Source organism: Allomuricauda sp. CP2A (genome assembly GCF_001683915.1).
Classification (GTDB): domain Bacteria; phylum Bacteroidota; class Bacteroidia; order Flavobacteriales; family Flavobacteriaceae; genus Flagellimonas.
The window spans coordinates 1-115,343 of sequence record NZ_LXTT01000020.1; the positions used below are offsets into that span (position 1 = coordinate 1).

Sequence of the window (115,343 nt, forward strand, 5' to 3'; positions counted from 1 at the left end):
ACCATTAACAATTTAATTGAAATAAAAAGCATTTTATAGAGTTATAGTAGGGTATGGTCCACTTCTACTGTTTTTAAAGAAAAATGCTTTTTGATATGAAACGGTTCTTGCTGCGTCTATTTACGGGGCCTATCCTTTTTTGTGTGCTCTTATCCTGTTCAGAGGAGCAGAATTTTGATCAGTTTGAAGATCTTACCATCACTCCCACAGTGGCATCCAGTATTTTTTATTTGGAATCAGATGAGGAAACCATCAACAATGTTCCTGCGGGGCCATTTTATTACCAAACCGTAAATTTTGATGCCTTTAACGAGGAATTTGTGGCAGAACGGCTTCTGGAGGGCACCATAACCTACGAAATTGAAAATACAACGAGCAAAACTCTACAGGTAGTTATTGAGTTTCTGGATGCAGGAGGAAATGTTCTGGACACAGAACTTTTTAATATCGACCCCAATCTCCCGGAAACATATACAAGAGAAGTCACGTATGGTCCAACAGGGAAGAGTTTGAATATTTTGGCAGCTACGGACGGCCTTCGCATTTCTGGAAATAACCAGAGTGATACCACCAGTATTTCCACAGCTTCTGAACCTAAAGTTATTTTAAGATCAGCCGCTGAATTCTTATTTCGACTAAAATGAGAAGAATTTGGTTGATTTTCTATATCACGCTCTTGGGAGGCGCATCAATATGTGCCCAAAACAAGCAGTTGCTTTACGATTTTTACGAGATCCCCCAATCATTAATGGTAAATCCAGGGGTAAAGACATCACAAAAATGGCATACGGGAATTCCATTTATTTCTGGATTGGCATTTCAAGCGGGGACAAGTGGCGTAACGGTAAACGACCTCTTTGCCAATGATGGTATTGACTTTACTACCAAAGTTCGGGAACGGGTATTGGATGCCATGACCCATAGGGACGATTTTAGCACCACAAGTCAAATAGAAGGTTTTAATGTAGGTTTTAGGGGAAAGAACAGACCCGATGACTATTATTCCTTTGGGGTGTATGGGGAGACGGATATTATTGTGTATTGGCCCAGGGATTTGGCCATCTTGGCATTTGAGGGCAATGGTGGTGCCAATATTGGTAGAAGCTTTGATTTGGGCGATGTAAGCCTCAGGGGTGAAATGGTGAACGTGTTCCATTTTGGAATCAACCGCAAAATCAGCAATACCCTTACCGTTGGGGCCCGGGCCAAATTGTATTCCAGTGTTCTCCAGTTTCAATCCACCGGGAATTCCGGATTTTTTAGGACAACACAGGGGCAGGACAATATTTATGTGAGCACACTTACAGCCGATATGCAACTGCGTACCGCAGGGTTCAAGGAAATTTTTGACATTTTGGATGATGATACCAGAAGTGCGCGGGACGAATTGCCTTCGCTCTTCACCAAGCGGGTGCTCCTTGGCGGCAATCTCGGTCTGGGTTTTGATGCTGGATTTAGTTATAACCTTAATCCACAGACCACCATAACCGCAAGTGTTTTGGATGTTGGCTTCATTCATCAGTCAAAAGACGTTCAAAACTATACGCTTCGTGGCAGTGCCAATACAGAAGGAATTACGGTATTTCTACCTGAGGACATAGACAATGTAAACAATGACCTCTGGCAAGACTTGGTGGACGATATTGAGGAGTCCTTACCTTATGAAGAAAATAATGAGAGCTATATTTCGCTCAGGCCTGTCAAGGCCTATGGGTCCATTAGATATGATTTTGGCGAAGGCGGGAACGGTTTTGAGAACTGTGGCTGCGGTGTAAATGTGGGTAGTGGCAGTAACCGGGATTATTACCCGAACAGTGTGGGGGGACAACTTTACATGATAAAGCGCCCTCGTGGCATTCAAGCTGCATTGACCGGGTTCTACCAAAGAAGGTTTGGAAGGGTATTGTCCTTGAAAACCACCTACACCGTCGATAAATATTCATTTACCAATGTGGGTTTGGGCCTAAATCTTCAGGCAGGGCCCATCAATTTTTATGTGTTGGGGGATAATCTTTTGAGCTATCGTAACGTAGCCGATAGCCATTACGCCTCTTTACAGTTCGGATTTAATATCATATCTTGGAACAGTAATTGAGGAAACAACTATATGAAGAAAAGTGTATTATTTGTGTTGGTGTTTGTTTTTGCAGCAAGCATGACCATGCGAGGGCAGTTGAACGAGTATAAATATATCATCGTTCCCAAAAAATTTGAGACGTTCAAAAAAGAAAATCAATATATGACCAGTACCATGGTCAAATATCTATTTACCCAAAAAGGGTTCACTCCGGTTTATGACGATGAGTTGCCCGAAGATTTGGCGAACAATAGGTGCTTGGGGCTTTTGGCCAGTTTGTCGGATGATTCCTCCTTCTTTTCCACCAAGGTAACCGTTATATTAAAAAACTGTCAGTCCATTGAGGTTTTTAGGACTGCGGAAGGAAAAAGCAAGATCAAAGAATATACGGCCGCTTATAAAGATGCATTGGAAGAGGCTTTTGTATCCTTTGATGGAATGGACTATGCCTATACGCCTAAAACATCAGAAGATAAAGTAGCTGATACACAAACCATTACCGTTAGTTATAAGGATGATGTAAAGAGATTGGAAGAAAAAACCGAAACTGCGGTTGTAAAACAGGAAGCCACTTTGGAAAACCAAAGCTACGAAAGTATGGAACCGGAGCCTTCTACTTTTACCAAGGCTGAGGAAAAGACCGAGTCCAAACCAATCACTTCCGGTCTGCTGTATGCCCAGCCCACGGAGAATGGATACCAATTGGTGGACAGTACACCAAAGGTAGTTATGAAACTCATGTCAACCTCTGTTGAAAATGTATTCCTGACCGATTATCAAGGCAACAGCGGAGTGGTCTTAAAAAAAGAGGACAAGTGGTTTTTGGAATATTCTGAAGGTGGAGAGAAGAAACTTAAAGAACTCAACATCAAGTTTTAGAATCCATATTTGTCCTTCCAGCGTTTTTTTAGGAATTCCCGCATGGCATTCTCCCTGGGATTGTTTCCCGGGCGATAAAAAGCAGTGCCCGAAATCTCCTCCGGAAGGAACTCAAAATCCGCAAAATTGTTTTCGTGGTCATGGGCATATTGGTAGCCTTTGCCATACCCAATGTCCTTCATCAATTTAGTTGGCGCATTTCTAATGGCCAGAGGTACTGACAAATCCCCAGTTAACCTGACTTTTTGTTGTGCCTCGTTAATGGCTGCATAACTGGCGTTGCTCTTCGGTGAACTGGCCAAATAGGTGGCACATTGGCTAAGTATGATTCGCGCTTCTGGATATCCAACCGTGGTGACCGCTTGGAAGGTGGTGTTGGCCAAAACAAGTGCGGTTGGATTGGCATTTCCAATATCTTCGGAGGCTAAAATAACCATTCTGCGGGCTATGAACTTTACATCCTCGCCCCCTTCAATCATTCGGGCCAACCAATACACTGCCGCATTGGGGTCACTTCCCCTGATGGATTTTATGAAGGCCGAAATAATGTCATAGTGCTGCTCCCCGGTTTTGTCATACAATACCGTGTTTTTTTGAACCTTGTTCAACACCAGCTCATTGGTAATGGTAACCTCCTTGGCGTTTTCAGAGTTGACAATAAGCTCAAAAATGTTCAATAATTTCCGTCCATCACCCCCGGAAAGCCGTAATAGGGCCTCGGTTTCTTGTAAATCTATTTTTTTGTCTTTCAGGAGTTTGTCCGTCTTCATCGCTCTATCCAAAAGCGCTTCCAAGTCTTCTTTGTCAAAGGGGTTTAGGATATAGACCTGACATCGGGACAGCAATGCGGGAATGACCTCAAAACTTGGGTTTTCCGTAGTGGCGCCAATCAAAGTGACCCATCCTTTTTCAACTGCACCCAACAACGAGTCTTGTTGCGATTTGCTAAAGCGATGGATTTCATCAATGAACAAAATGGGATTTTTGGCCGTGAACAGCCCACCACTTTGTTTGGCTTTTTCAATGACTTCCCTAACATCCTTTACGCCGCTGCTTATGGCACTCAGCGTATAAAAAGGCCGTTGGCTCTCACTGGCAATGATGTTGGCCAAGGTGGTTTTTCCAGTTCCGGGAGGGCCCCAGAAAATCAATGAGGGAATCACACCATTTCGTATTTGGTTGGTCAAAGCACCCTGCGGGCCCACCAAATGCTGCTGACTGATGTAGTCTTCCAGTGTTTTTGGACGTATTCGTTCTGCCAAAGGTTCATTCATACCGATAAAAATAAGACAATTTTAGAGGTATAAAGGCCTTACTTTCGGCAGCATTTTCAACAAACATGACAATTTGTGTAATTTCATATCCGTGGTCAGGAAATTGATATTAGGAGCGTATGCAGGCAAATGAACATTTTAAGTTTTCAAATTGGGTGGTTTTGGCCCCGTTGTTGGCTGTGTTATCCATTTGGACCGTATTTTGGGTTGAAATAAAGTTTGGAGTCAATTTTAATGAGTATGGCATTTACCCCAGAAGTTTGTCTGGATTAAGGGGTGTGTTCCTCAGTCCGTTCATCCATGGTTCAGTGGAGCATTTGTACAACAATACCATCCCTTTGGCCATTTTAACGGCGTTTTTATTTTATTTCTATCAAAGGGCGGCCCTACGGGTTTTGCTGTCTGGCATTCTTATTTCTGGATTATTGACTTGGTCCATTGCACGTCCATCATACCATATTGGGGCCAGTGGAATCATCTATGTTTTGGCAAGCTTTATTTTCTTTAAAGGTGTTTTTGCCAAACATTATAGGCTGGTAGCGCTTTCTTTGGTAGTCGTTTTCATCTATGGAAGTATGCTATGGTATATTTTTCCGGTGAAGGAAAATATTTCATGGGAAGGGCATCTTGCCGGCTTTATCACGGGCTTTTTGTTGGCCTTGACCACAAAGGTGAAGCTTCCTGTTGAAAAGAAATATGAATGGGAGCGGGAGGATTACAATGAAGAGGAGGATCCTTTCCTGAAACATTTTGATGAGGACGGCAATTTTATTGAAACCACGGAAGACCCCAAAGACCACATCCAGATAAAATATCATTATAAAGAGGATAAGGAACAAAAATCCTAGGCCTTTCGTTGACGAACCACTTCATAAAGGAACACACCACAGGCCACGGAAACATTCAGGGAGCCAATGCTGCCCAAAAGTGGCAATTTGGCCGTGTGATCCAAAATAGCAAGAATGGAAGGAGAAATGCCCCGATCTTCGGATCCCATAACCACAGCACAGGGTTGGTTAAAATTCACAGCATAAATTTCGTCTTCGGTCTTTTCGGTGGCACCTACAACACTGATTCCTGAGGACTGTAAATAGAATATGGCATCCTTTAGGTGGTCCACTTTGGCAATGGGCACATTGAAGGCTGCCCCCGCAGAAGTCTTTATCGTGTCATCGGTGATGGGAGCTGCTCCACTTTTGGGGACAATAATGCCATGCACCCCACAACATTCAGCGGTTCGGATCATGGCACCGAAATTGCGCACATCCGAAACTTGGTCCAAAAGCAGTAAAAAGGGCATTTTTTCTTTGGAAATCACATTTTCCACCAACGTTTCGAAATCATGGAACTTCACTGGTGAAATCTGCGCTACCACCCCTTGATGGTTGTTTCGGGTGAGTCGATTGAGCTTTTCAATGGGCACATACGAAGCACTGATGCCATTTTTTCGAATGGTCGACTCCAATTCCTTGAAAAGTTCGCCCTTAAGGCCTCTCTGCAGGAATATTTTGTTGATGGGCTGGTCTGCATCCATGGCCTCCATAACGGCCCGTATTCCATAAATCTGGTCACTCATCTCCTTGGGTTCAATTGCGTGGACGCTGCAAATATATCACGAAGATATCTTGTGGACACCAAGAGGACCATTATTCGTGGTATTTAACAACAAAGTCTCGTTATTGGCATTGGTGATCAACTCAACACTCTTCACATTTCCGTTCATAAAAAGCCCAGAATCTTGATAGGGTACGCTGATGTACCCGTCATTTCCGTTGGAAAGCAGAATTACACCGGATAGTGCATCCAATCTGGGGGTTTCCACCTCGGTTTCGTAAATGTTTCCAACCGCAATGATGTCTTCGTACCCGTCTTGGTTAAGGTCGGCAATAGCGCAATCCAAAATGGGAATGGTCTGTCCCGAAACGGGAAGAACATGCTTTTCAAAGACCAGATTGCCCTTGTTGATCAATACAATGGACTGAAGTTCGGTTACAGTGCTCTCATAGGAAGATTTTAGCTTTTCCCCATAAATGTCCACCAAACTGGCATTGGCAAATTCGGAGTAGGTCTCAAATTTTTCCTTGATAAAAGGCATTTGTTGGGAAGAACATTCCCTGCCACGCACCGGAACGTATGTTCCTTTGTATTTTTTGCTCAGGACGATGTCATTGGTGCCATTTTCATCAAAATCGGTGGCATATACCTTAAAGGGCTTTTCCTCGGAAGCCTTGAATTTTATGTTGAGACCCACATTCCCAACCACATAATCCTTGAGACCATCTTTGTTGACATCGGTCTCGGTAACGGAGAACCACCATCCCTTTTCATTGAGCATGGAATCCGCTGCTCCCCTATTTTTAAAGGTACCCTGTTCATTGATGAAAACACCAATCCCGGTCCATTCGCCTACCGCGATGAAATCGGGCCAGCCATCATTGTTCACGTCTGTGGTCTGGATGTCATTGACAATGCCAAAATCTTGGAATTCCGGGGCCACTTGTTGGGTAACGTCCACCAATTCACCATTCCTGTTTTCCAACAGCACAGAAGTTTGTGGTTTAGGGTATTGTTTGGGAACTACCCGATTTCCCACCAAAATATCATTATCCCCATCCTTATCAAAATCTATAATGGATACAGATTTTCCATTTTTGGGAAGTTTGGAGAGTGCATCGCTTTGCAGTCTTTTGAATTGTCCGTTACCATCGTTAATGTAGATTCGGTCTGCATGGTAGGATGAATTTTCAGCAAACTCATTTCCACCACTTACCACATAAAGATCCATATCGGCATCCCCATCAAAATCAAAAAATACGGATTCCATGTCCTCATACTGGGCATCGTTGGAGAGGGCAGGGGAGTTCAATTTAGAAAATCCTCTGCTGGATTGCACATAGAGTTGCCCAGATTGCCCAGAAGCGCCCCCTACGTGAATATCTTCCAATCCGTCGCCATTAATATCACCTTTGGTGATAAAAGGGCCGAGATTGGATTGTTTGTAGGGAAGGAGGATCTCTGTTTCAAAATCGTCATACACATTTTCGGTATGTGTAAAATCCAATCCCACTGCTTTGGCATCGAGTCCAGCAAAATAGGTGCTCTTTTCCGATGCGGGAGAAATTGGAATGGTGGCGTCGCTCTCATTGAAGGTAAGCGTGGAATTGGCCGGAACATTGAATTTTTGCTCCATTTTTCCCGATTTCCAATACACAGTCACAGTGTCTACGGTTTGTTGATGGGCAAGCCCAAAAAAGGCCTTGGGTTCTTGGGCCGAGCGGTAGCCCCGGACCCTTTTTACTTCAACCATTTGGGAAGTGTTGCCCGCACTGACCTTTACTTTGGCAAATTCCTCGGAAGAATCCCCATTGGTGATGACTTTCAAGTAATTTCCAAGTTCATCTTCAACGGAAAGGTTTTTATAGACAAAAGCGGCTTCATCCATGTTGTTGATAATGATGTCCAGATCGCCGTCATTGTCCAAATCACCGGAAGCTGCCCCATTACTGAATGAAAAATCGCCCAAGCCCCAATCTCTTGCAACATCATCATAAATGAGTTCCGAGGTTCTTTTGTACATGATGTTGGGCAATTTTTCGGAGGGCATGGACTCATAAAGTTGTTGTTTTACATCCAAAGGGACATTCTGCCCATATTTTTGTCTCGCCTCAAAGACCTTCATTTGTAGATCATTGTCCAAGGCATACCGACGATACCCGTTGGTAACATGGATTTCCTTGTGTCCGTCCAGGTCAAAATCGTTCATGAGCACTGACCAGCTCCAATCGGTATTGGCCACCCCGGACAGTTGCGAAATATTGCTGAATTTGTTCCGGCCCATGTTCTTTTGAAGCGAATTGTACATGTATTGGTAGTGGTATCCGGCCTTGTTCACCAAATAATCGAACCGTTGGGTGTTCATGGAGGCCATCAATGTTTTGGAACGGACATGGTCGTTTGCGGCCATATCCAGGACAAAGATGTCCTGAAGGTCGTCGTTGTCCAGATCGGCAATGTCTATCCCCATGCCGTAAAATGATATCTGATCGGTGGTTTCCTTGATTTGGTCCGTGAAGGTGCCATCATGGTTGTTGATGTAGAGCGCATCGGGCAGATAATAATCACTGGCCATGTAAATGTCCATCCAACCATCTTCGTTGATGTCGGCAACGGCAAGGCCTAATCCAAAGATGGGTTTTTCAAGCCCCGCTGCTTTGGTGACATCGGTAAATGTTCCGCCATCATTTCTATACAAATGTGACGAGTTGAAATAGGCGGTTTCCGCATCGGAATTCACATAACGATTGAAGCTGATGGGGTCCATGCCGTAGAGTTCATTCTCGTTCATGACCAGACAATCCAGATCCCCGTCTTTGTCCATATCAAAAAATACGGATTGTGTGCTGATGCCCATATCGGCAAGCCCGTATTGCTCAGCTTTTTCCTCAAAAGTTCCGTCTTGTTTGTTGATGAACAACAAATTTTTTCGTTTGTCCCGGGTGTTGGGCCCCCCTTGGGAGACATAAATATCCATCCAGCCATCTTGGTTGACGTCGGCAAAAGTGACGCCGTTGGACCAGACTTTTCCCGTATTGATTTGGGCTGATTCCGATACATCCTTGAACACTAGGTCACCTTGATTGAAGTACAAAGTGTTGTTGACTTGGTTTCCACAGAAAAACACATCCAAAAGCCCATCGTTGTTCAGGTCTTCCATGCCAACTCCGGCACCGTTGTAGAAGTAATCGTAGTCGAAGAGGTTGTTAAGGCTTGCAACGTCGTGGGTAATGGTATTTGAAAATGTAATGCCACTTTCCTGTGTCCTTATTTTTTTGAAAATGGGATCTTGCTTTTCAGCTTTTGCTTGTGTTTGGGAACCTTCTTTGTTGTTTTCAGATCTCCCGCAACTTACTATGAATGCCAGTATTAGAAATACTCGAAAGAAATTGGTCATATGCTTTAAAATATTTGGGAACAATAATTTGTATAGTATTGTCTTTTATTGTGAGAAATGAACAGCTTGATAAAGGTAAGATAATCAATTGTAAAACAGATGATAAGAAAAAAAAGCCACCTCGTAGAGGTGGCTTTTAATATGTCTATATAAAGCCGATATAATTAAGGCTTACAGAAATCTATTGTAATTGGGCCAGCTTCTGTACCAGCGGTAACATTGCCAACCAAGTTTCCATTTGGTGTGTAGATCTGCATGGTAATTTCACCATAAAAATCTCCAGGAAAATACCAGTCAGCTGTTTCTGTACCTACTGGAATCTCGATAGTAGTAGAACCGCCAGAAGCTCCAGGCGTACAAGCAAAGCTAGAAGCTGCGTATGGGGAGCAAAGACCAAATTCCAACACGGTGCCGTCATCCAATGTTACGGTAACGGGATCACCAGCGTTGCCATCTGTAGTTTGCCACCCGTCACCAAAGGAATCCTGCATGTCGATTGTCCAAGTTCCCGGTGTTGGCGGAACAGGAGGACAAACTATTGCAGAAGTATACGCAAAGGGTGATCTAAAAAACGATCCACCCGTAACGGTACCGTTGGCGTCGTTGGTAAAGGTTCTACCATCTGTAAGTACAGCTTCCAAACGAATGAGAAATATATCGCCTCCTTCAATATCTGCATCTGCTATACCAGTTCCAGCAATGGCTTCTGCATAGGTCAAGGAAATATCCCCTCTTGGCAAACCAAAGTCTCCCCCTGGAGTAAAGTTTGAAGCAGGAATGGTCATGACCAATGCTTCTGGAGTGGTGACATCCGTTTCTCCATCGGGAACATCGGTATCCAGATAGGTTACATACACTTGAACTTCAGAAAGTAGGGATCCACCTTCTTCATCCTGTACCTCTAGGGTAACCCCCCACATTGAATCTGGGTTGTTAATGTCAAACTCTACTCCAAGCGTAGCAACTGTCCTTAGGACAAGCCCTCGGGTAGTACCCTCATATACTTCATCTATAAGCTTTTCTTCGCTACAGGAAAAAGCAATGCAAACGAAAAAAAGCAGTGTTATATGTTTTTTTAATTTTTTCATGATTTTAATTTTAACGTTCATCGCTTTCATTAATTAGAAAATGGGAATCCACTTTCTGGATTATTGTCCCAGAATACCCGAACAGACTGATCTGATTTTTGTGTAATGTTGGGGTTACTGGTCACAGCCTGGTTGGGATAGTACATGGAGCGCATAAACACTCCTGGGTCTGGCTCCCTGTTGGGTTGCAACGTACTTGGGTATCCTGTTCTCCTATAAAAATTATAGGTCTCGATACCGTTACCATAGTGGCTTACCAAAAACTGCTCTGCAAGAACGTCCCATTTATCATCACCGGTAGCACTGTTAAAGGCTGCTACGGTAGCTGCGATAAAGTCGGTTACGTCAGTAGGCGTAGGCTCAAACGAAAGGTCGGCACCTGCATCATTGGAAACATAAGATTGTGCCTTTGCAATCTGTTTGGTCAAAGCATTTTCCAAGTGGGTAGCAGCGACACCGGGCTGGCCAGCGGCCAAGGCCATCTCAGCTCTCCAAAAGTCCACCATAAAGGCATCCAAAATTGGGGTAATTCCTGTTCCGCCGGCTCCAAAGGATAGCGGATCATTGGCCTGGGCAATCGCGGCAAAGCTGTCATCGTCAAAACGACCACCTGCTGGATAAACTCCAAAAGTAGTCCTCAACAAACCGTCTGGTGGAATACCTTCATCATCTCCATGATCCCTGCCCCAATATCCATTAGGCAATGCACAGAAGGTAAACCCTCCAGTAACATAATGGGAAGGAGGTGTTTGTAAGGAGCATGTAAGCAACTCTTCATTTGGAGCTACACCATCCTGACCAGGAACATCCAAGGTCTGGCGATAGAAGTAATATCTCAATCTGGGATCATCACTGGTGTCCATAAGGTTTATCATCCAGTTAGACGCATAATGCCCAGCCCCCGCAGAGGCATAGTTGATACCATAATTTGGATGTCTAGTATCCGGCTGTGAAGCACTGGTGCCTGGCCAGAACCAGTCGAAATCATCTGCAGTATCCGTAATATAGTTACCAGAGTTGATTATAGCATTGAAGTTTGCAGCAGCTGATGGATCTACCAAACGTGTCTGTAGATAAATCTTAAGCTTCAAGGTATTTGCAGCATTTACCCATTTTGAATAGTCATTATTGTAAAAATAATCTACAGGGGGAAGTACTGCTGCATCCGTATTGAAGTTGACAATGGCCTGATCCAAAAGGGATAGAGCCGCAGCGTAAACCGATTCCCCACTATCCAGGGTAGGATTCAAGATTTCCGGAGCCTGTAGTGCCTCGGTATAGGGAACGTCTCCAAAGAAATCCACCAAGGTAACAAGAGTGTATGCCTCAATGAATTGGGCAATCCCAAGATGTTTCGTGAGGCCACTTTCTTCAGCTGCGGGTGTCATAAGACGGATATCAAAAAGAATACCCCTATAGGCATTGTCCCATTCATCATCCGTATCAATATCCTGATAACCACTTCTATAATCTCGAGAGTTATAAGGCATTACTCGTGTCAATTCACTTCCCAAGATGGAAAACCCATCCCCGGTCACGTTACCGCCAGTGGTAAAATTATCCTGGGGGTCCCCCGTTGCGTCCCCATCAATTTGTCTTGCAAAATCTTCCTGAATCGAGTTCAGAAAGAAGTCCGGGCTTGCCTGTTCTGGTGTCAAGAAATTAGGGTCCTGTGTAAGATCCAGTTCGGTGGACTCACAAGATACCATCAATGACCCAACAAGCAAGGCTGATGCTATATATGTGCTTATGTTTTTCATTTTTATAACTATTTTTTTCATCTTAGAATGTTGCTTTAACACTGAATCCATATCTTCTAGAGCTAGGTCCGTTCAAGAAATCAAAACCAAACCCGTTACCAACACCTGTACCAGATGTGTTGGCGTCAAAATTGGCACCATCTGGAGTGTTAATGGCATCATACCACAAGTTGAATCCTGAAACCGTAAATGACAATGAGCCAAATGGTGTCCTGTCCAAGAATTTCTTGGGAACTGAATAGCCCAAAGAAACTTCCTGCAATCTCAACATGGTTCCATCGTATACTTGTAGTTCACTGGGACCAAAGAGTACGTTGTTAAAGAAGTAATCAGAGTTGTTGATTTGGACATCGTTTACCGACCCATCACTTTGTTTTACCCCTGGAAGGATATAGGTGTTTTCCCTATCCACAGTTTCAACAATCAAACCTCTACCCAACAAAGTAGAAATAGTACTTGAGTAGATATCCCCTCCTTGGGTCCAGTTGAACTGGAAGCCAAAGTTGAAGTTCTTAAAAGAGAAGGTGTTGTTGAAGTTTGCCATGAAATCCGGGTTCGGATCTCCGATGATACCATCCTGGGAATCTTGTACATAGTCCCCAGCAGAGTTGACCACCAAATTGCCGGCATCATCCCTAAGAACACGGCTACCGTAGATTACACCAAGAGGTTCACCTTTAATGGCCGCGTTACCCAAGTTAGAGAAACCGGAATATACGATTAGGTCAGTTTCTTGACCCAAGTCTTCAACAGTGGTCTCGGTGGCACTGAAGTTTACATTTGATCTCCAGTTAAAGCCATCGCTATCACTTCTGATCAAGTTCAGTCCAAGGTCAATCTCTACACCTTCACCCTTGATCTCACCAACGTTTGTGGTTGTTCTATAATACCCAGAAGCTGGATCCAAAGGTTGGGTCACGATCAAATCCGTGGTTGTTCTCTGGTAAATGGAAGCATCCAAGGTGATGCGTCCGTCCCACCATCTTGACTCAATACCAAGTTCTATTTCGGAAACTTGCTCTGGCTTTAGGTCAGGGTTACCCAAGGTAAGAGGACTTGTATTGGTTACAATGTTTCTTCCCGTGTTGTCCTGAAAATCCTGGGTGTCCAAAGAAAGTCGTGATGAAATCGGATAAGAATCAGAGTTTTGATCAGGGAAACCTGCAGAGGTTCCGTAACCGGCCCTTATCTTAAGATAGTTCAATGCATCGCTTTTCAACCCATCAAAAGCAGTTGTGGGCACAAAGGATACACTGGCACTAGGGTAGAACAATGACCTATTGGCCTTGTCCAAGTTGGATACCCAGTCATTCCTTGCGGCCAGGGTTACGAAAACGAAGTTATCGTAATCAAATTCCGCTTGGCCGTAAAGACCCATTACATTACGTTCGGAAGTTCCCTGAATCTCATTGTTATTCAAGAAGTTGAAGTGGCGAAGTACATCGAAGACCTGTTGGCCATCACTGGAAATACCATTTTGGTTAAAGACTTCCCTCCTACCATTGAAACCAAGGTTGAATGTACTACCAATGGTCTCTGTCAAATCAAAATCACCGTTGATCGCAACGTTGTGGTCCCAAATGGTATTGGTGTTGTTCCAGGTCTCATAGATACCGCTCTGTAACCTGATATCGTTACTGTTACTGTTTACACCACCTTTGTTCTGATAGTTTACGTTGTTCTCGCTATAGTTGTCAATACCTACCCTATATACGATGTTCAGGTTTTCACTTATGTCATATTGGATTCCCATATTACCGAACACCCTGTTGGTCTCTTGCTGGGTACCGGAGTTGTTCACGGTCCACAAGGGGTGTTGTATGGAGTTGTTCTGACGATAGTAAACGCTGCCTCCAGTAATTGGATCTTGGTATGGCAGACCCAGAACATCCACAGAACGGGGCGTAAAGTACAGATCCCCAAATACAGAGGAACCGCCACCGGTTGCACCGTTACCCTGGCTCAATGCCACGGGTGGAGAAATAAACTTGGTACGTGCATAGTTAAGGGTACCGGATACGGTAAACTTATTGCTCAACACCGCTCTACCACCAATACCAAAGTTGTTCCTGTTCAAACTGTTGCCAGGAGTAAAACCTTGATCTTTTAAATAACCATAGTTGGCATTGTAGGAAACTTTTCCATCCGATGATGCTCCTGCAATGTTGATGGAAGTATTGGTGACCGTACCAGTCTTAAAGAAGTTTTCAAAACTCTTGTAGGGTTTCCACTCGTAACGAGCTCCTTGAAATTCAGGAAAGGCCGCTTGAATGGCCGATGTTGAAGTGGAATATGGGTGAGGTAGCGTTCCGTTTGAATCGAAAGAAGCACTGTTCCCCCAACCGGAAAGACCTTCTCTTCTAAAGCTGGGTCCCCAGTTACTGAAGAACCAACCAAAAGCCTGGTCGAAACCGTTACCATATTCATTTTGGTATTCAGGTTTTGAAGCAATCTCATTGAAGAACATGGAAGAAGTGACCGTGATTTCTGTCTTCTTGGCTCCTTCTCCTCCTGCTCCTGCTTTGGTGGTGATCAAGATCACACCATTTCTACCCAAAGATCCGTATAGCGTGGAGGCTGCAAGACCTTTCAATACGTTTACGCTTTCAATACTGTTTGGATCCAAATCCAAGAACCTACTGGAACCGTTGTTACCGTTGATGAAATCCTGACGGCTACCTTGTCTACCGGAAGAGTTGGTGTCTCCGTTGAAAGGAACACCGTCCACAATGAACAAGGGTTGGTTACTTTGGCTAAAGGAGTTGAAGCCACGAATGATAATGTTGGTACCCGAGCCGGATAGACCACTCTGTTGGGTGATGTTCACCCCAGAGGCCTTACCCATAAGCACACGTCCCAAATCACCTTCGGCCTTTTCCTCCAGTTGTTCGGAGCTTACTTCAGCTACCGCGTACCCCAAGGCTTGCTTCTCCCTTTTGATACCAAGGGCCGTTACAACCACCTCTTCAAGGGCTTGGGTGTCTTCTTCCATCTGAACATTGATCACACTTCCTGCACCAACAGTTCTACTTGTGGCTCTTTGCCCTATATAAGTAAATTGTAGTGTTTGACCTTGACTTGCACTGATCGAATAGTTACCATCAAAATCTGTTTGGGTACCGTTGGTGGTCCCTTCGACGACAATGTTGACCCCAGGCAACGGAAGACCATCGGAATCCGTAACAGTACCTGTAATCGTCTTGTCTTGTGCAAAGGATACATGCACAACAAACGCCAATAACAGCGTTAACAATCCATTAAGTTTTGTTCTCATTTTTAAATTATTTGAATTAGCTAGCCGCTAAAATCATAATTTCATGTTAATAATCCAAACTAATTTTACTAAATTTTTAAGATGATGTTAGCAAATGCAATAACCTCAAAATGAGCTTTGCTATTTAACAGACTTGTTAATTTGACCCCTTGAAAATTGTGATGAATATAAAAAAGGACTGAATTTAGGGTGTTAATTATAACAAATACACGGGGTTATTGCGGTAATTAGCTGAGGGTTATCTTAATGTGGATTCGCTTATACCTTAATTATATATAATTAAAATTTTAGCCTGTGCTTTTTGTGGTTTTGGTGCATTGGCTCACGTTCTTTTGATATAAATGACATTTATTTATTTTCCATGGCCCTTAACTCCTTAATTTTTATATATTTAAGGTAGATACTTAATTTTATCTTAAAATTTATGTTATGAAAAAATCGTTTTACATCGTATTTGGGGTCATAATGTCTTTTGGCTTCCATGCAAATGCGCAGGGTAATATTCATTCTTCTGGAGAAGGTGGGGTGTTTACCCAGAATGCATTGGCGGGACTGAAGGGGGTTGATGCCGAAAATTTTGACATGGGCAACAATCCGGCCATGATGGATCTCTACAACGATATGCGGATGAAGTTTGGACGCATGGGAGAAGAAGTGAACCTGACTTTGGACGATATAGACGGAACCATTTACTTGAATGAAGACTTTACTTTGGGGGCTCTCTATGAAGATGGTGTGGCCTTTAAGCGTTTGTACCTTCGGTATGATGCGTACAATGATGAAGTGGAGTTGAAGGAATCCGCAGATTCCGATGTGGTGCGTGCCATGGTCAAGCACCCAAAGTATTCGTGCTCCATAAATAACGATAAATTTGTATACACGGATTACCTGAATGAAGACGGAGAAACCGTGAGCGGATATTTACAACCCTTGGTTTATGGAGAAGGATATGTTCTGTATGAACGCCAAATTAAAGTCTTTAAAGAAGGGAAGCCCGCAAAGACATCGTTGGACAACTCCTTCCCGCACCGCTTTTTGGACAAGACTGAATATTTTGTGTCCGCTGATGGTGAGGCCCCTAAATTCATGAAGACGAAAAAGTCGGATGTGCTTTCCGTGTTTCCAGATGATCAATATGGCGCCATGAAGAAGTATGTGAAGGGCAAGCGCATCGATTTTGATGATAGCAGGGACCTGATGAACCTCTTCGCGTACGCAAATACATTGTAATGATTACGGAGGTTGCATTACTGTGACCTGCTGTGTAGATAATAATTCAAAAGAAATTGAAAATGACAAAAAGAAATTTACTTGGAACGATTATGATTCTTTGCGCCGTAATGTCCGTAAGTGCACAAGGTAATATACATGTGCAAGGAGAGGGAGGTGCGTTTTCCCAAGACAGGCTTGCATTGTTAAAGAATGGTGAAGGTGGAGGATTGGGCAACAACCCGGCCATGATGGATCTCTATAATGACATGCGCATGAAGTTTGGCCGTATGGGGGAAGAGGTCAACCTCACCTTGGACGATATTAACGGTACCATATACCTAAATGAGAACTTTACGTTGGGAACGCTCTATGAAGATGGAGTGGCCTTTAAGAAACTGTACCTTAGGTATGATGCCTACAATGATGAAGTGGAGCTAAAAGAGTCCGTAGATTCAGATGTGGTGCGGGCCATGGTACAACATCCAAGATATTCCTGCTCAATGAATGGCAATGAATACCTATATATAGAGTACTTAAATGAAGACGGCGAATCTAAAGAAGGCTATTTATCGCCTTTGGTTTCTGGAGGGGATTACATTCTTTTAGTTAAGAACAGTAAAGTGTTCAAAGAGGGGAAACCTGCAAAGACCTCGTTGGACAATTCCTTTCCGCACCGTTTTTTGGACGAGACCGAATATTACGTGTCAAAAAATGGAAAATCCCCGGTTTTTATGAAAACCAGGAAGTCTGATGTACTTTCCGTGTTTGCGGAAAAGCACCAAAAGGCGATAAAAAGTTACATGAAGGACAAGCGTCCCAATGTAAAAGATGCTGGCGATTTGATAAACCTATTCGCGTATGCCAATACCTTATAGAAAGTTGATTATTAATAAACCGGAATAAAATTTGAAAGTATGAAACAATTATTTTTTATTATGGTTTGTGGTGTATTCGCCCTTAATTTGGCGATGGGGCAAAATAAAAGTGTGCAAGCTTGGGGGGTAATTCCTGGCGAATATAACATAGAGCAGGCCTGGGGAAACAATCCCTCCATGGAAAATCTATATAGTGATATGCGGATCAAGTTTGGCCGGATGGGAGAAGAGGTAAACTTGACCCTGGAAGACATTGATGGAACCATATATCTTAATGAGAACTTTACCTTGGGTTCCTTATATGAAAACGGAGAGGAATTTAAGAAGATGTATTTGCGATATGACGCCTACAACGACGAGGTCGAGCTTAAGGAGACTTTGCAATCTGATGTAGTACGTTCCATGGTAAAGCATCCTGTCTATTCCTGTTCCGTTAACGGCAATGAATACTACTATTTAGGATATACCGATGAGGACGGCAACCCCCAAAAGGGGTATTTGACCCCTTTGGTGACCGGTGACGACTATACCCTTTTTGTAAAGCACATAAAAGTGTTCAAAGAAGGAAAACCTGCAAAGACATCCTTGGACAACTCCTTTCCGCACCGCTTTTTGGACAAGACGGAATACTACGTTTCCAAAACAGGAGAAGCGCCGGTTTTTATGAAGACCAGAAAATCTGATGTTCTTTCAGTATTTACGGAGAACGACCAAAAGGCCATAAAAAGCTACATCAAGGACAAGCGCCCCAATGTAAATGATGGTGACGATTTGCTCAATTTGTTCACTTATGCCAATACCTTGTAAATAATAGGGTCGCACATCTAATTTGGTAGGGTGGCCAGCTAATTATATCGCCATGAAAAAAATGCTCTTGATCATTCTTTTTGCAATTTTTTTTGCTCCAGACTGTATGGGGCAGTATGGTGTTGCCCAGGCATGGGGGACTGATCGGGGCCTGCATGGCACTACCCAAGCTCTCACCAACAATAATTTCATTGAAAATCTCTCCAGTACTATGGGAGCCAAGTTTGGTTTCAAGGGGGTAGGGGGCAATCTTGCAGAGGGGGATATTGAGGGTACCATCTATCTCAATGAAAATTTTACTTTGGGAACGCTTTATGTCAATGATAAGGAGGTCAAGAAAATGTATATGCGCTATGATGCCTACAATGATGAAATTGAACTGAAGGATGCGTTGAATTCCGAAGAGATTAAGGCCATGGTTAAGCACCCTGTTTATTCTTGCTCTTTGGATGGAGATGAGTATTATTACCTAGGATATACAAATGAAGTTGGTGGCGAGAAAAAAGGTTACTTGGTTCCTATTGTAATAGGTGACGCCTACACGCTTTTCATCAAGTATCAAAAAGTGTACAAAAAAGGAAAACAGGCCAGCACCCCATTGGATGCCTCATTTCCACCGCGCTTATTGGACAAGACCGAATATTATGTTTCCGTAAATAATGAATCTCCTTTTTTTATGAAGGCCAAAAAATCGGAGGTAATTTCCATATTCCCGAAACAAAATCAAAGCGCAATTAAAAAGTACATTAAAGAAAAGCGACTTAAAGCGGGCGACCACAATGATTTGCGTAATCTGTTCACCTATGCCAATACATTATAATATAGGTCTAAGCAAGGCTTGCTTGGGTTTTGGACAACAGAACAAGATATAAAAAGGTGTGTTGCAGCACCTTTTTTTAATTATGTCGTAAAATAAAGTATTCTTGATTTGAATTATTCCGAAATATCACTACATTTGCAGCCCTCAAAATGAGGGTTATTTAGTTTTTAATAGAAATTTTAATGCCAACAATTTCACAATTAGTACGAAAAGGAAGAGCCACAATTACCAAGAAGAGTAAATCGGCTGCTTTGGATTCGTGTCCTCAACGAAGAGGGGTTTGTACACGTGTATACACCACTACGCCTAAGAAACCAAACTCTGCAATGCGTAAAGTTGCAAGGGTAAGGTTAACCAATGGTAAAGAGGTGAACGCATACATCCCCGGAGAAGGACACAACCTCCAAGAGCACTCGATAGTATTGGTTAGAGGTGGAAGAGTAAAGGATTTGCCTGGTGTGCGATATCATATCGTTCGCGGAGCGTTGGACACTGCCGGTGTGGCAGGAAGAACGCAGCGACGATCAAAGTATGGTGCAAAGCGTCCTAAAAAGTAATCAACTTTAAGAAGAAGCGATGAGAAAAAAGCAGGCAAAAAAAAGACCGTTATTGCCAGACCCCAGATTTAACGATCAATTGGTCACACGTTTTGTGAACATGATGATGTGGGATGGTAAAAAGTCAGTTGCATTCAAAATTTTCTACGATGCAATTGATATTGTTGACGAAAAGAACACTGACGAAGAAAAAACAGGATTGGAACTTTGGAAAGATGCCCTTTCCAATGTTATGCCGCACGTTGAGGTAAGAAGTAGAAGAGTAGGTGGTGCAACATTCCAGATTCCTATGCAGATTCGTCCAGACAGAAAGATATCCACTGCAATGAAATGGTTGATCCTTTACGCGAGAAGACGTAACGAAAAATCCATGGCACAGAAATTGGCCTCCGAGATTTTGGCCGCAGCCAAAGAAGAAGGGGCAGCAGTGAAGAAAAGAGTAGATACACACAAAATGGCCGAGGCCAATAAAGCATTCTCACACTTTAGATTCTAATCATTACAATGGGAAGAGATTTAAAATATACAAGGAATATAGGTATTGCAGCTCACATTGATGCTGGTAAAACAACTACTACAGAGCGTATTCTTTTTTATACCGGTGTGAGCCATAAAATTGGAGAAGTGCACGATGGTGCCGCAACCATGGACTGGATGGAGCAAGAGCAAGAGCGTGGTATTACCATTACCTCTGCAGCCACTACCTGTACATGGAAGTTCCCAATGGAGAATGCACAGCCATTGCCAGATACAAAAGATTACCACTTTAACATTATCGACACTCCCGGACACGTGGACTTTACCGTTGAGGTAAACCGTTCACTTCGTGTGTTGGACGGATTGGTGTTCTTGTTCAGTGCCGTTGACGGTGTTGAGCCACAATCCGAGACCAACTGGAGATTGGCCGATAACTACAAAGTGCCACGTATCGGTTTCGTAAACAAAATGGACCGTCAAGGTTCCAACTTCTTGAACGTGTGCAAGCAGGTTCGTGAAATGTTGGGCTCCAATGCAGTGCCAATTGTATTGCCAATCGGTGACGAAGCTGATTTTAAAGGAATTGTTGACTTGGCCAAGAACAGGGCTGTTGTTTGGCACGAGGATAACTTCGGTTCTACCTTTGATGTAGTGGACATTCCTGAAGAAATGAAGGATGAAGTTAAGGAGTTTCGAGCTGCCTTGATTGAAGCCGTAGCAGAATATGATGAAAATTTGATGGAGAAATTCTTCGAAGATGAAGATTCCATCACAGAAGATGAAGTACACGCTGCGTTGCGCGCTGCGGTAATGGACAGGGCCATCATTCCTATGATTTGTGGTTCGTCCTTTAAAAACAAAGGGGTTCAATTCCTTTTGGACGCCGTTTGCCGTTACTTGCCTTCGCCTTTGGATAAGGATGATATCATCGGAATCAATCCAGATACAGAAAAAGAAGAAAGAAGAAAACCAGATCCAAAACAACCTTTTTCAGCACTGGCCTTTAAGATTGCTACCGATCCATTCGTAGGACGTTTGGCTTTCTTTAGAGCATATTCTGGTCGTTTGGACGCAGGTTCTTACATCTTGAACAACCGTTCAGGAAACAAAGAGCGTATTTCCCGTATCTATCAGATGCACTCCAATAAGCAAAATGCCATCGATTTTATTGAAGCAGGAGATATTGGTGCAGCAGTAGGGTTTAAGGACATCAAGACAGGGGATACCCTTTCTGATGAAAAGCATCCAATTGTATTGGAGAGCATGAATTTCCCCGATCCCGTTATCGGTATCGCTGTCGAGCCAAAAACCAAGGCCGATGTGGATAAATTGGGTATGGCTTTGGCCAAATTGGCCGAAGAAGATCCAACCTTCCAGGTAAAGACCGATGAAGCTTCTGGACAAACCATCATCTCCGGTATGGGTGAGCTCCACTTGGATATTATTGTTGACCGTTTAAGGCGTGAGTTCAAGGTTGAAGTAAACCAAGGACAGCCACAGGTTGAGTACAAAGAAGCCATTACGCAAGCTGCCAATCACAGGGAAGTTTACAAGAAGCAATCTGGTGGTCGTGGTAAATTTGCGGACATCGTATTTACTATGGAGCCTGCTGCTGAAGAAGTAATTGGTTTGGAGTTTGTCAATGAAATTAAAGGAGGTAATATTCCTAAAGAATATATCCCATCTGTGGAAAAAGGATTCAAAGAGGCTATGAAAAATGGTCCTTTGGCTGGATTTGAGATGGATAGCATGAAAATTACCCTAAAAGATGGCTCGTTCCACCCGGTGGATTCCGATTCACTATCGTTTGAATTGGCTGCAAAAATGGGTTATAGGGCCGCTGCCAAATTGGCCAAATCAGTATTGATGGAACCTATCATGAAAATTGAGGTGTTGACACCTGAGGAAAACATGGGTGACATCGTCGGCGATTTGAACAGGCGTAGAGGTACCATCAGTAGCATGAGCGATAGAGCTGGTGCCAAAGTGGTAAAGGGCGAAGTGCCATTATCTGAAATGTTTGGTTATGTAACTTCCTTGAGGACCTTATCCTCAGGTAGGGCAACATCCACAATGGAATTTTCACACTATGCCGAGACCCCTTCCAATATTGCGGAAGAAGTAATCAAAGCAGCTAAAGGAGTAACCGCTTAATTTTCAGCAAGATGAGTCAAAAAATTAGAATAAAATTGAAATCTTACGATCACAATTTGGTGGACAAATCTGCTGAGAAGATCGTAAAAACGGTAAAAACAACCGGTGCTGTGGTAACGGGACCAATTCCATTGCCAACGCACAAAAAGATATTTACGGTTTTGCGTTCACCCCACGTGAACAAAAAATCAAGAGAGCAGTTCCAATTGAGCTCTTACAAGAGATTATTGGACATTTACAGCTCTTCATCAAAAACCATCGATGCCCTTATGAAGCTTGAGCTTCCAAGTGGTGTTGAGGTTGAGATCAAGGTTTGATGAGGACTTGACTTTCTGTAAAGCAGAAAGTTTTAGCCGAACAAACACTGAGCGAAGTCGAAGTGTCTTAATAAAGAGATGCTGAAACAAGTTCAGCATAAACATGTCCTGAACGACGGTTCAGGAAAAACGGTGAAAGAAAAAAATCTGGGTCAGAGCAGAGTCTTTTCTTGACCCAATTTTTTTGCCAAGAAATTGGCGCAATGTAAAAGAGTAAACAATTAATAATTAATTATATATGTCTGGGTTAATAGGAAAAAAAATCGGTATGACCAGCATCTTCGACGAGAATGGAAAGAATGTTCCATGTACCGTTATTGAGGCTGGACCATGCGTGGTTACCCAAGTCAGAACCGAAGAGGTTGACGGGTACAAGGCCCTTCAACTTGGTTTCGATGACAAGGCAGAAAAACGTGCAAACAAGTCCGAGTCCGGTCACTTTAAAAAAGCAGGTGCTTCTCCTAAGAAAAAAGTCGTTGAGTTCCAAGGATTTGAAGGTGAATACAAATTGGGAGACACCGTTGGTGTCGACATTTTCATGGAGGGTGAGTTTGTTGACGTTGTTGGCACATCCAAAGGAAAAGGTTTCCAAGGGGTTGTTAAACGCCATGGTTTTGGTGGAGTTGGTCAAGCGACCCACGGTCAGCACAACAGGTTGAGGGCCCCCGGTTCCATTGGTGCTGCTTCATACCCAGCTCGGGTATTCAAAGGAATGCGAATGGCAGGGCAAATGGGCAATGAAAGAGTGACAGTTCAAAACTTGAGAGTGTTGAAAGTGGTTCCAGAGAAAAACCTTTTGGTTGTAAAAGGGTGTGTACCTGGTCACAAAAATGCATATGTAACTATTCAAAGGTGGCAATAATGAAGGTAGCAGTTTTAGATATCAATGGAAAAGAAACCGGAAGGAAGGTAGACCTTTCTGACGATGTTTTTGCCGTAGAGCCCAATGAGCATGCCATTTATTTGGATGTAAAGCAATACTTGGCGCACCAAAGACAGGGTACCCACAAATCAAAGGAAAGAGCTGAGATTGCTGGAAGTACCCGTAAGATCAAGAAACAAAAGGGTACCGGTACCGCTAGGGCAGGTAGCATTAAGTCTCCTATTTTTAAAGGAGGTGGTAGGATTTTTGGTCCAAGACCTAAGGATTATACCCAAAAGTTGAACAAGAACGTAAAGCGATTGGCCCGTAAATCGGCCTTGAGCATCAAGTCCAAAGAGAAAGCTTTGGTGGTTGTGGAAGACTTCAATTTTGAAGCACCCAAAACCAAGGATTTTGTGGCATTTTTGACTTCTTTGGGCCTTGAAAACAAAAAGTCCCTTATAGTGTTGGGCGATACAAATAATAACGTATATTTGTCGTCGCGTAATTTGCAACGCTCCGAAGTCGTAACAGGTTCACAATTAAATACTTACAAAATAGTTAACGCTAATAGTTTGGTATTGACCGAAAGTGCTTTGGAAGGAATTGAATCGAACCTAAAGAAATAAAAGTATCATGAGTGTGTTGATAAAACCGATAATTACGGAAAAAATGACCGCTGATAGCGAGCTTTTCAATCGTTATGGTTTCTATGTTGAGCCAACTGCCAACAAATTGGAGATCAAAGATGCCGTTGAAGCCACTTATGGTGTTTCTGTGGAAAAGGTAAGAACCATGAACTATGGTCCAACCCGTAAGAGTCGCTATACAAAAACCGGAATCCAGCATGGAAAAACAAACGCTATGAAGAAAGCAATTGTTGATGTGGCTGAAGGTGATATTATTGATTTTTACAGTAATCTATAAAGACGAGAAATGTCAGTTAGAAAATTAAAACCGATAACCCCTGGACAGCGTTTTAGAGTAGTAAACGGATTTGACGCGATTACTACTGATAAGCCGGAGAAAAGCTTGCTTGCTCCGTTAAAAAAGTCAGGTGGTAGGAACAGTCAAGGAAAAATGACCATGCGCCATAGAGGTGGGGGTCATAAGAGGAGATATCGTATCATCGATTTCAAGAGGGACAAACAAGGTGTTGAGGCCACTGTGGCTTCAATCCAGTACGATCCCAACAGAACTGCATTTATCGCCTTGGTGGAATACAAGGATGGTGAAAAAAGATATGTGGTTGCCCAAAATGGGATGCAGGTAGGTCAGACCATCAAGTCTGGTTCTGGTGCCACCCCTGAGATTGGAAATGCACTTCCTTTGAGTGAAATTCCGTTGGGTACAATCATCTCTTGCATAGAATTGAGACCTGGTCAAGGAGCAATCATGGCACGAAGTGCTGGTACGTTTGCCCAATTAATGGCCAAGGATGGTAAGTTTGTTACCATTAAACTTCCTTCCGGTGAGACCCGTATGATTTTGGCTACTTGTTTGGCCACCATCGGTGCGGTTTCCAACTCAGACCACCAGTTGTTGGTATCTGGTAAGGCCGGTAGAAGCAGATGGTTGGGCAGAAGACCAAGAACAAGACCAGTGGCCATGAACCCTGTCGATCACCCAATGGGTGGTGGTGAAGGAAGGGCTTCCGGAGGTCATCCAAGATCTAGAAACGGTATTCCTGCAAAAGGTTTCAGGACCCGTTCCAAGACCAAGGATACCAATAGATATATCATAGAACGTAGAAAGAAATAAAAGAAAAAGTAAATGGCACGTTCGTTAAAAAAAGGACCATACGTTCATTATAGTTTGGAGAAAAAAGTCCAAGCCAATATAGAATCAGGAAAAAAATCGGTTATCAAGACATGGTCCAGGGCCTCAATGATAACCCCGGATTTTGTGGGACAGACCATCGCGGTACACAATGGGAGACAATTTGTTCCTGTTTATGTAACCGAGAACATGGTAGGTCACAAACTTGGAGAATTTTCACCTACACGATCTTTTAGGGGTCATGCGGGAGCTAAAAACAAAGGTAAAAAGTAAGTAAGCTATGGGAGTTCGTAAAAGACAAATGGCCGAAAGGTTAAAGGAAGAGAAAAAGCAACTTGCTATTGCAAAGCTGAACAATTGCCCAACGTCTCCAAGAAAGATGCGTTTGGTGGCTGACCTGGTAAGGGGAAAACAAGTAGAAATGGCATTGGCTATTTTGAAGTTCAACCAAAAGGAAGCCTCAAGAAAGATGGAAAAGCTTTTGCTTTCCGCTATCGCCAATTGGGAAGCCAAGAATGAGGAGGCCAATATTGAGGAAGCCGATCTTTACATCAAGGAAATCCGTGTTGACGGAGGAACCATGTTGAAGCGATTGAGACCAGCTCCACAAGGTAGGGCTCACAGAATCAGAAAGCGTTCCAATCATGTGACCATGATCGTGGAAGCTGCCAATAACAACGTTCAAAGCTAGAAGATATAATATGGGACAAAAGACCAATCCAATAGGAAATCGCTTGGGAATTATCAGAGGATGGGAATCCAACTGGTACGGAGGAAACGATTACGGCGATAAGCTGGCTGAGGATGATAAAATAAGAAAGTACGTGCATGCACGTTTGGCCAAGGCCAGTGTATCACGGGTGATTATAGAACGTACCTTGAAATTGATCACCATTACCATTACCACCGCAAGGCCTGGTATTATCATTGGTAAGGGAGGTCAAGAGGTAGATAAACTTAAGGAAGAGCTTAAGAAAATCACCAACAAGGAAGTTCAGATCAATATTCATGAAATCAAGAGACCTGAGTTGGATGCCAATTTGGTGGCAGCCAGTGTAGCTCGACAGATCGAGAGCAGGATTTCATACCGTAGAGCCATTAAAATGGCCATTGCAGCCGCAATGCGTATGAATGCTGAGGGAATCAAGATCCAGATTTCTGGACGTTTGAACGGAGCTGAAATGGCACGTTCCGAGTCCTACAAAGAAGGAAGGATTCCATTGTCCACCTTCCGAGCCGATGTGGATTATGCCTTGCACGAAGCCCACACTACCTATGGTAGATTGGGAATCAAGGTATGGATCATGAAGGGTGAGGTTTATGGAAAAAGAGAACTTTCCCCATTGGTAGGATTGAGCAAGAGTCAAGGAAAAGGCGGTAAACAAGATGGTGGTAAAAAGCCACGCCGTAGAAAGTAATAAGATAAAGTAAGGTAAGATGTTACAGCCAAAAAGAACAAAATTTCGTAAAGCCCAGAAGGGGCGTATGAAAGGAATCTCGCAAAGAGGGCACCAACTTTCCAATGGAATGTTCGGTATCAAGTCCTTGGATTCGCACTTCATTACCTCCCGTCAGATAGAGGCTGCGCGTATTGCTGCGACAAGATACATGAAGAGACAGGGTCAATTGTGGATCAAGATTTTCCCGGACAAGCCCATCACCAAAAAACCTCTTGAGGTTCGTATGGGTAAAGGTAAAGGTGCTCCAGAATACTGGGTTGCCGTTGTAAAACCGGGAAGAATCATGTTCGAAGTCGGTGGTGTACCCATGGATGTTGCCAAGGAAGCTTTGAGACTAGCGGCTCAAAAATTACCGGTAAAGACCAAGTTTATCGTAGCAAGGGATTATTCCGCTTAATTTTTAATTGAGAAGAAAGATGAGACAATCAGAAATAAAAGAACTTTCAATTGAAGAGATCAAGGAGCGATTGGCCGAGTTCAAAAAACAGCACGCCGATCTTAAAATGGCACATGCCGTTACTCCTTTGGAAAATCCTTTACAGATCAGAAAGACGAGAAGGACGGTGGCAAGACTTGCAACAGAATTAACTAAAAGGGAATTACAATAATTGGTTCTGCCTTATGGAAAACAGAAATTTAAGAAAAGAAAGAATAGGCGTTGTTACCAGCAACAAAATGGAGAAATCTATTGTGGTTTCTGAGGTAAAACGAGTGAAGCACCCCATGTACGGGAAGTTCGTTTTGAAGACCAAGAAATATGTTGCCCATGACGAAAAGAACGATTGCAACGAAGGTGATACCGTCAAAATAATGGAAACCCGTCCCTTGAGCAAAACAAAATGCTGGAGGTTGGTTGAAATCCTTGAAAGAGCTAAATAATTATGGTACAGCAAGAATCAAGATTAAAGGTTGCGGACAATACTGGTGCAAAGGAAGTTTTGACCATCCGCGTTTTGGGAGGAACAAAAAGAAGATACGCTTCCTTGGGTGACAAAATTGTTGTTACCGTTAAAGAAGCTACTCCAAACGGTACTGTAAAAAAAGGTTCTGTGTCAACGGCAGTTGTTGTTCGTACCAAGAAGGAAGTAAGAAGACCAGATGGCTCTTACATCCGTTTTGACGACAATGCCTGTGTATTGTTGAACCCAACCGGAGAGATGAGGGGAACCCGTGTTTTTGGACCGGTTGCCAGAGAGCTCAGGGACAGACAGTTCATGAAGATTGTTTCATTGGCACCCGAAGTGCTGTAAAAGACATATCAGAGAGATGAAGTTGAAAATAAAAACAGGGGATACGGTAAGAGTCATTGCGGGAGACCACAAGGGCAGCGAAGGCAAAGTGCTTCGTGTAGACCGTGAAAAGAACAAGGCCATCGTGGAAGGCATCAATGAGGTGTCCAAACACGAAAAGCCCAGTGCTCAAAACCCTCAAGGAGGCATAACAAGAAAGGAAGCTCCTATCCATATTTCAAACCTATCGTTGATCGATCCTAAATCTGGTGATGCAACCCGAGTAGGTTACGAAGTACGCGATGGAAAGAAAGTTAGGGTTTCCAAAAAATCCAATGAAGTAATTTAGTCATGAGCTATATTCCAAGATTAAAACAAGAATATAAGGAGCGCGTGATCAAGGCGCTGACCGACGAGTTTGGTTACAAGAACGTAATGCAGGTTCCCAAATTGCAAAAGATAGTAGTGAGCCGTGGAGTTGGAGCTGCAGTATCGGACAAGAAGCTTATTGATCATGCAGTGGACGAATTGACCAACATTACAGGTCAAAAAGCAGTGGCCACCCTTTCCAAAAAGGATGTTGCATCCTTTAAATTGAGAAAAGGAATGCCGATCGGGGCAAAAGTGACCCTGAGAGGAGAGCGCATGTATGAGTTTTTGGACAGATTGATAACCAGTGCCCTTCCAAGGGTCCGTGATTTTCAAGGTGTAAAAGCCACCGGTTTTGACGGTAGGGGAAACTACAACTTGGGTGTGACCGAGCAGATCATCTTTCCAGAAATCAATATTGACAGAATCAACAGGATCAACGGAATGGACATTACATTTGTGACTTCCGCTGAAACTGATAAAGAAGCAAAATCGTTGTTAACCGAATTGGGAGTACCCTTTAAAAAGAATTAGTATGGCCAAGGAATCAATGAAAGCCCGTGAGAGAAAAAGGGCAAAAATGGTTGCAAAATATGCCGAAAAGAGAAAAGCTCTAAAAGAGGCAGGTGATTATGAAGCCTTGCAAAAGCTGCCCAAGAATGCATCTCCTGTGCGTATGCGAAACCGTTGCAAATTGACCGGAAGACCAAGAGGGTACATGAGAACCTTCGGTATCTCTAGGGTGATGTTCAGGGAAATGGCCAACAAGGGCTTGATTCCAGGAGTTAAAAAGGCAAGTTGGTAATTTAGATATAGAAAAGAAATGCTTACAGATCCAATTTCAGATTATTTGACCAGAATAAGGAATGCCAGCAAGGCAGGTCATAGGGTAGTGGATATCCCTGGTTCAAATCTAAAGAGACAGATTACCAAAATATTGTTCGATCAAGGCTATATTTTGAGTTATAAGTTCGAGGACGACAAAGTACAGGGGAATATTAAAATAGCCCTTAAGTACGATAAGTCTACCAAGGAACCCATCATTAAGAAACTAGTACGGGTAAGTAAGCCCGGACTACGTAAGTATTCCGGTTCTGGAGACTTGCCAAGGGTCTTGAACGGTTTGGGAATTGCCATTGTGTCCACTTCACACGGAGTGATGACCAGCAAACAGGCCAAGCAAGACAATGTAGGTGGTGAAGTATTGTGCTACGTATATTAATTGAGAAAAGAGAAGAAAAATGTCAAGAATAGGTAACAATCCAATCGCAATCCCTGAGGGAGTAACTGTAGAGGTTAAAGATGCCTTGGTTACCGTAAAAGGTAAATTGGGAGAACTTTCCCAAGAATTTTCAGGAGTTGAGGTAAAGGTTGAAGAAGGAAACGTTTTGGTGAGAAGACCCTCTGACTCCAAAGAACATAAAGCAAGACACGGTTTGTACCGTGCCCTTTTTTCCAATATGTTAAAAGGTGTATCCCAAGGATGGACCAAGGAATTGGAGTTGGTAGGAGTTGGATACAGAGCCAGCAACCAAGGACAGAAATTGGATTTGGCCCTAGGATTCTCTCATAACATCGTAATGGACATTGCTCCAGAGGTGAAAATTGAGACAGTTTCCGAAAAAGGGAAGAACCCTATTGTAAAACTAACATCTCACGACAAACAATTGGTGGGTCAAGTGGCTGCCAAGATCAGAGGTTTCCGTAAGCCAGAACCTTACAAAGGAAAAGGTATCAAGTTCGTTGGTGAGCAATTAAGAAGAAAAGCAGGTAAATCAGCTTAATAATTAAGACTATGGGATTATCTAAGACTGAAAGAAAACAACGCATCCGAAGAAGAATACGCAAAGTATCCTTCGGAACTGAAGCTAGACCAAGATTGTCCGTCTTCAGAAGCAATAAAGAAATTTATGCCCAGTTAATCGACGACAACAAAGGCGTTACCTTGGCTTCTGCCTCATCCAAAGATAAGGATGTGGATGCCAAAGGAACCAAATCTGAAGTCGCCACTGCAGTGGGCAAGGCCATAGCAGAAAAGGCCCTTAAGCTTGGTGTAGAGGCCGTGGCTTTTGACAGAGGTGGAAACCTTTATCACGGAAGAGTTAAATCATTGGCTGAAGGAGCAAGGGAAGCAGGACTAAAATTCTAATAAGACTATGTACCAGAAATACAAAAACGTAGAGATAGTTAAGCCAGGGGGACTGGAGTTGAAAGACCGTTTGGTTGGAGTGCAAAGGGTTACCAAGGTAACCAAAGGGGGTAGAGCCTTTGGTTTTTCAGCAATAGTTGTTGTTGGTGATGAGAATGGTGTTGTTGGACATGGTTTGGGAAAATCCAAAGAAGTAGCTACCGCAATTGCAAAAGCTATCGAGGATGCCAAGAAAAACTTGGTTCGTATCCCTTTGAACAAGGCAACACTTCCCCATGAGCAAAAAGGGAAGTACGGTGGTGCCAGGGTTTATGTTAAACCCGCATCCCATGGTACCGGGGTTATTGCCGGTGGTGCCGTAAGGGCGGTATTGGAAGCTGTAGGGGTTCAGGATGTATTGTCCAAATCACAAGGTTCTTCCAACCCACACAATGTGGTAAAAGCAACTTTTGATGCCCTGTTGCAATTGAGAAGCGCAGATACCGTTGCCCAACAAAGAGGTATTTCTTTGGAAAAAGTCTTTAAAGGATAAATAGAGGATATTATGTCAAAGATTAAAGTAACACAGGTAAAGAGCGCCATCAAAAAGCCACAGAACCAAAAAAGAACTTTGGAGGCTCTAGGGTTGCGCAAGATCGGGCAGGTTGTTGAGCATGATGCAACTCCCAATATCCTTGGAATGGTAAATAAGGTAAAACACTTGGTTTCCACAGAGGAAGCTTAAAATATAACGGCACATGGATTTACATAATCTAAAACCAGCGAAAGGCGCTGTGCACAAAGAAGGAAAACGTGTAGGTAGAGGAGAAGGCTCTGGAAAGGGAGGAACCGCTACCCGTGGACATAAAGGAGCCAAGTCTAGATCTGGATATTCCAAAAAAATTGGTTTTGAAGGTGGTCAGATGCCTTTGCAAAGACGTGTTCCCAAGTTTGGTTTCACAAACATCAACAGAAAGGAATATAAAGGTATCAACTTGGGCAGATTGCAAGAGTTGGTAGACAACGGTGTCATCAAAAAAGAAGTTACTTTGGACATCCTTGTTGAAAACGGATTGGCCCACAAAAATGATTTGGTAAAGATTTTGGGTGATGGCGAATTGAAAGCCGGCCTAAAAGTGTCTGTACATAAATTTACGGCTTCCGCTAAAGCTGCCATTGAGGCCGCTGGAGGTGAGGCAATAAGTTTATAAGGAATAGTTATAGCATGAAGAAATTTATAGAGACCATATCAAATATCTGGAAAATCGATGAGCTGAGACAGCGTATCATCTTGACCCTTGGGTTGCTTTTGGTATATCGTTTTGGTACCCGTATTGTACTTCCAGGTATAGATACTACCCAATTGACCCAGTTGGCTTCAAGTACCGATTCGGGTATTTTGGGAATTCTTAATGCTTTCACAGGAGGTGCTTTCGCCAATGCATCCGTATTTGCATTGGGAATTATGCCCTATATCTCCGCCTCCATTGTGGTTCAGTTGATGGGAATAGCCATTCCATATCTTCAAAAACTGCAAAAAGAAGGAGAAAGTGGCAGAAAGACCATCAATCAGATTACCCGATGGTTGACCATAGGTATCTGTATTGTTCAGGCACCTGCTTATTTGTATGGTCTGAGTGCACTTGGTGTTCCAGATAGCGCCTTTGTATTGGGCAAAGGTTTGGATTTCATCGTGCCAGCGGTTATTATACTGGTGACCGGATGTGTGTTTGCCATGTGGTTGGGTGAAAAAATAACAGACAAAGGTATCGGAAACGGTATTTCGTTGTTGATCATGGTGGGTATCATTGCCACCATGCCTCAATCCTTTGTTCAGGAATTCGTTTCCAGGACCACCAACAATACCGGAGGTATCATGTTCATGTTGATCGAGGTGATCATATGGTTCTTGGTGATTTTGGCCAGTGTACTTTTGGTGATGGCCGTAAGGCAGATACCCGTACAATATGCAAGAAGAACAGCTTCTGGTGGTTATGAGAAAAATATTATGGGAGCCCGACAGTACATTCCATTGAAACTGAATGCTTCCGGTGTTATGCCCATCATTTTTGCACAAGCGATCATGTTTGCCCCTGGTTTGTTGGGTAGAACCTTTAACGATACAGCAGTTGGACAATGGATGGAAGTACAGTTTGCCGATATTTTTGGATTGGCATACAACATCCTATTTGGCATATTGATCATCATTTTCACCTATTTCTACACCGCGATTACCGTGCCTACCAATAAGATGGCCGATGATCTCAAAAGAAGTGGAGGGTTTATTCCCGGTATCCGCCCTGGAAAAGAAACAGGTGATTATTTGGATAAGATCATGTCTTTGATAACGTTACCTGGATCAGTTTTCTTGGCCTTGTTGGCAGTTTTGCCAGCCGTTGTGGTAAAGTTGATGGATGTACAGGCCGGATGGGCGTTGTTCTATGGAGGAACATCACTATTGATTATGGTAGGTGTGGCGATAGATACTGTACAGCAAGTAAATTCATATTTGCTTAACAGGCACTATGATGGCCTTATGAAGACCGGAAAAAACAGAAAAGTAGCATAACATATGGCAAAGCAACCAGCAATAGAACAAGACGGGACTATTATTGAAGCATTGTCCAATGCAATGTTCAGGGTAGAATTGGAGAATGGACACGTTGTTACCGCACATATATCTGGGAAAATGAGAATGCATTACATTAAGTTGCTTCCCGGGGATAAAGTAAAGTTGGAAATGAGTCCATACGATTTAACAAAAGCAAGAATTACTTATAGATACTAGTTACATGAAAGTAAGAGCATCAATAAAGAAGAGAAGTGCCGACTGCAAGATTGTTCGCAGAAAGGGCAGATTGTACGTAATCAACAAAAAGAATCCTAGATTTAAACAAAGACAAGGGTAATTATGGCAAGAATTGCAGGGGTTGACATACCTAAACAAAAGCGAGGCGTTATTTCACTTACCTACATTTATGGTATAGGTAAAAGTAGGGCCCAAGAGATTTTGGCTAAGGCCCAAGTAAGTGAGGACACCAAGGTGTCTGATTGGAACGATGATGAAATCGGGAAGATCAGGGAAGCCGTTTCCGAGTACACCATTGAGGGTGAGCTTCGTTCAGAGACCCAATTGAACATCAAACGTTTGATGGACATTGGTTGTTACCGTGGAATTCGTCACAGAGCTGGATTGCCACTCAGAGGTCAGCGTACCAAGAACAACTCTAGGACCAGAAAAGGAAAAAGAAAAACGGTTGCCAACAAGAAAAAAGCAACGAAATAATAAGAACATAGTCATTAGTATTTAGACGTTAGAAGAATCTGTTTGAAATGTAAAAGTCTAGGATTCCAATAACTAAGAGCTAACACTAGAAACTAAAAAATATGGCAAAGGCAAGTACCAAAACAACAAAAAAACGCAAGGTAATCGTTGAGTCTACCGGCGAGGCACACGTTGTTGCATCTTTCAACAACATCATTATATCCCTTACCAACAAAAAAGGGGATGTGATCTCTTGGTCCTCAGCAGGAAAAATGGGATTCCGTGGTTCTAAAAAGAACACCCCCTACGCAGCCCAAGTAGCCGCCGAGGATTGCGCCAAAGTTGCCCACGAAGCAGGATTGAGAAAAGTAAAGGTTTATGTGAAAGGACCAGGTAACGGTAGGGAATCTGCCATCCGTTCCATTCACAATGCCGGGATTGAGGTTACCGAAATCGTTGATGTTACCCCACTTCCACACAACGGTTGTAGACCTCCCAAAAGAAGAAGAGTTTAATCAATTATAGTTTAATGGCCCCAAAAGGGTCTTCACCCGAAGGTGCAGTTAGATTATCGAAGGATAAGCCTTAATTCATAATCGCACTTTCAAATTAATAGAAGATGGCAAGATACACAGGACCAAAAACAAAGATCGCTAGAAAGTTTGGAGAAGCGATTTTCGGGGACGACAAATCCTTTGAAAAGAAAAATTACCCTCCAGGACAGCACGGAAACAACAGACGCCGTGGTAAAAAATCAGAATACGCAATCCAGTTGATGGAAAAGCAAAAAGCCAAATATACCTACGGTATTTTGGAAAAGCAATTCCGTAACCTTTTTGCCGAAGCCAAAAGAAAAGAAGGTGTTACCGGTGAAATTTTGCTTCAATTGTGCGAATCCCGCTTGGACAACGTAGTCTACAGAATGGGTATTTCCCCTTCAAGAAGAGGAGCGCGCCAATTGGTGTCGCACCGACATATCACCGTAAATGGCAATGTTGTCAACATTCCATCCTATTCACTAAAAGCAGGAGATGTTATCGGTGTTAGGGAAAAATCTAAGTCCGTACAATCCATTGAGGATTCCTTGTCCGCCAACAGCAGCGTGTACGAGTGGATCACATGGAACTCTGAAAAGAAAGAAGGTACATTTGTTGCCGTCCCAGAAAGACTTCAGATCCCTGAGAATATCAAGGAGCAGCTGATCGTCGAATTATACTCTAAATAAAATTCAACATTAATCCAATTATGGCATTACTTAATTTTCAGAAGCCCGATAAAGTTATAATGATAGATTCAACAGATTTCGAAGGGAAATTTGAATTTCGCCCTTTGGAACCTGGCTATGGATTAACAGTTGGGAATGCGCTGAGAAGGGTATTACTTTCCTCTTTGGAAGGTTTTGCCATCACTTCTGTGCGCATAGATGGAGTTGAACATGAGTTTTCTGTTATCCCAGGCGTTGTTGAAGACGTAACTGAGATCATTTTGAACCTGAAACAGGTTCGTTTTAAAAGACAGATTGATGATGTTGAAAGCGAGACCGTTTCCATTTCCGTAAGCGGAAAGGAACAGTTGACTGCTGGCGATTTCCAAAAATTCATTTCAGGGTACCAAGTGCTCAACCCAGATTTGGTGATCTGCAACATGGATCCCAAAGTGAGCATCAACCTTGAGATCATCATAGAAAAAGGACGTGGTTACGTTCCCGCTGAGGAAAACAAAAAATCCAATGCCCCTTTGGGTAGCATTGCGGTGGATTCTGTTTACACTCCGGTAAAGAACGTAAAATACAGCATTGAAAACTTTAGGGTAGAGCAAAAGACCGATTACGAAAAATTGGTTTTTGAAATCCTTACCGATGGATCCATCCATCCCAAAGATGCCTTGACCGAAGCAGCCAAGGTGTTGATCCACCACTTTATGTTGTTCTCTGATGAGCGCATCACCCTTGAGGCTGATGAAATCGCACAGACCGAGACCTATGATGAGGAATCCTTGCACATGCGTCAGTTGTTGAAAACCAAATTGGTAGACATGGATTTGTCCGTTAGGGCATTGAACTGTCTAAAAGCAGCCGAAGTGGATACTTTGGGCGATTTGGTTTCCTTCAACAAGAACGATTTGATGAAGTTCAGGAACTTCGGTAAAAAATCATTGACCGAGTTGGAAGAGTTGGTCATCAACAAAGGCCTACAATTTGGTATGGACCTTTCCAAATACAAGTTAGATAAAGATTAATAATCATATTTTGCTCTCCCGATAGCTATCGGGATTTGGTAGCAAGATGATAAACAAGAAAGATGAGACACGGAAAGAAATTCAATCACTTAGGTAGAACGGCGGCCCACAGAAAGGCCATGCTGGCCAATATGGCATGTTCCCTTATAGAGCATAAGCGGATCAATACCACTGTGGCCAAGGCCAAAGCTTTAAAACAGTTTGTTGAGCCTTTGATCACCAAAGCCAAGACTGAGAACAACCAAACTACCGAAAAAGGTACGCACAACAGAAGGATTGTTTTTAGTAACTTGAGAAGCAAGGAAGCCATCACGGAACTTTTTGGTACCGTTGCAGAGAAAGTAGCGGACAGACCAGGAGGGTATACCCGAATCATTAAGTTGGGTAACCGTTTGGGTGACAACGCCGATATGGCCATGATAGAACTAGTGGATTTCAACGAGGTATACAACGCTGGTAAACCTAAGAAGAAATCAACCAGAAGAAGTAGAAGGGGAGGAAGCAAGAAAGCGGAGCCTGTGGCACCAGCGGCGGAAACCAAAACTGACGATTCTGAAGAATAAGAACAATGTTATTAACTATTGTATTAGTGGAAAAAGGATAAGTGAAAACTTATCCTTTTTTTATGTTTTTTTGTAAACTGAAAAATTGGAACACCTCATGAAGTATCACGAAAAGAAAAAAGCACTGTTATTATTGGCGGATGGAACTATTTTCTACGGAAAAGCCGTAGGGGGCAAGGAAGGTACCGCCGTTGGGGAAGTATGTTTTAATACCGGAATGACGGGGTATCAGGAAATCTTTACCGACCCCTCATATTTCGGACAATTGATGGTCACTACCAATGCCCACATTGGGAATTATGGTGCCCATGCGGATGAAGTTGAATCCGATTCAGTAAAAATTGCGGGTCTTATCTGTAAAAATTTCAGCTACGAGTATTCCCGGCCCGATGCCAGCATGAGTTTGTTGGAGTTTTTGAACAATAACAATCTGTTTGCCATCTCTGATGTGGATACCCGCGCCTTGGTGAGTTACATTCGGGATAACGGAGCCATGAACGCCTTGATTTCCACAAGGGTGGATGAGATAGATGCATTGAAGGAAGAGCTCAAACAAGTTCCCAGTATGGAAGGTTTGGAGCTTTCCTCAAAAGTATCGACCAAGGAGCCGTATTATTATGGCGACGAAAATGCAGCATACAAAATATCCGCTTTGGATATTGGCATCAAAAAGAATATCCTAAGGAACTTGGCCAAAAGAGGGGCATACATCAAAGTATTTCCATACAACACCTCCTTTGAGGAAATGGAACAATGGAACCCAGATGGCTATTTTATTTCCAACGGCCCTGGCGACCCAGAACCATTGACCGATGCCATCACTGCCGCCAAGAAAATGATTGTTTCCAATAAACCATTGTTCGGAATCTGTTTGGGACACCAAGTCTTGGCCTTGGCCAATGGGGTTTCCACCTATAAAATGCACAATGGCCACAGGGGAATCAATCATCCCATCCTAAATTTGGTCACCGGAAAAGGAGAGATCACCTCCCAAAACCATGGATTTGCGATCAACAAGGAAGAAACTGAGGCCCATCCAGAATTGGAAATTACCCATACCCACTTGAACGACCATACGGTGGCAGGGATAAAGATGAAGGATAAAGATGTGTTTTCGGTACAATATCACCCAGAAGCAAGTCCAGGGCCACATGATGCCGATTATCTTTTCGACCAGTTTTTTGATGCGATCAAAACTGGAAAGAACTAAAACGTTATAGTTTTATTTTTAGGTTATCAAGCACGTTTTATGAGCTATATCATACGGTTAAAAGGGTCTGCTTTTGTATCTTAGCCCAATTAATTTCAACCATAAACATTGAGTAAAATGAGCATTATTGTCAATATTCATGCAAGACAGATATTAGATTCAAGAGGTAATCCTACGGTAGAGGTAGATGTTGTTACCGAAAACGGAATTTTGGGAAGGGCAGCCGTACCTTCTGGAGCCTCAACAGGTGAGCACGAGGCCGTTGAATTACGGGATGGAGGAGGTTCGTTCATGGGGAAAGGTGTAGGAAAGGCCGTGAACAATGTCAATACTGTCATTGCTGAAGAATTGGTAGGCACTTCGGTTTTTGATCAAAACGCCATCGATCAGACCATGATCGAATTGGATGGCACACCGAACAAGTCCAAATTGGGGGCCAATGCCATTTTGGGGGTTTCCTTGGCCGTGGCCAAAGCCGCTGCCAATGAATTGGGAATGCCGTTGTACCGATATGTGGGAGGCGTTAGCGCCAACACCCTTCCGGTACCTATGATGAACATTATCAATGGTGGGTCCCACTCAGATGCCCCCATAGCATTCCAAGAGTTTATGGTAATGCCTGTTAAGGCGAAAGATTTTAGCCATGCCATGCAAATGGGAACCGAAATTTTCCACAACCTTAAAAAAGTATTGCACGATCGTGGTTTGAGCACTGCCGTAGGTGATGAAGGTGGTTTTGCCCCTACTTTGGAAGGTGGTACCGAGGACGCTTTGGATACCATCGGTAAAGCGGTTGAAAAAGCAGGGTACAAATTGGGTGATGATGTGATGATCGCTTTGGACTGCGCATCTGCTGAATTCTACGTGGACGGCAAATACGATTACACCAAGTTTGAAGGCGATAAAGGAATGGTTCGGACTTCAGGGGAACAAGCCCAATATTTGGCCGACCTTTGCGAGAAATATCCAATCATCTCCATTGAAGATGGAATGGATGAGAACGATTGGGAAGGATGGAAGCTCCTTACGGAAAAGATAGGCGATAAAGTCCAATTGGTGGGCGACGATTTGTTCGTGACCAACGTGGAGCGTTTGTCCAGAGGTATTGAAAACGGAATTGCCAACTCCATTTTGATCAAGGTGAACCAAATTGGAACCTTAACGGAGACCATCGCTGCCGTAAATATGGCCAAAAACGCCGGATATACTTCTGTAATGTCCCACCGTTCTGGGGAAACCGAGGACAACACCATCGCCGATTTGGCTGTGGCACTCAATACCGGACAAATTAAGACCGGTTCCGCTTCACGGAGTGACCGTATGGCAAAATATAACCAATTGTTGCGTATTGAGGAAGAATTGGGAAGTATAGCCTATTATCCTCAGGAAAAGGCCTTTAAGGTAAAATAAGCATAATGATTATTTAGCATACTAAAAGCCTTTCCCAATTGAGAAAGGCTTTTTTTTGTTTCAGTAACAAACTTTAGCTAAATTATAGCATCGAACCAGCATAGCTAACTCACTTACCTATATGAATAACTTTCTTTTTGTTGCAGCGGAAAATGACGCCCTGGCCAATTGTAAGGCAGGTGGAATGGGCGATGTGGTGCGGGATGTGCCCAGACAAATTTCTGAACGTGGAGACAAAGTGCATGTCATTGTACCTTCCTATTCCAGGCTTCACAAAGATGGGTTGTTCAAGACTAACCTAAATTTTTATTTACGGGGATTACGGTACACAGCAGAGTTGTATGAGGTAAAGCCCAAAAAGGAATTTCCCAACATTGTGCATTATGTGCTCCATCATCCAGAGATCGAGGCGGGAGATATTGCCCACATCTATCACAACGACCCAGAGGAGCCTTTCTATACCGATGCCATCAAGTATTTCATTTTTTGTACCGCTGTTGCTGAGGCCATTAAACAAGGGGCGTTTGGTAAATTGGACGTGGTACATTTGCACGATTGGCATTCCAGTTTGTTGCTGTTTTTGAGGGAGTATCACCCAGATTACAAGAACCTTCAGGATATTCGGTTTGTGTACAGCATCCATAATTTGGCCATTCAGGGAATCCGTCCTTTCGACAATAATTATTCTTCAGTGAAAAACTGGTTTCCTACGGTGCCTCTGGACTACCAAAAGCTGATGGATTATCGCTATCAGGATTGCATCAACCTAATGGCTGTGGGAATCCGTTTTGCTGATGCGGTTCATACGGTCTCACCATCCTACAAAGAAGATGTGTTGCTTCCGAGTTCCCCTCCGGAGTTCATAGGGGGCGAAGGGTTGGAAAAGGACCTTCAGAAAGCAGATAAGGAAGGGAGGCTGTTCGGTATTTTGAACGGGTGCAATTATAAAAACGTCAATACCGAAGCAAAGGGCCATATTTATAGAAATACGGTAAAAGCACTCTTTGGATGGTTACAGCAAGAGGATAAAAAGTACAAAGCGGATTTTTTGGCCCATACCGGAGAGAAAATCATGGAATATGTGGGTAATCGGCCCAAGTTCATCGCCTCCAGCGTGGCACGACTCACCGAGCAAAAATTCTACTTTTTCATGCGTTCCCCGGAAGCATTTGTGGAAATCCTGAAACGACTGGAAAAGGTGGATGGCATTTTTATGCTATTGGGCACCGGCGCCCCAGAGTATGAGGAACTCTTTAGAAAGCTCAGTTATGAGCACAAGAACTTTATCTTCACCAATGGGCAGTCCGAAAAACTCATCGACTCCATTTATTTGGAATCCGATCTTTATTTCATGCCCAGTCTATTTGAACCCTGTGGGATAAGCCAAATGTTGGCCATGCGCAATGGAAACCCCTGTTTGGTGCACCATACCGGCGGGTTAAAGGACACCGTTGTACACATGAAGACCGGTTTTAGTTTTGATGGGGACAGCTACGACGAAAAAATCAAGAATATGTTGGAAGTGCTGGACCAAGCCTTGGATGTTTTTCAAAATGATAAAGCAAGCTGGAAAAAAATTCAGGCAGCCGCAAAACGAATGCGCTTTACCTGGAAAAAATCCGTAGACGAGTATTATAAGGTACTGTACAATATGGCCTAAGCCCATTTTTTGTAGCCATTGATATTTTATTGTTAATAACGGCACAAAAAATAGTTGGAAATTGTTAATGGCTATGCTTTTTCGTAATTTTCGGATTCTATTTTTACTAATCTATTAAAACATAAAATGTCGGATAAAGCTATACTCGAATATGGAGGAAAACAGTATGAGTTCCCCGTAATTAAAGGTACAGAAGATGAATTGGCGATTGATATCAAAACATTAAGAGCCGCAACAGGAATGGTGACGATAGATCCCGGTTACAAGAATACGGGATCTTGTGAAAGTGCGATTACCTTTCTTGATGGCGAAAAAGGAATTCTGAGGTACAGGGGATACTCCATTGAGGAATTAGCGGAAAAAGCAGACTTTTTGGAGGTGGCCTACCTTCTCATTTTTGGAGAGCTGCCCAATAAAGAGCAACTGGAAAAATTCCATAATGACATCAAGGAAGAATCCCATGTGGATGAGGAAATGAAAAAGATCCTGGACGCGTTTCCAAAAGCGGCCCACCCTATGGGCGTACTTTCCTCGTTAACCAGTGCATTGGTCGCCTTCAACCCCATTTCAGTTGATGTTTCCTCCGAAAAAGCGATGTATGCCTCCATTGTACGTATTTTGGCCAAGTTTCCGGTTTTGGTGGCATGGACTCAAAGAAAGAAAAAAGGATTGCCCTTGGATTATGGGGATGACAGTCTGGGCTATGTGGAGAACATTCACAAAATGATGTTCAAAAAACCCAATCAAGAGTATAAAAAAGACCCCATCGCCATTGATGCCTTGGACAAGTTGTTGATCCTGCATGCCGATCACGAACAAAATTGTTCCACCTCAACAGTGCGTATCGTGGGATCTTCACATGCAGGGTTGTTTGCTTCCCTTTCTGCGGGTATTTCCGCCCTATGGGGACCATTGCACGGAGGTGCCAACCAAGCTGTTTTGGAAATGCTGGAGGCTATTGAGGCTGATGGTGGAGATACCAAAAAATATATGGGCAAGGCCAAGGATAAAAATGACCCATTCAGGTTGATGGGCTTTGGACACCGTGTCTACAAAAACTTTGACCCCAGGGCCAAGATCATTAAAAAATCGGCCGATGAGGTGTTGGGCAACCTAGGGATTGAAGATCCTATCTTGGACATTGCCAAAGGATTGGAAAAAGAAGCTTTGGAAGATGATTACTTCGTAAAACGAAAATTGTACCCCAATGTGGATTTCTATTCAGGAATTATTTACAGGGCGTTGGGCATTCCAACAGAGATGTTCACCGTAATGTTCGCTTTGGGAAGACTCCCCGGATGGATTGCCCAATGGAGGGAAATGCGATTGCGAAAAGAACCCATAGGAAGACCCCGACAGGTGTATATCGGGGAAAACCTAAGGCCCTTTGTTCCATTGGAAAAAAGATAAGATTTGGGGGAACAGTAAATAAAATAGGAGGGCGATTGAAAAATCGCCCTTTTTTAGTTTATAGGCTACGGGGATTGTTTCTGGAATTAAGGTTCAGTGATTTATCGTTGTCATAGCATATGCGCATGATCTCCCGGTGGTAATGGACCCGTATCCAAGAGAGATCACCGTTGTTCGACATTACGTTTTTTGATCGTTCAAACTCTTGATGGAGAAAATTGTGGGCATCAATGGCATTCAAATTCTTAATGGTTAAATCCAAAGACTGTCCATACCTATTGATTGAAGCATTGACCTTCAGTAAATCCCAATCATTCTCAATAATTAGGTTATCATTGGCTAAAGTTCCCTCAGGAAAGTCGCCCAGCGTGATGCAATCCTTATATTTTGTAGCGTACAGGGAATCCGCATTTTGATCCGCGGTGGAAAACGTGGCGGTCAGCCCAACTCTTTGAAATGCATTGGTGATGCCCCATACCGCAAATGCTCCAGATGCCAACAAACATAAAATTACCATTTTTTTCATATGTAGGAAAAATCTTATTGCAAATGTAGTAATTAAAAATGTATGGGCAACATTTGTCATATAAAAATTTACATCAGATAGTGTTTTTTAACGCATTAGAGATCAGGTAGTTAAAATTTAAAGAGTTCTCTTTTTTTCGCTGATAAAATTCCATATGCAAAAAAGGCTTTTTTCCTATTTTGTAGGAGGATAATAGGAGTCAAAACACTAGATTTGCCTTAAAATTTTTGGGGTAAATCCCTATTTCTATTCACACCCACTTCAATGATTACGGTATGATGCAGTTAAACATTGTAGACGAGACCAGCCCTTTAAAGGCAGTGATTTTGGGAACGGCCCAGAGCTGTGGCCCTACACCCGCTCCTGAAGAGGCCTATGATCCAAAGTCTTTGGAGCATATTTTGGCAGGGACCTATCCCACCGAAGCCGATATGGTGAAGGAGATGGAAGCTTTTGCCCAAGTGTTCCACAAATATGGGGTGAAGGTGTATCGTCCCGAGGTATTGGAAAATTGTAATCAAATTTTTTCACGGGACATTGCCTTTGTAATTGAGGACAAATTGTTCCATGCCAATATTTTGCCCGATCGGGAACGGGAATTTGTGGCCATCCATGAGGTGTTGGACAATATCGACCCCAACAAAATCATACGCCCCCCCGAGGAAGTACACATTGAGGGCGGCGATGTGATGCCTTGGAACGATTACATTTTTATAGGTACCTACACAGGAGAGGATTACCCCGATTTTATCACGGCCCGAACCAATAAAGAAGCGGTGGAATATATCAGAAGGATGTTTCCCCATAAAACGGTAAAGGCATTTGAGCTCAGGAAATCCAATACCGACCCCAAGGAAAATGCCCTGCATTTGGATTGTTGTTTTCAACCCGTAGGGAAGGACAAGGCCATTCTGCACCAAAATGGATTTTTGGTGGAAGAAGAATACCAATGGTTGGTGGACTACTTTGGGAAGGAGAATGTTTTTGAGATCACCAAGGATGAGATGTACCAAATGTTCAGCAATGTATTTTCCATTTCACCCAAGGTGGTGGTGTCCGAAAAAAGCTTTACCCGACTGAACAATTGGCTTCGCGACCAAGGTTTTACGGTTGAGGAGATCCCATATGCCGAAATCGCCAAACAAGAGGGGCTGCTTCGGTGCAGTACCATGCCCCTTATTCGGGAATAAGATTACTTGCATACAACAACTAAACATACAAACGAATTGAAAGCACAGATTACCAATGCCATTCTAATGATTCGTCCGGTGAATTTCCGGATGAATGAGCAGACTGCGGTCAACAATTACTTCCAAGAGGACTTGCACCTTAAAAATGCGGAAATCAACCGAAAGGCCCAAGAGGAGTTCGATGCCTTTGTGAAGGTACTTCGCGAACACGGGGTCAACGTGGTTGTGGTGGATGATACCAAGGAACGCGACACCCCAGATTCCATCTTCCCGAACAACTGGGTCTCTTTTCATGAGAGTGGGACCATCTGTGTCTATCCCATGTTTGCTGAAAATCGGAGAAAGGAGCGCCGAGAGGACATTTTTGATGTGCTCGAAAGGGAAGGTTTTGTCATCAATAATATCATGGATTACACTTTGGCCGAGGAAGAAGGCGTGTTTTTGGAAGGTACTGGGAGCATTCTTATTGACCGGACCAATCAAAAGGCCTATTGTGCGTTATCTGAACGGGCCCACGAAGAGCTTTTTATTGAATTCTGTGAGGATTTTGATTGCTTCCCCGTAATTTTTCATGCTAACCAAAGTGTGGATGGTGAGCGTTTGCCCATTTATCATACCAATGTAATGATGGCCATGGCAGAGACCTTTGTGGTGATCTGTTTAAAGTCCATCGATGATAAAAAAGAGCGCAAAAATGTGGTGGACCATATTAAAATGGATGGCAGGGAGATCATTGATATCACCGAGGAGCAACTCTACCATTTTGCAGGGAACATGCTTCAAGTAATTGGTGCCAATGACCAACGTTATATGGTGATGAGCAGCCAAGCCTACAACAGTCTTCGGGAAGACCAGATCAAGGCCATTGAAAAGCATTGTGCCATTATCCACAGTCCATTGGATACCATTGAAGCTTCTGGAGGGGGTAGTGCCCGCTGCATGATGGCGGAGGTGTTTTTGCCGAAGGCGTAGCGTCCCCTTGGCGCTGGCCTGCCCATTCACAGGCCTTCCGAAGGCAGGAATTTTACTAATTATCTTGAATGCTTTGTCATCTTGAGCGCAGTCGAAAGGTAGGCAAAGCATCTCGACTGCCCGTCCGAACGGCACGGGTGGAAGCTCGATGTGACATTTTTGGATTGTCCCCTTGAGGCCTTCCTGCCGCAGGCAGGGGACTTTAGGGGTGTTGTTGGTCTGACACGCCCGCCTGCCGTAGGTAGGAATTCCACGAATTCTCTCGAATGTCTTTTGTTGTCAGGTCGAGTGTTGCAAACGGAGTTTGGAACGTATCGAGACCTTTTGTTTGGCATGGAAAAAATAGATCAGCTACGCTGAATCCTCGATTTCTCGATACAGCACGCTGCCGCGCGCCACTCGAAATGACTTGCGGTTTGTTTGTGCGTCACCTTGAACCTACCTGGCCGGTAGGCAGGTTTATTTCAGGGTCTCATTGCAGGGATGGGATGCCGAAATAGGTTCGGCATGATGTTGGTTGCCTTTTGTCATTTCGAGCAAAGCGAAGAATCTTTTTTCATGATGGGTTCATGGTCAGACCAGCCTGCATTTTTTTGACACTGTTTCCACTAATTTTCACAAATTCTAATGGACTTGAAGTCTAATGTCTTACGTCTTTTGTCTGTATTGCTCACGATATCCCCATAATCAGCCCCACAAGAGTGCTTTCCGCCATCCTTTGTAAGATATTTTGACAAAATGGTGTATATTAGGTTGGTTTTTAGCAGTTTTATCCCCCCTGGTTCTTTGTCTAAAAGCTCCTTTTTTAAAGAATTTTTTAGTAAATGAAAATCAAGCATTAATATGGAGTTATATAATCAACTCAAAGGTCTTGCTGACAAAATTGAACAATTAAAGGATAAGATTGATACAGAGGAGTCAACAAAACATGCATTTACTCTTCCGTTCATCAATATTTTAGGATATGATACCTTTAACCCAACAGAGGTCGTTCCAGAGTTTACTGCTGATTTGGGATTAAAAAAAGGAGAGAAAGTTGATTATGCAATATTTCAAGAAGGGAACCCAATTTTAATCATTGAATGCAAGCATTGGAAACAAAACTTAGATGTTTTTAACTCACAACTTTTCAGATATTTTCATGTAACCAAAACACGCTTTGCTCTTTTGACAAATGGCATCGTTTACAGATTTTATACTGATTTGGAAGAAACCAACAAAATGGACGAAAAGCCATTTTTGGAATTTGACATAACAAAACTGAAAGAGAACACAGTCAAGGAGATTGAAAAATTTCACAAATCAAAATTTGACATTTCTAAAATTGTTGATAATGCGAGTAATTTAAAATATACTCGCGAAGTGAAGTCTTTAATTGACCAAGAACTTAGTGAGCCTTCTCAAGACTTTGTCAAATTATTTGCGAATCGAGCATATAATGGACGTCTTACTGCTAAGGTTATGAATGAATTTACCGAAATAGTTGGAAAGGCTTTCAACCAAACTATCAGTGAAAAAGTAAATGATAGGCTTAATTCTGCTCTAAGTAGTGAGCAAGAAAAGCAACTTGCTGAAAATCAAATTGAGGAAAAGCCAGAAAGTAAGGTTGATACAACGGAGGAAGAAATGGAAGGCTATCAAATTGTACTAGCAATTCTCCGCAGAAAAATCGAGAAAGAGAGAATTGTACACAGAGATACACAATCTTATTTTGGAATACTATTGGATGACAACAACAGAAAACCAATCTGTAGGCTTCATTTAAATGGAGGTACGAAGTACATCAGTCTATTTGATGAATCAAAGAACGAAACCAAACAAAAAATTAAGTCTGTTGATGACATTTATAGATTTGAAAAGCAATTATTGGCAACAATTGAGAATTATGACAATGAATAAAGTGCCAAGATTATAAATTATATCATCAACCCCTCAACCCCACCACAATCCCCCTCATCGCTTCTGCCACATCTTGCACCTCCCTTCGGGAGAAGGTGTCTTCATCTAAAAAGAACAGCATAAAAATACCTAACTCCAAAATTTGGGCTAATTTTTCAGGAGCGCCGTAGCTGTCAACAATCCATTCGCTAAAAGTTTCATTTTTTTCCATATTGGGAGCAAGAAAAGGCTTTTTCGGCAGCTGGTACATGCCATAAATGGCAAGAGGGGTGAAGGGTTTTGGGTGAAGGGTAAAAGGTGTTGGGTGCAAGGTTGAAGGGTTAAAGGATAAGAACCAACGCCACTATCCATACCCTTTACCGCATCAGCCAAGCCCTGGACGTCCCCTTATCTGAAATTTGTATGTTGGAAACTAACCAACATTAAAAAAAGCAATTAAAGTTGGGAATGTAGGAAATTGGCAGTAGCTGTTAACCCTTGTTTTCTAAGTATATCAAGCACCTGATACTCATCCAAATCTGGATTTCTACGGTTGAGGACCATTTCTTTAAATGCTTTAACGGCTTCTTCGGGGTTTAGGTCAATAATATCGGTCAGGAAATCATCAGCAGTTTTCACCGACAGCCCAAATGAGGAAAGGTAGTCTTTTGGAAAATCCTTTATGTTGTTCGTCACAATAACATTGGCATTGGTTTTAATCGCCGCCGCCAAAACATGGCAGTCCTTTGGGTCGGGCAAATTTAATCCAGAAATCAGCCCTGAGTAATTGTTGACCAAGGCATCGGGAAAGGCCAAGTTGGCCTTATCCAATCTTTTTTTTAATTCCTCTGGAGCTATTCCCTTGCGTTCCATAACACTTGCCCATTCATCAAAAATGTGTTCACTCCACTTTGGGGTATAAAGGTCGTAATAGGCAAACCAAAAAAGCAAATCACGAATTTCAATAGGGTAGATGACATTCGTGTCCAAGACACAGATGAAACGTACACTATGAATCATATAATCCAGTTTCTTCGTCAGATCGCATAATATCGATAATGTGCTTCTTCTGGAAAGCTTTCATTTTTCTTTTGTATTTCATCACATCCTCAAACTTAACCCTCCGATGCTTACCTATTTTAGTGAACTCTATTTCACCACTCTCTAACAATTTGACAAAATGGGGTCTTGAACAGCCCAATATTTCAGCAGCTTTTTGGGTTGTTACCTCAGTCGCAACAGGAACCAGGGAAAATGGTTTTCCTTTACTCATTGCCTCCAGAATATCACCTAAAAGCTTTAGGGCACTCAAAGGGATTCTTATACGTTCTTGGGTCTCCTCAATTTCAATTTCTGGATTGTCAGATTTTAATTCCTTGATTATCGTTGCCAAAGCATCATAGGATTCGAGTGCAATTTTTTGCTCGTCCTTTGAAGGTTTATTGACATTTTTAAACGTTTCCATGGCGTATGTGAGTTTTCATTATACGAAATAAACGAAACAAATGAAATAAACGCACTTAAACTATGTTAAAATTGATTAAAGTGTGTTCAAGTGGTTATGGATAAAATGTTTAATCAGGTTTAACAGGTTTTCACACAGTTGAATTGTCTTGTCTATTAAGAAGCGAAAACAGATGGTTACTCTTCTACAGTGAACTCCCGTATCGCCTGGTTGGGCTCCATAATGGTATGGCCCTGCCAAAACTCGGGGTCATACGTGGGCATATAGGTGGCGCGGGCGGTCTTGTCCTCGGTAAAGTTGGTGAACTGGTCTTCGCTCACCAGATCTTGGTCAAACACCACCAGTTCCCATTTTTGGGTGGGACTCATCCGAAAGTCGATGGTCAGCAAGAGTTCGTTCTGCTTACGGCGGCCCTTTACGTGCTTGTTCTTTTCCACCACTTTTAGGGGGCGGTCCACGGCAAAGTAGCGGCCAAAGGTAAAGTCCATAAAGCGAAGGTCGTACTTGCCATTGGGCAGTTGGGCAAAGCGCATGGTGCCCTTGTAGAGCACTTCGCGGTAGGTAATGCCCAGCAGCCTAAAGTTGCGCAGGCGGTCCGTGTTCTGCACATCCAACCGCATTAGGGCAAAATCGGCTATATTTATATAGAGGCGGCCCTTAAAATCGGCACTGCTGCGCTTGGGCTCAAAATCGATGACGTACACCCCGGCATCGGCAATTTCGGCATAGCCCACTAGGCTAAAGTCGTACCTTCGGGTCTTGGAAATGAGGTCCAGTTTGCTGTCCTCGTTGTAGTACAGTTCGGTGAGCAGTTCGGTAAAAGCATGGCGCTGACTGTCCACCAGCCCGGTGTTTTTCTTTTTATCGAGGTTTTTTTTCACCTCTTCCGCCTGTTCGGCCTGTTCTTCTTCCATATCGCTGAGGATGGAATCCACCTGCACCTTTTGGCTAAAGATGCCCGATTTGATCTTCAGGTAAGAATCGGGCTTAATGTTTTCGGTAAAAATGGTCTGCATGCGCTCACCGAGTTCCTCAAAAGAGCCCACTTGGTTCTTGTCGTACAGATCGGCGGCCTTGATGATGTCCAGTTTGTACTTGCCATTGTTCTTGTAGAGGTCGCCCAGACTTTCGGTATAGTGGTGGCCGTTTTTGGGGATGGATTGCGCAAGGCTGTCCATGAGTTCTTTGTTGAGCTCGGCAATGGAGGATTTCTTAAAACCGAAGTCCACCTTGTTGATGGTGGCAAACTCGGACTGCCGCAAAAAGAAGCGTTGTTTTATGGGTTCCTTGTTGATGTTCTGCGGAAGCCGCTCCACCATTTTCTCGATGATCTCGTCCACCTCCAGTTCCTCGTTGAAGACATACACCCCACTGAGTGCAATGGCCTTGGGTTGGAGGAGTACCAAACTGTCTTGCAATTGGGTTAGGGCGAAGCCCTTTTTCTCGTACCCCATGGAGGAGATGTAAATGGAATCGGGGGCTATTCCTCCTTCCAACATAAAGCTGAAACGACCTTCATCGTTGGTGATTACACCCTTGTGCTCGCCATATTGGATGGTGGCATAGGGAATGCCTTTTTGGGTCTTGGCGTCCACCAGTTTGGAGCTGATGGTCTGGGCAGCCATGGGAAGGGCCATGAGCAAAAATAGAAAGGGGAAGATCTTGGTGTTGGGCAAGGTCATCTGTTCGTTTTTTGATGTGTTTGTATAAAGACTGTGCAAACTGCAAAAGGTTGCACACAAGGTAAGACGAATTGGGTTGGATTTTGTAACAGAATTTTTGGAATTGTCCCCTTGAGGCTTGCCTACCGTAGGCAGGGGGACTTTAGGGGTGTTATTGGTCTGACACTGATTACACGAATTCTCTCGAATGCCTTTTGTTGTCAGGTGGAGTGTTGCAAACGGAGTTTGGAATGTATCGAGACCTGCTTTGGCGGTATGCAAAAATCGATTGGCTACGCTGAATCTTCGATTTCTCGATACCTGCCTCCGGCAGGCAGGCAAAATTTCTTTGGTTTCGACTTTAGTTTATCCTGAGCATAGTCGAAGGGCTCAACCACCAAAAAACCACTCCTTGTCGATTTTTTTGGTTTAATACAAATATCACGAATGTTCACAAATTCCAATAGACTAACATCTTACGCCCTATGTCCTGTGTCTTATTGTTCACGATAGATCAAAAAGTATCCCCACAAGAGCGCCTTACCCCCTTCTTTTAAAACTACTAAGAAACACCACTGCCATAAATACCATAAAAAAGGCAAAGGGCAGGGAGGTGATGATGAGTAGTTTTTGAACGGCGGTGAGCACATCAATATCCGGTTTGGCATTGCCAAGGAGGATAAGTGCCAAAGTGGACAACAGAACAATGACGGACCAGATCAATCGATGTTTCCGTTGCGGATTGGGATTCCCTTTGTCCGTAAACATGCTCAGCACAAATACGGCAGAGTCCACCGAAGTGACCAAAAAACTCACTAAAAGCAAAATGGTTATGCTGTTGAGCAAGCCCGAAAACGGATATTCCCCAAAAAAGACAAAAATGGACGAGAATACACTGCCAAATTCATTTTGGTAGCTGCCCCAGCCTTCAATAATACCAAAGGCCGAAGTGCCAAAGACCGAAAACCAAAAGAAGGTTCCCAACGAAGGCAAGATCAATACACCCAACAACATTTGCCGCAGCGTTCGACCCCGAGAAATTCGGGCGATGAAGATACCGGTAAAGGGTGCCCAGGCCAGCCAAAAGGCCCAATAGTAAAAGGTCCAATCCGTGAGGAACTCCAGCCCGGGGTTGTAGCGTCCCACTGCGATGCTCATCGGAACAAAATCCTTGAGGTAGTGCAAAGAGGCCTTTCCGAAGGAAAGCAGGATATCCCCCATATTGCTGTTGACGAACACAAAGGCCAACAGCAGCAAGGTCACCAAAATATTGAACTTGGAAATCCGTTTGATGCCCTTGTCCACCCCCAACCACACGGAGACAAACGCAATGGCGGAGATCAGAATCGCTAGAAGCAAGGTGGCAGCCACCCCAAACTCAGATTGAAAAACATGGTTGAGCCCTCCGGTAATCTGTGCGGTGCCCAACCCCACGGCGGCGATCAACCCAAAAACGGTGGTGATGATGGCCAGAATATCCAATGCATTGGCGCGTTTGGTGCCCTTGAACTTTTGTGGAATGGAACTGCTCACCAGCACTTTTTGGTTTTTGGTAAAGAGCGCATGGCCAATGATCAGGGCAAACAATCCGTAAAAGGCCCAAGCGGTAAAGCCCCATTGGTAAAAGGTAAACTCCAGTGCCAAAATTTCCGGGGCACTATTGGTGGCAATGGGCGGGTTTTGCTGCATAAAAACGGGTTCCTGTACGGCCCGAAGCAAAATACCGGCCCCCATGCCCGTGCTGTAGAGCATACTGGCCCACGCCCAGAGTGAATGTTCCGGTTTTTCGTTGGGCTTGCCCAATTTGAGCTTGCCCCAGGGCGATATGGCAATGCCCAAGAGCAGTAGCACACAGCCAAGGCCCAGATACAGATAAAAATACCCAAAGTGTGACCGCACCCAGAGTGATAGCACCTCAATGGATTGGTAGCTCCACTCCGTAAAAAGGAACACCGCAATGGAGAACAGCAACAGCAGCCCCGTGGAGACCGCCAAAAGTGGGTTATGTTTTAAAAAGTTGTAAATCGTTTTTTGTTTTCCCGAAGATAAAAGGAAATCTCCACTTGTCATTCTGGGTACCGGTCAGTATCTCTTTCGGGGCTTGACAGAAATTGCACTAATTTCCACGAACACCCTATTTGTCATTCTAAGTGCCCGCCTGCCGGACGGGCAGGAAACGAAGAAGCACTTGACACGCCTGCCAGCCGCAGGTAGGAATGGCACAAATTACTCGAAGGTGCCCGATGTTGTCAGGTCGAGTGTTGCAAACGAAGTTTGGAATGTATCGAGACCTACTTTGGCGGTATGCAAAAAATCGATTGGCTACGTTGAATCTTCGATTTCTCGATACAGCACGCTACCGCGTGCCATTCGAAATGACGATTTTTTGATCTTTACCTTTTTCCTTTCGCCCATTGTTACTCCCGAACCACCACGATCATCTTGTACACAAAATACAGGGGAATCAAACCATTAAGTACCCACAGTCCAATAAGGAGCTGCACATCCAGCGCATCTACCCACCCCTTTATTTTAAGGAGGATGATTCCGGTGGTGATCAAAAAGGCCATCACAAAACAGAAATTCATAACGGCCAGCATCCGAAAGGCCAAGGGATATAATTTTGGGGCATTTTCCTCGGTCACTTTAACAGGGTAGTTCATGAGCCACGGTTTTAGTTTGGTGGCAATGAGTCCCAAGGCCAAATAGAGGCCGGCACTGAGCATGGGAATGGCCCAAAGTGCGGATTTGTGCCCGTACCCATCCACTTGGCCCTGAAAATTGAAATGGGTGGGAATGGTATCGGGCAAATCAAAATAGACCCCCCAGACCAAAAAGACATTCACGGCCACCACCATCCATCCAGCGCGGTAAAGCAGTTGGTCCGCTTGGGAAGGTTTTACTTCGACTCTGGGATGTTTTTTGAACCAGTTCATAAATCTTCAATGGATGTTGGTGTATTGTCTGCTTTGTGATCCAATAATTTTTTAAAGAATCGTTGTATAGCCTTGGTGTCCGATTTCACCTTGATGAAATGGTGGTCCCTATAAATGGAATGGATGGTGCTTTCGCCCTTGTAGAGCTTTAATTTGTAGTAGGGGATGATGAGTCCGTAGGTTTCCAATAGCGAACGGAACCGCACAATGATGCCCTTGGGACGGATTTCGATGTTGCAGGTGTTCAGGTTGTTGTCCAAGATCAACAAATTTTGAATTTCCATGCTGGTTTGGGTAATGTACAGTTTTGGGGAGCCAATACCGCCCATGGCAAAGCGTTCCCTTAAGGGAAAAGGCTTGCCCACGGCCTCGTCAATTTTTCGGGCGATGTCCATATCGGAATAGGAAACGTTTAGAAGCATGCTTAAAAATACTCAAAATTGGGTGTACTCATCATGCTTGGCACTATGATTCTTATGTCAAACGTGTAAAAAATACGTAGTTTTGCGGGCTGAAACGCTTTTTGAGATGAGTTTGCAAAACGATTTGGGCCAAAAGGTCAAAGATGCCGTAAAAGAATTGTACCAAGTGGAATTGCCCACGGTGGAATTTCAACCCACCCGAAAGGATTTTGAGGGAGATGTTACTGTGGTGGTCTTTCCCATGCTTCGTTTTGTAAAGGGCAATCCTGTGCAGATCGGTACCCAAATTGGGGATTATTTGCAGGAACATGTGTCTGAAGTGGCCAAATGTAACGTGGTTCAAGGTTTTTTGAACATTGTTATCGAGGATAGCTACTATCTCAACTTTTTCAACAGCATCAAGGATGAAGCGGATTATGGGTATGTGAAAAATGCCTCCAAGGATGCGATCATGGTTGAATATTCGTCGCCCAATACCAACAAACCCTTGCATTTGGGGCACATCCGAAACAACCTTTTGGGCTATTCCGTAGCTGAGATTTTAAAGGCTTCGGGCAAAAAAGTGTACAAGACCCAGATCATCAACGACCGGGGCATCCATATCTGTAAGAGTATGTTGGCCTGGCAAAAGTTTGGTGAGGGCGAGACCCCAGAATCTTCTGGATTAAAAGGCGACCATTTGGTGGGGAAATACTATGTGGCCTTTGACAAAGCGTACAAAGAACAGATTGCCGAGTTGGTCGAGGGTGGCATGGAAAAGGAAAAAGCGGAAAAAGAGGCCCCCATACTTTTGGAAGCCCAAGAAATGCTCCGTAAATGGGAGGCTGGTGATGCTGAGGTGGTGGCCCTTTGGAAAAAGATGAACAGCTGGGTATATGCCGGCTTTGATACCACGTATAAAAATCTAGGGGTTGATTTTGACAAACTCTATTATGAAAGCGACACCTATTTGTTGGGCCGTGATGTGGTAAAAGATGGTCTTGAAAAAGGGGTTTTCTTTAAAAAAGAGGATGGCAGCGTTTGGATAGACCTTACGGATGAGGGACTGGATGAGAAAATCGTGCTCCGTTCCGATGGTACGGCAGTGTACATGACCCAAGATATTGGAACGGCCATTCAGAGGGTAACGGATTTTCCGGATATCAATGGGATGGTGTACACCGTAGGAAACGAACAGGACTACCATTTTAAGGTGTTGTTCCTTATCCTGAAAAAATTGGGCTATTCGTGGGCGGAACAATTGTACCATTTGAGTTATGGGATGGTGGACCTGCCCAGCGGGAAAATGAAGAGTAGGGAAGGTACCGTGGTAGATGCAGATGACCTTATCCAAAACATGGAGGAGACCGCAGAGACCATTTCTTCGGAATTGGGCAAATTGGAAGGCTATACTGAGGAAGAAAAACAAAGCTTATACCGTACCATTGGTTTGGGAGCCTTGAAATATTATATCCTGAAAGTGGATCCCAAGAAACGAATTTTGTTCAACCCCGAAGAATCTGTGGATTTTCAAGGGAACACCGGGCCGTTTATCCAATATACCTATGCTCGGATTCAGTCCATTCTCCGAAAAGCGGATTTTGATGTCTCGACTGCGCTCGACATGACATTCGACCTCCATGAAAAGGAGAAGGAACTGTTGAAGGGCATTCAATTGTTTCCGGAGACCGTTCAATTGGCGGCGGAGAATTTCAGTCCTGCCCTTATTGCCAACTATACCTATGATTTGGTGAAGGAATTCAATTCGTTCTACCAGCAAGTGTCCATTTTAGGGGAACCAGATGAGCAGAAAAAGCAGTTTCGGGTGCAGTTGTCCCAAAAAGTGGGTGAGGTGATTCAATCTGCCTTTAGATTATTGGGGATTGCTGTTCCAGAACGGATGTAACCCTTCAAACCCTCCGAGCTTTGACAAGAGTTGTCATTCCAGCGTAAGTAGGAATCCATTCTTTGGAGTGATTTGTATATGAAAATAGTGCGAGCTTTGATATGTCACACTACCTCATTTCATTGGAATTGACAGTTTTTATTTTAATTGAATCACCCATTTTAAAATGTAATCGTCATCCTGAACCTGCCTGGCCGGTAGGCAGGTTCATTTCAGGGTCTTATTTTGTGAGAATGAGATGCCGAAACCAGTTCGGCATGACGCTATGACTCAATTGACATTCCGCACATGATGTTGAATCCATATTTTTTGAGTGTTTTTTGGATTCCTGCCTTCGCAGGAATGACATTTGGACCGATTTAAAAACTCACCCTAAAACTAACATTGGGCGTAATGCCCAGCGAAACACTTTCTACCGTTTCAATCTGGTTTTCATTGTTGACCCGATAGTATCGGTTAAGGCTGTTTTTGCGGTTGGTCATGTTCAGTACAGATATTCCTGCATTGGCTTTGATGCCCCGAGTTAAATTAAAACTGTAAATGGCCGAGGCGTCTGCCCTAAAATATTCGGGAAGGCGACTGCTGTTTGGCGATTCATAATTGATTCGCGCCGGAAAAAAAGTGGTGTCCAAGGCTTCGTCGCCTTCCAAGGGTTGGGTATAGGGTTTTCCTGTGCGGTAGTTGATCCCAACACTCAATTTTAGGTTCCTGTAGGTATAGGTGCCCGCAAAAGTGATGGTGTGGCGGATATCCAGATTGTTGGGAAAGCTGTGCGGCACAATCGAATCGAAGGTATAATCGTTCTTGTTGTAGGCATAGCTCAACCATGTGCTGTAGTGGTCTCCTCTTTTGTTGATGAGAAATTCGATGCCTTTTACATCATAGCTTCCAATTTCCCCACTAAACTGGTCTTGGTTTTGGAACCCCTGGGTGCTGGTGCTGATACCGTCCACATTTTTGTAGAAGCCCTCAAGGCCCACATAAAAATTGTTTCGCTCATAATTGATGCCCACCGAACCTTGTTTGCTTTGGGTTACAGGTAGAGTGTCGTCATCGGATAGAATCCATCTACGTTTTTCAATACCCAGAAAGTTTTGCTCCAAATCAATGACCTGATTGGTGGTCTGGCTCTTAAACTCCCCCAAAACCTCGGCACGTAGATAATTGGCCAGTCGAAAATTAAGGTTGATTCGGGGTTCCACCAAAAATGTATTGAAAGTGTCCAGATTTTCTATAAAATTCAGCCGTGCTCCAAATTTGCCGATAAACTTATTTTGAAAGGATGCATACCCAATTTCGGAATACGGAGCATGGATTCGGATTACCCCTTTTATATCACTGGCAAAGGGTGGCTGGGTAACATTGGTGGTGTTTGTTATTCCCGTTTCAATATATTGAAACCCGTTGGTCCATTGCAAATGGTCCGTAAGTTCATATTCGGTATTGAGCTTTACAGCCCTTTCATCCACACTATTTTTTTGGTTCAATTGCCGTACTTGGTTGAACACACTTTGGCCATCCAAATTGTATTTGGAGTAGTAGACGTTTAAATGGCTGGAAAATCGATTGGTCCACTGGCTTTGTAGCTGACCCCCAACGGAAAGGTTGGTCTGTTTCAACAAGCTGGTAGTGGTTTCGTTGTCCGTCATGTTATTTTCAACGTACCGAAGATTATTGTTCAGGCTAATGGCACTCACCCTGAATTTGTGTGCATCGTTGATGTCATATAACAGTTTTCCCGAGAAGTCATAGAAAAAGAAGTCCTCATTCCGGGCAATCTCATCTTCCACGGCCACATTGTCCTCATCGGTCACTTCACTGTCCTGAAAGGCCCGGTCAAAAAACTTATTATAGGTGGGCGTGTTCAAGAAATCGGTAGTGGAGCGCCTTGCTGAGAATTGGAAACCTAGTTTGTCATTCAAAGGAAACTGTCCAAAAACATCCCCACTGATAAAATTGAATCCGGCACCGCCTTCAAAACCATCAGCGATATGATTGCTGGTCTCCATTTGGATGACACTGCTTACCCCATCACCAAAGTTGGCCGGGGTTCCGTTTTTAATCACCGAAATTTTATCCGTTAAATAGGGGTTGAAGGCAGAAATCAACCCAAAAAAGTGCCCGGATTGATACATTTTAATGCCGTTCCAAAGAATGAGGTTCTGGTCGTTGGTGCCTCCTCTTACATTGATGTCGGATACGGTCTCATCAATACTTTTAATGCCCGGCAACGCTTGAACGGTCTGTAGGATATCGGGCTCAATGAGTCCGGGAAGAATACCAAACTCCGCTGTGTTCATGGTAATGCTGGCATCAGTTTCCTTGATGAGTCCCGTGGTCAAGAATTTGTATACGATGACTTCATCCAATTGCTCATAATGCTGGGCCATAAGTATTTTGGGGCATCCTCCTTGTTGCAACAGATTTTCAACACTGATGTATTTGGTGAGGTAACCCAAGTACCGAATTTTAAGAGAGGCATCTCTAGGTACATTTGAAAAGGTGAAACTACCATTGACATCAGTAGTTCGGGCATTGTTGGCTCCCAAGACCTCTATGGTTGCCCCGGGAATGGTGTTTTCCGCAAAATTGTCGAGCACACTTCCGCAGAGGGTCACCAAAGGAAGTTTTGTCAAGGTATAATAGCGGTCGTTGAGTTTTTCGGTTTCTATTTGAAATTGGGACTCAATATAAGCGAGGATGTCATCCAGTGCCACCAGATTTTTGGGAACGGCAACGGAAATATCTTCCAAATCTTCATTGAGATATGAAAATTTGACATCAAAGCGCTCTTCCAAGGTTTTTATATATGGAATAAGATCCATACGGTCTTGCTGTTTTTCTTGGGCATAATTTGAACAGAAGAAGAACAGCAAAAAAACCAAAAAGAGGCCAATTTGGCTATTGCGGCGTATTCCCAGCATAGAAAAGTACGTTATCACCCTCAACTTTAAAGTTTGTGCGAGACGGGGTACTTATACTTTTTAACGCCATATTGAGGTCTGTGTTGCTAAAAGTACCAGTAAAAAGTAAATTGGTGTTTACATTTTCGGTTTTTACAGTGATGTTGAACTGTCTTTCCAGCTCATTAAAGACGTATTGAAGGGGAATACGTTCAAAACTACTTTCGTTGTTCATCCAAGTGGGTTGATCACCATTGGGTTTGGAAGTGTCGATAACTTTTCCATTGATCACCATGAACGAAGTGCCGGCAGGCAATTTGGTTTCTGTGTTGTTATGGGTAACACTGACCAGTCCTTCATAGCAGGTGACCTCGAAGAAATTCTTTCTATTTTCCACATTGAATTGGGTGCCCAATACGGCCACTGAGCCGTGTTCGGTTTCCACAGTGAATTTTTTTCCTTTGGCAACTTTGAAGAAGGCTTCTCCCTTAAGGGTTACATTTCGGTTTTTGTTCCAGTTCTTTTTACTGAAGGAGACTTGGGAACCGGCATTGAGGAAGATTTCGGAATCATCGGGAAGGGTGACTTCGGAGCGTTCGGCAAAATCGGTTGAAACGGACTCGTTTAAAGTATTCAGATAAAAATAGGAACCGGCGAGCAATACGGCAATAACGGCGGCAACCCGAAGGAATTTTTTGAACGGATTCAATGTAATGACCTTTGGAGCTTGGCCCAAGCGCTCTTCTTTTAGGCGCGCCAAACTTTGGTCCACATTGAACTCGGGGGCCTCCAAAGTGCTGGAAACCTCCTTGAGCTTTTCAAAAGAAGCATACGCATCGGACTTTTTAAATTCCGCAAGCTCTTCCTTAGAAAGCTCTCCGCTGAGCCATTTTGCCAAGTAATTTTCCTGCATGGTTTCTATGCTTTACTTCCTTATAACAATTACAAAATAAAAAACCCTACTTTATTAATTATCAATGTTCAATGAGCAATTAACAATGATGAAAATTAGGGCTTTTTCAACTATCCCATCAACTCTTCAACATTTAACCTTCACCTTTCACCTTTCACCTTTCACCTTTCGCCTTCCGTCTTTCATCTCTTGTCTCTCATCTCTCATCTTCTTCACTAGATTCCATCAATCTGTTCACGCAAACTTTTAAGGGCCAAATGCATCCGTTTTTCAATGGCCTTCACGCTTACCCCTTCCATTTCTGCAATTTCAGCATATTTCTTTCCATCAATTCTATTGAGCAAAAAGGTAATCCTTTGGTTTTCCGGCAGTGCATTTAAAGCATTGTCCAGTTTTTCCTTGTATTCCTGCTCCTCCATCAAAAACTCCGGTGACAGATTGGATGAGTGATCGTCAACACTATTGGCATATTTTAAACGTACTTTTTCGGCCTTGATCACATTAAGGTACAAATTGTTGGCAACGGTGTACACAAACGACTTGGCCTTTTCCGGACTCACCTTGGCACAGTTTTCCCAAAGCTTTACAAAGGCTTCCTGTACGGCATCATTGGCCTTCTCCTCATTGCCAAACTTGTAATAAATGTAGTTAAAAACCGTTTTGGAATGGGCCTTGAATATGGAACTGAAGATGTGATCTTCACATACGTTGCTCATGGGAAGGGATTTGTTTCCTCACCAAAGATATTTGAAAAAAAATTAAGATTTGGTAGGGTTTTTTTGAACGGAGTTGTTTTAGGATTGAATTGTAACCCCAAAATTCAAATGTTATGAAAAAGTTGATCAACAACTTATTGTATGCAGGGCTTATTCTTACGGCCCTTAATTTTACCTCTTGCCAAGATGAGTTCGAAGAAGTGGGAGGTACCGATGATCAAGAAACTATCCAAGCCAATTCTTCCGTAGCCAAATTGATCAAAGAAACCAGTTCCCATGATGGCTCGTATGACAACATAGTTGACGGAGCCAGCTGCTTTGCCGTTCAGTTTCCCTATACGGTTGAAGTCAATGGTATTGAGATTACCTTGGATTCCGAAGAAGATTTGCAGGCCATCGAGGACATTTTTGATGAAGTGGATGGCGATGATGATATCTTGGAGATTTTCTTTCCGATTACCATTACCCTTTCCGATTTTTCAGAAATCGTAATTGAAAATAAAGAACAATTGATCACTAAGGTCGAGGCGTGTTTTGAAGGTGATGATGACGATGATATTGAATGTATCGATTTTGTCTACCCTATTACCCTTTTTACTTTTGATGTCAATTTTCAACAATCTGGCCAAGTAAACATTGAGAGTGATGAACAAATGCGAAGGTTTTTCGGCGAGCTGGATGAAAATGACATCGTCAGCATTGAATTTCCGATAACGCTCAAAAAATACGATGGTACAGAAATCATAATAGAGAACAACGCTTCATTGGATATGGCCCTTGGCTATGCAAAAGATGAATGTGATGAAGATGATGATAACGATCACAATGATGACGATTTCACCAAAGAACGCTTAGATGCCTATTTGGTAGAGTGCCCATGGGAAGTTCGTGAAATGTATCGCGAAAATGTAAACCAGACCGATCAGTACTTGGAGTACCTTATGGTGTTCAATGAAGATGGTAGCGTAACCGTTAATGACCGTATTGGCAATACACTGAACGGTACGTGGAGCACAAGCGCCACAGACGCTGGTGTTCTTGTAAACTTGGATTTTGATGTGTTGGTCGATTTTAATATTGAATGGTTGGCCTATGAATTGGATGATAACAAAATCAAGTTTTATAATGACAACGGCAACAAGATCATCCTAAAACAACGTTGCGATGTCACCCCTGGTGAAGAACCCGACCCCACTATTTTAAGGGAGATACTTGCCGAGTGTGAGTGGATCATCAAAAAAGTCAAGAATCAAGGTGAGGAAATCGACAGACTTTTGGGCTATGAGTTCACATTCATGGCAGAAGGTGCGGTACTCTTGAGTAATGGTGTCAACACTTCAGAAGGCACCTGGGAAATTGGACTCAACAGTCAAATGGTATTGTCCCTGATGATCAACATAGGCGACGAACCCGGTGTTAGTTTTGAGTGGCCCGTCAGGGAACTAACAGACACAAGACTGAAGTTTGATATTGAAGAAATCGGTTATGAATTGATACTCCTACGAGTCTGTGATGACAGTGCCGATGATGGTGATGTTACCGAAATCAGGAATATAATGATGGATGGCCCCTGGAATGTGGCCCTTTACTCGGAAGGTGAAATGGACATGACCTCAGAATTCACTGGATTGGATTTCAGTTTCTCCACCATGCACCAAGTAGAAGTTTCCGAATTGGGTAACGTAACTGCTGAAGGTTTGTGGAGAATCCTCAGGGATTCCGAAGAAGGTCTAAAATTCTACCTCAACTTTGATAGTGCCGGTAGTTTAGGTGAGTTGACCGAAGATTGGAAGATAATGTCGATCACCGCCACTAGAATCGAATTGAAGGATGAGAGTGGAGATGGCACCCTTGAAACCTTGGTCTTCGAGAAACCTTAAAACTTCAACAAACGAGAACACTATATGTTATGAAAAAGTCAATCTTAAATTTTACAGCGATTGCTATGATGTTAATCGCTACAAGCTGTACTGAAGATGATGGGGACAATGGAAAGGTGAACAACCTGTCCTCTGCTCAATTAGCTGAACTTAAATCCATTACGGAAGAAGGTTCATGGGTTATTTCGTATTTTTTTGATACGGACAAAGAGGAGACCTCCCATTTTAATGGGTACACGTTTACCTTCAATTCAAATGGCACACTTTCTGCTACCAACGGAACAAATGAGGTCAACGGAACATGGTCAATAACTGATTCGGACAGTAATGATGATAGTGATGATGACAGTGACGATGACAGTAGCGATGTAGATTTTAATATATCATTTACAGCACCTGCTGATTTTGAGGATTTGAGTGATGATTGGGATATTGTAAAATACTCAACCATTCGGATAGAACTCATCGACGTCAGCGGAGGAAATGGAGGTACGGATAACCTCGTATTCGAGAAACCATAACAAATTTTCCCCAATCTTTTTGATTTGAGAAGGACGGCTCTCCCCAAAGCCGTCCTTTTCTTTGTTATTATTCTTAACTTTGTCCTCCTTTTAAAATAAAGAGCACCTATGTTCGATAATTTAAGCGAAAAACTGGATAAGGCACTCCACTCCCTCAAAGGGCATGGACAGATTACGGAGATCAATGTTGCGGAAACCCTCAAAGAAGTCCGGAGAGCGTTACTGGATGCCGATGTCAACTTTAAGATAGCCAAGGAATTTACCAATACAGTAAAGGAAAAGGCACTGGGGCAGAACGTATTGACCACCTTGCAGCCGGGCCAGCTTATGGTCAAGATTGTAAAGGATGAGTTGACGGAACTCATGGGGGGCGAAACAGAAGGCATAGACCTTTCCGGAAACCCCTCGGTGATTTTGATGTCCGGTCTTCAAGGTTCTGGTAAAACCACCTTCTCTGGAAAATTGGCCAATTTCCTTAAAAATAAAAAGAGCAAAAAGCCCCTTTTGGTGGCTTGCGATGTATACCGTCCCGCGGCCATTGACCAATTGCATATCGTTGGAGAGCAAATAGGTGTAGAGGTTTACTCGGACAGGGAGAACAACGACCCTGTCGCCATAGCCAAGGCAGGGATCAAACATGCAAAAAGCTTGGGAAGCAATGTGGTGATCATCGATACCGCAGGTCGGTTGGCCGTGGATGAGCAGATGATGACCGAAATTGCCAATATTCACAAGGCAATTCAACCTCAGGAAACCCTTTTCGTGGTCGATGCCATGACAGGACAAGATGCTGTAAACACCGCAAAGTCCTTCAACGATGTCCTTAATTTTGATGGGGTCATACTCACCAAATTGGACGGTGATACCCGAGGTGGTGCGGCCATTTCCATTAAATCTGTGGTGGACAAGCCCATTAAATTCATCGGTACCGGTGAAAAAATGGAGGCCATTGATGTGTTCCATCCCTCTAGGATGGCGGACCGTATTTTGGGTATGGGTGATGTGGTTTCCTTGGTGGAACGTGCCCAAGAGCAATTTGATGAAGAGCAGGCCCGAAAAATTCAAAAGAAGATCGCCAAGAACAAGTTTGGTTTTGATGACTTCTTGAGCCAAATTCAACAAATCAAGAAAATGGGGAACATGAAAGACCTCATGGGCATGATTCCCGGTGCTGGAAAAGCGATGAAAGGCTTGGATATTGATGATGATGCCTTTAAACACATTGAGGCCATCATTCATTCCATGACCCCCGATGAGCGATCTACCCCCTCCAAATTGAACGCGAGCCGTAAAAAACGAATCGCCGCCGGTAGCGGAACTTCCATCCAAGAAGTGAACCAGCTCTTGAAGCAATTCGACCAAATGAGCAAGATGATGAAGATGATGCAAGGCGGTGGTGGCAAAAAGATGATGCAGATGATGCAGAATATGAGATAATCCTTTAGTTCAAGGTTCAAAGTTTTTGGTTTATGGCGAAAATAGAAAAGTTTGAAGATTTGGAAATATGGACTTTGGCCAGGAATGTCAATAAAGAGATCTTTAATTTAATCACAACATCTAATTTAGCAAAGGATTTTGCTCTTCGGGATCAGATGAATCGAAGTTCCGGTTCTATTATGGATAATATTGCCGAAGGTTTCGAAAGGAATGGAAATAGGGAGTTTATTCAATTTTTAAGTATTTCCAAGGCCTCTTGCGGGGAATTAAGATCTCAACTTTATCGTTGCTTGGATCGAGAGTATATTGAAAAAAGTCAATATGAAGATATTCTTGGCCAGCTAGTCACTATAAGTAAAAAAATCAGTGTATTTATTTCATATTTAATTTCTTCAGACAAAAAAGGTATGAAATACAAAAAACCTTGAACCATTAACCATGAACATTTTAGACGGGAAAAAAATATCGAACCAAATCAAAGAAGAAATCACCGTTGAGGTGGTCCAAATGAAGGAAAAGGGCGAAAAAGTCCCCCATTTGGCCGCTGTTTTGGTGGGAAACGACGGTGCCAGCCTTACCTATGTGGGCAGCAAGGTACGTTCCTGTAAAAAAATAGGATTTGAGTCCACATTGATTCATCTTCCAGAAGAAACCACTGAGGAAGAATTGCTAAAACACGTGGCCGACCTCAATGCCAATCCAGATATTGACGGCTATATCGTGCAATTGCCCCTTCCCAAACACATTGATGAGGAAAAGGTACTCATGGCGGTAGATCCTAATAAGGATGTGGATGGGTTTCACCCTACCAATTTCGGAAAAATGGCTTTGGAGATGGAATCCTTTATTTCTGCAACGCCCTTTGGCATTATGGAATTGTTGCGCCGATATAATGTGGCAACCGAAGGAAAGCACACCGTTGTCATTGGAAGAAGCCATATTGTGGGGAGACCCATCAGCATTTTAATGAGCCAAAAGGGCAAAGCGGCCAATTCCACCGTGACCCTTACCCATAGCCGGACCAAGGACATTGCATCACTGACCCGCCAAGCCGATATTGTGGTCTCTGCATTGGGAGTTCCCAATTTTTTAAAGGCGGATATGGTAAAAGAGGGCGCGGTCATCATTGATGTGGGCATTACCCGAGTAGCTGATGAGTCGCGTGAAAAAGGCTATTACATCACCGGGGATGTGGATTTTGAAAATGTAAGCAAAAAAGCATCCTACATCACTCCGGTACCTGGAGGTGTGGGGCCCATGACCATAGCCATGTTGTTGAAAAACACGTTATTGGCCCGGGAAAGGCACCAAGTAAAAAAAGCTTAGTTGCTATTGTCCTCGATTTGGGTTTCCTTTAGAACAAATTCTTCTTCATCGTTGGGAGCGAGGTAATCAAGGTCATTATCACCTTCATCATTGGTGCAGCTGGTTACGGCCATGGATGAAAACAATACCGTGATTAATAGTAGAATAATTTTCATAATAGTACGATTTGGGGGGCACTATTGCCTGTTCAACTTAGTATATAACGATTTAGATTTTCAATTCTTGTTTTTTACCCCAAATATTCGATAACTTACTTATCTGAAAATCATGTAGTATGGCTTCTAGGGTAAGAAATAAAGTAGCTTGGGTCGTGTTCGCTTTTTTGGCCATTGGCATTGGACTGTACCCTTTGATGTATTTAACCACTTCGAGTGAATTTGGTCTGTTGGCCAGTAAAAGTGACGAAGTATTGTCCAGCAAAGTTTGGAATGTGGCCTTTTACGGGCACATCACCTTTGGAGGATTGGCTTTGTTGACCGGATGGTCCCAATTCAGTAAAAAACTTCGCTCCCGAAATTTAAACTTGCACCGAAATCTGGGCAAAGTTTATGTTGTTACCGCTTTAATTGGAGGTGCCTGTGGTGTGTACCTTGGCTTTTTTGCCACAGGAGGAATTATTCCAGCCTTGGGGTTTATCTGTTTGGGAATCATTTGGTTGTATACGACACTAAAGGCCTACATGGCCATACGCAAAAAGGACCTCTCCCTTCATCAGGGCATGATGATCTATAGTTATGCGGCTTGTTTTGCTGCGGTGACCCTCCGTATTTGGATGCCCATTTTGATTCTGATCACAGGTCAATTTTTGGTGGCCTACAAAATTGTGGCTTGGCTCTGTTGGGTGCCCAATATAATCGTTGCCCATCTTTGGGTACGAAAAAAGGGACTTACTATAGACTGATTTATTTCGCGAACAATTGCCCCATATCCTTAAATGCCTTGAACTCAAGTGCGTTTCCAGCGGGGTCTAAAAAGAACATGGTAGCCTGTTCGCCCACTTCCCCTTTAAATCGAACATAGGGTTCAATCACAAAATCAATCCCTTTTTCCTCCAATTTTTTGGAAAAGGATTGAAACGTATCCCATGGCAAAACCACACCATAGTGGGGCACCGGGACGTTTTTTCCGTCAACGGGATTGGTGTGCAATGCCTCCTCTGACTTGGGTTTGTAATGAATGACCAATTGATGGCCAAAGAAATTGAAATCAACCCAATGATCACTGCTGCGCCCTTCCTCACATTCCAGGACTTCTCTGTAAAAAACGCGGCATTTATCCAAATTATGGACCGGGATGGCAAGGTGAAAGGGGGAAATGTTCTGCATGATGGATTTTTCCTGAAAATTAGAACATCTTTTTTAAGCCTCCAAAAAAGAGATGATCTGATTGTTCACATCTTCCTGGTGCATGGAATGCCCCAATCCCTCGGTAGTGACCAATTGGCTCCCGTTCCACTTTTTGTTGACCTGAACTGAAGCATGGTAGGGGGTAATGGCATCAAACCGATCATGGAAAAGAAGCCCTTTTTTGGTGTTGGATTCAGCAAATCGTGAGGTGGAAAAATCCCGGATTCGGAATCCAAACCTGTTGTGGACATAATCATCCAGAATTTTCATCACCCGATCACTGAATCGCAACAAATCCTGATAATGTTCCATGATTTCGTGAAACTCCGAAGGAGCTCCGATAATGACCATTTTTTCAACCCCAGGATTTGAATTTTTATATTCGTTGTACATCAAGGTCATCCCCCCAACCGAATGGCCCACCACGAGTTTAGGGTTGAATTTTTCCACCATAAATCGCACTGTCTTTTCGTAGAGGGGGACATGTAAATATTTCCCTGTGGAATGGCCATGGGCAGGAGCATCAAACGCAATGATGTTGAAATTGGCCTCCCTGAGTTTTTTGATGAGGTTCCGCCACCGAAACGTATTGCTTTCCCAACCATGTACCAACAATACGGTATCTTTTTTACCTTTCCAATGGTAGGTTTGAATCCGAAGTCCCTCAATCAATTCAACGGAATGTTTGGCTTCGTTCAAATAATCTATTTGTTGCGGTTGAACCTTCCCTTTTCGTACCGTACAAAACAAGTCAAATGCTTTTTGGGCTGCTTTTTTTGGTGCAAAAAGGGTGTAGAAATTAAAATATTGGCCGTAGGCCAAGGGTATTATTTTGGTCAGGAGTTTTTTCATTTGGTTACTTTTTGTAACTTACTCTTTAATTGTTACTAAAAGTACATATTCATTTTAGAAGAAAAAAGAAGTCACTTTACCAAAACCAAGTAAGCGTATGGAAACCGTTACTGAAAATCAGGAAGTTAGAACCGCCAAAAAATTGGAAAAAATGTTTGGCCACATTGATTTCAGGAACCCACCTGAGCTTTGTCCGGTGCGGGACGTGATGTCCGTGGCCTCGGACCAATGGAGCACATTGATCATTCTTTGGTTGGGGTATTTCCCGGTACTCCGTTTCAACAAACTGAAAAAGTATGTGTATGGCATTTCCAACAAGGTGTTGAGCCAACGGTTGAAGGTATTGGAAGCGGATGGTTATATTTCCCGAAACGCTTACGCAGAAGTGCCCATTCGGGTAGAGTACAGCCTTACCGAATTTGGACAATCCTATGTGGAAAAGTTATTGGAGTTGACCGAATGGATGCAAGAAAACAGTCCAAAGGTATTGGCCAATCGGGAAAAATACGGATTGCTCTAATCCCGAATGCGATTCCAAATATCCAGATACATTTTCCAATTATCGTCCTCTTTTTTCCAAACGACTACATACTTTCCCCTCCAATTGGCAATTGAACCGTCTTTGTTCTCTGATTTTCCCTCAAAATATCCATAATCGTGTGCGTAGTCTCCAAGAAAAGTAATTTCCAAGGGGATTATTTCATGATGTAGGATTTTGGTGCCTGCTCCCAACATCCATCGCTGTTTTATGGCTTCTCTTCCAGCGATAATATCCGCATTGTTCGGAAAAATTTTGGCATCTGCGGTGTAGCTATTGGCTATAGTTTCAAAATCATTGGCCATGTAGGCTTTTGAAAATGCTTTTGTGGCCGCAATAATTTTGTCTTTTTCAGATGCATTGGTGTTTTTCTCTTTGCCATTTGAGCAATCTATTTTCCAGGTAGGAAAAATTACAGAATTGGTTTTGTCCACCCATTCGCCAACCCATTTGAAACCAGAATCCTCAATATCATAAAAAGTAATTCTGTAGAATCCATCCGTGCCATCGGGTGCCTTTTGTTCTTTGTATAGTACAATTTTTCCATCTTCGGTCCTGTTGCCTTCCCAAGAGGGCAGCGTTGTTGAAGCTCTCGGAAAACTGTAATAATGTACATACCATCGGGTGCTATCGGGAATAAATTGACGGATACTTCCAGAATAGGTGCCATCCTCCTTTAGTGTTTCATCCTGTATGGCCATACCGTTCATGATGTACTTGAACCGCCAAACCATATTCACAGGCTCCGCCCAAGATTGGTCAGCTTTTCTGACTTCTGATTTACAATGGCACTCCCCAATCAATGGGGCAAAATCTATGATTTCCTCGGGTGCATTGGGATTGGGCAAGCCATAAGGGTGTTCACTGGATGGTTCAAAATTGTATTGTGCACATAGTACCAAGGGAAATAGGGTAAAAATAAACAGCAGATTTTTCATTGGAATGGCTTTGGGTCATAAATTAACCAATTGAAAAGGGCTTATACTGCTGTTTAGCAATTAATTAACATCTATTCCCAGCCCAACATCAAGTATTTTATTTTGGCTTCATCGGGTATTTGAACCGCTTCAATGTTCGATGAAGAAAAACGCAGGTTTGAAGGCAGTTCTTCCTTGTCGATTGTAAAATAGAGGTTGCTTTCCTTCGGAAAGATCACAATACTGTTCAAGGTGGTCACTATTTTTTTGATGGTGTACTGTTTTTGAATGTCCCCGAAGGTACTCTGGAGTCCAATGCCCTTGTCCGTGGTGTAGCGTTTGTCCAAAACCCTCACATTTTCAACAGTAGGAATGCTATCGGTGCCAGAAGTAAGGGTCAACAGGTGTTTTCCTCCTTTTTCAAAGACTTCTATCTTTTTGGAGGTTGCCCCAATATTAAGATTTGTGGTGTCTCTAACAATGGAATCATTGGCAAAAAGGGTTTCCAATTCCGAAATGGGAGATGATTTTAATAGTGGTCCCACACTGTCCTCGGTAATTAAAAAAGGAGTGTCTTTTTCACAGGATTGGACAAATGCCAATAGGCATGTTAAAATAAAAACGGTGGTTTTGCTTTTCATAGGATTTTTATCGAATCACTTTTTTTAATACACCAAGAACGCCACGGATAAAGGTTGCACTGGTCAGTACCTTTACCACGGGATTCATTCGGGTGCTTCTTCTTGTGGATGTTGATCTTCGGGAACTGGATTGCTCTTTTTCTTTTTCGGCCTCTTTTTCCGCTTTTTCAATTTTTTCATTCAAGATTTCATAGGCACTTTCCCTATCAATTTCCTCATTGTATTTTTTGATTAATTTGGATTTTCCAAGGGTTTCCTTGAGTTCGGTTTCGGAGAGAATATCCATTCGGCTCATGGGAGCGCGCATCAGCGTTGCGGCCAACGGTGTGGGCCGTCCCTTTTCGTCCAATGCGGAAATCAAGGCCTCCCCGGTTCCCAATGAGGTAAGGATTTCAGCGGTATCATAGAATTCGGTGATGGGGTAGTTTTGCGCCGTGAGTTTTATGGCCTTTCGGTCCTTGGCGGTAAATGCCCGTAGGGCATGTTGCACTTTCAATCCCAATTGGGCCAGGACATCATCTGGAACATCCGTAGGATTTTGGGTGACAAAATACACACCGATGCCTTTGGAGCGAATCAGTTTGACAATACTTTCAATCTGATCCAGCAATGCTTTGGAAGCATTATCAAAAATTAAATGGGCCTCATCTATAAAAAGCACCAATTCGGGTCGTTCGCTATCACCTTGCTCTGGAAAAGTTGAATAAATTTCAGCCAACAGGCTCAGCATAAAGGTCGAGAAAAGTTTGGGTCGGTCTTGAATGTCTGTCAATCGGATGATGTTCACATAGCCTCTTCCATTTTCATCAATCCGAACCAAATCCTCCACATCAAAAGACTTTTCCCCAAAGAAAAGCTCGGCACCTTGTTGCTCCAATTCAATGATTTTTCGCAAAATAGTGCCTGTTGAACTGGTGGAAATTCGCCCGTATGCTTTTTGGAATTCCTCCTTGCCCTCACCGGTGGCATATTGCAGTACTTTTTTGAAATCCTTTAGATCAAGAAGCGGAAGTTTGTTGTCATCACAGTACTTGAACACCACGGCTACAATGCCTTCTTGGGTAACGGAAAGGTCGAGGATTCGCGATAGCAAAACCGGTCCAAATTCGGAGACGGTGGCCCGTAGGCGAACCCCATCTTGTTCAGAAAGGGACAAAATCTCCACGGGGAACCCTTTGGCTTCAAAAGGGAGACCTATTTTTTCGTGTCGCTCATCAATCTTGGGATGGCCCGGACTGGGTTGGGCAATACCGCTAAGGTCACCTTTAAGGTCCATCAGCAATACTGGAATGCCTTTATCCGAAAGGTTTTCGGCCAATACCTGAAGGGTCTTGGTCTTTCCGGTTCCTGTGGCTCCAGCGATCAGGCCGTGACGGTTAAGGGTCTTTAAAGGAACTTTTACATAGGCATTGGTAACGGTCTCGCCATCCAACATTCCGGCGCCCATAATGATGTAATCCCCTTTTGTGGCATAGCCCTGCTCTATATGTTCAAAGAATTTTTCTTTGTTGCCCATCACATTCAATTTCCGATAAAAATAGGGTAATTTTAAGCAAATCTAAAAACCCTGTCATGAAACCTTTTCAATACGTTTTATTATTGATTTTAACATTGGGAACGATGGTGTCCGCACATGCCCAAGAAGAAACCGAAATCATTTTCCACAAATCCCACGAAGTCAAAAAACAGGACACTCCATTCAGTGATGTGGTACAGGCCGGGAATTTGTTTTTTCTTGCGGGGCAAATAGGGATGGACCATTCCACCCGTATTGTGGTTGAAGGGGGTATAGAGGCCGAAACCAAGCAGGCCATTAAAAATATTGAAGACGTTTTGGCCCAACACAATATGGATTTGTCCAATGTGGTAAAGTGCACCGTGATTTTGAGTGCCATGGATGATTTTGCGAGTTTTAATTCGGTTTACACCCAATATTTCACCCAAAAACCTGCCCGAACGACTTTTGCGGCCAGTGGATTGGCAAGGAATGCCAAAATTGAGATTGATGTGATAGCTGTGAGGTAAAGTAGTGGTGATTCTAATATTCCACCGATGCAACGTATCTTTGCACCATGGTAAAAGATAATGTGATGGATTTGGTGGACAAGGGCTTGATGCTTCCTTTAATGGAGGAGTTCTACACCATTCAGGGAGAAGGGTATCACAAAGGAACCGCGGCTTATTTTATTCGAGTGGGCGGTTGTGATGTGGGGTGCCATTGGTGCGATGTAAAGGAAAGCTGGAATGCGGAGACACATCCCCCCACAGCCATAGACAGTATCGTTGAAAATGCAGCGAAATATTCAGATACCATTGTGATTACAGGCGGAGAACCCTTGACCTGGGATATGGGCCCTTTGACCACAGGTTTGAAGGCCAAAAACCTGCAAATCCATATTGAAACCTCGGGGGCATATCCGTTAACGGGAACTTGGGATTGGATTTGTCTTTCCCCAAAGAAAAATAAGCTTCCCGAGGAAGATATTTACCAGAAAGCCCATGAACTTAAGGTAATTGTCTTTAATAAGCATGACTTTATTTTCGCAGAGGAACAAGCGGCCAAAGTCAACAAGGATTGCATTCTTTATCTGCAACCGGAATGGAGCGTTCGGGATAAGATGGTTCCCTTGATTGTGGACTACGTGATGAAGCATCCCAAGTGGAAAGTTTCATTGCAAACGCATAAATACTTAAATATTCCCTAACTTTTTAGGATCATCGACCACCGTTGTCCTGAAGGTCCAAAAGGCACTCTGCATCCAAATTGGGAATAGTGCCCAATCCTTTTGAAGCATTATTTTGCATTAGTTTCAACATGGAGCGACCAAATTGTAGTTCGGCCCGCATAAGACAACCTTCGGTTGTGCAGTGGCTTTCCGCATCTGGGTCCTCATGGTCATTTATGGCCGGAGTGCCTAAGTCTACAAGACCCAATAGATGTCCAAATTCGTGGTTTAGGGTGGCGGCTTCCACATCGGCGACAGTTACAAACGAGCTATCCCCAACCAAATCACGGATGGTGGCCTCGTAGATGACCATGGACGTATTTTGGTAGACGGCTCCCAAGGTGACCAAGTTTTCACTTTCATCATCATTTTCAGTGGGGGCATCAGCAAAATAAATGTACATGGCGAGTGTGGTGCCATCATTATAGGCAGTTCGGTTTTCTTTTTCCAAATCCACAATTTCATTAAGGGTAAGGGTTTCTTCATTGGGTGAAGGAAGTTGTTTGTAGGTAAACATAATTTCTTCCTTAAAGGTTCTGGCCCTTATGAACTCTTCAAAGGTTGCAATGGCCTCTGCTGTGGGTTGAAAACCTGATACATAGGCAATTTCTATCACCAATTGGTCAAATTTTGTATTGGCAAGGAAGTCTTGGGCCGATTTCCCTGTACCCAAAAGATTGGCAGACTTATCTATTTTGACGTTGGTATCCGAGTCGCTAGTGGAATCTTTAGAACAGCCCAAAAAAAGGACTAGGGCAAATAGGCAATAAAGAGCTTTGTTTTTCATAATAGTTGCTATGAAATAAAACGTTCCATTTTTGAAACTAGTATTATCTTTTTGTCACTTTGGCCAAATAATCAAAATGTTCGCCGGAGAAGACAAGTTCGCAATCAAGTTCATTGTCCAAACAAGCATTTTGTAAGGTATTGAAATCGACATAAAGCCAATCAAAAGGCTCGCTTTTCTCACCTTTATACTCCATGGTAAAGGTAACTTCGCCATAATACCTTCCATTATCGGGAATCCAATAACCGCCATCCTCATCCTGATCAAACATATAGATGATATCGCTGGAATCCAACAGAATCTGCCCATTGGGTAACAATAATGAGGCCAAATGTCGCAAAAAAGCACCCAAATTGGTCAAAGACCCCGCCAGGCCAATGCCATTCATCAATAAAAGCAAGGTATCAAATCTTCCTTTACCATAGCTTAAAATAGAAGTGTTTACTGTTGATTTTATGCCTCTTTCCCTACATACGGAAATTGCACCGTTGGAGTTGTCCAAACCTATCACCTCATGTCCCTTGGCTTGAAGATAAAGTGTATGGTTTCCTGCTCCACAGCCAATATCCAGCACTTTTCCATGCGCCAGCTCCAACGCTTTTTGCTCTAGTTTGGGCATTTCATCGAAATCCCGGAACAAATAGGGAAGTGGGATGACATCCTCTTCATCCAAAGAAGAATAGGTTTTGATGTCTTCCGAATAGTTCCCATGATGATAGTCCACCAGGGCCTTGCCAAGAATATCCGCCATGTTTTTAGCAATAATCAAACACAAAGGTGTGACTTTAATCGCAGACTTAGGTTTAATTGGAATCTCTTTTTTATGTTTGTTCCATATGGAGTCGGAATTGGAACAATTGCCACAAAAGGCGAGGGAGAAACATGCGGAGAACAAAAAGTTCTTTGCCAAGCTCAAAAAGCGTCCGCCCAAGGATTTGGACTACACCATGCAGGAACTGCACCTTGCCGAGTTTGAGCGAACCGATTGCCTCAGCTGTGCCAATTGCTGCAAAACCACCGGCCCCTTGTTCACCAATGCGGATATTGAGCGAATTGCCAAGCATTTTAAGATGAAACCCTCAGAATTCATAGACCGATATCTCAAGGTCGATGAGGATAACGATTATGTGCTGCAACAAGTGCCCTGTACATTTTTGGGCACTGATAATTATTGCTCCATTTACGAAGTACGGCCCAAGGCTTGCCGCGAATTTCCCCATACAGACCGGAAAAAGTTTCAGCAAATCAGTAGCCTCACCTTAAAAAATGTAGCTATTTGCCCAGCGGCTTTCAACATTGTTGAGGAGATGAAAAAACGCATTTTTAAGTGATTGACGAATGATCATTATTGGGTAAAAACCTTATGTTTGTAATTTTTTTAAGAAAATCGTCTCAAATCATGAAGATTAATCCTATATTTTTTATTTGTGCTCTTTTACTGTCCTTTTCCGTTCAAGCCCAGAACATAAAAGTGACACTGAACGATGGCACAGTAACAGAGGGGGAAATTGTGGAATACAGTACTTTGTCAAAAACCCCTGACCAAATTAAGGTGCTTTCCAATGGAAAAATAGAGATTTATGACCCTTCCCAGGTTTCTGGTTTTGAATTGGATGGGGACAAATACATTTCAAGAGTGGTGGACTTGAACATCAATACCCAAGATGCCCAGAATTTAACTGATTTCTCAGAGTTGGAATGGGTCTTAAAGCAGGTTTTTTTAAAGGTTTTGGTCGAAGGAACGGTAGGATTGTATACCTATCATGATTCAAGATTACACTACTTTGCAACCAAGGGGAATACCATTGTTGAGTTGGTCAAGCTTAAAAGATTGAATAAATCAACTGTAAATCAGTATGTTGGTCAATTGAATATTTTGTTCTCGGACTGTGAGACCCAACAAAAGACAGATAATATCCAATTCAACACAATAAGCTTAAGACGGGCTGTGATGGAGTATAACCAATGTGTTTCTGGGGGAAGTGAGTATGTTCAGGAAAATGATCCCGCGGATATTTCCTTTTATATTTTGGGAGGCTATACCATCACATCATATTCTATCTCCGCGGATGGGGTGTTTTCAGGTTATCAGGTTGATCCCGAATCTGATGGCAGTTTTACTTTTGGTGTAGGTTTTGACGTTAATCTTTTGCGCAAATCCAGAAAATTACTGTTCTATAACGAAGTGCTACTGCAAAATTACAAGTTTGGTGGGTTCACAAGGAATCAAATTTCACCTGAACAATATATTGATTATCAATTTAATGTTGATTTGGATTATTTGGAGATAACCAATGCCCTGCGATATAATTTTGGAGCAGAACCCTCCAAGGCAAACATTTTTGGAAATATTGGTATCAATCATGGTATTCAAGTTTCCAATACAAGTTCAGAGTATTCCGTTAATGTTTTTAGGGATACAGAGACCAGAACAGAAAGAGAGCCTTTGGGCGGCGACATTGCAAATTACCGTATATCTTTTTCAGTGGGCCTTGGTCTCCGGTATAAATTTGCAATGGCCGAAGTACGATATGGTTTTAGTCCACGGATTTCCACTGACCCCATTACCACTACGACAACGCCTCTTAACTTTTTGATGGCTTTTAAAGTCTTTTGATGCATGTAAAGCAAACATTGACCTTACCTTTTTTGAATATTTTGTTTATTTTAGGTCATCATGAACTATGGACTTGAATGAACATGGAACAGCTCATTACCTACTTTGAAACCATTCCCTCCTGGCACCGAAGTCTTATTTTGGTCGGAGGAATCACCTTTTTTTGGATTCTGGAGGGGGTAATGCCACTTTTTAGTGTTCCCTATAAGAAATGGAGGCATTCCGTGCCCAACTTTTTCTTTACCCTGACCACTATCATTATTAATTTTCCGTTGGCCTTTTTGTTGTTGAAAACTTCCGATTGGGCCATGGAAAACCAATTTGGGATCATCAATTGGCTGCCCGAAATGCCTTTATGGCTTTATGTTTTGCTTGGTGTCCTATTGTTGGACCTTATTGGCGCTTACACGGCGCACTGGGTAGAGCATAAGGTAAAACCATTGTGGATGGTACATTTGGTGCATCACTCCGATCATAATGTGGACACCACTACGGCCAACAGGCACCATCCCTTGGAAAGTCTGATTCGCTATACCTTTACTTTGATTGGGGTGTTTCTTGTGGGGGCTCCCATTGGAATCATTATGTTGTACCAAAGTTTGTCCGTGGTACTGTCCCAATTCAACCATGCCAACATCCGACTGCCCAAGAAAGTGGACACGGCCATAAGCTGGTTCATCGTAAGCCCGGATATGCACAAAGTGCACCATCACTATAAATTGCCCTACACGGATTCCAACTACGGTAATATCTTTTCCATTTGGGACCGACTTTTTGGCACGTACATGACCTTGGATGTGGACAAAATTGTGTACGGCGTGGACACATTTCCCGATGAAAAGGAGAACAGCAGCATTAAAGGTCTTTTAAAACAGCCTTTTCATAAATACAGACGGCCTACCACTGAAGGTTAATCGTAAATCAAATACTTTCCCCTGATTTTTTTAAAGGTCTCCAGGTCCTCCTGCCACGTTGCTTTTATGGCTTCTTCAGATAGGCCTGCTTCAATCTGCTGCTGCAAAAGAGGTGTCCCCGCATGCCTGGTAAACCCACTGGTAAGGAAGAATTTGGATTTATCCACAGTATTTTGGTAAGCATCCATGACCCATTTTAGCGAAACCTCATGCATTCTTTCACTTTGTGAAAGGTCTTTCCCAAAACAGGTTTTTCCCTCCTCTTTGGGATGCTTAGACCCAAAATTGGGCTCAGGAACATAACTGAAATCGTATTTGGTGCTATCCATGAATGAGGCCCCATATCGCTGAAACTGGTATTCCGTTCCCCGGCCCGCATTTACGTTGGTGCCCTCAAAAAGTCCCAAACTAGGATAAAGCGCAATGGAAATAGCATTGGGCAGATTGGGAGAGGGTCGAATAGGAAGGTGATATTCGGAATCGTGGGTATAGTTTTCCAACTCAACCACGGTCAAATCGGCTTGGATGCCATTTTCCAACCATCCTTCGCCGTTGAGCATTTGTGCATATTCCCCTATGGTCATCCCATAAACAAGCGGGATGGGAGTCATCCCCAAAAAACTCGCATGCTCCCTCATCATGGTAGGGCCATCCACATAATGACCGTTGGGGTTGGGTCGGTCCAAAACAATAATGGGGATATTGTGCTCGGCACAGGCTTCCATGACCAATTGTAAGGTAGCGATATAAGTGTAAAAACGAACCCCAACATCTTGGATGTCAAAAATGACCACATCCAGTCCATCCAATGCCTCTTGGGAAGGTTTCCGGTTTTTTCCATAAAGTGAGATAATGGGCAGTCCCGTTTTAGTGTCCACCCCATCTTTAACATGCTCTCCGGCATCTGCTTGGCCACGGAACCCATGCTCCGGGGCAAAAACTTTTTTTACATCAACATTCAAGGAAACCAAGGAATCCACCAAATGGGTATATCCATTTTCAGTGAAAATTACACTGGTTGGGTTCGCCACAATTCCCACCCTTTTTTCTTGTAGCATGGGTAGATACTTTTCGGTTCTATTGGCGGCCACCTTGATTTCTAGAATCGTGTCCTGAGAGGTTTCCATCAATAAAGATTTGGCTTCTTTTTGTTGACCCTTGCATGAAGAAATCACCAAAACCAACAATAAAACTGTACTTTTGAATATAGATAAAATGGGCATTCGTTGAATTTAGAATTGTTTATTGCCAAACGCCTGATTACAGGGAAGGAGCATAAAATTAGTATTTCCGCCCCTATAATAAAAATTGCCATCGCCGCAATCGCTATTGGTGTGGTGATGATGCTCATTGCCATAGCCACAGGGGTTGGCCTTAAGCGCAAAATTCGCGAAAAAGTGTCCGCATTCAATGGGGACATCCAAATTTCCAATTACGACAACAACACTTCCGACGTTTCCATCTTGCCCATAGCCCTGCACCAAGATTTTTACCCTGAGTTTGCCAATGTGGATGGGGTGAAGCACGTTCAAGCGGTGGCCACCAAAGGTGGTATTATCCGTACCGAGGACACTTTTGAAGGTATTTTGGCCAAAGGCGTGGGCAACGACTACGACTGGACCGCTTTTGGGGAATATATTGTTGATGGTAGATTACCTGATTATTCCGGAAAACTCAATGAGGAAGTTTTGGTTTCCCGTATGATGGCCAATCGACTGCAATTGGGGGTGGGAGACACCTTTTTTTCCTTTTTCCTGAAGGACGGGGATGCCAATAGGCCTCCAAACACCCGAAGGTTTGATATTGTGGGTATTTACGATAGCGGTTTTGAGGAGTTTGATGCCACTTATGTTTTTGTGGATATCCGCCACATTCAACGGATGAACCAATGGGAAGAAGACCAAGTGGGCAGTTTTGAGGTTTTTTTGGACGATTTTGATCAATTGGAGGAAAAAAGTGATGAAATCTATGGAAAAACCGTTTCCAGTTTGGATACGCAGAACATCAAGACCAAATACTATCGCATCTTTGAATGGATCGGGCTGTTCGATTTCAACATTGCCCTCATCATTGGGATCATGATCATTGTGGGGGGCATCAACATGATCACGGCCCTTTTGGTATTGATTTTGGAACGGACCCAAATGATAGGTATTTTAAAAGCATTGGGCTCGGCCAATTGGAGCATTCGAAAGGTATTTTTGTACAATGCCGCTTATTTGATCGCCATCGGGTTACTGTGGGGCAATGCTTTGGGGTTGGGGCTTCTTTTTGTTCAGGACACATATCGAGTGTTCAAGTTTCCCAATCCAGAGGAATACTATATTGATTACATCCCCGTGTATTTGGATGTTCCTACCGTAGTTGCCCTAAATTTAGGAGTGATGTTACTGTGTTTGTTAATGCTTCTGATTCCCTCGTACATCATCACCAAGATAACCCCTGTAAAAGCCATCAAGTTCGAGTAAGGATGTAAAACTTGGAATAACTAAGCAAAGAGTTTAACCCATGATGGACGCAATTTAACATCCATAAAAGTTATCTTTATAGCAATGGAATATGCAAAAAACATACTCGAAACCATCGGGAACACCCCCTTGGTAAAATTGAACAAATTAACAGCGGATTTGCCCTGTTTGGTCTTGGCCAAATACGAAACGTTCAACCCGGGAAATTCCGTAAAGGACCGTATGGCCCTCCAAATGGTTGAAGATGCAGAGGCAGCCGGAATCTTAAAACCAGGCGGAACCATCATTGAGGGAACTTCTGGAAACACAGGAATGGGTTTGGCCTTGGCTGCCGTGGTGAAAGGCTATAAAATGATCTGTGTAATTAGTGATAAACAATCCAAGGAAAAAATAGACATTCTCAAAGCCATGGGAAGTGAGGTGCATGTGTGCCCTACCGATGTGGCCCCCGATGACCCCAGAAGTTATTATTCTACGGCTAAACGCTTGTCAACCGAGATTCCCAATTCCTGGTACGTGAACCAATATGACAATCCAGGAAACACCAAAGCCCATTATTTGAGTACCGGTCCCGAAATTTGGAAACAGACTGATGGAAAGATAACCCATTTTGTGGTGGGCGTGGGTACCGGTGGAACCATTTCGGGCGTGGGCAAGTACCTAAAAGAGCAAAATCCCAATATCAAGGTTTGGGGAGTTGATACGTATGGTTCTGTTTTCAAAAAATATCACGAAACCGGTATTTTTGATGAAAATGAAATCTATCCCTATATCACCGAAGGGATAGGAGAGGACATCTTACCCAAGAATGTGGATTTTGGTATCATTGATGGATTTACCAAAGTGACCGATAAGGATGCCGCCATCTACACCCGCCGTTTGGCCCGGGAAGAAGGCATGTTTTTGGGAAATTCAGCAGGGGCGGCCATTAAAGGGCTGCTGCAACTGAGGGAACATTTCACCAAAGACGATGTGGTTGTGGTGCTCTTCCATGATCACGGGAGTCGGTATGTCGGCAAAATATTCAATGATGATTGGATGCGTGAGAAAGGGTTTATCGCATAAAAATTGATAAATTGATTCCGAAAAAGCACTGAATGTTTGAAACCGTCAATTCGAGTGGTTTTTCAGAATGAAATGAGGAAAAATTTTATCGAGAATAGGTTTAAAATAATATCATAGAGTTCTCGATACAAAATTCCTCCAGAATTTCACTCGAACTGACACTTAAAATTTTAATCCACGTATTAAATGACAACTATGCCAATAAAATACCTTTTTACAGCCCTGTCTCTTTTGTTTACAGTTTCAATAACCGCACAGAAACTTTCCAGAACCGAAAAAAAGATTGTTGCTTCCATTGAAAAAAACAATGCGGAAGCCATCGATTTTTTGAAAGAGGTGGTGAACATCAACAGCGGCACTTTAAATGCAGAAGGGGTCAAGGAAGTTGGGATGGTCTTCAAAGATGCGTTTGACAATATTGGTTTTGAGACAAAATGGATAGAGATGCCCAACGAAATGGACCGGGCAGGCCATCTATTTGCGGAAACTTCAGGAACTAAAGGCAAAAAACTGTTGCTCATTGGGCATTTAGATACGGTTTTTGAGGAGGATAGTCCCTTTCAGACCTTTGAAATGGTCAATGATAGCATCGCCCATGCTCCCGGGGGCAACGATATGAAGGGTGGTGATGTCATTGTCTTGTATGCCCTAAAAGCATTACAAGAGAATGGATTGTTGAAGGATGCCCAGATTATTGTGGCATTTACAGGTGATGAGGAAAGTACTGGAAAACCTTTATCAATTAGTAGGAAGGATTTGATTGACGCTGCAAAACGAAGCGATATCGCCTTGGGTTTTGAGACTTCAACGGGATTCAATTATGCAACGGTGGCCCGAAGGGGCGCTTCTGGTTGGGAATTGGAGGTAGAGGGCAAACGAGCCCATTCTTCCGGAATTTTTAGCGAGAATACAGGTGCAGGGGCCATTTTTGAAATTTCTAGAATCCTACACCAGTTTTATACCGATGCAAAAGGTGAAGACCTCTTGACCTTCAACCCCGGAACACTTTTGGGCGGTACCTTCGTCAATTTTGATGCCTCAACCAGTAAAGGGGATGTTTTTGGAAAAACCAATGTAGTTGCACAAAAAGCGATGGCCCGGGGTGGACTTCGATTTATTTCCGAAGAGCAAAAAGAAAGGGCCCGGGAGAAAATGCGTGAAATTGTGACCCAAAACCTGCCCAAAACTTCAGCTTCCATCAGTTTTACGGATAGCTATCCAGCCATGCAGCCCACCGAAGGCAATATGCAATTGCTGGAAACTTTGAACCAAGTGAGTTTGGATTTAGAACAAGGTGAAGTACTGGCCTACGACCCAGGCAAGAGAGGTGCTGCCGATGTTTCCTTCGTGGCGCAATATGTGGATTGCTTGGACGGGTTGGGAACCATGGGCTCCAATGCCCATACCCCAGAAGAAACCGTCAATCTAAACACTATTGAAGCCTTGACCAAACGCACCGCTATTCTGATCTATCGATTGATAAACACCAAATCATGATTGAACTTAAAAATGAACAAGCTACCGTAGGCATTGATGCGGGCGAGTTGGCAAGTTTTGTGGTGAACGGGCATGAGTTTGTCCATCAAAAAGGGAGCCCGGGTTGGCGGAGTTCGGATACCGAAATGTTTCCCATTATTGGACCGGTGAACGAGGCGGGCTTTAATGTTCAGGTGCCGCGGGGCAATGCGGTTCAAGATCAACACGGATTGCTTCGGGAATTGGACTATGAACTACGTTCCCAAACCGATGATTCCGCAGTCTTTGCAAAGCAATATCAAGCGGGAACCCCAATAAAAAACTCAAAATTTCCCGAAAAATCTCCCAAACAATGGCTGATGTGGCCCTACAGTTTCGGTTTCGAGAAGTCATTTTCATTGAAGGACCAAACCTTGGAAATTACCTTTACCATTTCGGGGGAAAGGGATATGCCTTTTATGTTGGGATACCATCCTGCCTTTAAACTTCACTCAACCAACCCCACAATAATTGCCGATCAGCAGAAAATTTCTTTGGATGAGGTTCTGGAAGTGGGCAACAGGGCCTTGCTTGTGGAAAACTGTACCTCCATCACATTGCAAGATGAAAAGGATATTACCATAGAGACGGAAGGCTTTGGCCATTTTATGTGCTGGACCGAGGTCAGGAACATGGTCTGTATCGAGCCTATTTCGTTTTACCCTTATGCGGTGAACCAACGGGATTTATACCTTGGTTTTCAACATTTAAAGGATGAGAATGCCATCTTCAAGGTGAAATTAACGGTCTGATCATCGAAAATGTTCCAAAATTCATGATTTTTTAACATTGCGTAAACTTTTTCTTACTAAATTAGGAATGGAAAAGCATTGCTGCTCAGCAGGTTCTGTTTTTCAATGCACTTTTCAAAGGAAATAATAGGAATCCTAAAGCTGGGATTCCGGTGTCGGGGCTACATAACCAAAACCAATCCAATTATGGAAATCATACTTCCTTATCTTGTTGTAGTTGCCCTGATTATTGTCTTTTGGATAGCCTTTGTGGTAAAAATGTACCGAAAGATAAAAGGACTATAGCACAAAAGACTCCAATTTAGGCAAAAGGGCTTCCACTATACGTTGGGCTTCCAGCGTGTTTTTTTGAGGAATGATGAAGGACTCAATATCTTCCAAAGTGGATACGTCCATTTCTTGGTCGATGAACCCATATCCTTTGTAAACCCCTTCCGAAATAAGAATTACGGCCTGCTCGTCTGGGTGTCTGCCTTTTTCCCGAATAATCCGCACCTCAGATTCCAATGCTTTCATCTCTGCGATGGCGGTTTTCACCTTTTGGTTATAGGTTTCAATAGGTTCATCTGAAGTGCAAATGCCCTCACAGGATGTAATCCGGTGATGCGAACAGGCTGCATTGGTCTGTTGCAAGTGGCAATATTTGGGACATAGCGCAAAATTTTTGCACATTTCTTCCAAATAGGCCCTACAATCCGTTTGATTGTAAAATACTTTTATGGGATTGGGGATACCCTTTAGGGTATTGTACGCCAAATGCCTGATGCCGTTTCGGTCCTCATATTCAAAGATGGCATATTGTTTTAAGGTTCGTTTTTGGGCCCGGTTGTACAGTGGGAACAGTCGTTTGATTTCTGCGGATTCCATCAGCAGTGCCACCAATTCGCTGCCCGAAAGTTTAAAATCAATATCGGCGGTTTCGCTGCACATTTGGGTTTCTTTGACACTCTTGTCATAAAAATGGCCCAACACCCTTTTTTTTAAATTGATGGCCTTCCCCACATAAATGATTTCCCCTTGCTGGTTTTTAAAATAATAAATGCCGGGTTTCGGTGGAATTTTATCAAAAACCGATTTGGGCAGGTGGGGCGGTAGGGTGGCCTCTTGGCTTCGGGCGTTCAAAAACTTTTGAAAAATGGGTTCAGCATTGGGCGTACTCAGCAACCTCTGGAACAAGAGGGTCGTGGCATGGGCATCACCACGGGCACGGTGCCTATCTTTTAATGGAATTTGAACCGCTGAGCATAGTTTGCCCAAACTGTAGGAATGCAGCCCGGGAATCAGTTTTCGGGATAGGCGGACGGTACAGAGTTTTTTTCGGGTGAAATCCACACCAATTTGGCGGAATTCCTCTTTTATCACCCCATAATCAAAATTCACGGCGTGTGCCACAAAGACACAACCGTTGGTAATTTCTTGAATTGATCTTGAAATCTCTTGGAATGTAGGTGCGTCCTTCACCATGTCGTCGTCAATTCCCGTAAGCCCTGTAATAAAGTAGGGAATGGGACACTGTGGATTCACCAAAGAGGTAAATTCATCCACAATTTGGTCTCCATCATATTTGAAAATGGCAATTTCGGTGATTTTATTCCCCTTAATGCCATTTCCAGTGGTTTCTATGTCGATAATGGTGTACAACTTCCAAAAAGTTCAGGGCATTAAAGTTAGAACTTTTTCGAAGCACATCATAGTGCTGGAGCGGTTAGCTTTGGTTATTGTTTTCTTGTCGGGCCCTGTTCATCTCTTCTTGGATTTCGGATTGTCTTCGGCGAACAGGTTGAACGGATTGCTTGCCAAATCGCCATGAGACCGAAAGGGTGGCGTACCGTGTATCGCGGTAGCTGGTGAAGGTATCATCCAGATTGCCAAATACAGTCCTTCCCGTCGGATATTGGTTCCAGAAAATGTCGTTGACATTAAATCGCAGGGTCATGGCATCGTTGAACAGGTTTTTTTGGAGTCCCAAGGAAAAGGAAGAAATGGTCCGTGCCTTGGTGATGGTAGCATAATGGGGGAAAAGATAAAAGGCCCCGGCCTGTAAGCGGTATCCCTTTCCGAGTCCAAAACTGTGGTTGGTGTTCAAGCTCACTATTGGGTTGTTTCGGTCAAAATCAAACCCATTGATCTCTCCATCAAAATCGTTTAGGGATGCATTGAGGTTCCAGTTGCTTTGCCACCAATTGGCAAACTTAATGGGCAGACTGGCCACAAAGGAATAGCTCTTTAAATTGGCAATGTTGATGGGCCTCACAATGACCACCTCTTCATCACCATCACGAACAATGGCCATGGTAAGGACATTTTCCGTATACCCAACATTAAAGGCAAAGTAATAGCGCTGCTTAAAGGTGTAATTTACCTCGCTCACCCAAGTAAACTGTGGTTGTAGATAAGGATTTCCTTCCCGGTACGTATTGGTGTTCACAAAGGTTCGGAAAGGGTTCAACTGTGCATAACCGGGCCGATCTATTCGTCGTCCTGCTGACAGCCCCAAAGTATGGTTTTCATTAAAAGTATAATTGTATGAGGCTGTTGGAAAAAGGTTCAAATAATCCAACTCATTGACGGTATTGGTGGTAACCTGATTTCCGGTCACAAAGGTGTTTTCGGCCCGTATTCCAAACTGTGCATTCCATTTTTCACGGTTAAGGTTATAACTCACATAAGCCGCATAAATGTCTTCATCGTAGATGAAATGATTGCTCAAATTGGTGTTGGGGGTGGTGACACCGTTGTTTTCGTTGACATACGCAAGGTCATTATCCGATTTTACCCAGGTGTTTTTCCAGCCCGCTTCAAACTTGTCCCCATTTTCCAGGGTGAGTTCATAATCCAAAGTAAGTCCGGTGAGGTTCAAAAAGCCATCTATATCCCCCAAAAGGATATCTTGGGCCGTGGTATTGCTATCAAAAAACTCAAAATTTGAAATAAACCGCTGATCGGACCAATTGCTGTAACGGGCATGGTCAAAATTGAAGGTTAGGATACTTTTCCCGGTAAACGAATGTCTTGCATTAAGGTTGGCCGTGAGCTGGTTCCATTCTGAGTTGATATTGGTATCTGTGTTTTCTTCCGAAATGAGCTCCCGGCCTGTATTGTAGCCCAATATATTGCTGGTGGATATGTTTTTATTGCCATTATTCAGGCCGGTGAAGAGCACGCCAAGGGTGGTTTTTTCGCTTGCGGTGTAATCCAAACCCAACCTTCCGGTGTGTGTTTTGAGGGGGAGTTCAAAATCATTTTGAAGATCGTAATAGCCCATGGGTTGGTCTCCATCCAAAAAAGTTCGGTCAATGACAATTTCCTGGTATTGATTTCGGTCCGTGTAGGAATACTGGCCATATAGATTGAACTTTTCGGTCCGGTGGTTAAAATCCACGGAGCTGTTCCAACGAAAATAGCGCCCGTACCCGGGACTCAACGTCAGACTGCCATTGGTACCGTAAAGTTTTCCTTTTTTGGTAACGATGTTGATAATTCCGGCATTGCCCTGTGCTTCGTACCGCACCGAAGGGTTGGTAATGATTTCCACTTTTTCAATATTGGAAGAGGGCAGACTCCGTAAAAGGTTGGCCAATTGCTCCCCTTGTAGCCGGGTATCTTTTCCATCAATATAAATGCGAACCCCGGTTCGGCCACTGAGCGATATGACATCATCTTGATCTACGATCACACCCGGTGCTTTCTCCAAAATTTCCATGGTGGAATTGCCGGTGTTCACGATACTGTTTTCAATATTGAGGACGAGTTTATCCTGCTCTTTTTGGATGAAGGGTTTTTGGGCCACCACGGCGACCTCTTGCAATTCTTGCGCTTGGTCTTCCAAACTGATGTCACCCAGATTTGTTACGCTTAAATCAGAAAGCACCTTGGTTTTGTACCCCACATACGAAATGGACAAAAAGGAATCGTCCGGTTGTTTTATGTCGATGTTGAACAAGCCATCCGCATCAGTGATGGCACCTTTGATTAGGGTGGAGTCGGTTTGACTCATGACCACCACATTGGCAAAGGCGATTGCCGAACCATTGGAGTCCACAATTTTACCTTTAAACGCATTTTGTGCATGTACTTGGCTTACCATTAGAATGAAGAGTAGCCCTAGAATTTTTTTGATCATAAGTTGGTATAAATAAGAACTAAAGCCAACTAAAAAGTTGGCTTAAGCATAAATCATCAAACAAAACCATCGTTTTGAAAACAATGCTAAAATCAGATTTTATACCTCATCTTGACCAGAATTGATTTGGTTGTCCATGGATTTGATGTGAACCCCTAGTATGCTGCAACGGATGTTTTGTAGTTTAGTTATAGGGAATGGTAATGACGGTCCGCACCCCGTTGGGCATGTTCTCAAAATGGAAATCGGAATTTCCGTGATACAGTGCCTGTAAACGTTCTTTAATGTTGATGATGCCAATGCCGCTGTTGGAATAAATGGGGTATTTGGGCAATTTTTTGCCGTTGTTCTCCACGGAAAGTTCTATGGAGCCCTCATTTTTTGTGATGGATAAATGGATACGAAGCTTCTTGTTTTTCTGGGAAAATCCATGCTTGATGGAGTTTTCAATAATGGGCTGGATCAACAATCGTGGAATCTGTTTGTGCAGCAAGGATTCCTCCACTTGTTTGGTAATGACCAAATCTTCCTGAAACCGCTGTTTTAGAATATTGGTGTAGTAATCCAAAATTTCCAGCTCCTCACTAAGGGTAATAAAATTTTTGTCGTCTATGCTCAGGAACTTCCGTAACAGAAAACTGATATCGGCCACCATGTCCTGTGCCGCATCCGGGTTGTTGGGGATAAGACTGGAGATGCTGTTGAGCGTGTTGAACAGAAAATGGGGATTGAGCTGACTTTCCAGTGTTTTTAATTTGAACTTGATCAAACTGTTTTCCAATACCTTGTTTCGGATTTCCTGATCTTTTATTTGCTGAAGATAGAAATAGGCATAGATGATCAGCGTCATGGAGCTGTACAGTAAAATGTTGGTGGTAACATTGAAGAAAAAGGTGTGGGTCACTTTATCAAGAAAGGCAAAATCGGCATTGATTATGGAATAATCCAAAAGCAAGGGAGAGATAAAGCCCACCAGATAACTTATAATGATGCTCAGCACAATATGCAAGGGAATGATCTTGATCCAAGCCACCCGTTTCAACAGCAAATATTTAGTGAGCAGCGAAACGGAGCACATAAACAGCAAAACAAAGGCCCAATCGATCAAACTGACCAATGCAAGCCCCATGAGGTCGTCCGTGACCCTTTGCGGGCCACTGTACAAAAAGTAGAAACCGCGTAAAAATTCAACCAGGGCAATGAAGGTATAGAAGATCACCAAATAGATGATCAAACGTTTCTCACTATATTTTTTCAAGGTATTCCACATTAGCCCAACCCCAATTTTTGGAGAAACTCCTTTTTATACGATTTACTGATTCGGAACAGCTCCTGATCCTGCATGCGCACATCCATTTCATTGTAATCTGAATGCACCAATTCCAGCATATAGTCTATATTGATAATGGTAGATCTATGGATCCTCACAAACTTGTGGGCATTCAATTGGGGCATTAGGTTTTTTAGCGATTCGCGAACCGTATACTTCTTTTCCAAGCTGTAAATATCTGAATAATAGCTGGAGGCACAGATGTATTTGATACGGTCCTTGTTCACAAAAACGGTTCTGTTGTTTTCGCGAATGGGCAAGCGGGATGCCAACGGATTGGGGATCCTTCCCTGAACCTCCATCAAAAACTTTCTAATGTCGGTTCCATTGGAATTCAGTTTTATCCGTTCCTCTATACGATTCAGGGTTTCAAAAAAACGATTGTTCTTAAAAGGTTTGAGGAGGAAATCCAGCGCATAATTGTTAAAGGCTTGTATGGCATAATTGTCGTAGGCCGTAATGAATACGATCAGGGGCATTTTTTGGAGTGTGAGTTGTTGGAGCACATCAAAACCCGTAAGGTCTTTGAGTTCAACATCCAAAAAGAGGACATCTGGAGCGAGTTGGTTGATTTGCACAATGGCCTCTTCGCCATTGGCACATTCCGCTTCAATTTTAAACTCCGGTCTTGACCCCAATAGTTCGGAAATGCGTTTCCGTGCCAGTAATTCGTCGTCTACAATAATTACGCTGTGAGCCATCGTTGCAATTTAAGCGAAAATACTAAACAATTGTTTTTTTATAAATGTAGGTTGAACCCCATATTTCAGGATGAAAGGGTTTCAAATCAGATACTTGGGCATTCACATCAAAATAAGGGTCATTCAATTCATTCTTGGCAACCTGCCATGGGCATCACCTAAATTTAGCCTGAAAACGTAAGGTTTTCTATCAATCAAAAAACGCAATCAATCACCATAAAGGTAGCCCAAGCTGCCAATAGGTTTCCTGTTATCCAAAAAGGTGGGTTTTGGGAAACCTAAGTGGTGTTGATGTTCAACCACACTTGGATGAGAAAGATTTTTTTGTTGCCGGTCATTGTGTCCCTGGCACCAATATATGATTTGGAAGCACAGATCATTGAAAAAAAGAAATACATGACCACATCAATTGTTCATGAACAATCTCCGGTGATAGATGGGAACATTGATGAACCCGTGTGGGAAATGGTGGAATGGGGCGGAGATTTCATCGAATACAGCCCTGAAGAGAACACACCTCCAAGTTTTCAGACTAAATTCAAGGTAATCTATGATGCCAAGTACCTGTATTTTGCGATACGTGCTTTTGATGCAGCACCCAATAGTATCGTAAAACGCATGGGCAGGCGCGATACGTTTGATGGGGATTGGGTGGAGGTGAACATAGACAGTTATCATGACCTTCGTACCGCATTTTCTTTTACCGCAACCGTGGCAGGGGTTCGGGGCGATGAACTCATTTCCAATAATGGAAGCAGTTGGGATGCCAGTTGGAACCCTATCTGGATGACAAAGACCCAAATAGATGATGAAGGATGGACAGCCGAGATAAAGATTCCCCTAAGTCAGCTACGGTTCAATGGCGATGCGGAACAGGTTTGGGGGCTACAGGTTCACCGAAGGTTTTTTAGAAGTGAGGAACGTTCCGTTTGGCAGCGGATTCCCCAAGATGCGCCCGGTTGGGTCAGCGAATTTGGGGAGCTTCACGGCCTAAAAAACCTTATCCCGCAAAACCAATTGGAAATACAGCCCTTTACAGTGACCCAATTAAAAACCTATGAAGCGGAGGAAGGCAATCCGTTTATGGATGGCAGCGATGTTAGACTGAATGGCGGGGTTGATGCCAAAATTGGGATTACGAATGACCTTACTTTGGACCTCACCGTGAATCCGGACTTTGGCCAGGTAGAGGCAGACCCATCGGCTATTGCGTTGGACGGTTTCCAGATATTTTTTCGGGAGCAGCGTCCCTTCTTTGTGGAGAACAAGAATATTTTTGATTTCCAATTTTCCCATGCTTCGGACAATCTGTTTTACTCGAGGCGAATCGGAAGAAATCCGCAGGGATACCCGAATACTCCAGAAAATGCCTATGTGGACCAGCCCAGCAAGACCACAATTTTGGGTGCGGCCAAATTTTCTGGTAAAACCAAAAACGGATGGTCCATTGGGGTTATGGAAAGTCTTACCGCCAAAGAATTTGCCCAGATTGATGATAACGGAAACCGGAGCAAGGAATTGGTGGAACCGCTCACCAATTATGTTGTGGGACGGTTGCAAAAGGATTTCAACAATAACAATTCCTATCTGGGAGGGGTGGTAACGGCCACAAACCGATTTGATATTCCGGAATCCTTGAATTTTTTGCATACCGATGCCTATTCGGGAGGGCTGGACTTTAAACACCAGTGGAGCAATCGAAATTATTACCTCACAGGGTATTCCGTTTTTAGTCAAGTAAAAGGAAGTCCCGAGGCCATTGCAGCTACCCAGAATTCATTGACCCATTTATTCCAACGGACCGATGCCGGTCATGTTAGCGTGGATTCCACCAGAACCTCTCTGGTCGGTACCGGCGGAAAATTGGAATATGGCAAGGTGGGCGGAGGCAATTTGCGCTATACCATCGGTGCCTTTTGGAAATCCCCGGAATTGGAAATCAATGATATTGGATTTTTACGGCAGACCGATGAATTTAGACAATACAATACGGTGGCATATCAATCTACACGACAGATGGGAAACTTCAGAAGGATTGGGGCCAGTTTTTCTTATTTTAACAGCTTTGACTTTGATGGGAACCGCAACCGGACCCAATACCAGTTTGGAGCCGATGCCACATTTTTGAACAATTGGAGTTTTGATATTGGCGGGGGACATATCCCGGCCAATTATCGGAATGCATGGCTGCAGGGTGGACCTCGATTTAGATTATCCAGAGAGAATTTTGTTTGGTTCATTGCCAATACCGATCTCCGAAAAAAATTGCGCTTTAGTGCGGATGTATTATATTCCGAAGGAAAACAGAGCCATTTTACCATCATGGAGTTTACAGGTGGCATTACCTATCAACCTTCCAATGCGTTGACGGTGTCATTGAGTCCACAGTTTGCCAGATACCCCAACAAGACGCAATATGTCACCGAAACTGATTTCAACGGGGTGCCGAGATATATTACATCAGAAATAGACAACAAGAGTTTGAGTGCTGCTTTTCGGATCAATTATACCATCAACCCCAACCTCACCATTCAATATTATGGACAACCCTTTATTGCCAGGGGCCGATATACCAAATTCAATTATATCACCAATCCTACGGCGGACAACCTATTTGATCGGTATCGGTTGCTCAATGAAAATCAAATTACCATGCAACAGGATTCCGGGATTTATCAGGTGGATGAGAATTTGGATGGAAATGTGGACTATGGTTTTGACAATCCGGATTTTTCCTTGGTGGAGTTCCGTTCCAATCTGGTATTACGATGGGAATACATTCCAGGTTCCGAATTGTTTTTGGTTTGGTCGCAGGGCATATCAAATTTTATGGATCCCGCATCAAGTTTGACCCGTGGTTTGGAATCGGGAATTTTTGGACAAAAGCCAGAGAATATTTTTTTGATGAAGCTGACCTATCGATTGGTGCTTTAAAGAGAGATTTGAAAATAGTGACAATGGATATCGAAAAATCAGCAAGACAATTTTAAAACCAATCAAATATGAAAAACATTACAATTATTGGTGTGTTGATGGCAGTGGTGCTGTTCACGTCCTGCACCAAAAAAGAAAAGGAACCTTCCGATGAAATGATGGCGGCTTGGAAACAGGAAATTACAGATGCCGAGGCTGCTTTTGCCCAAATGGCCAAGGAAGAAGGCATGAACAAGGCGTTTTTGGCCTTTGCGGCAGATAATGCCGTATTGATGCGGGGCAACCAGCTTATTGAAAAGAAAACCGGAATCGCGGAGTACATGAAGAATCAGAACTCGAAAGGGCTGGCATGGTCACCTGAGTTTGTGGATGTGGCCAAGTCTGGGGATTTGGGGTATACCTATGGCTATTACACCTTTAATTATGAAGATCAAGAAGGCAATCCGGCAGAGGCCAAAGGGGTGTTCCATACGGTTTGGAAACGTCAGCAGGATGGTTCCTGGAAATTTGTTTGGGATTGATTCTGGAATACAAAGAACACAAAGGATAACTAAAACAACAGATATGAAAAACAAGATTATGTTGACCCTGGCCTTGGCCAGCATGGTCATGGTAAATGCGCAGGACAAACAGTTGCTTCAGGATGATTTTTACACCTATGTAAACCAGCAATGGATGGATAGCGTGGAAATTCCTGCGGCATATGGTTCTTGGGGAAGCTTCCATGAAGTATTCTTTGAAAACCAAGATCGTATCAAGGGAATATTTGAGGAGCTTACAGCCCAAGGAAAATCCTATCCAAAAAACTCCACAGAACAAATGGTGACGGATTTTTATATCAGTTGCCTGGATACCGTTACGTTGGAAGCTAAGGGATTGGAACCCTTAAAGCCTATTTTGGATGAGGTGGACCAGGTTGAATCTGTTGAGGATTATCTATCCTTAACGGCCAAGCTATATGCCAAGGGAATCCCAGCTCCCATCAGTGTTTATGAAAGTGTCGACGCCAAGAACAGTACGGTGTATGCCCTGCACCTGAATCAATCTGGATTGAGCTTGGGCAACCGGGCGTATTACTTGGAGGACAATCCCCAATACCAAGATTTTAGGGATAAATACCAAGATCTGATCACGGACCTATTTAAAATGGTGGGTCTGCAAGTAGATAAAGAACGTAAAGCAGCTGAAAAAGTTTTTGAAATGGAAACCCTAATGGCCCGCATCCACAGGACTCCGGTTCAGCTTCGGGATTCTGAAAGGAATTACAACAAAAAGACCGTCCAGGAACTAAATCAACTCACTTTTGCCATTGATTGGGCCAAATACTTTACGGATTTGGGACTGGAGAAGGAAGTGGAATACGTCGTCGTTAATCAGCCAGAGTATGTATCGATGTTTGATAGGATGCTCGTGGATTTCTCTATAGAGGATTGGAAAACCTATATGCAATGGAAGGTCATTGTGGGCACAGCATCCCTTCTCAACAAAGCAGTCAGGGACCGCAGCTTTGAATTTTATGGAACAACCTTACAGGGGACCGAAGAACAATTGCCCAGATGGCGAACTGCCCAAAACGCAGTCAATTCCAATTTGGGTCAGCCCTTGGGCAAATTGTATGTTGAGAAATATTTTCCGAAACGGAACAAGGACAAAATGATCGGATTGATCGACAATCTAAAGCAGGCATTCCATAAAAGGATCAATGGCTATACATGGATGTCAGAAAAAACCAAGGAGCAGGCCCATCATAAGTTGAATGAAATGGGTGTGAAGATAGGATACCCTGATGAATGGTTGGATTATACTGCAGTGGATATATCGGCAGAGGATTATTTTGGAAATGTGATCAGGGTAACCGAGTTTGATTATTTACGTGACCTGAACAGGGTTGGCGAACCCATAGATCCCAATTATTGGGGTATGACCCCGCCAACGGTGAATGCATATTATTCTCCAACACGCAATGAAATAGTTTTCCCTGCGGGAATTTTAAACCCTCCCTTTTTTGATTATGAAGCGGACGATGCCACCAATTACGGTTCGGCCGGTGTTATTATTGGGCATGAGATCACCCATGGTTTTGATGACAATGGAAGTTTGTATGATGCGGATGGCAATTTAAAATCGTGGTGGACGCCAGAAGATCGAGAAAAGTTTGAAGCCAGGGCCCAAAAAATAGAAGAGCAGTATGATGCGTATGTGGTACTGGATTCCATCCATTTAAATGGAAAACTTACGCTGGGTGAGAATATTGGTGATTTGGGGGGTATGGCCATTGCTTTTGAGGCCATGAAGATCAATCAGGAAGAAAAAGGAAGGAAAACCGTTGATGGGTTGACAGATGAACAACGTTTTTTTCTGGCCTATGCCAAAATGTGGCGTATCAAGTTTCGGGATAAGACTTTGGAGAACCAAGTGAAGACAGATACCCATTCCCCAGGATATTATAGGGCCAATGGAGTATTGTCCAATTTCGAGGAGTTCCATAAGGCGTTTGATGTCCCAAAAGGTGCCAAAATGCGCCGTGATGAAATTAATTCAATCTGGTAAAATAGCATCATCATAGTATATGTAAGGCAATAACATTTCGTAATACTATAAGGATAGGGATAATCCTAATTTTTCAGACTTTGCCTTGCATTTTAAAGGGCCGCTTAACAAGCGGTCCTTTTTCTTTTCCAATGGCGGGCAAAAAGATTTCCAAACCGGCATCAGGTGACATCATTTAAACCCATTGAGAAAGGTTTCAAGAAGCAATAAGCGCCATCTTCCATAAATATAAAAACACACTTTTTTGTATCAATAGATCCGATTTCATTGGCTATAAATGTCAAAAAACAACGTATTGGATAATATAATATCAAAACAGGATAATAATCCCTGAAGTGTTGATCTACATAATTTTACTTTTACAACTGTTAATATAACACTTATTAATCTTTAATAAATCTTAAAGACCAAAATGATAAGTTTTATGAGAAAAAAAACGAACAAAACTAACTAAAATGTATTATGAAATTGGCTAATTTTTTATCTAAGGCATTTTTGGAAATCAATGGGTTCAAGAAGCAATTCTTCTTCTCCGTTGTTTGTCTAGTATTTGCGCAAACAGCATTTTCACAACAGCAAGTTACAGGTACAATTACCGATAAAAGCGGGATCCCCATTGCAGGGGCGTCTGTTGTTGAAAAAAGTACGACCAACGGTACCGTTACGGATTTCGATGGTAATTTTGAAATCACTACCTCAGATTCCAATGCAATATTGGTTTTCTCGTATTTAGGTTTTGCAACCCAGGAAGTTCCTGCAACATCAAACATGAGTGTGGTGTTGGAGGAGGATTTGGAACAACTCTCTGAAGTTGTGGTGATAGGTTATGGTACCCAAAAGCGTGCCGATGTAACAAGCTCGGTGGCAACCGTAAAAGCTGAAGATTTTGTTCAGGGTAATGTTAAGGATGCCGCACAACTTATTCAAGGTAAAGTGGCAGGTCTTTCCGTTTCCGCTCCTTCCGGAGACCCAACTGAAGGAACCCAAATCAGTTTAAGGGGTATGTCATCTTTGTCGGCAGACTCTGCGCCCTTGGTCTTGGTGGACGGTGTTCCAGGTAGTTTGAATACAGTGGCTCCTGAGGACATTGAGTCTGTCGACGTATTGAAGGATGGTTCTGCTACCGCTATTTATGGTACCCGAGGCACCAATGGTGTGATCATCATAACTACCAAAAAAGGGACCAATGATATGAAGTCTACCATTGAGTACAATGGGTACGCTTCCTTGGCCACCATTGCAGATAGGATGAATTTTTTGAATGCCTCTGAACTTCGACAGAAATTTAATGAGGGCTACACTTTTACCGGGGCCAACCTTCAAGATTTTGGAGCTGATACGGATTGGGTGGATGAAATCACAAGGGACGCTTTCAGTCAAGTGCACAATATTATTTTTAGGGGAGGGAACTCCACCTCAAATATGACAGCTTCTGTCAACTATAGGGACATTGAGGGTATCTTCCTAAAATCCAACAATGAGAAATATACAGGCAGGATCAATGTAAACCATGCCATGTTCGATAATAAATTGAAAACCAATGTTGGTGTAATTTTAAGCGAGCAAGTGTATAATGCATTGGGTGATGGCCAGAGCTTTAACCCAACCATTTACCGTCAGGCGATTATCCATAACCCAACTGAACCAATCTATAATGAAGATGGCAGCTATTTTGAAAGGGCAGTTTATTTTTATGACAACCCAGTTTCAATGATTCAGGAAACCATTGGGGAGAATCGATACAGAACCAGCAGGATAGATTTTTCCATGAGCTATGATTTTGGTGATCATCTTACCGTAAAAGGATTGTACACCCGAAAAGGGGAAACCAATATCAGGGGGTTCTATCAAACAAAAAACCACGTTTCCACCACTGAAAGTGGACAGGACGGATTTGCCTCAAGAGGTACGGATAACTACGTTGGGAATTATGGTCAGTTTACAGTAGATTATGACAATAACTTTGGTGACCACAGGGTAACCGCACTTGCTGGCTACAACTACGAGGATAATATGAACGAAGGGTTCTGGGCCAACAACCGTAGGTTTCCAACCGATGGATTTACCTATAACAACATTGGTAGTGGACAAGGTTTGCAGCTAGGTGAAGCCGGTATGGGAAGCTTCAAGAATGCGGATAAACTGATTGCATTCTTCTCAAGGGTCACCTACAACTATGATAATCGTTACCTTTTAATGGCCAGTTTGCGTCGTGAAGGTTCCACCCGTTTCGGTGAAGATTACAAATGGGGTAATTTCCCTGGAATTTCTTTGGGATGGCGTGTTGATCAAGAGTCTTTTGCTGAAAATTGGGACTGGTTGTCCAACTTAAAACTACGGACTGGTTTTGGGGTTACCGGTACCAATGCTGGAGAAAGATACCAATCCTTGAGCGGTCTTTCTTATGGGGATTATTTTTTCAACAACGGCCAATGGGTGAGACAGTTGGTGCCATCTCGTAATGCCAACTCCAATTTGCGCTGGGAAAAGAAAGAAGAATTTAACGTAGGTTTGGATTTTGGAGTATTGGGCGGACGTATCAATGGATCTGTGGATTACTATAACAGAACCACGAAAGATGCCTTGTTTGACTATAGTGTACCTACACCTCCTTATTTTTATGGTAGTATTGCGGCAAACGTTGCAGAGATCAAGAACACCGGTCTGGAATTCTTGTTGAATGTGACTCCATTTCAAACGGATAACTTCCAGTGGACCGCGAATTTGACCTATTCCACCAATACCAACGAGATTGTGTCTTTGTCAAACGATGAATTTCAGTTGACCAATGATTTCTTTGATGAAGGATATACCGGAGAGCCTATTCAGATTTCCACGCACAGGGTACAGGAAGGACAACCCATTGGTAATTTCTTTGGATTGAAGAGTGTTGATATCACTGATGATGGTATTTGGATCATTGAAAGACCTGATGGTTCCAGAGTCCCTGCCACCGAAGCTACCAACGATGACCGTCAGGTACTCGGTAATGGTCTTCCAAAGGCATATTACAGCTGGAACAACACCGTAAAATACAAGAACTGGGACCTTATGTTCAATTTAAGGGGTGCATTGGATTATCAAATCCTAAACTTTTCCCGTATGTTCTATGAGAACCCAACCATTGGTTATAACACCTTGGATTCTGCCTACGATTTGGTGTACGGTAAAGCCGTGCTACAAGATGTGCAACGTTATGTAAGCCACTATATTGAGGATGGTGATTTCCTTAAAATTGACAACGTTACTTTGGGATACACCCTTCCTAAGGATGCCATTAAGTTTGCCCAGACTTTCCGGATTTATGCCTCCGGTCTAAACTTGGCAACCTTTTCAAAATACAAGGGAATCGACCCAGAAATTAACAACAGGGATAATCCGTTGTCGCCAGGTAATGATAACAGGGATAAATATCCTACAATCAGAACCTTTACGTTGGGCATCAACTTTACATTTTAAAATAAAGAACTATGAAAAATATACGAAACAAAGTGACTACACTTAGACTAAGATTTTTGATACTGTCGGTCAGTGTGCTACTATTGCCAATAAGCTGTACCGACCTTGAGGAGGAAGTTTTTTCCGAAGTGACCGAATCATCCTTCGTCCCAGCGGAGTCAGATATTATTGCTGTAATGGCCTCGGCCTATACACCCATGCGATATGTAATGGGATGGCAGGGATACTTTGATGTTCAGGAAGAACCAGCTGATATGTTTGTGACACCAACAAGACCTAACGGTTGGGATGATGGGGGAACCTATAAGAGAATGCACTTCCACGAATGGACCGAGACCCAATGGCAGCCCAGAAATACTTGGATCACTTGCTTCAACGGTATTAACAGTGCCAACAGGGTTATTCTTCAAATTGAATCTGGAGAACTTCCGGTAAGTGAAGCACAAGCCACATCAATCATTGCAGAAATGAGGGCCTTGAGGGCATTGTACTACTCTATGTTGGTGGATACACATGGAAATGTGCCGATCATTGCAAGCTATAGCGATGAACTTCCAGTTCAGAGCAGCCGTTCCGAAGTATACGATTTTATCGTTTCCGAATTGAACGAGGTAATTCCAAACCTAACTGAAACTGTAGACCAGTCAACCTATGGGCGTATGACCAAATGGGCAGCCTACCATGTTTTGGCGCGCGTGTATTTAAACGCTGAAGTGTATACAGGTACCGCACAATGGGACAACGTTATCGCTGCTTGTGATGAAATCATCGATAGTGGGGCTTTTGAACTTTCGTCCAACTATTCCGATATTTTTGCTACTGAAAACCAAGGTAACTCTGAAATGGTTTTTGCCATCCCTTACGATCAAATTTTTGCCGGTCAGTGGAATGCCCATATGAAAATGATGAATCCCGAACACAGATTGGTGTTTGGCATGCAGGCACAACCTTGGGGAGGATCTAGCTGTAACCCTCAATTTATTGATAGTTATGAGCCAACCGATAATCGTTTGGCTGATACATGGTTGATGGGCGATCAATTGAGCTATACCGACGGAAGTGTTGTATTTACTTTGGTAAAAGAAATGCCAAGTATATATGGATGTGATTTCACCCAAGGATTCAAATGTGGTAAATATGAAATTGAACCAGGTGCCACCGGTGGTCTTAGTGTGGATTTCCCATTTTTGCGCTATACCGATGTTCTTATGATGAAGGCCGAAGCCCTGCTCAGAACCGATAGGAGCGATGAAGCTGCCACTATTGTGACCCAAGTGCGTATGCGTTCTTTTGACGATCCTGCTGATGCTGCCGTTACCGGTGCTGAGTTGGAAGGTGATACCACTGTGGAATACGGAACTTTGGCCGAAGACGGAACCATTGATGAACCCGGCGATCAATCTGTAGTGCCTTACGGACGCTTCTTGGATGAATTGGGTTGGGAGTTTGCTGCAGAGGCCAGAAGAAGAACCGACCTTATCAGGTTTGGCGTTTACCAGACCAAAAATTGGTACAACCATACACCTAAGGGAGATTATACAACATTGTTCCCTATAGGTTTGGAAGAATTGAATACGAACACCAATCTAAACCAGAACCCTGGCTACTAAGATTTCGGATTTGTACTCAAGTGTTTTTTAATAATTGTTTGAGTTTGTTGTTAGTGAAGAAGCGGATGGTTTGCCATCCGCTTTTTCTTTTTTGGGCAATTTCTAAAACCCTTTGTGGGCCAAATCATATTGTTGGTGGTATGGTAATGGCACCTAGTTTAAAATTGAGAGCGATATTTGGAGGGGGTACAGCCCTTTAATTCCTTAAACTTTCTATTAAAGTTGGGAATGTTGGTAAAACCACATTGTTCAGATATCAACGAAATGGAAAGTTCGGGTTTGTGGACAATGAGCTTGCAGGCATTTTCAATTCGTATTTCAATTAAAAATTGAAAAAAGGTCTTGTTGGTACGTTTTTTAAAGTACCTGCAAAAGGCATTCTTGCTCATGCTGGCCTTTTCAGAAATTTGCTCCAAGGTGATCTGTTCATGGTAATGTTCCATGGCAAATTTTAAAACGTCGCTCATGCGCTTCCCCTCATCATCAGAATAAATTTTTCGATACACAAAAGAGGAAAGTGGTTGGGTCTCGGATTGTGCTATTTGGCTTATCACCATCAAGAGTGAAGCAATCTGTTCAACCTTGTTTTGCTGTGGCAGACCGTTGAAAAGTGCTATGACCTTGTCCTTGTTCGTGAGCACTTTCATCCCATATTCCGACAGTTTAAAAAAATCATGGGTCAGGGTAAGGTCCGTCAAACGAAAAAAATCCTTTCCAAAGGAATTATAGTCAAAGAAAAGGGTATACATAACAGATTCCTCAGATGCGTTCACATCACTCCGGAAAACGTGTGGAACATACCCTCCAATAACCAGAATGTCGCCCTCATTATACTCATTTATGGAGTCACCCACGATCAATGAACCAGAGCCTTTCTCAATATAACTTATCTGTATTTCCGAGTGTTGGTGAAGCTGGCCATAGAAAATTTTTTCCCTGTCTACCTGGTAAACGAGGGCCTCATCCTTGGGTTTGGGAATTTTAAAAGGGAGAACTCTCAAAGTTTTTAAGCAAATATTACTAATAAAGTTAAACGAAATCAAATTATGGGTCAACATAGTATTACAAGCGGCTAATAATCAAACAAACTGTTGGGGCCATGTAATTTATTTTTGTATCAAAATATTTTAGTATTATGATAAATTGGGAAGGCGTAATGCCAGCTGTGACCACAAAGTTTACCAGCGAGGATCAATTGGACCTTGCGATGTTTGAAAAGAATATTAAAGCACAAATTGATGCTGGGGTCCATGGGATCATTTTAGGAGGAACGTTGGGTGAGGCCAGTACACTGGAGCATGAGGAAAAAGAAACACTGATCAAGACCTCTCTCTCCTTGGTGGACGGGAAAATACCAGTTATCATCAATATTGCGGAGCAAAGTACAAAAGATGCCATTGCAGTGGCACAACATGCCGAGAAGGTAGGGGCGCAAGGCTTGATGATCCTGCCTCCCATGAGGTACAAGGCAACGGATTTTGAGACTGTGACCTATTTTAAGAGCATAGCCAAAAGCACATCTTTGCCCATCATGATCTACAACAATCCAATAGATTATAAGATTGAAGTGACCTTGGATATGTTGGAAGATTTGTTGGAATGCGAGAATATCCAAGCCGTAAAGGAGTCCACAAGGGACATTACCAATGTACTCCGAATCAAAAGTAGATTTGGAGACCGTATAAAAGTATTTACCGGGGTGGATACCCTTGGTCTGGAAAGTTTGGTCATTGGAGCCGATGGATGGGTGGCCGGTTTGGTCTGTGCTTTCCCGGCAGAAACTGTTGCTATCTACGAATTGGTAAAAGCAGGAAAAATAAATGAGGCCCTTGAAATTTACAAATGGTTCATGCCATTGTTGGAATTGGACATCAGTCCCCAATTGGTTCAGAACATAAAGTTGGCAGAGGTGGCCACCGGAATAGGCACAGAAAATGTACGGGCTCCAAGATTGCCTTTGCAAGGTGCTGAAAGAGAGCGTGTATTGGAGGTGATAAACAAGGCAATGGCCAGCAGGCCCGCACTTCCCGAATATAAAGATCTCAGCAGCGTGGCCTAATTGATTACTGGGTAAAACTATATTGGAAACAAACTTAGGGGAATTGGGGGTAGGGTTCAAGACCATAAACCCCCAATCAACTATTGCCCAATTCTTTAAAAGGATAGTGCATTTTTAACTTACTTTGCGCATTAAGTCATAATACTGTTTTAACAACCAACGCGTGGCAAGAAAGACTTTTTTTTGTGTTGATGCCCACACTTGCGGTAACCCCGTTCGTGTAGTGGCAGGAGGAGGCCCCAACCTTTTGGGCAAGAACATGAGCGAAAAGAGACAACACTTTCTCAAGGAATTTGATTGGATCCGCACGGGCTTGATGTTTGAGCCTAGGGGGCATGATATGATGAGTGGAAGCATTTTGTTTCCACCCCACCAGCCCGAAAACGATTTTTCCATTCTGTTCATTGAGACCTCTGGTTGTCTGCCCATGTGCGGGCATGGGACCATCGGCACAATTACCGTAGCCATAGAAGAAGGGCTGATCGTACCCAAGACACCGGGGAAAATTAGAATGGAAGCCCCAGCAGGGTTAGTGGAAATAGAGTATCAGCAATCTGGCAAGAAGGTGGATTGGGTCCGCTTGGTCAATGTTAAGTCGTACCTCGCCGCTGAAAACTTAACGGTGGAATGTCCAGAACTTGGTGAGCTAACGTTTGATGTGGCCTACGGTGGAAATTATTACGCCATTGTGGATCCCCAAAAGAATTTTGGCGGTGTCCATAATTTTACGGCAGCCCAGATTATCCAATATTCCAAAGTGGTTCGGGAACGGATCAATAAAAAGTATCCCGATATGTTCATTCACCCCGAGGATCCCACCATTAGGGATGTAAGCCATATGCAATGGACAGGCGACCCCATTGACCCAACCTCATCTGGAAGGAATGCAGTGTTTTATGGCGACAAGGCCATAGACCGTTCTCCATGTGGTACGGGTACTTCGGCCCGTATGGCCCAGTTGAGCGCAAAAGGCAAGCTGAAAATGGGAGAGGATTTTATCCATGAAAGCTTTATCGGAAGCAAATTCATTGGAAGGGTAGTGGAGGAAACTACCTTGGCCGGCAAAAAGGCTATTGTTCCCAGCATACAGGGTTGGGCACAGGTTACGGGCTACAACAATATCATTATAGACGATGACGACCCCTATGCCCACGGGTTTCAAGTGTTGTAAAATCCATTTTCAGGAGTTTTAGATGAAGAGAGTAGTAGTAGTTGGGGGAGGTGTTTCAGGGCTTTTCAGTGCCTATTATTTGGTGCAGGAAGGCTATCAGGTTACCATTTTGGACAAAACAGATGTGTCCTCGGGCGCCTCGTTCATAAATGCAGGATACATAACCCCAAGCCATTTTATCCCATTGGCAGCTCCGGGGATTATCACGCAAGGGTTAAAATGGATGCTGGACAGTTCCAGTCCATTCTACATAAAGCCCAGATGGGATATCGATTTTTTTAAATGGACATTGCTCTTTAAAAAGTCAGCAAAGAAATCACAAGTGCAAAAAGCCATTCCGATCATAAAGGAACTCAACCTGAAGAGCCGGGATTTGTACGAAGAAATGCATTCCAATGCCAATTTTCAATTTCAATATGAACGAAAGGGGCTTTTGATGGCCTATCGCACTGAAAAAAGTGAAGAAGAGGAGCTTGAAGTTGCGGAAATGGCGGTAAAGGAAGGATTGGACGCTTCAGTTCTTTCCAAAGAAGAAGTCCATAAAATGCAACCCGTTTTTTCGGATGATGTGATCGGTGCAGTGCATTACAAATGTGATGCGCACATGACCCCCAACCATTTTATGGAACAGATGAAAACCTGGTTATCATCCCAAGGAGTCGTTTTTGAGTTCAACCAAACCGCTGAGGAATTTTTGGTCAAGGACAATAAGATTACAGCTGTAAAAACAAAGGATGCGGTCTTTGGAGCCGACGAATTTGTTTTGGCCAGTGGCACATGGACCTCAAAATTGGTCAGATCCCTCAATCTGTATGTTCCAGTACAGGGGGGGAAGGGATACAGTATGGACGTCCGTAGGGATACCGGAATAACCATGCCCGCCATTTTGGTGGATGCCAAGGTGGCCGTGACCCCAATGGAAGGATTTACGAGGTTTGCCGGAACCATGGAATTTTCCGGGAACAATGCCATTGTTCGCAAGGAGCGTGTCGAAGCATTGGCCACTGCCGTAAAAAGGTATTATGCCGATTTTGAGATCAATAAAGAAGAAAAAGACAAGGCAACTTCTGGCTTAAGGCCCGTATCTCCTGATGGATTGCCCTATATTGGAAAGACTTCCAAATATGGGAACCTGACCATTGCAGCAGGCCATGCCATGATGGGATGGAGTTTGGGCCCCATTACAGGTAAATTGGTTGCGGAAGGGATAACCAAAACAGTCCCATCCGTAGACTTAAAACCTCTTTCCCCGGAAAGGTTCAGATAGGCTTTCGCACAACATTTTCAAAATTGTAAATTGATTGGTTTTTGATCCAATTTTTGGGTCAATTTCTAATTTACACACACTTTTTTTCTGTAAATAATGTGTTAAGGGCAATATAGTATCAGTATCAGTTAATAATGACTGAATGGCCATAAGAGATTATCAATAGTTTTAGGCATATTTTTAAGTATGGAATCTTTTGTGAAAAAAATAAGTGTATTTTTTATACTTATAACTTGTGGAACTACACTTGCCCAAGGGACTTTAAGGGAATATAAAAAGGCGATTATATTGGATTCGCTCTTTAGAGACAAAGTGTTCAATTCCCCATCTTCTTTTCATTGGTTGGACACGGATTTATTGTGGTACGTGAACAATTCTTCCGAAGGAAAAAAGTATTTGTTGGTCAATCCAGAGGAGAAGACCCAAAAGCAATGTTTTGACCACAATGCATTGGCTTCCCTGCTTTCCGAGGAATTCGATTCAGATGTGGACCCAACAGACATCGATATCAGTAAATTGGCGTTTAATGATGATCTATCCGAGCTCACTTTTATCCATGGCGATGCCAAGGTTTTGTTCAACCTAAAAGCCAATACCTTGGAAGTAATTGACCCGGAAGGCGGCAAAAGAGATTCCAACAGGAGGTATTGGGGCAGTAGATTTGATGAAAAGACCAATCCTCCTGTAGTTTCTCCAGATTCTACCATGACGGCCTTTATCAAGAACGACAATCTTTATATCAAGGACAATGCCACTGAAGAGGAAACCCGATTGAGCTATGACGGTGCTCCCGGTTTTTTCTATTCAACCTATATAAAATGGTCGCCAGATGGTAAAAAGATCATGGCGTACAAAGTGCGTCCAGGGGATGACCGCAAAATCTATTTTGTGGAATCCAGCCCCGAAGATCAATTCCAACCCAAGCTGCAATCCCGGGATTACCTAAAACCTGGCGATGAGCTGCCCTTTAAGAGCCCACAATTGTTCTTGGTGGATTCAAAAAAACACATCCAAGTGCCTACGGATGAGTTTAACCACCAATTTGGCCTGAACCGTATTGATTGGAGAGAGGACAGCCGCGCATTTACATTTGAATACAATCAGCGAGGGCACCAGGCCTACAAGGTCATTGAAGTGGATGCTTCAACGGGAAAAGTGAAGGTGTTGGTGAATGAGACCAGCGAAACTTTTATTGATTACAGCAGTAAAAAATACAGATACGATGTAAACGACGGCAAAGAGATCATTTGGACCTCGGAGCGGGACGGTTGGAACCATATTTACTTGTATGATGGTAACGGGCAGGTGAAGAAACAACTGACCAAAGGCGAATGGGTGGTGCGTGAGGTCATTCATGTGGACGAGGAAAACAGGGAGGTCTATTTTACGGCCAGTGGAATGGACAAAAATCAAGATCCTTATTTCCTTCATTATGCCAAGGTGGATTTTGATGGGAAGAACTTCACCCGTTTCACCAAGGAAGATGGCAACCACAGTGTCACCTTTTCAGACGATTACACCTATTACGTGGATCAATATTCCAAAGTGGATACCCCTCCGGTCACTGTCTTGAAATCTGCCAAGAACAGCAAAAAAATAATGGATCTGCAGCAAGCGGATCACTCTGAATTATTAAAAGAAGGCTGGGTTGCCCCTGAAGTCTTTACGGCAAAAGGGCGTGATGGCGTTACCGATATTTGGGGAGTCATTATTCGGCCTACCTCTTTTGATCCAAACAAAACGTATCCGGTCATTGAATATATCTACGCCGGACCCCACAGTTCTTTTGTTCCTAAAGATTTTCGTTCCTATTATTGGTCCATGTCCTCCTTGGCGGAGTTGGGCTTTATTGTGGTTCAGATTGATGGGATGGGAACCTCCAATAGATCTAAGGCCTTCCATGATGTATGCTGGCAAAATTTGAAGGATGCCGGTTTCCCTGATAGAAAATTATGGATCAAGGCCGCTGCAAAGAAATACCCCTACATGAATGCTGACAAAGTGGGTATCTTTGGCACATCGGCCGGAGGCCAGAATTCGGCGGCAGCCTTGGTGTTCAATTCCGATTTTTATGATGTGGCGGTTTCTTCCTGTGGATGCCATGATAACCGAATGGACAAAATTTGGTGGAACGAGCAATTTATGGGATATCCCATTGGCCCCCACTATGCGGCATCTTCCAATATTGAGAATGCGGCCCAAATGGGCGGCGATTTAATGCTCATTTTAGGTGAAGTGGATGACAATGTAGATCCATCTACCACCATGCAATTTGCCAATGCGCTTATCAAGGCCAATAAGAATTTTGAATTGGTGACAATACCCGGTATGGGCCATTCATCCGGTGGCGATTTTGGTGAACGCAAGCGCAAAGACTTTTTTGTGAAGCATTTAATGGGAGTTGATCCACCTTCTTGGGAAGAAATTTATAATTAGAAAAGAAAAAAAGTGAAAAGTATCAGTTGTAAAAATAAGAGTGTAATTATGGGAGTATATAAGTTGTTCGTTGGTGTAGTGTTGGCATTTTGTGCTTTGGGCACAACTGCTGTAAGGGCACAGGAAGGTGATCAAATCTTGGACGGTATTGGTGAAACAGGATTGATTGCCAGATATGTTTTTGATGGCGATACCAAGGATTGGTCGCGAAACAATTTACATGCTACCATTGAAGGTGCGGAGGCCAAATTTGTTGATGATGAATTTTTTGAAAGAGTAATTTCACTTGCAAAAGATGGTAATGCCTTTATTACGATTCCTGGTGAAGCGGTCACCAACGAGGAATCCATTAGTATAACAAGTTGGGTGCATATAGATTCCCAACAACCGGGGGCACGACTTTTTGATTTTGGAAAAAACGCTACATCCCATTTTTCTGTTGCCCCAACCGGAACCCCGGATAAAAAAGGCGTTCAGGTGGGACTATCTTCAGGAAATGGAGACTCCTACAATACAAGTTCGACTGCCATAGAAACCGGTAGATGGAATCATTTTGCCGTAGTTGTCAATATCCCTTCCAAAACTGTGAGCACCTATGTAAATGGCAAGTTGGCAGGGGAAGCTAAGGATGTAGAACTGATTTTGGAGCAGGTCTTTGATTTTGAAGCTGGAGACAACAACAAGCTTTATATTGGAAAATCATTAGAGGCCAATGCTCCCTACCTCACCGCCAAATTGCATGATTTCAGAATCTATAGAATTCCATTGAGTGAAGGACAAGTGGTTCGTATTCTTCGAGGTTCATTTAAGGGTAATGGAGATGATGGAGAAAGAAGAAAGGAAGAATTGAATCTTCCACAATTTGCCCCCGAAACAGCCCAACTTTACAATGAATATCTTACGGGCGTCTCGGGTGTAGAGGTGGAAACCGTAGTGGGCTTTTTGCCAAGATTGCCTCGATTTGTACAAGGAACTTATGGCAATGGAGTAAAAGGACCTAAAGAAGTACGGGTACTGTGGCCAGCACCAATCGATAATTCCCAAGTGCTTCAGCCAGGTAAATATACCATTACTGGTAGTATTTCTGGAACAGACTTAAAACCCAAAGCAACAGTGACAGTAAAAGCGGCTTCAGCGGCTGCAACGCCTAGCCGAACCTTGGAAGGTTTTGAACTAAATCAGGTAACATTGAATTCCGACGGCCATGGACACCAAACAAAATTTATTGAAAACCGGGATAAGTTCATCAATACATTGGCCGAGACCAATCCCGACTCCTTCTTGTATATGTTCCGTAACGCATTTGGGCAGGAACAGCCCGAAGGCGCAACGCCATTACGTAGTTGGGATAGTCAAGAAACCAAGCTGCGCGGTCATGCCACGGGTCACTACCTAACGGCCATTGCACAGGCGTATGCCAGCACCGATTACAACAAATCCCTACAATCCAATTTTGCGGATAAGATGGACTATATGGTGAATGTGCTGTATGGGCTGTCACAGATGGCAGGTAGGCCAAAAGAAGCCGGTGGCCCCTATGTGTCCGACCCAACTGCTGTGCCTCCTGGTCCTGGTAAAACGGGTTATGACTCTGATTTGAGCGAAGCGGGAATCCGCACGGATTATTGGAACTGGGGAGAAGGGTTTATCAGCGCCTATCCTCCGGATCAGTTCATCATGCTGGAAAACGGGGCCTCCTACGGAGGGCAACCCACCCAAGTGTGGGCACCGTACTACACCTTGCACAAAATTTTGGCCGGTTTGATGGATATTTATGATGTCAGTGGCAACGAAAAAGCCTTGGAAATTGCCAAAGATATGGGGACTTGGGTGCATGCTCGTTTAAGCCAAGTGCCAACCGATACCCTGATCAGCATGTGGAACACCTACATTGCCGGTGAATTTGGAGGTATGAACGAGGCCATGGCACGTTTGTACAGAATGACAGACAATCGTCAATATCTTGAAGTGGCCCAATTGTTCGACAATATTAAAATGTTTTTTGGCGATGCCGACCATTCCCATGGATTGGCCAAAAATGTGGACACCTTCCGTGGCCTACATGCCAACCAACATATCCCCCAAATTATGGGAGCTTTGGAAATCTATCGCGATTCCAACGAACCTGAATATTACCACGTGGCCGATAATTTCTGGTACAAGGCCAAAAATGATTATATGTACAGCATTGGTGGAGTAGCGGGAGCCCGTAATCCCACAAATGCAGAGTGTTTCATCAGTCAACCAGCAACACTTTACGAAAATGGATTTTCCGCAGGAGGGCAAAATGAGACCTGTGCCACATACAATATGTTGAAATTGTCCAGAAATCTGTTCCTCTTTGATCAGCGAACAGAATTGATGGATTACTATGAGCGCGGACTTTACAACCATATCCTTGCCTCCGTGGCTGAGGATAGCCCGGCCAACACCTATCACGTGCCATTACGGCCCGGTTCCGTGAAGCGTTTTGGAAACGCCAACATGACTGGGTTTACCTGTTGTAACGGTACGGCATTGGAAAGTAGTACCAAACTTCAGAATTCAATCTATTTCAAAAGTCAGGACAACAAGGCGCTGTATGTAAACCTTTTTATTCCTTCCACATTGAAATGGACTGAGAAAAACATCATTGTTGAGCAAAAAACTTCTTTTCCAAAGGAAGACAACACCCAATTGACCATCAAGGGCAAAGGAAAATTTGACTTGAACATTCGTGTGCCCCATTGGGCCACCAAAGGATTTTTTGTGATGATCAATGGGAAGACCCAAAAGATAAACGCAACACCAGGCACCTATCTTACCTTGTCCCGTAAATGGAAGGATGGCGATACGGTGGATATACAAATGCCATTTGAATTTCATTTAGATCCTGTAATGGATCAGCAGAATATTGCCAGCCTTTTCTATGGACCTGTTTTGTTGGTTGCCCAAGAACCAGAGCCACGGGATGATTGGCGTAAGGTGACATTTGATGCGGAAGATATCGGTAAAACCATTCAGGGCGACCCAAAAAACTTGGAATTCACCATAGACGGAGTGGTGTTTAAGCCCTTTTATGAAACCTATGGGCGTCATTCCGTGTATTTGGATGTTACCTTGGAATAAGCACAAGTTTGGATTATGATGTACGGGAATATAAAAATAACATTCAAGCAATCAAGGAAATTATTCCAGTGTTCCCAACATGAACAGGATTTCAATACAGGTAGAAGACATTGCATGGGACGGTGAGAACCTAGTGGTTCCCAAGGAAAGTGCCAATAGCTACACACTTAAACTAAACTAATAAGCAACTACAGATGACGAATAGACTAGTATGGATAGGATTGGTATTGTTTTTCAGCACCATTTTTAGAATGGAGGCCCAAGGATATTGGGGCAGGATTGAGCATAGGGAACCCACTTTGGGCATTGCAGAGGTCTATCAAAAATTCAACACCCCAGATTTTCAATTGAAATTGGTCAAGGCGTCCCAGACGGTAGCGGCACTTCGTCCTTCCAAAGCGTTACATTTTGATTTTACTCCCGGGGATCGATTGGAACTTCGGGACAAGGATAGTCTGTATCATCTAGGGGACATCAACCTCAGAATAAAGGATGCCAATGGCAACTGGGTGGATTTTTCCACGGCGACCACTCGGGCAGAGGTGACACCGTTGGAAGTCAGCGGTAGTGTTTTGGCCGCTGCTGATTTGGCCAATACCTTGCCCAAGGACATTCCCGTGTCCATAAAACGATACTACGAATTGGATAATGATCAACTGGTCATGCGTTTTGAAATCACAAACACCCAAAACACGCCTGTGGAAATTGGTGCATTGGGAATCCCCATGATCTTTAACAACATTTTGGAAGGAAAGTCATTGACGGAGACCCATGCGCAAAATGTCTTTTTTGATCCCTATATTGGAAAGGATGCCGGCTATTTGGAGGTGAAACGCCTCAGCGGTAGAGGACCTGCACTATTGGTGTTGCCCAAGGAAAACATGTCTTTTGAGGCCTATAGACCTCTCTTGGATGACCCTACGCCCAGAAGTATTGTCTTTGAAGGATTCCATGAGTGGATGGTACACAGCAAGGCCTATGCCGATAACGAATGGAAGGGTGTGGAGCAGTGGAATACACCCACCTCTTTGATGCTTCAACCCAACGAAACCAAAAATTTTGCAGTAAAGTTCGTCCTGTCTGAAGGGATAAAAGATATTCAGGGGACCTTGGTGAAAGAGGAGCGTCCGGTGGCAACCGGGGTTCCGGGCTATGTGGTGCCCCAAGATGTGAATGCCCAGTTGTTCCTCAACTATAAAAGTGCGGTAGGCTCCATCATCGTAGAACCCAAAGGTGCTCTGGAGATCAAAGAAGAGGGTGCTACGGCATCAGGATTGAAAAAATATAGGGTCTCAGGAAAAAAATGGGGTAGGGCCCGTGTCACCGTTACCTATGCTGATGGATTGCAACAGACCATCAATTACAAGGTTATCAAGTCTGAAGAAGAAGTAATTGCTGATTTTGGTAGTTTTTTGACCAACGAACAATGGTTTGATGATCCCAACGACCCTTTTGGAAGAAATCCGTCGGCCATAACCTACGATTATGACAAGAAAGAACAAGTGACCCAAGACAGCAGGGTGTGGATCAGTGGTTTAAGTGATGAAGGTGGGGCCGGTAGTTGGTTGGCCGCTGTTATGAAACAATTGGTGCAGCCCAATCGGGAGGAAATCGTAAAACTTCAAAAGTTTGTGGACAACACCCTTTGGGGAGGGATTCAATATGATGATGGGCCTCTAAAATATGGAGTGAAGAAAAGCCTTTATTACTACGAGCCGGATTCATTGCCCAAAGGAACCTATAGCGATAAGATCAATTATGGCACTTGGGCGGCTTGGGATCGCAAGCATGCCAATGACCCGGGTAGGTCGTACAATTATCCCCATGTGGCCGCGGCCTATTGGGTACTCTACCGTTTGGCCCGCTACCATGAAGGCTTGGTGGACAACAGGTCATGGCAGTGGTATTTGGAGAATGCCTACCATACCAGCGTGGCCATGGTGGAAAAAGCGCCGTATTATGCACAATTCGGGCAAATGGAAGGTTCTGTTTTCCTACTGATTCTGGAAGACCTTAAAAATGAGGATTTAGCCGATATGGCCACAGATTTGGAAGCGCGAATGAAGGAGCGGGCAGACCATTGGAAGGCATTGGACTATCCGTTTGGTAGTGAAATGCCATGGGATTCAACAGGGCAGGAAGAAGTGTATATGTGGTCCGATTATTTTGGATATGACCGTAAGGCATGGGTCACTTTGAATGCTATTTTGGCCTACATGCCTACCATGCCCCATTGGGCCTACAATGGTAATGCCCGAAGGTATTGGGATTTCTTGTACGGGGGCAAAGCAGGGGAAACGTCTCGCGTGGAACGTCAAATCCATCATTATGGCTCCTCCTTGAATGCCATTCCCGTATTAAAACACTTCAGAAAGAACCCCGATGATCTATATCTTTTAAAAGTAGGGTATGGCGGTCTTTTGGGCGGGATTTCCAACATTACCCAAGATGGTTTTGGCCCAGCAGCCTTTCATTCCTTTCCATCAACCTTAAAAATAGATGGGATTACTGGGGATTATGGTTCCGGGTTTTATGGCTATGCGGTGAATTCGGCAACTTACATTACCCAAGATGAGGATTTGGGGTGGTTGGCGTTTGGTGGTAACCTGACCCAGAGAGGAGATATTGTTGAGGTGGACATTACCACGGCGGCAAAATCCAGGGTGTACATCGCTCCCCAAAAAGTATGGTTGACTTTGGATGCCGGAACTTTTGATAAGGTGGGCTACAACACCAAAACCGGGGAAGTTGAAATTACGCTGGCCGGGAAAGATGACTTTACCCCAAATGCTTTTTTACGGGTGGATGCTGAAAATATCAGTTTGCCCTATGAAAAGATTCGGGGAGCTTACAAAATCCCGTTGGACAGGAAAAATCTAAAAATAGGAATACGGATTAAATCTTAAAGATGAATCCGTCTTCCTCTACTTTCTTCTTGTATTTTTCCTTGTCAAAAACGTAGAGGTATGCCCCTTTGCGAGAAACGCTCATGTCCTTTTCATCCAGTTTGATGAGAACATCCAATGAATTGATCTTGTTGATGAAGTTCCTTTTGTCCAACTTCTTGTCCAAAATGGATTCATAGAGATTTTGGAGCTGACGCATGGTGAATTTTTCGGGAAGTAATTCAAAACCAATGGGCTTGGTCATTGCCCTTCTCCGGAGTCTGGCTATAGCTCTTTGGACCATTTCGTTATGGTCAAAAATCAAATCGGGAGCTTCGTTTAGTTCAAACCAACGGGCCGAATCGATTTGAATACCGTCAAATTTGTGTGATTCAACATCAATGAGCGCATAATAAGAAACGGAAATCGTTCGCTGACCCGGATCCCGGTCTATTTTACTGTGGGTATACAGCTGCTCCATATAAATGTCACTGAGCCCGGTAAGCGTATGGAGCACCCGGACGGCAGCCTGATCTAAATTTTCGGTCTTTTTAAGGAAACCGCCAATGAGCGACCACTTTCCTTTTTCTGGTTCAAAATTCCGTTTTATGAGCAGTATCTTCAGGTTTTCCTTATCAAAGCCAAAAATGATGCAGTCAACGGCCAAAAGGACCTGGTCTTCTTTATCGTAGTAATTGAGTTGCATTTTTAAATCTTCGGCTTCTTCTAGGTTGTTGGTTATTTTCATGAGGACTAAAATCCTAAATCTAATTCTGTTAAACAAATGTTTGTAAGGTAAACACAAAAAATAATCTAAGCAGATTCATAACACTTTTTTAACGCTAATTCTTGCAAAATCCAAAATTCTTTACGTTCTTTACTAGTGTGGATGATACACTTTAAAATCGTTGAATCGATAATTCGCGTGGCGAATCCTATTTGAGTTAGTTTTAAGCTTAGTAATTTTAGTAAGGCCATGGTCTTGCCATGGCCTTTTTTTAAACCCTTCCGAGTATGAAAATTAATATGCATGTTTTAAAATATGCAGTGGTCTCTTTGGCCATTGTATTGCCTTCTGTGCTTTCGGCGCAACAAGCGGTAACTGTTCAAATCAATAAGAATGCTGATTCAATTCAGATCAGCAGACATATTTATGGCCATTTTGCCGAACATTTGGGTCGATGTATTTATGACGGTCTTTATGTAGGCGAAGAAAATAAGGTCATTCCCAATACCGAAGGTGTTCGAAACGACATCATCGCGGCCTTAAAAGAACTGAACATTCCCAATCTGCGTTGGCCCGGAGGCTGTTTTGCAGATACCTATCATTGGAAAGATGGGGTTGGGCCCCAAGAAGATCGGCCAACCATCGTGAACCGTTGGTGGGGAGGTACCACAGAGGACAATAGTTTTGGCACCCATAATTTCTTGAACCTATGTGAAGTATTGGATGCAGAGCCTTACTTATCGGCCAATGTAGGCAGTGGAACCGTGCAAGAACTTATAGATTGGGTACAGTACACCAACCATGACGGCGTGAGCCCAATGGCAGATTGGAGACGTGAAAATGGGCGCGAAAACCCCTGGAAAGTTAAATATTGGGGCGTGGGCAATGAAACTTGGGGCTGCGGGGGCAATATGACCGCCGAATACTATGCAGATATTTATCGCCAGTATGCCACTTTTCTACCAGGGTGGTCAGGTGAGACAGAAATTTACCGCATTGCCTCGGGAGCTTCCGAAGATGATTATCACTGGACGGAAACCTTAATGAAAAATGTGCCACATGAATTGATGGAAGCGGTTGCATTGCATGACTATGCCGTATTTAATTGGGATGCCAAAGGGCCCTCGGTCAACTTTGATGAGGAAATCTATTTTAAGAGCATGGAGCAGGCCTTGAATATGGAAGAATATGTCACCAAGCATATCGCCATTATGGACAAATATGACCCGGAGGGCAATGTTGACCTGTTTGTGGATGAATGGGGCGGTTGGTACGATGCAGAACCTGAAGTAAAAAACGGGGTGCTCTACCAACAGAACACCATTCGCGATGTGATGATTGCAGGTACCGTATTGAACACTTTCAACAACCATGCAAAACGGGTGAAAATGGCCAATTTGGCCCAAATGGTAAATGTGCTTCAGGCCGTTATCCTCACCGATGAGGAAAAAATGATCAAGACGCCCACCTACCATGTTATGAATATGTACAAGGTGCACCAAGATGCCCTATTGCTTCCTTCAAAAATTGATAACAATGCCCAGTTTAGGGGGCTTCCGGCCATATCCGTATCGGCTTCAAAAGATAAAGGGGGTGCCGTTCATATCTCCTTGGTCAATATTGATCCCAAAGAAGCAATGACGGTTGAGGTAAATGTCTCCGATTTGGATGTCAAGAACCTACAGGCTGAAATACTTACCTCGGAAAAACTTCAGGATCACAATTCATTCAGCGATCCAGAGAAGGTAGTGCCAAGTGAATTCAAAGATTTTAAACTCAGAAAAGGAGTGCTTTCCATTGAAGTACCTGCGCACTCACTTATCGTGTTTGAAGGAAAATAAAGAATTAATGAAGAAAGGATTACTAATGACAATGGGCCTAGTGGCCCTAGTGGTGTCGTGTAAGAGCAATACCCAGAAACAGCCGGATGATGCAGCGTTGGATGTAAAAGAAGGATATCCCATTGAAGCGGTAAACATCAGAAATGTAAAATTAAAGGATGATTTCTGGTTGCCCATTATAGAAAGGGTTCAGGAAAAAACCATTGAATTTGCCCTTGAGAAATGCGAAGAAGAGGGGCGGTTTGACAATTTCCTGATTGCCGGGGGTGAAATGGAAGGACCTGTCAAAGGGGTCATGCCTTTTGATGACACCGATGTCTACAAGATTATTGAAGGGGCATCCAACTCCTTGATCAGTGCGCCAAACCCCCAATTGGAGACCTTATTGGATTCCTTGGTGTCCATCATAAAAGTGGGACAGGAAGCAGATGGTTATTTGACAACATGGAGAACCATAAATCCGGCCAAACCACCTGCATCTTGGGTTGAGGTGAATGAAGGAAAACGTTGGGAATCTTTGGCCGCGAGCCATGAACTCTACAATGCAGGTCATTTGTTTGAAGCCGCTGCCGTACACTATAAAGCCACCGGAAAACGAAATTTCTTGGACATCGCCCTTAAAAATGCAGATCTTATGGTGGAGACATTTGGTGATGGAGAGGGAAAGATAGCTGCGGTACCCGGGCATCAAATTATTGAGACGGGACTCATTAAATTATATGAGGTCACTGGAAAGAAAGAATATTTTGATCTTGCCAAATACTTTTTGGATCATAGGGGAGACCCAGAAAACCATGAACTTTTTGGAGCATATTCACAAGATCATTTGCCGGTTATCCAACAAGATGAGGTGGTGGGCCATGCCGTTAGAGCGGTATATATGTACGCTGGTATGACGGACATTGCCGCTATTGAAAAGGATACTGCGTATTTGAAGGCAGTGAATGCCCTTTGGGATAATATGGTCACCAAGAAAATGTACATTACCGGAGGTATTGGTGCAAAACATGAAGGAGAGTCTTTTGGTGAAAATTATGAACTGCCCAACTTAACCGCTTATAATGAAACCTGTGCTTCCATTGGGGATGTCTACTGGAACCACAGACTGCACAATCTTACTGGGGACGTGAAATATTTTGATGTTATTGAGCGGACCTTGTACAATGGATTGATTTCTGGACTTTCCTTGGACGGAGAGAAATTTTTCTACCCCAATGCCTTGGAATCCGATGGGGTTTACAAGTTCAACCAAGGCGCATGTACCCGAA

109 protein-coding genes (1 of these 109 running past the window's edge) are annotated in these 115,343 nt (G+C 43.3%); 77 read left to right on the forward strand and 32 right to left on the reverse strand.

Annotated features, from left to right (window positions below):
• Positions 1-95: 95 nt before the first annotated feature.
• From A7D14_RS01575 to A7D14_RS01585, 3 genes are read left to right on the forward strand one after another with little or no spacing between them, the layout of a single operon-like run.
• Complete coding sequence (locus A7D14_RS01575) at positions 96-644, forward strand: hypothetical protein (protein ID WP_083157936.1); 549 nt, start codon at positions 96-98, stop codon at positions 642-644.
• Positions 641-2,095, forward strand: coding sequence for a DUF5723 family protein (locus A7D14_RS01580; protein ID WP_067029242.1), 1,455 nt, complete (start codon positions 641-643; stop codon positions 2,093-2,095). The genes A7D14_RS01575 and A7D14_RS01580 overlap by 4 nt, the downstream gene beginning before the upstream one ends.
• A 12-nt stretch (positions 2,096-2,107) precedes the next feature.
• Positions 2,108-2,956 carry a hypothetical protein gene (locus A7D14_RS01585; protein ID WP_067029244.1) on the forward strand — a complete coding sequence of 283 codons (849 nt, stop codon included), beginning with the start codon at positions 2,108-2,110 and terminating at the stop codon, positions 2,954-2,956.
• Here the strand turns inward: A7D14_RS01585 and A7D14_RS01590 are convergent.
• Positions 2,953-4,230 carry a replication-associated recombination protein A gene (locus A7D14_RS01590; RefSeq protein WP_067029246.1) on the reverse strand — a complete coding sequence of 426 codons (1,278 nt, stop codon included), beginning with the start codon at positions 4,228-4,230 and terminating at the stop codon, positions 2,953-2,955. The genes A7D14_RS01585 and A7D14_RS01590 overlap by 4 nt on opposite strands.
• Positions 4,231-4,349: 119 nt before the next feature.
• Between A7D14_RS01590 and A7D14_RS01595 the strand changes: the two genes are divergently transcribed.
• Positions 4,350-5,078 (forward strand): rhomboid family intramembrane serine protease, encoded by a 729-nt coding sequence (locus A7D14_RS01595; RefSeq protein WP_067029248.1) that lies wholly within the window; start codon positions 4,350-4,352, stop codon positions 5,076-5,078.
• Here the strand turns inward: A7D14_RS01595 and rlmB are convergent.
• From rlmB to A7D14_RS01620, 5 genes are all read right to left on the reverse strand, one after another.
• A complete protein-coding gene (rlmB, locus tag A7D14_RS01600) occupies positions 5,075-5,806 on the reverse strand; it encodes a 23S rRNA (guanosine(2251)-2'-O)-methyltransferase RlmB (RefSeq protein WP_067029250.1) in 732 nt (243 codons plus the stop codon). The two genes, A7D14_RS01595 and rlmB, sit on opposite strands and share 4 nt — an antisense overlap.
• Positions 5,807-5,842: 36 nt before the next feature.
• Positions 5,843-9,181 carry a VCBS repeat-containing protein gene (locus A7D14_RS01605; protein ID WP_083157928.1) on the reverse strand — a complete coding sequence of 1,113 codons (3,339 nt, stop codon included), beginning with the start codon at positions 9,179-9,181 and terminating at the stop codon, positions 5,843-5,845.
• A 164-nt stretch (positions 9,182-9,345) separates the two neighbouring features.
• A complete protein-coding gene (locus A7D14_RS01610; protein WP_141673191.1) occupies positions 9,346-10,269 on the reverse strand; it encodes a hypothetical protein in 924 nt (307 codons plus the stop codon).
• Between the two features lie 29 nt (positions 10,270-10,298).
• Entirely contained in the window at positions 10,299-12,029 is a 1,731-nt protein-coding gene (locus A7D14_RS01615) for a SusD/RagB family nutrient-binding outer membrane lipoprotein (protein ID WP_067029436.1), read from the reverse strand.
• Positions 12,030-12,051: 22 nt separating this feature from the next.
• Positions 12,052-15,303 (reverse strand): SusC/RagA family TonB-linked outer membrane protein, encoded by a 3,252-nt coding sequence (locus tag A7D14_RS01620; RefSeq protein WP_067029254.1) that lies wholly within the window; start codon positions 15,301-15,303, stop codon positions 12,052-12,054.
• Between the two features lie 429 nt (positions 15,304-15,732).
• On the opposite strand from A7D14_RS01620, the gene A7D14_RS01625 reads away from it, so the two are divergent.
• The 40 genes from A7D14_RS01625 (at position 15,733) to A7D14_RS01815 (ending at position 42,105) form a co-directional block, all read left to right on the forward strand.
• Positions 15,733-16,533, forward strand: a complete 801-nt coding sequence (locus tag A7D14_RS01625; RefSeq protein ID WP_141673192.1) for a hypothetical protein — start codon at positions 15,733-15,735, stop codon at positions 16,531-16,533.
• A gap of 62 nt (positions 16,534-16,595) precedes the next feature.
• Positions 16,596-17,390: a hypothetical protein gene (locus A7D14_RS01630; protein ID WP_141673193.1), complete on the forward strand. Its 795-nt coding sequence runs from the start codon at positions 16,596-16,598 to the stop codon at positions 17,388-17,390.
• A 39-nt stretch (positions 17,391-17,429) separates the two neighbouring features.
• Entirely contained in the window at positions 17,430-18,197 is a 768-nt protein-coding gene (locus A7D14_RS01635) for a hypothetical protein (RefSeq protein ID WP_067029260.1), read from the forward strand.
• Positions 18,198-18,249: 52 nt separating this feature from the next.
• Positions 18,250-19,017, forward strand: coding sequence for a hypothetical protein (locus tag A7D14_RS01640; protein ID WP_067029262.1), 768 nt, complete (start codon positions 18,250-18,252; stop codon positions 19,015-19,017).
• A 182-nt stretch (positions 19,018-19,199) separates the two neighbouring features.
• Positions 19,200-19,574: a 30S ribosomal protein S12 gene (gene rpsL / locus A7D14_RS01645; RefSeq protein WP_013305196.1), complete on the forward strand. Its 375-nt coding sequence runs from the start codon at positions 19,200-19,202 to the stop codon at positions 19,572-19,574.
• Between the two features lie 19 nt (positions 19,575-19,593).
• Positions 19,594-20,070 carry a 30S ribosomal protein S7 gene (gene rpsG, locus A7D14_RS01650; RefSeq protein ID WP_067029264.1) on the forward strand — a complete coding sequence of 159 codons (477 nt, stop codon included), beginning with the start codon at positions 19,594-19,596 and terminating at the stop codon, positions 20,068-20,070.
• Between the two features lie 8 nt (positions 20,071-20,078).
• Positions 20,079-22,205 carry an elongation factor G gene (gene fusA / locus A7D14_RS01655; RefSeq protein WP_067029266.1) on the forward strand — a complete coding sequence of 709 codons (2,127 nt, stop codon included), beginning with the start codon at positions 20,079-20,081 and terminating at the stop codon, positions 22,203-22,205.
• An 11-nt stretch (positions 22,206-22,216) separates the two neighbouring features.
• Positions 22,217-22,522 carry a 30S ribosomal protein S10 gene (rpsJ, locus tag A7D14_RS01660; protein WP_007094989.1) on the forward strand — a complete coding sequence of 102 codons (306 nt, stop codon included), beginning with the start codon at positions 22,217-22,219 and terminating at the stop codon, positions 22,520-22,522.
• Positions 22,523-22,760: 238 nt separating this feature from the next.
• The gene (rplC, locus tag A7D14_RS01665) at positions 22,761-23,384 is read left to right on the forward strand and encodes a 50S ribosomal protein L3 (protein ID WP_067029268.1); all 624 of its coding nucleotides are present in this window, start codon (positions 22,761-22,763) and stop codon (positions 23,382-23,384) included.
• Entirely contained in the window at positions 23,384-24,013 is a 630-nt protein-coding gene (gene rplD / locus A7D14_RS01670) for a 50S ribosomal protein L4 (RefSeq protein WP_067029270.1), read from the forward strand. Before rplC ends, rplD begins: the two co-directional genes overlap by 1 nt.
• Before the next feature lie 7 nt (positions 24,014-24,020).
• Positions 24,021-24,311 carry a 50S ribosomal protein L23 gene (gene rplW, locus A7D14_RS01675; RefSeq protein ID WP_067029272.1) on the forward strand — a complete coding sequence of 97 codons (291 nt, stop codon included), beginning with the start codon at positions 24,021-24,023 and terminating at the stop codon, positions 24,309-24,311.
• Positions 24,312-24,320: 9 nt separating this feature from the next.
• Positions 24,321-25,145: a 50S ribosomal protein L2 gene (rplB, locus tag A7D14_RS01680; RefSeq protein ID WP_067029274.1), complete on the forward strand. Its 825-nt coding sequence runs from the start codon at positions 24,321-24,323 to the stop codon at positions 25,143-25,145.
• 12 nt (positions 25,146-25,157) lie between these two features.
• Positions 25,158-25,436 carry a 30S ribosomal protein S19 gene (gene rpsS / locus A7D14_RS01685; RefSeq protein WP_067029276.1) on the forward strand — a complete coding sequence of 93 codons (279 nt, stop codon included), beginning with the start codon at positions 25,158-25,160 and terminating at the stop codon, positions 25,434-25,436.
• Positions 25,437-25,443: 7 nt separating this feature from the next.
• Positions 25,444-25,854 (forward strand): 50S ribosomal protein L22, encoded by a 411-nt coding sequence (rplV, locus tag A7D14_RS01690; RefSeq protein WP_067029278.1) that lies wholly within the window; start codon positions 25,444-25,446, stop codon positions 25,852-25,854.
• A gap of 10 nt (positions 25,855-25,864) precedes the next feature.
• On the forward strand, positions 25,865-26,581 hold the full coding sequence (rpsC, locus tag A7D14_RS01695; protein ID WP_036379843.1) for a 30S ribosomal protein S3: 717 nt from the start codon (positions 25,865-25,867) through the stop codon (positions 26,579-26,581).
• Between the two features lie 19 nt (positions 26,582-26,600).
• Positions 26,601-27,020 (forward strand): 50S ribosomal protein L16, encoded by a 420-nt coding sequence (gene rplP / locus A7D14_RS01700; protein ID WP_067029280.1) that lies wholly within the window; start codon positions 26,601-26,603, stop codon positions 27,018-27,020.
• Positions 27,021-27,039: 19 nt separating this feature from the next.
• A complete protein-coding gene (gene rpmC / locus A7D14_RS01705) occupies positions 27,040-27,231 on the forward strand; it encodes a 50S ribosomal protein L29 (protein WP_067029282.1) in 192 nt (63 codons plus the stop codon).
• 13 nt (positions 27,232-27,244) lie between these two features.
• Complete coding sequence (gene rpsQ / locus A7D14_RS01710) at positions 27,245-27,502, forward strand: 30S ribosomal protein S17 (protein ID WP_014032003.1); 258 nt, start codon at positions 27,245-27,247, stop codon at positions 27,500-27,502.
• A 2-nt stretch (positions 27,503-27,504) separates the two neighbouring features.
• Positions 27,505-27,873: a 50S ribosomal protein L14 gene (gene rplN, locus A7D14_RS01715; RefSeq protein WP_036379836.1), complete on the forward strand. Its 369-nt coding sequence runs from the start codon at positions 27,505-27,507 to the stop codon at positions 27,871-27,873.
• 16 nt (positions 27,874-27,889) lie between these two features.
• The gene (rplX, locus tag A7D14_RS01720) at positions 27,890-28,201 is read left to right on the forward strand and encodes a 50S ribosomal protein L24 (RefSeq protein ID WP_067029284.1); all 312 of its coding nucleotides are present in this window, start codon (positions 27,890-27,892) and stop codon (positions 28,199-28,201) included.
• 2 nt (positions 28,202-28,203) lie between these two features.
• Positions 28,204-28,755 carry a 50S ribosomal protein L5 gene (gene rplE / locus A7D14_RS01725; RefSeq protein WP_067029286.1) on the forward strand — a complete coding sequence of 184 codons (552 nt, stop codon included), beginning with the start codon at positions 28,204-28,206 and terminating at the stop codon, positions 28,753-28,755.
• A 1-nt stretch (position 28,756) separates the two neighbouring features.
• Positions 28,757-29,026 (forward strand): 30S ribosomal protein S14, encoded by a 270-nt coding sequence (gene rpsN, locus A7D14_RS01730; protein ID WP_045801185.1) that lies wholly within the window; start codon positions 28,757-28,759, stop codon positions 29,024-29,026.
• Positions 29,027-29,044: 18 nt separating this feature from the next.
• Complete coding sequence (gene rpsH / locus A7D14_RS01735) at positions 29,045-29,443, forward strand: 30S ribosomal protein S8 (RefSeq protein WP_067029288.1); 399 nt, start codon at positions 29,045-29,047, stop codon at positions 29,441-29,443.
• A gap of 19 nt (positions 29,444-29,462) precedes the next feature.
• On the forward strand, positions 29,463-30,005 hold the full coding sequence (gene rplF, locus A7D14_RS01740) for a 50S ribosomal protein L6 (RefSeq protein WP_067029290.1): 543 nt from the start codon (positions 29,463-29,465) through the stop codon (positions 30,003-30,005).
• An 11-nt stretch (positions 30,006-30,016) separates the two neighbouring features.
• Positions 30,017-30,370 carry a 50S ribosomal protein L18 gene (rplR, locus tag A7D14_RS01745; protein WP_067029292.1) on the forward strand — a complete coding sequence of 118 codons (354 nt, stop codon included), beginning with the start codon at positions 30,017-30,019 and terminating at the stop codon, positions 30,368-30,370.
• Positions 30,371-30,377: 7 nt separating this feature from the next.
• The gene (rpsE, locus tag A7D14_RS01750) at positions 30,378-30,902 is read left to right on the forward strand and encodes a 30S ribosomal protein S5 (protein ID WP_067029295.1); all 525 of its coding nucleotides are present in this window, start codon (positions 30,378-30,380) and stop codon (positions 30,900-30,902) included.
• A 12-nt stretch (positions 30,903-30,914) separates the two neighbouring features.
• On the forward strand, positions 30,915-31,094 hold the full coding sequence (gene rpmD, locus A7D14_RS01755) for a 50S ribosomal protein L30 (RefSeq protein ID WP_067029297.1): 180 nt from the start codon (positions 30,915-30,917) through the stop codon (positions 31,092-31,094).
• 13 nt (positions 31,095-31,107) lie between these two features.
• Positions 31,108-31,560, forward strand: coding sequence for a 50S ribosomal protein L15 (gene rplO, locus A7D14_RS01760; protein ID WP_067029299.1), 453 nt, complete (start codon positions 31,108-31,110; stop codon positions 31,558-31,560).
• Between the two features lie 14 nt (positions 31,561-31,574).
• Positions 31,575-32,918: a preprotein translocase subunit SecY gene (secY, locus tag A7D14_RS01765; protein ID WP_067029301.1), complete on the forward strand. Its 1,344-nt coding sequence runs from the start codon at positions 31,575-31,577 to the stop codon at positions 32,916-32,918.
• 3 nt (positions 32,919-32,921) lie between these two features.
• On the forward strand, positions 32,922-33,137 hold the full coding sequence (gene infA / locus A7D14_RS01770; protein ID WP_014031991.1) for a translation initiation factor IF-1: 216 nt from the start codon (positions 32,922-32,924) through the stop codon (positions 33,135-33,137).
• A 4-nt stretch (positions 33,138-33,141) separates the two neighbouring features.
• Positions 33,142-33,258: a type B 50S ribosomal protein L36 gene (gene ykgO / locus A7D14_RS19585; RefSeq protein WP_010519235.1), complete on the forward strand. Its 117-nt coding sequence runs from the start codon at positions 33,142-33,144 to the stop codon at positions 33,256-33,258.
• A gap of 2 nt (positions 33,259-33,260) precedes the next feature.
• Positions 33,261-33,635, forward strand: a complete 375-nt coding sequence (gene rpsM / locus A7D14_RS01775) for a 30S ribosomal protein S13 (RefSeq protein ID WP_036379807.1) — start codon at positions 33,261-33,263, stop codon at positions 33,633-33,635.
• A 101-nt stretch (positions 33,636-33,736) separates the two neighbouring features.
• Positions 33,737-34,129 carry a 30S ribosomal protein S11 gene (rpsK, locus tag A7D14_RS01780; protein ID WP_067029303.1) on the forward strand — a complete coding sequence of 131 codons (393 nt, stop codon included), beginning with the start codon at positions 33,737-33,739 and terminating at the stop codon, positions 34,127-34,129.
• A gap of 104 nt (positions 34,130-34,233) precedes the next feature.
• Entirely contained in the window at positions 34,234-34,839 is a 606-nt protein-coding gene (gene rpsD / locus A7D14_RS01785) for a 30S ribosomal protein S4 (protein WP_067029305.1), read from the forward strand.
• Between the two features lie 20 nt (positions 34,840-34,859).
• Complete coding sequence (locus A7D14_RS01790) at positions 34,860-35,852, forward strand: DNA-directed RNA polymerase subunit alpha (protein ID WP_067029307.1); 993 nt, start codon at positions 34,860-34,862, stop codon at positions 35,850-35,852.
• Between the two features lie 62 nt (positions 35,853-35,914).
• On the forward strand, positions 35,915-36,415 hold the full coding sequence (gene rplQ, locus A7D14_RS01795) for a 50S ribosomal protein L17 (RefSeq protein WP_067029310.1): 501 nt from the start codon (positions 35,915-35,917) through the stop codon (positions 36,413-36,415).
• Between the two features lie 97 nt (positions 36,416-36,512).
• Positions 36,513-37,625 (forward strand): glutamine-hydrolyzing carbamoyl-phosphate synthase small subunit, encoded by a 1,113-nt coding sequence (gene carA / locus A7D14_RS01800; protein ID WP_067029312.1) that lies wholly within the window; start codon positions 36,513-36,515, stop codon positions 37,623-37,625.
• Positions 37,626-37,742: 117 nt separating this feature from the next.
• Entirely contained in the window at positions 37,743-39,035 is a 1,293-nt protein-coding gene (gene eno, locus A7D14_RS01805) for a phosphopyruvate hydratase (RefSeq protein WP_067029314.1), read from the forward strand.
• Positions 39,036-39,156: 121 nt separating this feature from the next.
• The gene (locus A7D14_RS01810; RefSeq protein WP_067029316.1) at positions 39,157-40,695 is read left to right on the forward strand and encodes a glycogen synthase; all 1,539 of its coding nucleotides are present in this window, start codon (positions 39,157-39,159) and stop codon (positions 40,693-40,695) included.
• 126 nt (positions 40,696-40,821) lie between these two features.
• Positions 40,822-42,105, forward strand: a complete 1,284-nt coding sequence (locus A7D14_RS01815) for a citrate synthase (RefSeq protein ID WP_067029318.1) — start codon at positions 40,822-40,824, stop codon at positions 42,103-42,105.
• 58 nt (positions 42,106-42,163) lie between these two features.
• On the opposite strand, the gene A7D14_RS01820 is transcribed toward A7D14_RS01815, so the two are convergent.
• Positions 42,164-42,631 carry a hypothetical protein gene (locus tag A7D14_RS01820; RefSeq protein ID WP_067029320.1) on the reverse strand — a complete coding sequence of 156 codons (468 nt, stop codon included), beginning with the start codon at positions 42,629-42,631 and terminating at the stop codon, positions 42,164-42,166.
• 275 nt (positions 42,632-42,906) lie between these two features.
• Here A7D14_RS01820 and A7D14_RS01825 point away from each other — a divergent pair, with 275 nt between their 5' ends.
• From A7D14_RS01825 to A7D14_RS01840, 3 genes are all read left to right on the forward strand, one after another.
• Positions 42,907-43,821 carry a dimethylarginine dimethylaminohydrolase family protein gene (locus A7D14_RS01825; RefSeq protein WP_067029322.1) on the forward strand — a complete coding sequence of 305 codons (915 nt, stop codon included), beginning with the start codon at positions 42,907-42,909 and terminating at the stop codon, positions 43,819-43,821.
• Between the two features lie 66 nt (positions 43,822-43,887).
• Positions 43,888-44,793: a citrulline utilization hydrolase CtlX gene (gene ctlX / locus A7D14_RS01830; protein ID WP_083157937.1), complete on the forward strand. Its 906-nt coding sequence runs from the start codon at positions 43,888-43,890 to the stop codon at positions 44,791-44,793.
• A gap of 843 nt (positions 44,794-45,636) precedes the next feature.
• Positions 45,637-46,692, forward strand: coding sequence for a type I restriction endonuclease (locus tag A7D14_RS01840; RefSeq protein WP_067029325.1), 1,056 nt, complete (start codon positions 45,637-45,639; stop codon positions 46,690-46,692).
• Between the two features lie 25 nt (positions 46,693-46,717).
• Here A7D14_RS01840 and A7D14_RS01845 read toward each other — a convergent pair whose 3' ends face one another.
• From A7D14_RS01845 to A7D14_RS01875, 7 genes are all read right to left on the reverse strand, one after another.
• On the reverse strand, positions 46,718-47,002 hold the full coding sequence (locus tag A7D14_RS01845) for a hypothetical protein (protein WP_255307366.1): 285 nt from the start codon (positions 47,000-47,002) through the stop codon (positions 46,718-46,720).
• A gap of 125 nt (positions 47,003-47,127) precedes the next feature.
• The gene (locus A7D14_RS01850; RefSeq protein WP_067029329.1) at positions 47,128-47,691 is read right to left on the reverse strand and encodes a PIN domain-containing protein; all 564 of its coding nucleotides are present in this window, start codon (positions 47,689-47,691) and stop codon (positions 47,128-47,130) included.
• Positions 47,681-48,136 (reverse strand): helix-turn-helix domain-containing protein, encoded by a 456-nt coding sequence (locus A7D14_RS01855; RefSeq protein WP_067029331.1) that lies wholly within the window; start codon positions 48,134-48,136, stop codon positions 47,681-47,683. Before A7D14_RS01855 ends, A7D14_RS01850 begins: the two co-directional genes overlap by 11 nt.
• A gap of 176 nt (positions 48,137-48,312) precedes the next feature.
• Entirely contained in the window at positions 48,313-49,818 is a 1,506-nt protein-coding gene (locus A7D14_RS01860; protein ID WP_067029333.1) for a hypothetical protein, read from the reverse strand.
• Positions 49,819-50,337: 519 nt separating this feature from the next.
• The gene (locus A7D14_RS01865; RefSeq protein WP_067029440.1) at positions 50,338-51,792 is read right to left on the reverse strand and encodes a BCCT family transporter; all 1,455 of its coding nucleotides are present in this window, start codon (positions 51,790-51,792) and stop codon (positions 50,338-50,340) included.
• Positions 51,793-52,214: 422 nt separating this feature from the next.
• Positions 52,215-52,733, reverse strand: coding sequence for a DUF1648 domain-containing protein (locus A7D14_RS01870; RefSeq protein ID WP_067029335.1), 519 nt, complete (start codon positions 52,731-52,733; stop codon positions 52,215-52,217).
• Positions 52,730-53,155, reverse strand: coding sequence for a hypothetical protein (locus A7D14_RS01875; RefSeq protein WP_067029337.1), 426 nt, complete (start codon positions 53,153-53,155; stop codon positions 52,730-52,732). Before A7D14_RS01875 ends, A7D14_RS01870 begins: the two co-directional genes overlap by 4 nt.
• 106 nt (positions 53,156-53,261) lie before the next feature.
• Between A7D14_RS01875 and argS the strand changes: the two genes are divergently transcribed.
• Positions 53,262-55,040 (forward strand): arginine--tRNA ligase, encoded by a 1,779-nt coding sequence (gene argS, locus A7D14_RS01880; protein WP_067029338.1) that lies wholly within the window; start codon positions 53,262-53,264, stop codon positions 55,038-55,040.
• Between the two features lie 359 nt (positions 55,041-55,399).
• Here argS and A7D14_RS01885 read toward each other — a convergent pair whose 3' ends face one another.
• From A7D14_RS01885 to A7D14_RS01895, 3 genes are all read right to left on the reverse strand, one after another.
• Complete coding sequence (locus A7D14_RS01885) at positions 55,400-57,964, reverse strand: carboxypeptidase-like regulatory domain-containing protein (RefSeq protein ID WP_067029340.1); 2,565 nt, start codon at positions 57,962-57,964, stop codon at positions 55,400-55,402.
• Complete coding sequence (locus A7D14_RS01890; protein ID WP_067029342.1) at positions 57,942-58,856, reverse strand: FecR family protein; 915 nt, start codon at positions 58,854-58,856, stop codon at positions 57,942-57,944. The genes A7D14_RS01885 and A7D14_RS01890 overlap by 23 nt, the downstream gene beginning before the upstream one ends.
• A 215-nt stretch (positions 58,857-59,071) precedes the next feature.
• Positions 59,072-59,572 (reverse strand): RNA polymerase sigma factor, encoded by a 501-nt coding sequence (locus A7D14_RS01895; protein WP_067029344.1) that lies wholly within the window; start codon positions 59,570-59,572, stop codon positions 59,072-59,074.
• 113 nt (positions 59,573-59,685) lie between these two features.
• Here A7D14_RS01895 and A7D14_RS01900 point away from each other — a divergent pair, with 113 nt between their 5' ends.
• The 5 genes from A7D14_RS01900 to folD all read left to right on the forward strand — a co-directional run bounded on the left by A7D14_RS01900 (position 59,686) and on the right by folD (position 64,736).
• The gene (locus A7D14_RS01900) at positions 59,686-61,452 is read left to right on the forward strand and encodes a hypothetical protein (RefSeq protein ID WP_067029346.1); all 1,767 of its coding nucleotides are present in this window, start codon (positions 59,686-59,688) and stop codon (positions 61,450-61,452) included.
• A gap of 29 nt (positions 61,453-61,481) precedes the next feature.
• The gene (locus A7D14_RS01905) at positions 61,482-61,973 is read left to right on the forward strand and encodes a hypothetical protein (protein ID WP_067029348.1); all 492 of its coding nucleotides are present in this window, start codon (positions 61,482-61,484) and stop codon (positions 61,971-61,973) included.
• 108 nt (positions 61,974-62,081) lie between these two features.
• The gene (gene ffh / locus A7D14_RS01910) at positions 62,082-63,410 is read left to right on the forward strand and encodes a signal recognition particle protein (protein WP_067029350.1); all 1,329 of its coding nucleotides are present in this window, start codon (positions 62,082-62,084) and stop codon (positions 63,408-63,410) included.
• Positions 63,411-63,442: 32 nt separating this feature from the next.
• Positions 63,443-63,838 carry a four helix bundle protein gene (locus A7D14_RS01915; protein ID WP_067029352.1) on the forward strand — a complete coding sequence of 132 codons (396 nt, stop codon included), beginning with the start codon at positions 63,443-63,445 and terminating at the stop codon, positions 63,836-63,838.
• Between the two features lie 10 nt (positions 63,839-63,848).
• Complete coding sequence (gene folD / locus A7D14_RS01920; RefSeq protein WP_067029354.1) at positions 63,849-64,736, forward strand: bifunctional methylenetetrahydrofolate dehydrogenase/methenyltetrahydrofolate cyclohydrolase FolD; 888 nt, start codon at positions 63,849-63,851, stop codon at positions 64,734-64,736.
• Here folD and A7D14_RS19930 read toward each other — a convergent pair.
• On the reverse strand, positions 64,733-64,891 hold the full coding sequence (locus tag A7D14_RS19930) for a hypothetical protein (protein ID WP_176712346.1): 159 nt from the start codon (positions 64,889-64,891) through the stop codon (positions 64,733-64,735). The genes folD and A7D14_RS19930 overlap by 4 nt on opposite strands.
• A 119-nt stretch (positions 64,892-65,010) precedes the next feature.
• On the opposite strand from A7D14_RS19930, the gene A7D14_RS01925 reads away from it, so the two are divergent.
• On the forward strand, positions 65,011-65,637 hold the full coding sequence (locus A7D14_RS01925) for a DUF2306 domain-containing protein (protein ID WP_067029356.1): 627 nt from the start codon (positions 65,011-65,013) through the stop codon (positions 65,635-65,637).
• A gap of 1 nt (position 65,638) precedes the next feature.
• Here the strand turns inward: A7D14_RS01925 and A7D14_RS19790 are convergent, their stop codons facing one another.
• Both A7D14_RS19790 and A7D14_RS01935 read right to left on the reverse strand, forming a co-directional pair.
• Positions 65,639-66,061, reverse strand: coding sequence for a VOC family protein (locus A7D14_RS19790; RefSeq protein WP_067029358.1), 423 nt, complete (start codon positions 66,059-66,061; stop codon positions 65,639-65,641).
• Positions 66,062-66,094: 33 nt separating this feature from the next.
• Positions 66,095-66,934 (reverse strand): alpha/beta hydrolase, encoded by an 840-nt coding sequence (locus A7D14_RS01935; protein WP_067029360.1) that lies wholly within the window; start codon positions 66,932-66,934, stop codon positions 66,095-66,097.
• A 97-nt stretch (positions 66,935-67,031) separates the two neighbouring features.
• On the opposite strand from A7D14_RS01935, the gene A7D14_RS01940 reads away from it, so the two are divergent.
• Complete coding sequence (locus A7D14_RS01940) at positions 67,032-67,454, forward strand: winged helix-turn-helix transcriptional regulator (RefSeq protein WP_067029362.1); 423 nt, start codon at positions 67,032-67,034, stop codon at positions 67,452-67,454.
• On the opposite strand, the gene A7D14_RS19590 is transcribed toward A7D14_RS01940, so the two are convergent.
• The 3 genes from A7D14_RS19590 to A7D14_RS01955 all read right to left on the reverse strand — a co-directional run bounded on the left by A7D14_RS19590 (position 67,451) and on the right by A7D14_RS01955 (position 70,546).
• Positions 67,451-68,410: a YybH family protein gene (locus A7D14_RS19590; protein ID WP_083157930.1), complete on the reverse strand. Its 960-nt coding sequence runs from the start codon at positions 68,408-68,410 to the stop codon at positions 67,451-67,453. The genes A7D14_RS01940 and A7D14_RS19590 overlap by 4 nt on opposite strands.
• 71 nt (positions 68,411-68,481) lie before the next feature.
• Positions 68,482-69,030, reverse strand: coding sequence for a hypothetical protein (locus A7D14_RS01950; RefSeq protein WP_067029364.1), 549 nt, complete (start codon positions 69,028-69,030; stop codon positions 68,482-68,484).
• A gap of 7 nt (positions 69,031-69,037) precedes the next feature.
• Positions 69,038-70,546: a helicase HerA-like domain-containing protein gene (locus A7D14_RS01955; protein ID WP_067029366.1), complete on the reverse strand. Its 1,509-nt coding sequence runs from the start codon at positions 70,544-70,546 to the stop codon at positions 69,038-69,040.
• 56 nt (positions 70,547-70,602) lie between these two features.
• Here A7D14_RS01955 and A7D14_RS01960 point away from each other — a divergent pair, with 56 nt between their 5' ends.
• The gene (locus tag A7D14_RS01960) at positions 70,603-71,055 is read left to right on the forward strand and encodes a RidA family protein (protein WP_067029368.1); all 453 of its coding nucleotides are present in this window, start codon (positions 70,603-70,605) and stop codon (positions 71,053-71,055) included.
• A gap of 47 nt (positions 71,056-71,102) precedes the next feature.
• Positions 71,103-71,735, forward strand: a complete 633-nt coding sequence (locus A7D14_RS01965; protein ID WP_067029370.1) for a 7-carboxy-7-deazaguanine synthase QueE — start codon at positions 71,103-71,105, stop codon at positions 71,733-71,735.
• 10 nt (positions 71,736-71,745) lie between these two features.
• Here A7D14_RS01965 and A7D14_RS01970 read toward each other — a convergent pair whose 3' ends face one another.
• Positions 71,746-72,543, reverse strand: coding sequence for a hypothetical protein (locus A7D14_RS01970; protein ID WP_067029372.1), 798 nt, complete (start codon positions 72,541-72,543; stop codon positions 71,746-71,748).
• Between the two features lie 43 nt (positions 72,544-72,586).
• Entirely contained in the window at positions 72,587-73,294 is a 708-nt protein-coding gene (locus tag A7D14_RS01975) for a class I SAM-dependent methyltransferase (RefSeq protein WP_067029374.1), read from the reverse strand.
• An 85-nt stretch (positions 73,295-73,379) separates the two neighbouring features.
• Between A7D14_RS01975 and A7D14_RS01980 the strand changes: the two genes are divergently transcribed.
• The 3 genes from A7D14_RS01980 to A7D14_RS01990 all read left to right on the forward strand — a co-directional run bounded on the left by A7D14_RS01980 (position 73,380) and on the right by A7D14_RS01990 (position 76,074).
• Positions 73,380-73,874, forward strand: coding sequence for a YkgJ family cysteine cluster protein (locus tag A7D14_RS01980; protein ID WP_067029376.1), 495 nt, complete (start codon positions 73,380-73,382; stop codon positions 73,872-73,874).
• Positions 73,875-73,942: 68 nt separating this feature from the next.
• Positions 73,943-75,160 carry a hypothetical protein gene (locus A7D14_RS01985; RefSeq protein WP_067029378.1) on the forward strand — a complete coding sequence of 406 codons (1,218 nt, stop codon included), beginning with the start codon at positions 73,943-73,945 and terminating at the stop codon, positions 75,158-75,160.
• Between the two features lie 83 nt (positions 75,161-75,243).
• A complete protein-coding gene (locus A7D14_RS01990; RefSeq protein WP_067029444.1) occupies positions 75,244-76,074 on the forward strand; it encodes a sterol desaturase family protein in 831 nt (276 codons plus the stop codon).
• Here the strand turns inward: A7D14_RS01990 and A7D14_RS01995 are convergent.
• On the reverse strand, positions 76,071-77,297 hold the full coding sequence (locus A7D14_RS01995; protein ID WP_067029380.1) for an exo-beta-N-acetylmuramidase NamZ domain-containing protein: 1,227 nt from the start codon (positions 77,295-77,297) through the stop codon (positions 76,071-76,073). The genes A7D14_RS01990 and A7D14_RS01995 overlap by 4 nt on opposite strands.
• 3 nt (positions 77,298-77,300) lie before the next feature.
• Between A7D14_RS01995 and A7D14_RS02000 the strand changes: the two genes are divergently transcribed.
• The 4 genes from A7D14_RS02000 (at position 77,301) to A7D14_RS02015 (ending at position 81,874) form a co-directional block, all read left to right on the forward strand.
• Entirely contained in the window at positions 77,301-78,542 is a 1,242-nt protein-coding gene (locus A7D14_RS02000; RefSeq protein ID WP_067029382.1) for an ABC transporter permease, read from the forward strand.
• An 84-nt stretch (positions 78,543-78,626) separates the two neighbouring features.
• Entirely contained in the window at positions 78,627-79,607 is a 981-nt protein-coding gene (locus A7D14_RS02005; protein ID WP_067029384.1) for a PLP-dependent cysteine synthase family protein, read from the forward strand.
• 195 nt (positions 79,608-79,802) lie between these two features.
• Positions 79,803-81,104 (forward strand): M20/M25/M40 family metallo-hydrolase, encoded by a 1,302-nt coding sequence (locus tag A7D14_RS02010; protein ID WP_067029386.1) that lies wholly within the window; start codon positions 79,803-79,805, stop codon positions 81,102-81,104.
• Positions 81,101-81,874 carry an aldose 1-epimerase gene (locus A7D14_RS02015; RefSeq protein ID WP_067029388.1) on the forward strand — a complete coding sequence of 258 codons (774 nt, stop codon included), beginning with the start codon at positions 81,101-81,103 and terminating at the stop codon, positions 81,872-81,874. Before A7D14_RS02010 ends, A7D14_RS02015 begins: the two co-directional genes overlap by 4 nt.
• A gap of 279 nt (positions 81,875-82,153) precedes the next feature.
• Here A7D14_RS02015 and A7D14_RS02025 read toward each other — a convergent pair whose 3' ends face one another.
• The 4 genes from A7D14_RS02025 to A7D14_RS02040 all read right to left on the reverse strand — a co-directional run bounded on the left by A7D14_RS02025 (position 82,154) and on the right by A7D14_RS02040 (position 88,028).
• On the reverse strand, positions 82,154-83,515 hold the full coding sequence (locus A7D14_RS02025) for an exonuclease domain-containing protein (protein ID WP_067029392.1): 1,362 nt from the start codon (positions 83,513-83,515) through the stop codon (positions 82,154-82,156).
• Positions 83,516-83,579: 64 nt separating this feature from the next.
• Positions 83,580-85,997 (reverse strand): TonB-dependent receptor domain-containing protein, encoded by a 2,418-nt coding sequence (locus A7D14_RS02030; protein ID WP_067029394.1) that lies wholly within the window; start codon positions 85,995-85,997, stop codon positions 83,580-83,582.
• A gap of 184 nt (positions 85,998-86,181) precedes the next feature.
• Positions 86,182-87,267, reverse strand: coding sequence for a sensor histidine kinase (locus A7D14_RS02035; RefSeq protein ID WP_067029396.1), 1,086 nt, complete (start codon positions 87,265-87,267; stop codon positions 86,182-86,184).
• On the reverse strand, positions 87,267-88,028 hold the full coding sequence (locus A7D14_RS02040; RefSeq protein ID WP_067029398.1) for a LytR/AlgR family response regulator transcription factor: 762 nt from the start codon (positions 88,026-88,028) through the stop codon (positions 87,267-87,269). Before A7D14_RS02040 ends, A7D14_RS02035 begins: the two co-directional genes overlap by 1 nt.
• 309 nt (positions 88,029-88,337) lie before the next feature.
• On the opposite strand from A7D14_RS02040, the gene A7D14_RS02045 reads away from it, so the two are divergent.
• From A7D14_RS02045 to A7D14_RS02065, 5 genes are all read left to right on the forward strand, one after another.
• Complete coding sequence (locus A7D14_RS02045; protein ID WP_067029446.1) at positions 88,338-90,962, forward strand: DUF5916 domain-containing protein; 2,625 nt, start codon at positions 88,338-88,340, stop codon at positions 90,960-90,962.
• Between the two features lie 68 nt (positions 90,963-91,030).
• Positions 91,031-91,483: a YybH family protein gene (locus A7D14_RS02050; RefSeq protein ID WP_067029400.1), complete on the forward strand. Its 453-nt coding sequence runs from the start codon at positions 91,031-91,033 to the stop codon at positions 91,481-91,483.
• Positions 91,484-91,526: 43 nt separating this feature from the next.
• Positions 91,527-93,512 (forward strand): M13 family metallopeptidase, encoded by a 1,986-nt coding sequence (locus A7D14_RS02055; RefSeq protein WP_067029448.1) that lies wholly within the window; start codon positions 91,527-91,529, stop codon positions 93,510-93,512.
• 462 nt (positions 93,513-93,974) lie between these two features.
• Complete coding sequence (locus tag A7D14_RS02060) at positions 93,975-96,971, forward strand: SusC/RagA family TonB-linked outer membrane protein (protein WP_067029401.1); 2,997 nt, start codon at positions 93,975-93,977, stop codon at positions 96,969-96,971.
• 11 nt (positions 96,972-96,982) lie between these two features.
• Positions 96,983-98,581 (forward strand): RagB/SusD family nutrient uptake outer membrane protein, encoded by a 1,599-nt coding sequence (locus A7D14_RS02065; protein WP_083157932.1) that lies wholly within the window; start codon positions 96,983-96,985, stop codon positions 98,579-98,581.
• 158 nt (positions 98,582-98,739) lie between these two features.
• Here the strand turns inward: A7D14_RS02065 and A7D14_RS02070 are convergent, their stop codons facing one another.
• Complete coding sequence (locus A7D14_RS02070; protein WP_067029452.1) at positions 98,740-99,582, reverse strand: AraC family transcriptional regulator; 843 nt, start codon at positions 99,580-99,582, stop codon at positions 98,740-98,742.
• Positions 99,583-99,716: 134 nt separating this feature from the next.
• On the opposite strand from A7D14_RS02070, the gene A7D14_RS02075 reads away from it, so the two are divergent.
• From A7D14_RS02075 to A7D14_RS02100, 6 genes are all read left to right on the forward strand, one after another.
• A complete protein-coding gene (locus A7D14_RS02075) occupies positions 99,717-100,640 on the forward strand; it encodes a dihydrodipicolinate synthase family protein (RefSeq protein ID WP_083157933.1) in 924 nt (307 codons plus the stop codon).
• A 163-nt stretch (positions 100,641-100,803) separates the two neighbouring features.
• Positions 100,804-101,811, forward strand: coding sequence for a 4-hydroxyproline epimerase (locus tag A7D14_RS02080; protein WP_067029405.1), 1,008 nt, complete (start codon positions 100,804-100,806; stop codon positions 101,809-101,811).
• Between the two features lie 22 nt (positions 101,812-101,833).
• Positions 101,834-103,078 carry an NAD(P)/FAD-dependent oxidoreductase gene (locus A7D14_RS02085; protein WP_067029407.1) on the forward strand — a complete coding sequence of 415 codons (1,245 nt, stop codon included), beginning with the start codon at positions 101,834-101,836 and terminating at the stop codon, positions 103,076-103,078.
• Positions 103,079-103,264: 186 nt separating this feature from the next.
• On the forward strand, positions 103,265-105,514 hold the full coding sequence (locus A7D14_RS02090; RefSeq protein WP_067029409.1) for a S9 family peptidase: 2,250 nt from the start codon (positions 103,265-103,267) through the stop codon (positions 105,512-105,514).
• Between the two features lie 48 nt (positions 105,515-105,562).
• On the forward strand, positions 105,563-108,622 hold the full coding sequence (locus A7D14_RS02095) for a beta-L-arabinofuranosidase domain-containing protein (RefSeq protein ID WP_067029411.1): 3,060 nt from the start codon (positions 105,563-105,565) through the stop codon (positions 108,620-108,622).
• A 194-nt stretch (positions 108,623-108,816) separates the two neighbouring features.
• Positions 108,817-111,528, forward strand: a complete 2,712-nt coding sequence (locus A7D14_RS02100; protein ID WP_067029413.1) for a DUF5695 domain-containing protein — start codon at positions 108,817-108,819, stop codon at positions 111,526-111,528.
• On the opposite strand, the gene A7D14_RS02105 is transcribed toward A7D14_RS02100, so the two are convergent.
• Positions 111,518-112,255: an NUDIX hydrolase gene (locus tag A7D14_RS02105; protein WP_067029415.1), complete on the reverse strand. Its 738-nt coding sequence runs from the start codon at positions 112,253-112,255 to the stop codon at positions 111,518-111,520. The two genes, A7D14_RS02100 and A7D14_RS02105, sit on opposite strands and share 11 nt — an antisense overlap.
• 266 nt (positions 112,256-112,521) lie before the next feature.
• On the opposite strand from A7D14_RS02105, the gene A7D14_RS02115 reads away from it, so the two are divergent.
• Both A7D14_RS02115 and A7D14_RS02120 read left to right on the forward strand, forming a co-directional pair.
• On the forward strand, positions 112,522-114,075 hold the full coding sequence (locus A7D14_RS02115) for an alpha-N-arabinofuranosidase (RefSeq protein ID WP_067029419.1): 1,554 nt from the start codon (positions 112,522-112,524) through the stop codon (positions 114,073-114,075).
• A gap of 7 nt (positions 114,076-114,082) precedes the next feature.
• Positions 114,083-115,343, forward strand: the 5' portion of a protein-coding gene (locus A7D14_RS02120) for a glycoside hydrolase family 127 protein (protein WP_067029454.1). The gene runs 713 nt beyond the window's last position; only the first 1,261 of its 1,974 coding nucleotides appear in the window; its start codon is at positions 114,083-114,085; the stop codon falls past the right edge of the window.

What these genes read in the sequence shown, in the direction of transcription:
- ffh (WP_067029350.1), top strand. Translation starts at nt 62,082, where the DNA reads ATGTTCGATAATTTAAGCGAAAAACTGGATAAGGCACTCCACTCCCTC.
- A7D14_RS01955 (WP_067029366.1), bottom strand. Translation starts at nt 70,546, where the DNA reads ATGGGCAACAAAGAAAAATTCTTTGAACATATAGAGCAGGGCTATGCC.
- A7D14_RS01905 (WP_067029348.1), top strand. Translation starts at nt 61,482, where the DNA reads ATGAAAAAGTCAATCTTAAATTTTACAGCGATTGCTATGATGTTAATC.
- A7D14_RS01885 (WP_067029340.1), bottom strand. Translation starts at nt 57,964, where the DNA reads ATGCTGGGAATACGCCGCAATAGCCAAATTGGCCTCTTTTTGGTTTTT.
- infA (WP_014031991.1), top strand. Translation starts at nt 32,922, where the DNA reads ATGGCAAAGCAACCAGCAATAGAACAAGACGGGACTATTATTGAAGCA.
- A7D14_RS19590 (WP_083157930.1), bottom strand. Translation starts at nt 68,410, where the DNA reads ATGAAAAATCTGCTGTTTATTTTTACCCTATTTCCCTTGGTACTATGT.
- rpmC (WP_067029282.1), top strand. Translation starts at nt 27,040, where the DNA reads ATGAGACAATCAGAAATAAAAGAACTTTCAATTGAAGAGATCAAGGAG.
- A7D14_RS02040 (WP_067029398.1), bottom strand. Translation starts at nt 88,028, where the DNA reads ATGGCTCACAGCGTAATTATTGTAGACGACGAATTACTGGCACGGAAA.
- A7D14_RS01605 (WP_083157928.1), bottom strand. Translation starts at nt 9,181, where the DNA reads ATGACCAATTTCTTTCGAGTATTTCTAATACTGGCATTCATAGTAAGT.
- A7D14_RS02055 (WP_067029448.1), top strand. Translation starts at nt 91,527, where the DNA reads ATGAAAAACAAGATTATGTTGACCCTGGCCTTGGCCAGCATGGTCATG.
- A7D14_RS02115 (WP_067029419.1), top strand. Translation starts at nt 112,522, where the DNA reads ATGAAAATTAATATGCATGTTTTAAAATATGCAGTGGTCTCTTTGGCC.
- A7D14_RS01940 (WP_067029362.1), top strand. Translation starts at nt 67,032, where the DNA reads ATGGAAACCGTTACTGAAAATCAGGAAGTTAGAACCGCCAAAAAATTG.
- A7D14_RS01585 (WP_067029244.1), top strand. Translation starts at nt 2,108, where the DNA reads ATGAAGAAAAGTGTATTATTTGTGTTGGTGTTTGTTTTTGCAGCAAGC.
- rplB (WP_067029274.1), top strand. Translation starts at nt 24,321, where the DNA reads ATGTCAGTTAGAAAATTAAAACCGATAACCCCTGGACAGCGTTTTAGA.
- A7D14_RS01990 (WP_067029444.1), top strand. Translation starts at nt 75,244, where the DNA reads ATGGAACAGCTCATTACCTACTTTGAAACCATTCCCTCCTGGCACCGA.
- A7D14_RS02035 (WP_067029396.1), bottom strand. Translation starts at nt 87,267, where the DNA reads ATGTGGAATACCTTGAAAAAATATAGTGAGAAACGTTTGATCATCTAT.
- rplV (WP_067029278.1), top strand. Translation starts at nt 25,444, where the DNA reads ATGGGAGTTCGTAAAAGACAAATGGCCGAAAGGTTAAAGGAAGAGAAA.
- A7D14_RS01825 (WP_067029322.1), top strand. Translation starts at nt 42,907, where the DNA reads ATGATGCAGTTAAACATTGTAGACGAGACCAGCCCTTTAAAGGCAGTG.
- rpsJ (WP_007094989.1), top strand. Translation starts at nt 22,217, where the DNA reads ATGAGTCAAAAAATTAGAATAAAATTGAAATCTTACGATCACAATTTG.
- rplP (WP_067029280.1), top strand. Translation starts at nt 26,601, where the DNA reads ATGTTACAGCCAAAAAGAACAAAATTTCGTAAAGCCCAGAAGGGGCGT.
- A7D14_RS01840 (WP_067029325.1), top strand. Translation starts at nt 45,637, where the DNA reads ATGGAGTTATATAATCAACTCAAAGGTCTTGCTGACAAAATTGAACAA.
- A7D14_RS01590 (WP_067029246.1), bottom strand. Translation starts at nt 4,230, where the DNA reads ATGAATGAACCTTTGGCAGAACGAATACGTCCAAAAACACTGGAAGAC.
- A7D14_RS02050 (WP_067029400.1), top strand. Translation starts at nt 91,031, where the DNA reads ATGAAAAACATTACAATTATTGGTGTGTTGATGGCAGTGGTGCTGTTC.
- A7D14_RS02045 (WP_067029446.1), top strand. Translation starts at nt 88,338, where the DNA reads ATGAGAAAGATTTTTTTGTTGCCGGTCATTGTGTCCCTGGCACCAATA.
- rpsK (WP_067029303.1), top strand. Translation starts at nt 33,737, where the DNA reads ATGGCAAAGGCAAGTACCAAAACAACAAAAAAACGCAAGGTAATCGTT.
- A7D14_RS01575 (WP_083157936.1), top strand. Translation starts at nt 96, where the DNA reads ATGAAACGGTTCTTGCTGCGTCTATTTACGGGGCCTATCCTTTTTTGT.
- rplD (WP_067029270.1), top strand. Translation starts at nt 23,384, where the DNA reads ATGAAGGTAGCAGTTTTAGATATCAATGGAAAAGAAACCGGAAGGAAG.
- rplR (WP_067029292.1), top strand. Translation starts at nt 30,017, where the DNA reads ATGGGATTATCTAAGACTGAAAGAAAACAACGCATCCGAAGAAGAATA.
- rplF (WP_067029290.1), top strand. Translation starts at nt 29,463, where the DNA reads ATGTCAAGAATAGGTAACAATCCAATCGCAATCCCTGAGGGAGTAACT.
- A7D14_RS01970 (WP_067029372.1), bottom strand. Translation starts at nt 72,543, where the DNA reads ATGAAAAACAAAGCTCTTTATTGCCTATTTGCCCTAGTCCTTTTTTTG.
- A7D14_RS01595 (WP_067029248.1), top strand. Translation starts at nt 4,350, where the DNA reads ATGCAGGCAAATGAACATTTTAAGTTTTCAAATTGGGTGGTTTTGGCC.
- A7D14_RS01980 (WP_067029376.1), top strand. Translation starts at nt 73,380, where the DNA reads ATGGAGTCGGAATTGGAACAATTGCCACAAAAGGCGAGGGAGAAACAT.
- rpsQ (WP_014032003.1), top strand. Translation starts at nt 27,245, where the DNA reads ATGGAAAACAGAAATTTAAGAAAAGAAAGAATAGGCGTTGTTACCAGC.
- A7D14_RS01890 (WP_067029342.1), bottom strand. Translation starts at nt 58,856, where the DNA reads ATGCAGGAAAATTACTTGGCAAAATGGCTCAGCGGAGAGCTTTCTAAG.
- A7D14_RS01580 (WP_067029242.1), top strand. Translation starts at nt 641, where the DNA reads ATGAGAAGAATTTGGTTGATTTTCTATATCACGCTCTTGGGAGGCGCA.
- rlmB (WP_067029250.1), bottom strand. Translation starts at nt 5,806, where the DNA reads ATGAGTGACCAGATTTATGGAATACGGGCCGTTATGGAGGCCATGGAT.
- ykgO (WP_010519235.1), top strand. Translation starts at nt 33,142, where the DNA reads ATGAAAGTAAGAGCATCAATAAAGAAGAGAAGTGCCGACTGCAAGATT.
- rpsL (WP_013305196.1), top strand. Translation starts at nt 19,200, where the DNA reads ATGCCAACAATTTCACAATTAGTACGAAAAGGAAGAGCCACAATTACC.
- A7D14_RS01615 (WP_067029436.1), bottom strand. Translation starts at nt 12,029, where the DNA reads ATGAAAAACATAAGCACATATATAGCATCAGCCTTGCTTGTTGGGTCA.
- rplO (WP_067029299.1), top strand. Translation starts at nt 31,108, where the DNA reads ATGGATTTACATAATCTAAAACCAGCGAAAGGCGCTGTGCACAAAGAA.
- A7D14_RS01985 (WP_067029378.1), top strand. Translation starts at nt 73,943, where the DNA reads ATGAAGATTAATCCTATATTTTTTATTTGTGCTCTTTTACTGTCCTTT.
- rpsH (WP_067029288.1), top strand. Translation starts at nt 29,045, where the DNA reads ATGCTTACAGATCCAATTTCAGATTATTTGACCAGAATAAGGAATGCC.
- A7D14_RS02060 (WP_067029401.1), top strand. Translation starts at nt 93,975, where the DNA reads ATGAAATTGGCTAATTTTTTATCTAAGGCATTTTTGGAAATCAATGGG.
- secY (WP_067029301.1), top strand. Translation starts at nt 31,575, where the DNA reads ATGAAGAAATTTATAGAGACCATATCAAATATCTGGAAAATCGATGAG.
- A7D14_RS01860 (WP_067029333.1), bottom strand. Translation starts at nt 49,818, where the DNA reads ATGACCTTGCCCAACACCAAGATCTTCCCCTTTCTATTTTTGCTCATG.
- rpsE (WP_067029295.1), top strand. Translation starts at nt 30,378, where the DNA reads ATGTACCAGAAATACAAAAACGTAGAGATAGTTAAGCCAGGGGGACTG.
- A7D14_RS01635 (WP_067029260.1), top strand. Translation starts at nt 17,430, where the DNA reads ATGAAACAATTATTTTTTATTATGGTTTGTGGTGTATTCGCCCTTAAT.
- rplE (WP_067029286.1), top strand. Translation starts at nt 28,204, where the DNA reads ATGAGCTATATTCCAAGATTAAAACAAGAATATAAGGAGCGCGTGATC.
- A7D14_RS01850 (WP_067029329.1), bottom strand. Translation starts at nt 47,691, where the DNA reads ATGATTCATAGTGTACGTTTCATCTGTGTCTTGGACACGAATGTCATC.
- A7D14_RS01875 (WP_067029337.1), bottom strand. Translation starts at nt 53,155, where the DNA reads ATGCTTCTAAACGTTTCCTATTCCGATATGGACATCGCCCGAAAAATT.
- rplC (WP_067029268.1), top strand. Translation starts at nt 22,761, where the DNA reads ATGTCTGGGTTAATAGGAAAAAAAATCGGTATGACCAGCATCTTCGAC.
- A7D14_RS02100 (WP_067029413.1), top strand. Translation starts at nt 108,817, where the DNA reads ATGACGAATAGACTAGTATGGATAGGATTGGTATTGTTTTTCAGCACC.
- A7D14_RS01855 (WP_067029331.1), bottom strand. Translation starts at nt 48,136, where the DNA reads ATGGAAACGTTTAAAAATGTCAATAAACCTTCAAAGGACGAGCAAAAA.
- rplX (WP_067029284.1), top strand. Translation starts at nt 27,890, where the DNA reads ATGAAGTTGAAAATAAAAACAGGGGATACGGTAAGAGTCATTGCGGGA.
- eno (WP_067029314.1), top strand. Translation starts at nt 37,743, where the DNA reads ATGAGCATTATTGTCAATATTCATGCAAGACAGATATTAGATTCAAGA.
- A7D14_RS02075 (WP_083157933.1), top strand. Translation starts at nt 99,717, where the DNA reads ATGATAAATTGGGAAGGCGTAATGCCAGCTGTGACCACAAAGTTTACC.
- A7D14_RS02030 (WP_067029394.1), bottom strand. Translation starts at nt 85,997, where the DNA reads ATGATCAAAAAAATTCTAGGGCTACTCTTCATTCTAATGGTAAGCCAA.
- A7D14_RS01870 (WP_067029335.1), bottom strand. Translation starts at nt 52,733, where the DNA reads ATGAACTGGTTCAAAAAACATCCCAGAGTCGAAGTAAAACCTTCCCAA.
- A7D14_RS01925 (WP_067029356.1), top strand. Translation starts at nt 65,011, where the DNA reads ATGGCTTCTAGGGTAAGAAATAAAGTAGCTTGGGTCGTGTTCGCTTTT.
- A7D14_RS02095 (WP_067029411.1), top strand. Translation starts at nt 105,563, where the DNA reads ATGGGAGTATATAAGTTGTTCGTTGGTGTAGTGTTGGCATTTTGTGCT.
- rpsG (WP_067029264.1), top strand. Translation starts at nt 19,594, where the DNA reads ATGAGAAAAAAGCAGGCAAAAAAAAGACCGTTATTGCCAGACCCCAGA.
- A7D14_RS02090 (WP_067029409.1), top strand. Translation starts at nt 103,265, where the DNA reads ATGGAATCTTTTGTGAAAAAAATAAGTGTATTTTTTATACTTATAACT.
- folD (WP_067029354.1), top strand. Translation starts at nt 63,849, where the DNA reads ATGAACATTTTAGACGGGAAAAAAATATCGAACCAAATCAAAGAAGAA.
- A7D14_RS02085 (WP_067029407.1), top strand. Translation starts at nt 101,834, where the DNA reads ATGAAGAGAGTAGTAGTAGTTGGGGGAGGTGTTTCAGGGCTTTTCAGT.
- A7D14_RS01815 (WP_067029318.1), top strand. Translation starts at nt 40,822, where the DNA reads ATGTCGGATAAAGCTATACTCGAATATGGAGGAAAACAGTATGAGTTC.
- A7D14_RS01950 (WP_067029364.1), bottom strand. Translation starts at nt 69,030, where the DNA reads ATGAAAAGCAAAACCACCGTTTTTATTTTAACATGCCTATTGGCATTT.
- A7D14_RS01620 (WP_067029254.1), bottom strand. Translation starts at nt 15,303, where the DNA reads ATGAGAACAAAACTTAATGGATTGTTAACGCTGTTATTGGCGTTTGTT.
- A7D14_RS01820 (WP_067029320.1), bottom strand. Translation starts at nt 42,631, where the DNA reads ATGAAAAAAATGGTAATTTTATGTTTGTTGGCATCTGGAGCATTTGCG.
- ctlX (WP_083157937.1), top strand. Translation starts at nt 43,888, where the DNA reads ATGATTCGTCCGGTGAATTTCCGGATGAATGAGCAGACTGCGGTCAAC.
- A7D14_RS01965 (WP_067029370.1), top strand. Translation starts at nt 71,103, where the DNA reads ATGGTAAAAGATAATGTGATGGATTTGGTGGACAAGGGCTTGATGCTT.
- A7D14_RS01610 (WP_141673191.1), bottom strand. Translation starts at nt 10,269, where the DNA reads ATGAAAAAATTAAAAAAACATATAACACTGCTTTTTTTCGTTTGCATT.
- A7D14_RS01640 (WP_067029262.1), top strand. Translation starts at nt 18,250, where the DNA reads ATGAAAAAAATGCTCTTGATCATTCTTTTTGCAATTTTTTTTGCTCCA.
- rplQ (WP_067029310.1), top strand. Translation starts at nt 35,915, where the DNA reads ATGAGACACGGAAAGAAATTCAATCACTTAGGTAGAACGGCGGCCCAC.
- rplW (WP_067029272.1), top strand. Translation starts at nt 24,021, where the DNA reads ATGAGTGTGTTGATAAAACCGATAATTACGGAAAAAATGACCGCTGAT.
- rpmD (WP_067029297.1), top strand. Translation starts at nt 30,915, where the DNA reads ATGTCAAAGATTAAAGTAACACAGGTAAAGAGCGCCATCAAAAAGCCA.
- A7D14_RS19930 (WP_176712346.1), bottom strand. Translation starts at nt 64,891, where the DNA reads ATGAAAATTATTCTACTATTAATCACGGTATTGTTTTCATCCATGGCC.
- argS (WP_067029338.1), top strand. Translation starts at nt 53,262, where the DNA reads ATGAGTTTGCAAAACGATTTGGGCCAAAAGGTCAAAGATGCCGTAAAA.
- rpsN (WP_045801185.1), top strand. Translation starts at nt 28,757, where the DNA reads ATGGCCAAGGAATCAATGAAAGCCCGTGAGAGAAAAAGGGCAAAAATG.
- rpsC (WP_036379843.1), top strand. Translation starts at nt 25,865, where the DNA reads ATGGGACAAAAGACCAATCCAATAGGAAATCGCTTGGGAATTATCAGA.
- A7D14_RS01915 (WP_067029352.1), top strand. Translation starts at nt 63,443, where the DNA reads ATGGCGAAAATAGAAAAGTTTGAAGATTTGGAAATATGGACTTTGGCC.
- fusA (WP_067029266.1), top strand. Translation starts at nt 20,079, where the DNA reads ATGGGAAGAGATTTAAAATATACAAGGAATATAGGTATTGCAGCTCAC.
- rplN (WP_036379836.1), top strand. Translation starts at nt 27,505, where the DNA reads ATGGTACAGCAAGAATCAAGATTAAAGGTTGCGGACAATACTGGTGCA.
- A7D14_RS01935 (WP_067029360.1), bottom strand. Translation starts at nt 66,934, where the DNA reads ATGAAAAAACTCCTGACCAAAATAATACCCTTGGCCTACGGCCAATAT.
- A7D14_RS01810 (WP_067029316.1), top strand. Translation starts at nt 39,157, where the DNA reads ATGAATAACTTTCTTTTTGTTGCAGCGGAAAATGACGCCCTGGCCAAT.
- A7D14_RS02015 (WP_067029388.1), top strand. Translation starts at nt 81,101, where the DNA reads ATGATTGAACTTAAAAATGAACAAGCTACCGTAGGCATTGATGCGGGC.
- rpsD (WP_067029305.1), top strand. Translation starts at nt 34,234, where the DNA reads ATGGCAAGATACACAGGACCAAAAACAAAGATCGCTAGAAAGTTTGGA.
- A7D14_RS02105 (WP_067029415.1), bottom strand. Translation starts at nt 112,255, where the DNA reads ATGAAAATAACCAACAACCTAGAAGAAGCCGAAGATTTAAAAATGCAA.
- A7D14_RS02065 (WP_083157932.1), top strand. Translation starts at nt 96,983, where the DNA reads ATGAAAAATATACGAAACAAAGTGACTACACTTAGACTAAGATTTTTG.
- A7D14_RS01995 (WP_067029380.1), bottom strand. Translation starts at nt 77,297, where the DNA reads ATGCCCATTTTATCTATATTCAAAAGTACAGTTTTATTGTTGGTTTTG.
- A7D14_RS01790 (WP_067029307.1), top strand. Translation starts at nt 34,860, where the DNA reads ATGGCATTACTTAATTTTCAGAAGCCCGATAAAGTTATAATGATAGAT.
- A7D14_RS01625 (WP_141673192.1), top strand. Translation starts at nt 15,733, where the DNA reads ATGAAAAAATCGTTTTACATCGTATTTGGGGTCATAATGTCTTTTGGC.
- A7D14_RS19790 (WP_067029358.1), bottom strand. Translation starts at nt 66,061, where the DNA reads ATGCAGAACATTTCCCCCTTTCACCTTGCCATCCCGGTCCATAATTTG.
- A7D14_RS01960 (WP_067029368.1), top strand. Translation starts at nt 70,603, where the DNA reads ATGAAACCTTTTCAATACGTTTTATTATTGATTTTAACATTGGGAACG.
- A7D14_RS02005 (WP_067029384.1), top strand. Translation starts at nt 78,627, where the DNA reads ATGGAATATGCAAAAAACATACTCGAAACCATCGGGAACACCCCCTTG.
- A7D14_RS01975 (WP_067029374.1), bottom strand. Translation starts at nt 73,294, where the DNA reads ATGGCGGATATTCTTGGCAAGGCCCTGGTGGACTATCATCATGGGAAC.
- rpsM (WP_036379807.1), top strand. Translation starts at nt 33,261, where the DNA reads ATGGCAAGAATTGCAGGGGTTGACATACCTAAACAAAAGCGAGGCGTT.
- A7D14_RS01900 (WP_067029346.1), top strand. Translation starts at nt 59,686, where the DNA reads ATGAAAAAGTTGATCAACAACTTATTGTATGCAGGGCTTATTCTTACG.
- carA (WP_067029312.1), top strand. Translation starts at nt 36,513, where the DNA reads ATGAAGTATCACGAAAAGAAAAAAGCACTGTTATTATTGGCGGATGGA.
- rpsS (WP_067029276.1), top strand. Translation starts at nt 25,158, where the DNA reads ATGGCACGTTCGTTAAAAAAAGGACCATACGTTCATTATAGTTTGGAG.
- A7D14_RS01630 (WP_141673193.1), top strand. Translation starts at nt 16,596, where the DNA reads ATGACAAAAAGAAATTTACTTGGAACGATTATGATTCTTTGCGCCGTA.
- A7D14_RS02010 (WP_067029386.1), top strand. Translation starts at nt 79,803, where the DNA reads ATGCCAATAAAATACCTTTTTACAGCCCTGTCTCTTTTGTTTACAGTT.
- A7D14_RS01895 (WP_067029344.1), bottom strand. Translation starts at nt 59,572, where the DNA reads ATGAGCAACGTATGTGAAGATCACATCTTCAGTTCCATATTCAAGGCC.